Source organism: Nonomuraea sp. NPDC049421 (genome assembly GCF_040677005.1).
Taxonomy (GTDB): domain Bacteria; phylum Actinomycetota; class Actinomycetes; order Streptosporangiales; family Streptosporangiaceae; genus Nonomuraea; species Nonomuraea salmonea.
Genome location: NZ_JBFAQA010000041.1, coordinates 1 through 86,283 on the forward strand (window position 1 = coordinate 1; position 86,283 = coordinate 86,283).

An 86,283-nucleotide genomic window follows, 5' to 3' on the forward strand; every position below is an offset into this window, starting at 1 on the left:
CCGCCGGGCCGGCGGAGAGCTGAAACGCCTGTGGAGCGGGTGTAAGACCTCAACGAGAGTCCTCTCGGACGGGGCGACCGGCTGTGAAGCAGGAATTTTCACGGGCGACCGTGGGAATCCCCCTCGTTTGCTAGGGGGAGGATGTCAACGCTAGATCTCCTTGACGTGCTCGAACGGTTCGAGGCAGCCGGTGCAGCGGTAGAGGGCCTTGCAGGCGGTGGCGCCGAACTCGGAGGTGAGCCGGGTGTCCGCCGAGCCGCAGCGCGGGCAGCGCGGCGCCGCGCGCTTGGGGCCGAGAGTCAGCAGCACCGGCCCGGTACGCCGGGGTGCGGGACCGGGCGGCGACAGCCCAGCGTCGCGCAGGGCGGCACGGCCGCGTTCGGAGATCCAGTCGCTGGACCACGGCGGGTCCAGCACCACCCGCACCTCCACCCGCTCGAACCCGGCGTCGTTGAGCCGGTGCACGAGGTCGTCGCGCATGGTCGCCATGGCCGGGCAGCCGGTGTAGGTCGGCGTGATCGAGGCGACCACCACCTCGCCGCCGCCGGCGTCCCGCGTCACCTCGACACCGCGCAACACGCCGAGGTCGGCGAGGGTCAGCATCGGCATCTCAGGATCCCGCACCTGCCTCGCCACCTCGGCCGCCGCGTCCGCCCGCGCGGCCGCGCCGTCACGCCCTCGCCCAGCGGGCCGTCCGTCGCCCGGTGCGGAGTCCGCGCGGGGCCGGGCGGGGGTCACCAGCGCCCCGTCGGGTGTGCGCGGGCGACCACCTGCATCTCGGTGAGCAGTCTGCTCAGGGCTTCGGTGTGCAGGCCGTGTCTGCCGGTGCGTCCGCCGACGCCGGCCAGCGGCGCACGTTCGGGACGTTCGACGCCGCTCACTGCGAGCACCTGGTCCAGGACGGCGTCCACCTCGCCCGCCAGGGACGACGGGTCCACACCCACCCCGGCGTCGGCCAGAACCAGTTCGAGCGGATGGGCGGTGACCACCTCGGCCCGCAGCGGCCACAGCGCGTCGAGCGCGGCCAGCAGCCTGCGGTGCGACTCCTCGGTGCCGCGCGCCAGCGTGAGGAACCAGCGCCCGGCCCAGTCGCGGTGATAGGCGACCTCCTTGACACCCTTCCCCGCGACGGCGGCGAGCACTTGGTCCCGGCTGCCGCGCAGCCGTTCGAACAGGGCGAGCCGGGCCGCGGAGAACAGCAGCAGCCGCACCACCACGTGCGCGAAGTCCCCGTTCGGCACCTCGCACATCCGCACGTTGCGGAAGTCGCGGTCGTCGCGGAAGAACGCCAGCGCGTCCTCGGCCGGCACCGGCGAGCCGTCGGGCAGGGCCGGCACCACGCCGGGGTCGGCCGCCGCCGCCCGCGCCAGCAGCAGCCGCGCCTGCCCGAGCAGGTCGAGCGCCATGTTGGCGAGCGCGATGTCCTCCTCCAGGTCGGGCGCGCGGCTGCACCACTCCGACAGCCGCTGCGACAGGATCAGGGCGTCGTCGCCGAGCATGAGGCAGTACGCGGCCAGCGCGGCCGGGTCCACCCCCTCGGGCACGGTCGTGTCGACCCCGGCCAGCGGGTCCTCGAAGTCGGTGCCGAAGGCCCACTGAGCGGATTCACCGCCCTCGATCAGGCCGTCGAAGATGCTGCCGTGTCCGCCGCCGTGTCCGCTGCCGTGTCCGCTGCCGTGTCCGCTGTCGTGTCCGCTGTCGTGTCCGCTGCGGTGTTCGTCGCTCATGAGCAGGTCCGATCAGATGTGCGGGACGTCGCCCGGGATCTCGTAGAACGTCGGATGCCGGTAGACCTTGTCGCCGCTGGGCGCGAAGAGCGGGTCCTTCTCGTCGGGGGACGAGGCGGTGATGGCGTCAGCCCGTACGACCCAGATGCTGACGCCCTCGTTGCGGCGGGTGTAGACGTCGCGGGCGTGCCGCAGCGCCATCTGGTCGTCAGGGGCGTGCAGCGAGCCGACGTGCACGTGGTTGAGCCCGCGCTTGCCGCGGACGAACACCTCGTACAGCGGCCATTCCCGGCGGTCGGTGCTCATCGGGCGACCTCCTGCTGTGAGCGCTCGGCGAAGGCGAGCGCGGCCTCGCGTACCCAGGCGCCCTCCTCGTGGGCGGCCCTGCGGTGCGCCATGCGCTGGGCGTTGCACGGCCCGTCGCCGCGCAGCACGGCGGCGAACTCCTCCCAGTCGGGCTCGCCGAAGTCGTAGTGGCCGCGCTCCTCGTTCCAGCGCAGGCCGGGGTCGGGCAGCGTGACGCCGAGCGCCTCGGCCTGCGGGACCGTCATGTCCACGAACTTCTGCCGCAGCTCGTCGTTGGAGTTGCGCTTGATGCCCCAGGCCATCGAGCGCGCGCTGTTGGGCGACTGGGCGTCGGGCGGCCCGAACATCATCAGCGACGGCCACCAGAACCGGTCGACCGACTCCTGCACCATGACCCGCTGCTCGTCGGTGCCGCGCATCATCGTCATCAGCAGCTCGTACCCCTGCCGCTGGTGGAACGACTCCTCCTTGCAGATGCGGATCATCGCGCGGCCGTAGGGGCCGTAGGAGGTGCGGCACAGCGGCACCTGGTTGCAGATGGCGGCGCCGTCCACCAGCCAGCCGATGGTGCCGACGTCGGCGTACGAGAGCGTCGGATAGTTGAAGATCGAGGAGTATTTCTGCTTCCCGCTGAGCAGCAACTCGGTCAGCTCGGCCCGGGAGACGCCCAAGGTTTCGCACGCGGAGTACAGATAGAGCCCGTGCCCCGCCTCGTCCTGCACCTTGGCCAGCAGGATCGCCTTACGGCGCAACGAGGGGGCGCGGCCGATCCAGTTGCCCTCGGGCTGCATGCCGATGATCTCGGAGTGGGCGTGCTGGGCGATCTGGCGGACGAGCGTCCTGCGGTAGGCGTCGGGCATCCAGTCGCGTGGCTCGATGCGGTCGTGGCGGGCGATGGTCGCGTCGAACCCGGCTTGCAGGCGGGCCTCGAGGTCCGGCTCCGCTGGGGTGGTCGTCATCTTTCCTCCGACGCCTCGGGCTCATTTACTTATCGCTCGGTCAGTAATAAGGTCGCACACAGAGGGGTGCCCGCGCAAGGTCGCGCCCGGGGAGAGGAGACGGTGTGAGCACGCTGCTGGAGAGCTATGCCGCGGGACGGTGGTTCCGCGCGGCCGACGAGGGAGAGCCGCTGCTCGACGCGGCCACGGGCGAGGAGGTCGCGCGCATCTCCAGCCGCGGCCTCGACGTCGGCGCGATGGTCGCGTACGCCAGGAGGACCGGCGGTCCCGCCGTGCATGCGCTCACCTTCCACGAGCGGGCCGCCCTGCTCAAGGCGCTCGCCAAGCACCTGCTGGAGCGCAAGGAGGAGCTGTACGCCCTGTCCGTACGCACCGGCGCCACCTCCCGCGACACCGCCATCGACGTGGACGGCGGCATCGGCACCCTGTTCAGCTACGCGAGCAAGGGCGTGCGCGAACTGCCCAACGACACGGTCTTCCTGGACGGCGGCCTCGAACGCCTCGGCAAGGGCGGCACGTTCGTCGGCCAGCACCTCTACACCTCGCGGCCAGGCGTGGCCGTGCAGATCAACGCCTTCAACTTCCCCGTCTGGGGCATGCTGGAGAAGCTCGCCCCCGCCTTCCTCGCCGGCCTGCCCTCGATCGTCAAGCCCGCGAGCCAGACCGCGTACCTCACCGAGTCGGCCGTCCGCATGATCATCGAGTCCGGCATCCTGCCGGAGGGCGCGCTGCAGCTTCTCGCGGGCAGCGCGGGCGGGCTGCTCGACGAGCTGACCGTGCAGGACTCCGTCGCCTTCACCGGCTCCGCCCACACCGCCGGCATCCTGCGCCGCCACCCCAACGTGCTGGACGGCGGCGTCGTGCTCGGCGTCGAGGCCGACTCGCTCAACTGCTCCATCCTCGGCCCCGACGTACGCGCGGACGACCCCGAGTTCGACCTGTTCGTCAAGGGCGTCGTCACCGAGATGACGGTCAAGGCCGGGCAGAAGTGCACCGCCATCCGCCGGGTGCTGGTGCCCTCGGCCATGGCCGGGCAGGTCGAGGAGGCGCTGGCCGCCCGCCTGGCCAAGGTGAGCGTCGGCGACCCGCGCAACCCCGACGTGCGCATGGGCGCGCTGGCCGGGCTCGCCCAGCGCGAGGAGGTGCGCAAGGCCGTCGAGGCCCTGCGCGCGAGCGCCGACGTCGTGTACGGCGAGCCGGCGGGCGGCGCCCTGCTCGACGGCGACGCCACGCGCGGCGCGTTCATGACCCCGCTCCTGCTGCGGGCCAGGCCGGGCGCCACCGAGCCGCACGACGTCGAGCCGTTCGGGCCGGTCAGCACCGTGCTCGCCTACGACGGCCTGGACGAGGCCGTCGCCCTGGCCGCCCGCGGGCGCGGCAGCCTGGTCGCCTCCGTCGCCACCCACGACCCGGAGGTCGCGAGGTCCGTGGTGCTCGGGCTCGCGCCCTGGCACGGCCGGGTGCTGGTGCTCGACCGCGACGACGCCAAGGAGTCCACCGGGCACGGCTCGCCGCTGCCCGTCCTCGTGCACGGCGGCCCCGGCCGGGCCGGCGGCGGTGAGGAGCTGGGCGGCATTCGCGGGGTGCTGCACCACATGCAGCGCACCGCCGTCCAGGCCTCACCCGACCTGCTCACCGCCGTCACAGGGCACTGGACGACCGGCGCCGCCCGCGGCGCGAGCGACGTGCACCCCTTCCGCAAGTCGCTGGCCGAGCTGCGCGTCGGCGACACCATCGCCTCCGCGCCGCGCACGGTCACGCTGGAGGACATCGAGCACTTCGCCGAGTTCACCGGCGACACCTTCTACGCCCACACCGACCCCGAGGCCGCCGCCCGCAACCCGCTGTTCGGCGGCATCGTCGCGCACGGCTACCTGGTCGTCTCGCTGGCCGCCGGACTCTTCGTCGACCCGGCGCCCGGCCCGGTGCTGGCCAACTTCGGCGTGGACGCGCTGCGCTTCCTCACCCCCGTCAAGGCCGGTGACAGCATCGCGGTGACGCTCACCGTCAAGCAGATCACGCCGCGCGGCAACGCCGACTACGGCGAGGTGCGCTGGGACGCCGTCGTCACCAACCAGGAGGGGCAGCCCGTGGCCACGTACGACGTGCTCACCCTGGTCGCCAAGACCTGGGACGGTGACGCCCGGTGAACGGCGCGGCCGTCCTCCTCGAACGCGACGGCGCCGTGGCGACCGTCACGCTGAACAGGCCCGAGCGACGCAACGCGCTCGACGCCAAGACCAAGCTGCAGCTGCGCCTCGCGCTGGAGGACGTCGCCGGTGACCCGTCCGTCCGCGCGGTGCTGCTGGCCGGGGCGGGACGGGCGTTCTGCGCCGGGCAGGACCTGGCCGAGCACGCGGCGGCGCTGCGCGAGAACGCGGCGCACGCGTTCGACACCGTCGAGGAGGACTACGCGCCCGTGGTGCGGCTGCTCGCCACGATGCCCAAGCCGGTCGTCGCGGCCGTCGGCGGCACCTGCGTGGGCGCCGGGCTGGCCCTGGCGCTCGCCTGCGACCTGCGGGTGTTCGCCGAGGACGCCGTGCTCGGCACGGCGTTCGGCGCGATCGGGCTGACCTGCGACTCCGGGCTGTCGGCCACGCTCACCCGGTCGGTCGGCGAGTCGCGGGCCAGGGAGCTCGTGCTGCTCGCCGAGCCGTTCACGGCGCGGCAGGCCGTGGAGTGGGGCGTCTCAGGGCGGCTGGTGCCGCAGGACGAGCTGGCTCCGGCCGCGCGCGAGCTGGCCGAACGGCTCGCGGCCGGGCCCACCCTCGCCTACGCCGAGTCCAAGCGGCTCATCGCCGAGTCGTGGGGGCGCGACCTCGGGGCGACGCTGGCCGCCGAGGCGCGCGCCCAGGCCCGCCTGGGCCTGACGGCCGACCACGCCGGCGCCGTGGCGGCGTTCCTGTCGAAACGCCGCCCCGCCTTCGACGCCCGCTGACCCCACCGTCTGGGCCACGGCCTGGGCCACCGCCCGAGCCACGGCCTGGGCGGCCGTCTGGGCCACGGCCTGGGTCGCCGTCCGGGCCGCGGTCTGGGCGGCTGTCTGGGGTGCGGCCTGCGTGACGGTCGCTCGCCGGGGCAGCGCTTCGGCAGGCGGCCACCTGGAGACCTTTGGCAAGGAGTGAGGGGCATGGAGAGCCAACCGTCCACGGCGACGAGCGTTCCGGCCGGTGAGGAGTGGCCTGAACGGGCCGCCGCGGCGCTCGACGACGTGGACCGCGCGATCATCGCCGAGCTGCGGCGCGACGGCCGCATGTCGGTGCGCACCCTCGCCGAGCACGTGCACATCTCCAGGGCCAGCGCGTACGCGCGGCTGACCCGGCTCATGGAGGACGGCGTGATCACCGGCTTCACCGCCGAGATCGCCCCGGCCAAGGCAGGGCTGGGCACCAGCGCGTACGTGTCGATCACCATCGAGCAGAACTCCTGGCGGCAGGTGTCGGCCCGGCTGCGCGAGATCGCCTACGTCGAGCACTTCGCCATGGTCGGCGGCGACTACGACGTGCTGGCCCTGGTCAGGACGCCGGACAACGCGGCGCTGCGGCACGTCGTGCTCGAACGCATCCAGGACATCCCAGGCGTCCGCGCCACCCGGACCTGGCTCGTCTTCGACGAGGCCCGCGGCCAGGGCGCCCACTGGAGCCGAGCCCGCGGGTGACCGAGGGCGGCCTGGCCCGTGACCGGGCGGTAAGCGGCCGAGGCGGGATGGGCGGCACACGGACGGCTGGGCGGCGCGGACGGCTGGGCGGCGCGCGGGCGGCTGGGCGGCGGCGGGTGAGGGCCGGTGGATCAGGGGTGGCGTGGGTGGCGGCAAAACGTCCGGCTGGTCCTGCTTCCTCCGCTGGTCAAATCGACAAATGGCCGTGAGAAGCATGGTTTGCGGCCATTTGTCGCCTATCGCCGCCGATGTCTTGAACGAATGGCTCGCCAAGCGGACGCTTCTCTTGTCCACCGTCCAGAGAAAGCGAGCGTCGCCATGTCTCATCCCCAGGTGGTCGACGGTCTCCTCCCCGCGCCCGTCCCCGTGCGTTTTGTCGCCGAGGACGGCACCGCCGTCGATCCCCCCGCCGCGTACCCGATGCCGGCCGGCGAGCAGCTCACGGAGGCCTACCGCCGGATGGTCATCGGCCGCCGCTTCGACCGCCAGGCGACCGCGCTGACCAAGCAGGGCCGCCTCGCCGTCTACCCCTCCAGCCTGGGACAGGAGGCCTGCCAGATCGGCGGGGTGCTCGCGCTGCGCGACGACGACTGGCTGTTCCCCACCTACCGCGACAGCGTGGCCCTCGTCTCCCGCGGCCTCGACCCCGTCGAGGTGCTCACCCTCCTGCGCGGCGACTGGCACTGCGGCTACGACCCCGCCGCCGTCCGCGTCGCCCCCCAGTGCACGCCGCTCGCCACCCAGACCATCCACGCGGTCGGCATGGCCGAGGCACTGCGCCGCAAGGGCGAGGACGCGGTCGTGCTGGCCTTCATCGGCGACGGCGGCACCAGCGAGGGCGACTTCCACGAGGCGCTCAACTACGCCGGCGTGCTGCGCTGCCCGGTCGTGTTCCTGGTGCAGAACAACAAGTACGCCATCTCGGTGCCGCTGGCCAGGCAGACCGCCGCGCCCGCGCTGGCGTACAAGGGCGTCGGGTACGGGGTGCCGTCCGAGCAGGTGGACGGCAACGACCTGGTCGCCGTGCTGTCGGTGCTGACCGAGGCCGTCGGGCGGGCCCGCGCGGGCGGCGGGCCGTTCCTGGTCGAGGCGCACACGTACCGGATGGACCCGCACACCAACGCCGACGACCCCACCCGCTACCGCGACGCCGAGGAGGTCGCGCGGTGGGAGTCGGCCGACCCGCTGGCCCGCCTGGAGACCTACCTGCGCGGCCGGGGCCTGCTGGACGACGCCGGCGTCGCAGCCGCCGCGCAGGCCGCCGACGCGTACGCCGCCCGCGTCCGCGACCGCATGAACGCCGACCCGGAGACCGACCCGTTCGAGCTGTTCGACCACGTCTTCGCCGAGCCCACGCCGCAGCTGCGCGAGCAGCGCGAGCTGCTGCGGGCCGAGCTGAGCGCCACGGAGGAGTGACGATGACCGCCATGCCCGTGTCCGCACCCGGACCCGTCGCCGCGTCCAAGCCGACCTCTATGGCACAGGCACTCAACGCCGCCCTGCGCGACGCGCTGTGCGAGGACGAGCGGGTGCTCGTCTTCGGCGAGGACGTCGGCCCGCTCGGCGGGGTGTTCCGCATCACCGACGGGCTGACCGGGGAGTTCGGCGAGGAACGCTGCTTCGACACCCCGCTCGCCGAGTCCGGCATCGTCGGTCTCGCGGTCGGGATGGCGATGGGCGGCTTCCGTCCCGTCGTCGAGATGCAGTTCGACGCGTTCGCCTACCCGGCCTTCGAGCAGATCGCCTCCCACGTCGCCAAGACCCGCAACCGCACCCGCGGCCGGGTGTCGCTGCCGATGGTGATCCGCATCCCGTTCGCCGGCGGCATCGGCGGGGTCGAGCACCACTGCGACTCCAGCGAGGCGTACTACGCTCACACCCCAGGGCTCAAGGTCGTCACGCCCGCCACCGTCGAGGACGCGTACTGGCTGCTCCGCGACGCCATCGACGACCCCGACCCGGTGATCTTCATGGAGCCCAAGAAGCTGTACTGGGCGAAGGACGACTTCTCGCCCGCCGAGCGGCGCGCCCCCGGCTTCGGGCGGGCCGTGGTGCGGCGCGAGGGGAGCGACGCCACGCTCGTCGCGTACGGGCCTGGCGTGCCCGTCGCGCTCCAGGCCGCCGAGACGGCCGCCGCGGAGGGCCGCTCGCTGGAGGTGGTGGACCTGCGGAGCATCGTCCCGTTCGACGACGAGACCGTGGCGTCGTCCGTACGCAGGACGGGGCGGTGCGTGGTGATCCAGGAGGCACAGGGGTTCGCCGGGGTGGGGGCCGAGATCGCGGCCCGCGTACAGGAGCGGTGCTTTCACTCCCTGGCCGCGCCCGTGCTGCGGGTCACCGGTTTCGACATCCCGTACCCGCCGCCCAAACTGGAGCACACCCACCTGCCCGACGTGGACCGGGTGCTCGACGCGGTGGACCGGCTCCAGTTCGACGACCGGCCCGACCTGCTGCACCTCAGCAGGGAGGCGTCATGACCGTCACCGGCGAGCGGCAGGTGTTCCGCCTGCCCGACCTCGGCGAGGGGCTGACCGAGGCCGAGGTGCTCGACTGGAAGGTCGCCGTCGGCGACACCGTCGAGGTGGACCAGATCGTGGTCGAGGTCGAGACGGCCAAGGCGGCGGTGGAGGTGCCGGTGCCGTACGCGGGGACCGTCCTCGCCCTGCACGCCGCACCCGGCGCCGTCCTGTCGGTGGGCGAGCCCCTCATCGAGATCGGCGGCGCGGCACCGGCCGAGGATCCGGCGGCGTCCCGGTACCGGGAGGAGGAACGGGCCGGCAGCGGCAACGTCCTCATCGGCTACGGCACCGGCCACCACGGAACCTCCCGCCGCCGTCGCCGCTCCGCCCAGCTCAAAGCGCCGGCCGCCGACGCCCGCCCGCTCAAGGCGCAGGCCGAGGACGCGCGGCCGATCAAGAGCGCCGCAGGAGAGGCGCGCCCGCCTCAGCCCTCCGCCGCCGACGCGCGCCCGCTCAGGACGGCCTCGGCGGGCCCGCGTCCGCTGAGGCAGGAGGCGGCGAGCTCCCGGACGCCGGGGCAGGCGCCGCGCGTCATCTCGCCGCTGGTGCGCAGGATCGCCCGCGAGCACGGCATCGACCTCGCCCAGGTCACCCCCACCGGCCCCCGCGAGGTGATCCTGCGCCGCGACGTCGAGCAGGCCATCGAGCGAGCGGGCGCGGCGAGCCCCGCCGCCGCCCCGCGAGCGCTGGAGCGCATCCCGCTGCGCGGCGTGCGGCGGGCCGTGGCGGAGAAGATGAGCCGCAGCCGCACCGAGATCCCCGACGCCACGACCTGGGTGGACGTGGACGCCACCGACCTGGTCGCGGCCAGGGACGCGCTCCGCCGCACCCGCCCCCAGCTCGGCATCGGCCTGCTGGCCCTGCTGGCCCGCATCTGCGTGGACGGCCTGCGCCGCTTCCCCGAGCTGAACTCGACGGTGGACACCGACCGCTCGGAGATCGTCAGGTACGGCCACGTCAACCTCGGCTTCGCCGCCCAGACCGACCGCGGCCTCGTCGTCCCGGTGGTCCGCGACGCCCACCTCATGACCACCGCCCAGCTCGCCGCCGAGCTGACCAGGCTCACCGGCCTGGCCAGGGACGGCAAGCTGCCGCCTGAGTCGCTGACGGGCGGCACGTTCACGCTCAACAACTACGGCGTCTTCGGCGTGGACGGCTCCACCCCGATCATCAACCATCCGGAGGCGGCGCTGCTGGGCGTCGGCCGGGTGATCGACCGCCCGTGGGTGCACGGGGGCGTCGTCACCGCCCGCAAGGTCACCCAGCTCTCCCTGACGTTCGACCACCGGGTCTGCGACGGGGGAGCGGCGGGCGGCTTCCTGCGGCATGTGGCCGACTGCGTCGAGAACCCGGCCATCCTGCTCGCCGACACCTGACCCCGCCGCCCCCCCGGGGTCAGCGCCGTACGTGCTCGCGGACCGCCAGGCCGGCCGCCAGCACGTACGGGCCGAGCAGCAGGGCGACGCAGAGCAGCGCGTACCAGAAGGCGGGGTCGAGCGGTCCGAGCGCGAACCGGCCGGCCCCCCACCCCAGCACGCTCACCACCACCGGCAGGACGAAGACCACGAACCAGGCCAGCACCACGGCGAACCCCGCCAGCCACACCCACCGGAACCACCGCCCCACCCTGAGGTCGGCGGGCGCGGCCCGGACCACCTCGGCCGCCTGCGCCCGGGTGAGCCGGCCGAACGCGTGCCGCAGCAGCAACGTCTTGATCCGCCACAGGTCGCGGCAGCCGAGGGCGTGGACGAGCACTCCGTACAGGTCGGTGCGCAGGAAGATCATGCACTGCCACAGCAGGCCCGCCAGCTTCACGAACACCCAGGCGGCGAGCGTGGCGTCCACCACCGGCTCCGGCGACCACACTCCTTTCAGGATCAGCAGGCGGGCGGTCAGCAGTGCGGCGAGCACCACCACGTCCACCGCCATCCCGCCGAGCAGCGGCCCGAAGCGGCGGCGGCGCGGCACCGACCACAACTGCGACAGGTCGGTCTCCAGGACGAGCAGCATCATCCGCCGGTCCACCCCGAACCGGGCCGTGAGCCCCGCCGCACGGGCGGCCAGCCAGTGCCCGCCTTCGTGCAGCGCCGTCGAGACCAGTACGAACGGCATCAGGAGCAGCGCGCTCAGCCCGACGTCGTCCAGCACGAACGCGTCCTCGGCCGGGTCCGGCAGCAGCGACGGCGAGGTGATGAAGACCGCCAGGCAGAAAAGCGCGAGCACGACGTAACAAGCCCACGCGACCTCCCCGAAGAAGGGGCGGGCCACGCGCGTGCTCACCCCCGCCAGCCAGCGCCGCATCTGGATCGGCGCGGTCCTGACGGCCTGGCGCTCGTCGTCCGGCCGGTCGTCCAGGAACCCCAGCTCGGCCAGGGTCGCCATGAACGCGGGCAGGTCGACGGGCTCGCCGGCGAACGCGGCGGCCTCGGCGGCGGCCTCCTCCTCGGTCGCGCCGCGCAGCAGCGCCGCGACCACCACGCCGCCCACGGCGGGCATCGCCACGAACATGCCGGTGGCCGGGTCGCCGACCAGCACCTCCTCGCCCTCCCCGACCACCGTGAGCGGGCGCAGCCGTACGGTGGTCACGGGACGCGCCTGCCGTCGTTCTGCGGGGCCAGCGCGCACGCCGGGCAGCCTGGGTCGCGGGGGAACGGCTGCCACGCCGGGACCAGCCCGTCCAGCAGGTCGAGCACCACCCGCGCCCCCGCCGCCCGCGGCGGCTCGACCTTCGTCAGATACCGCATGACCTCGTACGCGACCAGCGACCCGACCTGCATCGCCATCGGCCCGGTGAGCCCGTTCGCCAGCCGCAGCCCGCGGGTGAGCCGCTGGGCCACCGCCGCCGTCGTCCGCTCGCCGGGGTCAGGCAGGTCGGACTCGTCGCAGCGCAGGCAGGCGCTCCTGCCGGGATCGACCGAGAAGTAGATGAGCTGGGTCCGCGTCATGCCACCGGCCACCAGCGGGACGCCCGCGCGCAACGCGGCCTCGTTGACCCAGAGGTTCGCGTCGGGGGCACCGTCCAGGCCGCCGGCGATCACGTCGGCGTCGCCGGTCAGGTCCTTGAGGTCGTCGGGGCCGGAGATCCACCGGTCCACGGCGCGGACCTCGATGTCCGGGTCGTACTCGCGGACCCACTCCGCCGCCCGCTCCACCTTCGACCGGCCGACGTCGGCGCGCCGGTAGAGGAACTGGCGGGCGAAGTTGCGCGGCTCGATGTCGTCGCGGTCCACCAGCGTCAGCGCGCCGACACCGAGCCCGGCCAGGCACTGCACGAGGGCCGAGCCGCCGCCGCCCGCGCCGAGCACGAGCACGTGGGACGCGCGCAGCCGCCGGACGAACTCCGCCCGCGACGTCCCCAGCCGGGCGAACGCCCCGAAGAACGTCAGGTTGGAGAAATGCCGCTCGTCGGCCTCGGGATCGCCCAGCAGCCGCTCATCGGCGTCCTCCACCAGCCCCAGGGAGTCGAGCCCGGCCAGGCCGTCGCGCACGTCGTCCGCCGTGACGGGGACACCGCGCGCGGTCAGCGCCGCGCTCAGCTCGTCCGCCGTGGCCGGCCCCCTGACCAGCTCATCGAGCAGCGCCGCGACCCGCCCGCCCGGGTCGGCCAGCGTGTACGCCTCGCGCGGGTCGTGCACGACCACGAGCTCGTCGCCCAGGGACTCCCAGGCGCATTCCTTCACCATCACCCGCATCGTTTCCCACCGGATCGTTCGTCATCGGCCGGCAGCAGCTCGGCCGGCCGTCATCGGTCGTCGGGATGGAGCCGCCGGGAGGCGGCGGACCGCCTCCCGGCCGGCTGAGAGGCGTTGCCTCAGGTCATGAACTGCGTCGCCTTCACGGCCTCGACCTTGCGAACCTCGATCTTCATCTACGGCACCTCCTTCCTGGCTCCCCGGCGGGATGTCGTCGATCAACTTCCTCCTCTCGCCGCCAGAAAGCCCATAAAGTCGCCATAGAGAAGGACGAAACGGCTGATCGTGGCAGGGAGGACGGTGGACTTCACGATCCTCGGACCGGTCAGGGTCCTCGACGAGGGACGGCCGATCCGGCTGGCCGCCAGAGCGCGCGCCGTGCTCGGCGTCTTCCTGCTCCACCCGGGCACCGTCCTGTCCAGGGACCGGCTGATCGCCTCGGTGTGGGACGACCCGCCGCGCTCCGCCGTGCCGAACCTGCAGCAGTACGTGACCGCGCTGCGCCGCGCCGGGATCGGCGTCGAGTCGGCGCCGTACGGCTACCTGCTGCGGCTCGAGCCCGACCGGCTCGACCTGCTCACCTTCGACGAGGCCGCGCACCGGGCCCGGCTGGAGGCGGCCCGCGGCGACCTGGCGGCCGCGCACCGCCTGTTCGGCCGGGCGCTGGCGCTGTGGCGCGGCCGGCCCGCCGAGGACGTGCCGCTGGCGGCGACCGTCCAGGCCCGCATCGCCGAGCTGGAGGAACGCCGGGAGAACGCCAGGCTCGCCTGGATCGACGTCCGCCTGCGGCTCGGGCTGCACGACGAGCTCGTGGGCGAGCTGGCCCCGCTGGTGGAGGGCGCCCCGCTCAACGAACGCCTGTGGCACCGCCTGATGCTCGCGCTGCACCGCGCCGGCCGTCGCGCCGAGGCGCTGGAGGCGTACCGCCGCGCCCGCTCGACCCTCGTGAACGAACTGGGCATCGAGCCGGGCCACGACTTACGCACCCTCCACACCGCCCTCCTCAACGACACCGCCCCCATGCCTCCAAGCACCGAAGTCGGTGAGCTTGGGGGCGCTTCCTCCGGTGCCGGCCGCGTCCTTGGCGAGGATGGTGGTGTCGTCCGGTCCCGCGATGCAGGCGTTTCCTTGAGCCGGGAGCCCTCCTGGACAGGGGTTTGTTTGCTTCCTGCGGACATCGCTGACTTCGTCGGGCGTGAGCGGGAGAGTGCCGAGCTGGTCGCGGCGCTCAAGGGGGGTGGGGGCGCGCCGCCGATCGTCATCGTCTCGGGGCAGCCGGGCGTGGGCAAGAGCACGCTGGCGGTGCACGTCGCGCATCTGCTGCGCGAGCGGTATCCCGACGGGCAGTTGTTCGTGCGGCTGGCGGGGGCGTCGGCGGCCCCGCGTGACGCGTCCGACCTGCTGGCCGAGCTGCTGCGGGTGCTCGGCGTGGACTTCGCCGCCCTGCCCGCCGGCGTCGAGGAACGGGCGGCGGTTTACCGGGCCAGGCTCGCCGACCGCGCGGTGCTCGTGCTGCTCGACGACGCGGCCGCCGAGGACCAGGTGCAGCCGCTGATCCCCGGGACGCCCAGGTCCGCCGTGCTCGTCACCTCCAGAGGCCCGCTGCCCGCACTGCCCGGCGCGACGGCGTACGCGCTGGACGTGCCCCCACTTGCCGACGCCCGCGACCTGCTGGCCGGCGTGGCGGGGGCGGAGCGCATGGCCGGCGACCCCGAGGCGGCCGAGGCGATCGTGCGCTCCTGCGGGCGGCTGCCGCTGGCGCTGCGCATCGCCGGCGCCCGCCTGGCCACCCGCCCCGCCTGGCCGCCGGCCGAGCTGGCGCGCCGGCTCAGCACCGCCTCACCGCTCAACGAGCTGCGCTCCGGCCCCCTGGACGTGCGCGCCACGTTCGAGGCGAGCTACGCCGCGCTGTCCCAGCCCGCGCGCGGAGCGTTCCGCCTGCTGGGTTCGGTGCCGGCGGACGGGGTGGCGGCCTGGACGGTGGCCGCGCTGGCCGGCGTCTCCGCGCACGACGTGGACGCGTCCCTGGAGGAGCTGGCCGCCGCCGGCCTGATCACCGCCGGTGACGGCGACGCCGCGGCCGGTCCCCGCTACCGCATGCACGACCTGCTGCGCGGCTTCGCCGGCGAGCTGTTCGCGGCCGAGGAGAGCGCGCGGAGCAGGACGGCGGCGCTGCTCCGCGCCACCGCCGAGGCGTGCGCGCGCACCACGGAGGCGGCCCGCGAGCTGCCGCCGGCCTTCGCCCCGCCGCCGCCCGGCCTGCCCGCGAGGACGCCGCCCTGCCCCGAGGGCGGCGCCTGGCTCGCCGCGGAACGCGCCGTGCTCGTCGCGCTGGCCGTGGCCGCGGCCAGCGCCGGCCTCGTCCGCGAGGCGGCCCTGCTCGCCCAGGCGCTGGCGCCGTTCCTCATCGTGCGCGGCTTCCACGACGACGCCGTACGCCTGCTCGGCACGGTCGCGGAGGCGGCCGCCGAGGCCGGCGACACCGCGATCGAGATCAGGATGCGCCTGATCCGCGGCGACGCCGAGGTGGATCGCAGGCGAGCGGGCGCGGTCGCGGAGGAGTTCAGGCTGCTCCTCGCGCGCGGCTCGGAGACGGGCGACCGGCACGCCGCTGCGTACGCGCTGCTCGGAGTCGCCGCCACGCTGGAGTCCGACCTGGGCTCCGCGCTGGCCGCCGCCACGATGGCCGCCGAGCGGTTCGAGGCGCTCGGCGACGAGCACGGCCTGCTGGCCGCCTGGACCGAGATCGCCGGGATCCAGTTCTACCTGTCCCGCTACGACGCGGCGGCGGCGACCCTGCGGCGGGCCCTGGCCAGGGCCGAGGGCCACAGCGCCGTCCACCAGGCCGTCAAGAGCGCTGTTCACAGCGCCGTTCATCGGGCCCGGTTCCTGCGCTCGCTCGGCATCGCCTGCTACGAGACGGGCCGCGCCGACGAGGCGATCGGCCACTACCGGGCCGCCATCGACCTCAGCAGGGAGCTGCGCTGGAGCTACGGCGAACGGGTGACGCTGCGCCGGCTGGCCCAGGCCGAGGCCGCGCTCGGCCACTACGACACCGCCGTCGCCCGGCTGGCCAGGTGCGCCGAGATGTTCGAGTACGCAGGGGACACGCAGGGGCAGGCGATGGTGGCGTACACGCTGGGCGAGATCAGCCGCCGCCGCGGCGACGAGCGGGCCGCGCTGGAGCACTTCACCGCCTGCCTCGACCGGCTCGACCCGCTCAACGAGCCGGTCTGGACGGCCCGCGCCCGCGATCAGGTGGCCCGCTCCCGCGCCGCGCTCGGTTAGCCGGGCGGCTCGCTCAGGGCCAGGTCGAGGGCGGTCTCCACGTGGATCCGGGTGGAGTCGAACACCGGGACGGGGCTGTCGTCCTGGCCCACCAGCAGGGTGATCTCGGTGCAGCCGAGGATGACACCCTGCGCGCCGCGCCCGGCGAGGTTCGCGATGATCTCCCGGTACGCCTCCCGCGAGGCGGGCTCCACCCGGCCCAGGGTCAGCTCCTGGTAGATGACGTCGTGGACGAGGGTGCGGGCGGGCTCGTCCGGCACCAGGACGTCGATGCCGTGATCGCGCATCCGCGCCCGGTAGAAGTCCATCTCCATGGTGAAGCGGGTGCCGAGCAGGCCGACCCTGGTGAGACCCGCCGCTGCGACGCGGCGGGCGGTGGCGTCCACGAGGTGCAGGAACGGCACGCCGACGGCGCCTTCGACGGCGTCCGCCACCTGGTGCATGGTGTTGGTGCACAGCAGCACCAGGTCGGCGCCCGCCGACTCCAGGCTCTTGGCCGCGCCCGCCAGCAGTTCGCCCGCGCGGTCCCACGCGCCCTCGCGCTGCGTCGCCTCGATCTCGGCGAAGTCGACGGTCAGCATCACGCTCTTCGCGCAGTGGTGACCGCCGAGGCGGCGGCGGGTCTCCTCGTTCAGGATCTTGTAGTACTCGGCGGAGGACTCCCAGCTCATGCCGCCGATCAGGCCGATGGTTCGCATCACGCGTCCCACCTTGCCGCGTGCTCCTGCTCTTAGGAAGGCTTGAACTTCTTGGCGCTGACCCAAGTAATACTTAAGGCATGGATGCGAACCGGTTGCTCATCTTCCGGGAGATCGCCCGTACCGGGTCGATCGCGGGCGCCGCCAGGGCGCTCGGGTGGACGCAGCCTGCCGTCAGCCAGCACCTGCGCCACCTCGAACGACAGGCGGGGGCGCCGCTCGTGCTGCGCCGCCCGCGCGGGGTGCAGCTCACCGAGGCGGGCAGGGCGCTGCTGCGCCACGCCGACGCGATCGCCGCCCGGCTGCAGGCGGCCGAGGAGGACCTCGACGCGCTGGGCCAGCGGCGGGCCGGCACGGTGCGGCTGGCGGTGTTCCCTTCCGCGGGGGCGACGATCGTGCCCGACGCCATCAGCCTGCTCGGCCGCCGCCACGCCGGCATCGACGTACGGCTGCGCGAGGCCGAGCCACCCCAGGCGCTCGCGCTCCTGGAAGCCGGCGAGGTGGACGTCGCCGTCACCTTCACCCACACCGCCGACCCCATCGCCGGGGAGCAGAGTGCGGGGCCCGGGCTGGTGCGGGTGGTGGTCGGGGGTGATCCCGTGCGGCTCGTGCTGCCTGAAGATCATCCCCATGCGGGCCCGCCCGAGGCGCCGGTCGACCTGAAGGTGCTGGCAGGGGAGAAGTGGATCGCCGGGTGCGAGCGGTGCGCCGCGAACCTGCGCGAGGCGTGCGGCGCGGCCGGGTTCGCGCCGGACGTGCGGCACGGCACCGACGACTACGTGGCGGCCCAGGCGCTGATCGCCCGCGGCCTGGCCGTCGGGCTGCTGCCCCAGCTCGCCCTGGACGCCGCCCTCCACCCCGGCGTCGCCGTACGCCCGGCGCTGCAGCTCCGCCCGCGCACCCTGCACCTGACCTACCACCGCGAGGCCGGCCAGATCCCGGCGGTCGCCGGCGCCCTGCGTGCCCTGCTCGACACCACGGCCGACCGGCGATCCGCCTGACTTCAGCCGCCTGACCTCAGCCGCCTGACCTCAGCCGCCGGCCTCGCCCAGCGAGTCCTCGGGCAGCGCGGGATCGCCGCTGTCGTTCAGCGGATCGTCGCCCTGGTCGGTCGGCGTGTCGTCGGGCTGACCAGAACAGGCCGGGTCGTCCGCGCAGGCCGAGTCGGTGGGGGCGTCGTCGATGCCGTCGTCCACGTCGTCCTGGACGCCGTCGTCCACGGAGTCGTTCACGCCGTCGTCCACGCCGTCCTCAGGACCGTCGGTGGGCTCGTCCGACGGGTCCTTCGTCGGCTTGGGGTCTGGCGCGGTCACCAGGTCGTGCTCCTGCCCGGAGAACGACGGCGGCGGGAACTCCTCGACCGGCTTGCCGGCCATCGCCACCGCCATGAAGTCCCGCCAGACCTTGGTGGGCGTGCCGGCCCCCTCGATGCTGCCCAGCGAGACCTCGCGCTGCAGCACGTACCCGTTGGGATCACGCAGGACCTTCCCGGTCTTCGGGTTCGTCTGCGGCACCTCCTTGTACATCCCGACAGCCGTGGACAGCTGCGGGGTGTAGCCGACGAACCACGCCTCCTTGTTCTCGTTGTTGGTGCCGGTCTTGCCGGCGATCGGCCGACCGCCGGGCAGCGCGGTGCCCCTGGCCGTGCCCGACCTGACGACCTGCTGCATCGCGTACGTCGCGTCGGCCGCGCTCTCCGGGCTGATGACCGGCTTGGGCGGGTCGACCTCCTTCATCACGGTCTTCCCGTCGGCCGCCTTGACCGCGACGACCACGTGCGCGTCGTGGTGCACGCCGCCGTTGGCGAAGATGCCGTACCCCGTCGCCTGCTGCACGGGGGTGACCAGACCCGCGCCGATGGACATGCCGTACGCGTGGGTCTTGATCGCCTCTTCGAGGTTCTTCTCGCTGATCCCGGCGTCCTCGGCGATCTTCGCGACCTGCTCGAGCCCCACCTCCTGCGCCATGGTGGCGAACGCGGTGTTCACCGACTGGGCGGTGGCCTGGTCGATGCTCACGGCCGCGCCGAGGTCGTGGGAGTTGCGGATCGGCTTGGTGCCGGGCAGCGTGACGGGGCCCTTGCCGGAGACGCGGCTCCTGAGGCTGTAGCCCCGCTCCAGCCAGGCGGCCAGCACGTACGGCTTGAACGCCGACGCCGCCTGCTTGTAGGCGTCGAAGGCGTTGTTGGTGAAGCTCTTGAGATAGTCGTGGCCGCTGTAGAAGGCGATCACCCGGCCGTTGCGCGGATCGACGGCGGCCATGTTCGCGCGGATGTGCTTGTCGCCGAGCGCGCGCAGGTTGCTCTCCACCGCCTTCTTCGCGGCCAGCATGAGCTTCCTGTCGAACGTCGTCGTCACCCGGTAGCCGCTGATGCTCAGCGCCTTCTTGTCGATGCCCCGCGAGGCCAGCTCCCGCTGGACGATGTCGACCATGTAGCCCTTGATGCCCTTGAAGGTCTCCACCTTCTGCTGCCGGGCCAGCTTCGGGAACTTCGCCGTCTTGGGCAGGTCGCCGTACCGCGCCGGGTCGACCTTCGCCATGCCGTCGATGGTGTACGCGAACCGCTCCCGCGTGAGCGCCCAGTTCTTCTCCTGCTCGGCCTTGTCGAAGCGGTCCGGCTGCTGGGTGCGTCCGGCCAGGTAGGCGGCCTCGGCGGGGGTCAGCTCGTCGACGTCCTTGTCGAAGAACGCCTGGGCGGCGGCCTGGATGCCGTTCGCGCCCCGCCCGATGTAGATGGTGTTGAGGTAGTTGGCGAGGATTTCGTCCTTCGACATCTCCTGGTTGGCGCGGATCGAGACGAAGATCTCCTTGACCTTCCGCTGCACGGTCCGTTCCTGGCTGAGGCCGTCGTAGTAGCCGCGCGCCATCTCCTGCGTGATCGTCGAGCCGCCCTGCACCTGCTGGCCGGTGAGCGTGCTGTACGCCGCGCGCATGATGCCCGAGATCGAGAAGCCGGGGTCGGTGCGGAACGACCGGTTCTCGGCGGCGATGAAGGCGTCCTGCACGTGCCGGGGGATCTTCGAGATGGGGACGATCTCGCGCTTGGTGCCGAGCCTGGCCAGCTCGGTCTTGCCGTCCCGGTAGTAGAGGATGCTGCCCTGCTCGGTGGCGTGCTCCTGCGTGTCGGTCGGCAGCGGCGTGTTCGCGTACGCCACCATGATCATCCCGAACAGGCCGGTCACCAGGACCATGATGCCGAGCACCACGGCCTTCCACCCGGGCACGAACCGCCGCCACCCGGTACGCCGCCCTCCGCCACCGTCACCGTCACCCCGCCGCGGCTCCTCGCCGGCCGCGTCCGCCCGGCTCTGGGCAGACGCGCGAGAGGTGGACGCACCAGGGGCGGACGCAGGAGGGGCGGACGGGCGGCGACTGGACGGGCGCCGCCGCCTGCTCTGACGCGCCGCGGGCCGGGGCCGCTCCTGGGCGTCGTCCGGCCGTCCGGACGGCTCCGGTTCGTAGCTGTCGTAACTCACAGGTCCCTATTCACTCATCCGGCGACAAGATCCGCAGGAGAAATGCGACATTTTGCCTCTCCCTAACGGTTAGCCAAGAGATAGCGCTCACCTCTACGGGTGTCAAACTCGTGTGCGGGCTGTGATCGGTCGTTCGCCTCCAACGAGGCGTGGGGAAGGCCGGTACGCGCACCACGACCGCCCGCGGAACGGCACATCCCCTTCCAGGCCCCGGCAAAGCCGGATGAGAACTGCTCGGCGCCAAGCCAGCCGCAATAGAGGCGGCGCATCTGTAAGCAATGTGCAAGCCCCGATTCCTACGATGGCGGCCCCTGCCGACCCGACAATTTTAGGAGGCCGCGATGTCCGTTCCGGCGGTGCCGCCTCAGCGTGATCCGTCATCGAAACAGCGCGGCTGGCGGAAACTCGGCGATAATGTGAATACATTGGCAGGCGTACTCGCCGGCCTTTTGGCCCTCATCGGCGTGCTCGCCGGATTCTGGTCGTTCATCAAGCCTGACGCGACCGATGCGCCGCCCGCCAGTCCCACCGGCAGCCCTGCGACTCACGTCCCCACGGAGCCGGCCGCTGTCCCGCCTACGGCGTCGACTTCCGCCACGCAGCAGCCCCAGCAGCCGAGAACGCCGGAGGTGCGCAACCGCACCCCGCAGGGCTCGCCGGCCACGATCACGAGAGACTACGGCCTCGACCTCGACTCCACAGCGCCCAACTGGGGAGTCGGTGGCTACAACTTGGACATCGTGCATACGGCGTCAGGTCTTCTGCACTGGCCCGGAGACGCCGTCAAAATCGACCAGCCCGGCCCCGACCATGCCGTTTGCCAGAGCGCGACCCAATATTACGACCGCTGGGAAATCAACACCCTCGAAGTGGGCACCCAGTTCTGCGCCCGGACGGGCGAACGCAGATTCTCCTGGGTCGAGCTCGTGGAACGAGGTTCGACTTACATTCGCGTGAACATCGTCACCTGGGAGAAGCAATAGGGTGCTCGCCCGCCCCGGTGCATCCCGCCATCACCCGAACGGAGGATGCCGGGTGACGTGACGGGCGATGCCGCCGCGAGCGGGGCGGCGGGAGCCTTGAGGCATGGAAGCCATCGAGGTCAAGGACCTGCGCAAGGTGTACGGGAGCACCCCGGCCGTGGACGGCGTGACGTTCACGGTGCACGCCGGTGAGATCTTCGGGATCGCCGGCCACAACGGGGCGGGCAAGACGACCACCGTCGAATGCCTCATCGGCCTGCGGCGGCCCGACGGGGGCAGCGTGCGGGTGCTGGGGGAGGACCCGTCGCGCCGCCGCCGCGCCGTGGCGCAGCGGATCGGCGTGCAGCTCCAGGAGGGCGCGCTGCCGGAGCGGATGAAGGTGGCCGAGGCGCTGCGGGCGTACGCCGCCTTCTACCGCGCCCCCGCCGACTGGCGGCAGGTGATGGAGCGCTGGGGGCTGGGCCCGCTGGCGCGCCAGGCGTACGGCGACCTGTCGGGCGGTCAGAAGCAGCGGCTCATGCTGGCCCTGGCGCTGGTCGGCGACCCCGAGGTGGTGGTGCTCGACGAGCTGACCACCGGCCTCGACCCGGTGGCGAGGCGCGAGACCTGGCGGCTGGTGAACGACCTGCGGGCGTCCGGCACCACGGTGGTGCTGGTCAGCCACTACTTCGACGAGACCGAGGCGCTGTGCGACCGCCTCGCGATCCTCGCGCGCGGCCGCGTCCAGGCGGCCGGCTCCCCTGAGGAGATCATGGCGGCCACCGGCACGGGGTCGCTGGAAGAGGCGTACTTCGCGCTGGAAGGAGCGGACCGATGAGAGCGTTCGGCGCACTGGTCACGACGGAGCTGCGGCTGCTGCTGCGCGACCCCGCCTCGGTGTTCTTCATGATGGCCTTCCCGCTGATGCTGCTGGTGCTCAAGCGCGGCGACAGCGGCGCGGTGCCCGGCTACGTGGCGATGATCGCGGCCATCGGCGGCATGGGGGCGCTGCCGGGGGTGGTGGCCTCCTACCGGGAGCGCAAGGTGCTCAAGCGCTTGGCCACCACGCCGGTCTCGCCGCTGCTACTGCTCGGAGCGCAGCTCGTGGCCCAGGTGACGGCCGCGCTCGCCGGGTCGGCGTTGCTCATCGTCACCGCGATCACGGCGTTCGGGGCGGCGGCGCCGCGCAGCGTGCCGCTGCTGGCGCTGGCGTTCGTGCTCTGCTCGGTGACGGTGTGCGCGCTCGGCTTCGTCATCGCCGCCGTCGTCGGCAACGCCAGGGGCGCGAACCTGGTCGGCATGCTGGTCATGTTCCCGATGATCTTTCTGGCGGGTGCGGCGGTGCCGCGCAGGGCGCTGCCCGACTCGCTGCGGCAGATCGGCGACTTCCTGCCGCTGACCCCCGGCGTGGACGCGCTCACCAGCGCCTGGTCCGGCACCGCCGCGCTCTTCCCGATGATGATCCTGATCGGGATAATCGTCGCGGGCACGGCTGTGGCCGCGGCGCTGTTCCGATGGGAGTGACGAGGTGAACGTCTGGGAGGCGCGCTGGCTGCGCGCCTTCCACGTGCTGTTCTACGCCTGCCTGGCGCTCGGCCTGGTGCTGTCGTTCGGGGCCGGCTCCGCCCCTGGCCCGCTGCCGCTGGCGCTGCTCGCCGCGCTGACCGGCTGGCACTGGTTCTTCGTCGGGCGCAGGCCCGAGCGGCTCGGCCGGCTCAACCCCATGGCCCTGCACGTCGCGGTGCTCTGCGGGCTGTACGTCGCGCTGGTGACGGCCGACCGCTCGTTCGACGTGGTGATCTTCGGGCTGATGCCGCAGCCGTACCTGATGCTGCCCTCGCCCTGGTCGTACGCGGGGGCGGTGGCGACGATCCTGTGCACGTTCGCCGCCAGGGGCTACCTCGACGACCCCGGCGCCCTGTGGCAGCTCGCCGGCAGCTCGGGCCTGGTGGTGGCGATCGGGCTGTTCGTCGCGTACGTCTCCCGCCAGAGCGCCCAGAACCGCACGGTCGGCGTCCTGGAGGAGCGGGCCAGGCTGGCCAGGGAGATCCACGACACCATCGCCCAGGGCCTGAGCGGCATCATCACCCAGCTGGAGGCCGCCGAGCAGGCCATCGAGGACACGCCCGACCTGCCGGCCGTACGCCGCAGGATCGCCCTCGCCAAGGACCTCGCGCGGGACAACCTCCGCGAGGCCCGCCGCTCGGTCGACGCGCTGCGCCCAGGCCCGCTGCAGGACGCCTCGCTGGAGGCGGCGCTGGCGGAGGTCGCCGCGCGGTGGTCGCACGCCCATGGCACGACCGCCGGCGTGGCCGTCGAGGGCACGCCCAGGCCGCTGCCGCCCGAGGTGACCGCCACCGTGCTGCGCACCGCGCAGGAAGGTCTGGCAAACGCCGCCAAGCACGCCCGCGCCGGCCGGGTGGCGATCACACTGACCTACATGGACGACGAGGTGACGCTGGACGTGTACGACGACGGCACCGGCTTCGACCCCGGAGCGGGCACGCGGGGCTACGGCCTGGCCGCCATGCGCGAGCGGGCCGACGGCGTGGGCGGCACGCTGACGGTCGAGTCGGCCCCGGGAGAAGGGACGGCCCTGTGCCTGCGCATCCCCTCAAACTGATGATCGTGGACGACCATCCGGTGGTCCGCGACGGCCTGCGCGGCATGTTCGACGGCGTCGGCGACATCGACGTGGTGGCCGAGGCGGGTGACGGGTTCGAGGCGCTGGCCATGGCCAGGCGGGCCCGGCCGGACATCGTGCTGATGGACCTGCGCATGCCCGGCCTCGACGGCCTCGGCGCGATCCAGCGGCTGCGCGCCGACCATCCGGAGATCAAGGTGATCGTGCTGACCACGTACGACACCGACGCCGACGTGGCGCGGGCCATGGCCGCGGGCGTGGCCGGCTATCTGCTCAAGGACGCGCCCAGGGACGAGCTGCACCGCGCGGTGCGCGCCGCGGCGGCGGGCGGCGCCGTGCTCGCCCCGTCGGTCGCCTCCGCCCTCATCGGCCGCCCGCCCGCGCAGGACCCGAGCCCGCGCGAGCTGGAGGTGCTGCGCCTGGTCGCGCGGGGCGCGGCCAACAAGGAGATCGCGCGGACCCTGCTGATCAGCGAGACGACCGTGAAGACCCACCTCAAGCACGTCTTCGCCAAGCTCGGCGTGGACACCAGGGCCGCCGCCGTGGTCGTGGCCCTGGAACGCGGGCTGATCGGGCCCCCGCGCTAGCGTGGAGGTGTGCTCCTCGGGGGAGGCGACACGATGACGAACCGCGTCCGCACGCTCGGCCACTCCAACCGCACCTTCGACGAGGTGCTGGAGATGCTGCGCGCCCACGACGTCACCTGCCTGGTGGACGTCCGTTCATACCCGTCGTCGCGCAAGTTCCCGCAGTGGAACCAGCCGGCCGTCACCGCCGCGCTGCCCCCGGACATCGGCTACCGATGGATCCGCGAGCTGGGCGGGCGGCGGCACACGCCACAGGGCGTCCCGAGCCCCAACGGCGCGTGGGAGGTCAAGGCGTTCCGCGACTACGCCGACCACATGGCCACCCCCGAGTTCCGGCGCGGCCTCGACGAGCTGCTCCGGCTCGCCGAGCACGAACGACCGGCGATCATGTGCAGCGAGGCCGTGCCATGGCGGTGCCACCGCCGGCTGATCACCGACGCGCTGATCGTGGCCGGCGTCGAGGTCGTGCACCTCATGTCGGCCACGTCGGTGCGACCCGCGCAGCTCAACGAGCACGCGCGGGTCCGCGACGGGCTGCTGACCTACCCGCCGCCCGGAGATCAGGGCGCCAGCGCCGCCAGCGGCACGTGATGCTGGCCCGCGTGGATGTCGCGATCCAGCGGGCCGCCCTGCGGGGTCGGGCGGGGGAAGGAGACCTTCACCACGTGCAGCGCCGGGATGCGGAAGATCCGCACGTCGGCCGGGACGAGCGCGTAGAGGCGGGCGATGACCTGCCCGTTGATGAAACCCTCGTCGGCGACGATCGCGTAGCCCTCCGCGTCGCGCATGAACAGCTCCATCGTCACCCAGAACGGGCCCGCGTTCTTGGAGCGCACCTCCAGGGCGAGGTCGCCCAGCGTGGGCCTGCGGTCGCCGGTCATCGGGAGACCCCCTCGGGCGGCTCGATGCGGAACATCTCGGTCGGATCGTCCACGGCCACCACGTGGTTGAGCACGAACGCGTACGCGGGGCCGCGCTCGGTCTCGGCGGGCGACGTGGGGAAGGCCAGGCTCGGCAGGTAGTCCATGCCGGGCGTCGGCAGGTGCAGCATCAGCGGGTTCGCCACCTTGGCGATGGCCGTGGCCGTCGCCTGGTCGGGCGCGTTGACCAGCAGCATCACCCCGACCTCGCGGGGCGGCGCGGACGAGGGGTCGAGGTCGCCCAGCACGGCGTTGTAGCCGTAGGGGCGGATGTCCACGACGTAGGCGTCGGGGTCGAGGCCGAGCGTCTGGCGCACGCGGGCGGTCAGCACCTCGTCCAGCAGCGCCAGCCAGGCGTCGATGTCGCCGAGGATGAGCGGGTCGCGGATCGCGGTGAACGACATCGTCTCGTAGCCGGTGACGCGGGCCCCTTCGAGCTTGATCGTGTGCGGGGCGGGCTCGAAGCGCGACCCCTCCACGCGCACCCGGCGCTCGTCCAGAGCCGTGTACGTGGCCTCGTCCACCACCAGCGTGCCCGCGGGCTCCCGCATCCGGTACGGGTCCACGGTCTCGTACAGCATGTGCGCCGCCACCGACGTCGGCGTGCACGCCACGGCCGGGTCCAGCGGCTCGATCGTGAAGCCGCCATGGTCGATGGTCGCGAGCACCCCGCCGGAGCGCGGGTTCGTCGTGCACTGCCCGCCGCACTCCACGATCTTGGCCGCGTGCCAGGCCGGGCCCGCCGGGAGGCCCTTCATCAGCGGGTACGCCGCCGCGAGCGCGGTGTCGGTGGCCCGCCCGGCGAGCACGACGTCCGCCCCCGCCTCCAGGGCCGCCACGATGGGCTCGTGCCCCATCATGCCGACGATGTGGGTGCAGCCGTCGAGCGTGGCGGCGTCCAGGTCGCCCATGGGCGGCAGCGGGTGGACGCGCCCCTCGTTGAGCCGCTCCTTCAGCGCGTCGGCCCGCTGCTCGCTGTAGACGCGGGCCACCTTCAGGCTCAGGCCCTCCTCGCGCAGGATCGTCCCGGCGATGCCGGCCACCCAGTCCACGCCCGAGTCGGTGCCGCTGGTGCCGCACGAGCCGACGATCAGCGGGATGCCCGCGCCGGCCGCGGCGCGCAGCAGGATCCGCAGGTCGCGGGCGACGGCCGCGGCGGTCGTCTTCGGCGTGCCCGAGCCCAGGTAATAGGGGCCCGAGTCGGTGGAGCCTGCGTCGAGGGCGATCACGTCGGCCCCGAGCTCGATCCCGCGGTCGATGGACTCCGGCGGGAATCCCGCCCCCAGCATTCCGCTGGGTGCCAGGACCCTGATCGCCTCGGTACTCGTCATGATGTCCTTTCTGTAAGCACATGGGCGTTGAGCGAGGAACGGGGATGTCCGCGTAGCGCGGCCACGAGTTCGCGGGCGCCGTCGACGCCCGCGGCCCTGCGCGCCTCGGCGGTCTGCCCCGCCAGGTGGGAGTAGACGGTGATGCCGGGCACGCCGCGCAGCGGGCTGCCGGGCGGGAGCGGCTCGGTCTCGGCGACGTCGAGCGCCGCCCCGGCGAGCCGGCCCGCGCGCACGGCGGCGGCCAGGGCCGCCTCGTCCACGATGGGGCCGCGGGCGGTGTTGATGAGGTGCGCGGTGGGCTTCATCAGGACGAGCGCGGCGGCGTCGATCAGGTGCCTGGTGGCGGGGGTGAGCGCGGTGTGCACGGACAGGAAGTCCGACTCGGCCAGCAGCTCTGGCAGGGCCACGAAGCGTACGGAGGGGTCGAGATCGTCCTTGACGCCGGTCGTGCAGAGCACGCTCATCCCGAACGCCCGCGCGAGCGGCGCCACGGCCCTGGCCGCCGCGCCGTAGCCGAGCAGGCCGAGCGTCTTGCCGCGCAGCTCGTGACCGTCGTCGCGAGGCCAGCGGCCCTCCTGGACGCCGGTCGCCACGGGGACCAGCCGGCGTGCCTGGGCCAGCAGCAGGCCTATCGTGTACTCGGCGACCGCGTTCGCGTTGACGCCGGGCAGGTTGCTCACCGAGACGCCCGCGCGGGTGGCCGCCTCGACGTCCACCGAGTCGTACCCGACGCCGGTGCGGACGACCGCGCGCAGGGCGGGCGCTCGCGCGAACACCTCGGCCGTCATCGGCTCGTTGGCGATCAGCGCGCCCGCGCAGCCGGTCAGGATGGAGACCAGCTCGTCCTCGCTCCGGGGGCCGCGCAGCGGGTGGTGCCGGGTGGCGTGGCCGGCGGCGCGCAGGAACAGGTCCGCCTCGTCGCCGGGCGCCAGGTAGTCGGTGGTGATCAGGATCGTGCTCATCGTGTGCCTTCCTTGAGGCCCGCCGCGCGCCGCCGCCGGTCGATGTGCACGACCAGCACGGCGGCGACGGCGGACAGGATCGCGATGTGCAGGAGCAGCAGGTGCCAGCCGGTGAGGTCGACGGCCAGGCCGACGAGCCCGGGCCCGGCGATGCCGCCGCTCGCCCAGCCGACCGTGTAGAGGCCGCTGTACGTGCCGAGCACGCGGCTCGACGGCGCCAGGTTCCACAGCACGACGACCGCGTTGATGGTGAACGCCGCCGCGCCGGCCGCGGCCACGCACATCGCGACCACGGTCACCGTGGGGTCGCGGAACAGGGACGCGAAGGCCAGGGCCAGGGTGAAGACCGCGATCCCGGCGGCGATCACCCGCAGCCGCCCGAACCGCTCGGCGAGGAACGCGGCGGGGAAGGCGGCCGCGATGTACGCGATGCCGCTCGGCAGCGTCAGCCCGCCCGCCTCGCCGTCGGACAGCCCGAGCACCTGCACGCCGTACGGGGTGAGCAGCGAGCGCGAGGAGAACCAGGCCGAGGCGAAGACGAACACGGCGACGATCAGCAGCACCCGGCTCCGGTCAGGATCGACCAGGACGTCACGGATGATCGACCACATCCGCACCTTGACGGCCGCCTCACCGTTCGCCGCCTTGCCCGCTTCGGCGTCCTCGGCCAGCGCCGCCTGGTAGGCGGGGGAGCGGCTGTCGCGCACCCGCCAGACCAGCACGCCCGCCGCCACCAGCATGAGCGCGGCGGGGACGGCGAAGGCCAGCTTCGGATGGTCGTCCACCAGCAGCAGGCTGACCAGCGCGGCCACGATCGTGGTCAGCGCGGAGGCGGTCTTCACGGCGGCGTTGGCCCTGCTGCGGCGCTCGGGCGCGATGAAGTCCGGCATGAGCGACTCGCTGACCGGCCGGAAGCTGTTCATCACCAGCGCGTACAGGAAGATCACCAGGATCAGCCAGCTGAGCGAGGTGGCGTGCGGGATGAGCAGGAACAGCCCCGCGCCCACCGGCATCAGCACCGCCAGGTACGGGATGCGGCGCCCCCAGGAGGTGCGGGTGTTGTCGGACCTGTTGCCCATGTAGGGCTGGATGAAGACGCCGAGCAGGTTGTCCATGCCCATGAGCAGGCCGATCACGGCGGCGCTGGCGACGTGGTCGCGCAGCAGCTCGGGGACGCGGTTGTCGTAGAAGTTCCAGGTGGACTCCTGCGCGAAGACCGCTAGAGCCACATAAAAGGTGATTTTTCGGGTGCTTGTGGGACGGCCTTCGGCTCGCGTGACGCCGGTCATGACGTCCTCCTCGGGGGTGGGGGGCAGGAGTCACGATGGCTTGCTATAGCAAAAATGTCAACGATGGCATGTCGATTTGCCATAGCGATGTTAGGGTGATCGCATGAAGGTCAACGCCACCACCGGTGCCGAGACGCGGGCCGACCACGCCTACCAGGCCCTGCGCGAGGCGATCGGCAGCGGCGCGCTGCGCCCCGGCCAGAAGGTGACCGAGCGCGGCCTGGCCGAGCGGCTCGCGGTCAGCCCCACCCCCGTGCGCGAGGCGCTGCGCCGCCTGGAGCAGGACGGCCTCATCGAGCGCACCGGCCCCCGCACGGTCGTCGTCGCCGAGATCGCCGAGCGCGCCATCGACGACCTGGCCGAGGTCGAGATCGGCCTGCGCGGCCTGGTGGCCAGGTTCGCCGCGAGGAACGCCACGCCCGAGCAGCTCGACGCCCTCGACGCGATCCTCGACGCCGCCGACGACCTGCTCATCGTCATCGTCACCCGGCACGGCAAGGGCGAGGACGTCGAGCGCCACCTGAGCGCGCTGCTCGACCGCATGCAGGAGTTCAACGACACGGTCAACGCCTGCGCCCACAACCCGGTGCTGATCAGGCTGCTGGAGCAGACCCAGGTCTTCTCCCGCTCCGAGCGCCGCGCCCTGCGCCTGGAGCGCATCGCCGAGGACCACCGCTTCGGCCTCGACCGCTACGCCACCCACCGCGCGCTCGTCCGCGCCCTGCGCGAGCGCGACTCCGCGACCGCGGAGCGCCTGGTCATCGAGGACGCCCAGGGCGGGCTCGCGGCGCTGCGCACCCGGCCACGAAAGGAGCAGGCATGACCCACCGCATCGCGGTGATCCCCGGCGACGGCATCGGCACGGAGGTCGTCCCGGAAGGGCTGCGCGCGCTGGAGGCCACCGCCGCCGTCTTCGGGCTCGACCTGAGCTTCGATCACTTCGACTTCGCCAGCGCCGCCTACTGGCAGCGCCACGGCACGATGCTGCCCGACGACTGGCAGGACGTCCTCGGCTCCTACGACGCCCTCTTCTTCGGCGCCGTCGGCCGGCCCGACGTCGTGCCCGACCACGTGTCGCTCTGGGGCAGCCTGCTGCAGTTCAGGCGCACCTTCGACCAGTACGTCAACCTGCGCCCCTGCCGGCTCATGCCCGGCGTGCGCAGCCCCCTGGCCGGCCGCGAGCCAGGCGACGTCGACTTCCTCGTCGTCAGGGAGAACACCGAGGGCGAATACTCCTCGATCGGCGGCCGCATCTTCGAGGGCACCGAGCGCGAGACCGTGCTGCAGGAGACCGTGATGACCCGCGTCGGCGTCGACCGCGTCCTGCGCTACGCCTTCTCGCTCGCCGAACGGCGGCCCGCCCGCCACCTCACCTCGGCCACCAAGAGCAACGGCATCTCGATCTCCATGCCCTACTGGGACGAGCGCGTCGAGGCGATGGCCGCCGAGTTTCCCGAGGTCAGGCACGACAAGTGCCACATCGACGCACTGGCCGCGAACTTCGTGCTGCATCCCGACCGCTACGACGTCGTCGTGGCCAGCAACCTCTTCGGCGACATCCTGTCCGACCTCGGCCCGGCCTGCACCGGCACCATCGGCATCGCCCCGAGCGCCAACATCAACCCCGACGGCGCCCACCCGAGCCTGTTCGAGCCCGTCCACGGCTCCGCCCCCGACATCGCCGGACGCGGCATCGCCAACCCCGTCGGGCAGATCTGGTCCGCCTCGATGATGCTCGACCACCTCGGCCACCCCGACGCCGGCGCCCACCTGCTGCGCGCCATCGAGGACGTCCTCGCCGCCGGCCCCGCCGACGCGCCGCTCACCCCCGACCTCGGCGGCCACGGCACCACCGTCGAGCTCGGCCAGGCCGTCGCCGCCCGCGTCAGGGAACGCCGCCCCGATACGCCATGATTTCGTCGCCACAGCAGCAGCACGCCGCCTGGGTGCTGGAGAAAGGAGTTCCGCCATGGACGCGGACGTCATCGTCGTGGGCGCGGGCCTGTCCGGGCTGGTCGCGGCCCACGAGCTGACCAGCCGGGGACGCAAGGTGGCGCTGGTCGACCAGGAGAGCGCGGCCAACCTGGGCGGGCAGGCGTACTGGTCGTTCGGCGGGCTGTTCCTGGTCGACTCGCCGGAGCAGCGCCGCCTGCGCGTGAAGGACTCCTTCGAGCTGGCCTGGAACGACTGGCAGGGCAGCGCCCGCTTCGACCGGCTCGACGACGAGGACCTGTGGGCGGCGCGGTGGGCGCGCGCGTACGTCGAGTGGGCCGCGGGGGAGAAGCGCTCCTGGATCGACGGCCACGGCATCAAGCTGACGCCCATGGTCGGCTGGGCCGAGCGCGGCGGCCTGCGCGCCGACGGCCACGGCAACTCCGTGCCCCGCTTCCACGTGGCCTGGGGCACCGGCACCGGCGTGGTGGCGCCGTTCGTGCGCGCCGCGCAGCGGGCCGCCGACGCCGGGCTGCTCCGCTTCCACCACCGCCACCGGGTGGACGAGCTGATCGTCCAGGACGGCGTCGTCACCGGAGTGCGCGGCAGCGTCCTGGCCGACGACCCCTCGCCACGCGGGGTCGCCTCCAACCGCGACGTCACCGGCGCCTTCGAGCTGACCGCGCAGGCCGTCATCGTCGCCGGCGGCGGCATCGGGGCCGACCTCGACCTCGTCCGCCAGTCGTGGCCCCAGCGGCTCGGCGCGCCGCCGCAGAGCATGATCACGGGCGTGCCGGCGTACGTGGACGGGCGCATGCTCGCCATCACCGCCGACGCCGGCGCCCGCATGGTCAACCGCGACCGCATGTGGCACTACACCGAAGGCGTCCAGAACTGGGACCCCGTCTGGCCCGGCCACGGCATCCGCATCCTGCCGGGGCCGTCGTCGCTGTGGTTCGACGCGCTCGGCCGCCGCCTGCCCGACCCCTGCCTGCCCGGCTACGACACGCTCGCGACCCTGCGCTACCTGCGCACCACGCCCGACATCGCCGCGTACGACCACTCGTGGTTCATCCTCACCCAGCGGATGATCGAGAAGGAGTTCGCGCTGTCCGGCTCCGAGCAGAACCCCGACATCACCAACGGCGACCGCAAGGCCGTGCTGCGCAGCCGGGTCTTCGGCAAGGGCGCGCCCGCGCCGGTCGAGGCGTTCAAGCGGCACGGCGCCGACTTCGTGGTGGCCGCCACCCTCGAAGAGCTCGTCGCCAAGATGAACGACCTGACCGACAAGCCGCTGCTCGACGCCGCCGAGCTGCGCCGCCAGATCGAGGCCCGCGACCTGCAGATCGCCAACCCCTACAGCAAGGACGTGCAGGTGCAGGGCATCCACAACTCGCGGCGTTTCCTCGGCGACCGGCTCACCCGCACCGCCGTGCCGCACCGCGTGCTCGACCCGGCGGCCGGGCCGCTCATCGGCGTCAAGCTGCACATCCTGACCCGCAAGACGCTCGGCGGCATCCAGACCGACCTCGACTCCCGCGCGCTCGCCGCCGACGGCTCACCCGTCCCCGGCCTGTACGCGGTGGGCGAGGCGGCCGGGTTCGGCGGGGGCGGCGTCCACGGCTACAGCGCCCTGGAGGGCACCTTCCTCGGCGGCTGCCTCTTCTCCGGCCGCCAAGCCGGCCGCGCCGCCGCCACCGCGATCGCCTGACCCCCTGATCGGCCGGCTGGCCACCGCCCCGAGACCTCCGCGCCCAGGTCGGCGGGTCGGCCGGCCCGAGGGCCCTTCGCGTGTTCGGCGGGGCGGCTTCCCTGGGGGCCTTGCGCAGGTCGGCGGGTCGGTCGCCTGAGGCGCTGCCCTAGCCGGCGGGCTCGGGCTGGGACGGGGTCGTGTCCGGCTCTGGGGGGAGGATGCCGGACTCGCGGAGGCGGTGGCGGGCCGCGGCGATGGCTTCGGGGGTGGAGGCGAAGACCTGGCCTGCCTCGTCCAGGCGGGCGATGACGCCCAGCGCGTGCAGCGGCCGGTGGTGGTCGTCGCGGATGCCGGAGACCAGCACCGTGACGCCGCGCCGTTCGAGGCGGGTGATCGCGTCGCCGAGCACCAGCGCGCCGCTGGCGTCGATCGTGGTCACCCGCGACATGCGCAGGATGATCACCGAGACGTCGGCCACCTCCGACAGCTCCAGCAGGAAGCGGTGCGCGGCGGCGAAGAACAGCGGCCCGTCGAGCCGGTAGGCCACGATGTGCTCGGCGAGCAGCGCGTGCTCCTCCGCGTCGTGATCGCCGGGCAGGTCGGGGTGGAGCGGCACGGGGTCGAGCCGTACGTTCCCCGCGATGGCGCGCAGGGCGAGCGCTCCCGCCACGATCAGGCCGATGATGACCGCCGCGACCAGGTCGAGGGCGAGCGTGGCGACCGCCGTCAGCGCCAGCACGACGCCGTCGGAGCGGGTGGAGCGCAGCATCGCGCGTACGGAGCCGACCTCGACCATCCGCACCGCCGTGGCCAGCAGCACGCCCGCCAGCGCCGCCAGCGGGATCCGCGCCACGAGCCCCGAGGCGGTGAACACGATCACGCCCAGGATCACCGCGTGTGCGATCGCGGCCAGCCGGGACACGGCCCCCGCCCGCACGTTGACCGCCGTACGCGCGATCGCCCCCGTAGCAGGCACCCCGCCGAACAGCGGCGCCACCAGGTTGGCCAGGCCCTGCCCGAACAGCTCCCGATCGGGGTCGTGCTTGTGGCTGACGGTCATGCCGTCCGCGACGGCGGCCGACAGCAGCGACTCCAGCGCGGCCAGCGCGGCGACCGCGATCGCGGGCGCGATGAGCGAGGGCAGCGCCGAGACGTCGAGGAAGCCGAGTGAAGGGGCGGGCAGCCCGGCGGGCAGGGTGCCGATGCGGGCCACCGGCAGGCTCGCCAGCTCGGCGACGATCGTCGCGGCGGCCACCGCCAGCAGCGAGAACGGCACCGAGGGCCGCCACCGCCCCCCGGCCAGCATCACCGTGGCGACCGTGACGGACACGGCGAGAGCGGCCCAGCCAGGGCGGGCGGCGAAGGCGAGCACCGCCTCCCAGGCCACGGCGAGCACCTTGTCGCCCTCGGGCGTCGGCACGCCGAGCGCGGCGGGCACCTGCTGCAGCCCGATCACGCAGGCGATGCCCAGCGTGAAGCCCTCCACCACGGGGGCGGGCACCAGCGTCATGAACCGCCCCGCCCGCGCCAGCGCCAGGCCGAGCAGCAGCACCCCGGCCAGCACGCCGACCGTCAGCACCCCCGAGGCGCCGTGCGCGTGCATGATCGGCACCAGCACCACCGTCATCGCGCCTGTCGGGCCCGACACCTGCAGCGCGGAGCCGCCGAACGCCGCGGCCAGCGCGCCGGCCACCACGGCGGTGGCCAGGCCGGCCGCCGCGCCGAGCCCGCTGGAGATGCCGAAGCCCAGCGCGAGTGGCAGCGCCACGATCGCCACCGTCAGCCCGGCCAGCAGGTCGCGGCGCGGGTGGCGGCCCATGGCGGCCAGGTCGGAGCGGGCGGGCAGGATCGAGCGCAGGCGGGCCCGGCCCGCCGAGAGCATGGTGCTCACTTCTCCTCGGTCTCCGCCTCGAGCAGCTCGTTCAGCAGCTCGTGCCGGCCCGACAGCTTGGCCTGGAGCAGGTGGCGGGCCGCGCGCAGCAGCTCGGCCACGTCGCCGCCGGACATCGCGTAGACCACGGTGGAGCCGTCGCGGCGGGCGGTGACCAGCTCGGAGCGGCGCAGCACGGCCAGGTGCTGCGAGAGCCCGGTCGGCTCGACCTCGATCTCGGCCAGCAGGTCGCGCACCGGTTTGGGGCCGTCCTGCAGCAGCTCCAGGACGCGGATGCGTACGGGGTGCCCGAGCAGCCGGAAGAGCTCCGCTTTGGCTTCGTACAGGGGCACCGACATGGGCACGCGCGTCCTTTCGTCGGGGAGTCACCGGGGGACGGGATAAGTTTCCAATGAATTGCGATATTTCGCAATTTTGCGGGTTCTGGTCGGCTGGCGATAAGGGATGCTTGGCCGCCTTTCCTGGCGTGTCCCGGTTGGGAACCGGCGACCGATGGTTACCGTGTTGCTTCGGGTCATAACTCCGCGTGACGGGGTCAGCTCCTCCTGAAGATATTCGAACGGCGACAAGGAGCTGGGTGCATGGACACGGTGACGGCGCGGACCGGCCACGTGAAGGAGCTGGTCGACCGGCACTTGGAACGCCTGCTCGAACGGCAGCTCGGCCGGCTCGCCTTCCTGGGCGAGGAGGAGGCCGGCCTGATACGCGAGCACCTCGTCGCCTTCGTGCTCCGGGGCGGCAAGCGGCTGCGTCCCGAGTTCGTCTACTGGGGCTACCTGGCCGGGGGCGGGGAGCGTCCCGAGGACGTGCTGCCCGCGGCGTGCGCCGTGGAGCTCGTGCACGCGGCGGCGCTGCTGCTCGACGACCTGATGGACGAAGCAGGCACCCGGCGCGGCCGCCCGGCGGCCCACGTCGCCCTGGCCGGTCTGCACCGGGCGAGGGGGCGGCGGGGCGACCCTGACCGGTTCGGCGAGTCGGCGGCGACGCTGCTCGCCCTGCTCGCGCTGACCTGGGCCGACGCGGCGCTGCTCGAGTCAGGCCCGCACCTGCCGGCCGCCCTCGACCACCTCACCAGGCTCCGCGTCGAAGCGATCGGCGGCCAGTACCTCGACCTGACCCGCACCTCGGGCGCCCGTCTCACGGACACCGCCGCCTCCGGGCCTCGCGCCGACTGCGAGGAGCGGGGGGCGGACACCTCCGCCTCCGGGACCCGCGCCGGTCGTGAGGCGTGCGGGGAGGGCGCGTCCGATGGCGGCGAGGAGGAGCAGGCGCGGCTCATCTCGCTGTACAAGTCGGGCAAGTACACCGTCGAGCGGCCGCTGCTGCTCGGGCATGCGGTCGCGGGCGGGTGCGCGCCGACGCGCCGGCTGCTCATCGCGTACGCGCTGCCGCTCGGGGAGGCGTTCCAGCTCAGAGACGACGTCAACGGCGTGTTCGGCGACCCGGCCGAGACCGGCAAGCCCGCCGGGGCCGACCTGCTCCAGGGCAAGGCGACGTACCTGCTGGCCGAGGCGCGCCGGCGCACCGGCGGCGCGGACGCGCTCGACGACATCAAGGACGCGGACGGCGTGGCGGCGGCCCGCCGGCTGATCGTCGAGTGCGGCGCCCTGGACGCGGCGGAGCGGCGCATCGCCGGCCTCGCCGCCGAGGCGGTCGCGGCCCTCGCCCACCCGCCCGGCCTCCCACCGAAGGCCAGGAAGGCCCTGACCGACCTGGCGACCACCGCGACGGCGACCGAGCCGGCCACCGCGACGGCGACCGAGCCGGCCACCGCGACGGCGACCGAGCCGGCCACCGCGACGGCGACCGAGCCGGCGGCCACCGAGGCGGCGGCCACCGAGGCGGCGGGCACCGAGGCGGCGGGCACCGAGGCGGCGGGCACCGCGACGCGGCCGGAAGGGCGCGGGCGATGAGCGGGGTCGTGGTCGTCGGGGGTGGGCTCGGCGGGCTGGCGGCGGCGGTGCGGCTGGCGGCGGCCGGGCGGGAGGTCACCCTGGTCGAGGCCACCGGGGCGCCCGGCGGGTGCTGCGGCGTCGCCAGGGTCGGGCCGTACCGGTTCGACGCGGGGCCGTCCGTGCTGACCATGCCGGGCGTGCTCGCCGACGTCTTCGGCGCGGCCGGCGAGGAGCTGCGCGACTGGGTGCCGCTGCGCCGCCTCGACCCGGCGTACCGGATGGTGTTCGAGGACGGGTCGCGGCTGGACGTGCGGGCGGCGCCGGAGGCGATGACCGAGCAGGTCCGTACGCTGTGCGGCCCCGCCGAGGCGGCCCGCTACGCCCGCTACCGCCGGCTGCTCGGCGAGCTGTTCAGGGTGGAGTGGCCGGCGTTCATCGACGCCGACATGACCAGGCTGCGCGCCCTCGCCAGGCCGGCCGCGCTCCTGCGGCTGGCCGCGCTGGGCGGGTTCCGGCGGCTGGACCGCCTGGCGGCCCGCCACCTCACCGACCCGCGGCTGATCATGGCCCACACCTTCCAGTCCCTGTACGTCGGCCTGTCACCCCAGCGCGCCCTCGGCATCTACGCGGTCATCGCCCACATGGACACGGTCGGCGGCGTCTACTTCCCCGAGCGCGGCGGCATGCACGCCATCCCGCTCGCCCTGGCGTCCCTGCTGGAGAAGCTGGGCGCGACCACCCGGTACGGCGTCCGCGCCCAGGAGGTGCTGACCGACGACGACGGCGTCACCGGCGTCCTGCTGGAGGACGGCGAGCGGCTGCCCGCCCGCCACGTGGTGGTGGCCTGCGACCGGCTGGCGGCCCGCCGGATGCTGCCCGCCCTGTCGGGCGACTGGCGGCTGCGCCGGCCCCGCCACTCGCCGAGCTGCCTGGTGCTGCACGCCGGCCTCGGCCGCGTCCTGCCCGACCAGGAGCACCACACGCTGCACTTCGGGCGGGCCTGGCGGCAGACGTTCACGGCGCTGGAGGAGGGCCGGCCGCAGCCGGACCCAAGCCTGCTGGTCACCTGCCCGCGCCCCGACGGCGAGGCGGCGCCGCCCGGCCACGCCACGCTCAGCGTCCTCGAACCCGCGCCCAACCTGCGCCGCACCGACTGGCGGAGGCTGCGCCCCCGGCTGGAGGGGCGGCTGCTCGAACGCCTGGCCCAGCTCGGTTACGGCGACCTCAGGGACGCGCCCAGGCTGGTGCTCGACCCGCCCGCCTGGGCGGCCCGGGGCCACAGCGCCGGCACCCCGTTCGCGCTGGACCACCGCGTCACCCAGACCGCCTGGCTGCGCCCGTCCGCCGTGGCCCGGCGGGTGCCCGGGCTGCACTTCGCCGGCATGTACACCGCGCCGGGGGTCGGCGTGCCGCCGGTGCTGATCTCGGGGCGGCTCGCCGCCGCACGCATCCTGGAGGAGCACCGGTGACGCTCACCGCCGGTTACGAGCGCTGCCGCCGGCTGCACGCCCGCTACGGCCGCTCCTACTACCTGGCCACCCGGCTGCTGCCGCAGTGGAAGCGGCGGCACGTGCACGCACTGTACGGCTTCGCCCGGTACGCCGACGAGATCGTGGACTCGTTCACGATGACCGACGACCGCGCCCGCGCGCTCGACCGGCTGACCGCCCGGGTCGAGGCGGGGCTGGCCGGCGACGGACCCGCCGACGACCCGGTGCTGCCGGCGTTCCTGCACACCGTGCGCTCGTTCGGCATCGGCCACGACGACGTCGCCGTCTTCCTCGCCTCGATGCGCGCCGACCTGTCCGTCGCCCGCTACGCCACCTACGACGACCTGCTCGGCTACATGGCGGGCTCGGCCGCCGCGATCGGCACGATGATGCTGCCCGTGCTGGAGCCTGAGCCGGGCCGCGCCGAGGCGGCCCGCGAGCCCGCCCGCCAGCTCGGCCTGGCCTTCCAGCTCACGAACTTCCTGCGCGACGTCCGCGAGGACCACGCCCGTGGCCGCGTCTACCTGCCGATGGCCGACCTGGACAAGTTCGGCGTCCATCCGGACGCGCTGGGCGCCCGCCGCGCCGGGCCCGCCGTCCGCGAGCTGCTCGCCTACGAGGCGGAGCGCGCCCGAGACCACTACCGCGCCGCCGCCCAGGGGATCGGCCTGCTCACGGCGTCGTCACGACCGTGCGTGCGGGCCGCCTTCGAGCTCTACGGCGGCATCCTGGACGAGATCGAGCGACGATCGTACGAGGTGCTGGCGGCCCGCGTCCGCGTCCCCGGCCACCGCAAGGCCGCGATCTTCGCCCGCCACCTCCTGGCCTCCGCCGGGGCCGCCCGCGCCGAACGCCGCGTCCAGGTGATGCTCCCATGAGCCCGCTGGTGGTGCTCGACGCGATGGGCGGCGATCACGGGCCCGTCGCGACGGTCGAAGGGGCCCTGCTGGCGTGGCGCGAGCACGGGGTGCCGGTCGTGCTGGTCGGGGCGAGCGACGTCGTCGACGCGGAGCTGCGCAGGCATGGGGCGCACGGCGAGCTGCCGGTCGCGCACGCCGACGAGGCGGTGCCGATGGCCGAGAGCGGGGCAGGGGCCGCCGCGCTGACCCGGTCGAGCCTCGCCGTGGGCTGCGCGCTGGTCGGACGGGGCGAGGGCGGCGCGTTCGTGACGGCGGGGTCCACCGGGGCGGCCGTCTCCTGCGCGGTACGCGGCATCGGCCGCGCCCCCGGCGTGCTGCGGCCCGCGCTCGCCGTGGTGCTGCCCGCGCTGCGCGGCGGCGGGAGCGTGCTGGTGGACGCGGGCGCGACCGCCGACCCGAGCCCGGCGATGGTGGCCCAGTTCGCCCTGCTGGGCGCGGGATACGCGCGGGCCGTGCTCGGACGTCCCGACCCGCTGGTGGGGCTGCTGTCGATCGGCGCCGAGCCGGGCAAGGGCAACCGGCTGACCCGCCGCGCCGAGGAGCTGCTGGCCGGCCTTCCGCTGCGCCTGCACGGCAACATCGAAGGCCATGACGTGCTGGCGGGCGTCGTGGACGTGATCGTCACCGACGGCTTCACCGGCAACGTGCTGCTGAAGAACGTCGAAGGGTGCGTACGCACGACGCTGGCCATGGTCGCCGAGGCGGGCATCGCGTCCCCCGACCGGCTGGCCGAGGTGGCCCGCCGCTACGACCCCGAGACCCACGGCGGCGCGGCCCTGCTGGGGCTGCGCGGTACGGTCGTCGTCGCCCACGGCTCCTCACCTCCTGCCACCATCGCCCGCGCCTGCGTCGTCGCCCGTGACCTGGCCCGGCACGACAGCACAGCGCGTGAGCCGGTCCCATGACCGCCTCACGGAGGACGCAGCGGGTCGGTGCCGTCCCAGACGCCTTCACTGGCGTAAGGGGTGAAGCGGGCGAACAGCTCTTCCGCGTACCAGTCGTGGGCGCGTACCTGGTCGATGACCCGGCGGTGGGCGGCGTCGCGGTAGGCGAAGGCGCGCATGGCGTCCGCGTCCCGCCACAGCGAGAACGTCGCCTGCCTGGCCACCGGCCACTCGCCCATGCCGATCGAGGCCAGGCAGCCGTCCTGCCACCGCAGCAGCTCCTCGACCGGCGGCACCGACCGGTAGAACGCGACCAGGCGCCGGGGCCTGATCGACGCCCGGGTGAGCACCGCCACCGCCCCGCCGCTCCTAGCGGCCTGATCGGTGGCGGGGAACGGGTCGTGGCCGGACCAGGTGCCCCGGGAGGACAGCGGGGCCAGCCGAACCTGCCAGCGCTCGCGCGCCTCCTGCCGCCAGCGGGCGGCGATCGGGGACGTCCGCAGGAACGCCTCCAGATCCGCCTCCCCGCGCCAGACCGCGAACAGCGCCCACCGCCGCAGGTCCGCGCCGAGCGACATGGCCCGCCCGCGTCCCGTCCCGAGCAGCCGCCAGAACCGCAGCCCCGGGGCGGCGCGCAGCAGCGGCCGGTCGAAGGCCATGTGGCTCATCGCGCCCGCGTCGGCGTAGCGGACGAGGTGGAACGACGCGATGGGTGAGGCGCTGGTGGCGGTCATCGCCGGTTACCTGCTCGGCTCTGTGCCGGTCGCGGTGCTGGTGGCGCGCGGGCACGGCGTCGATCCACGCCGCTCTGGCGACCGCAACCCCGGGTACTGGAACGTCAAGGAGCAGCTCGGGCGGCGGGCGGCGGTGCCGGTGTTCGCCGGGGACACCTTGAAGGGGACGCTGGCCGCGCTGGTCGCGCTCCTGGTCAGCGGGGCCCACGTCACCGGGGTCGGCACGGTCACGGGGGCCGGCGTGGTGCCGGTGTACCTCGCCACGGCGGCGGCGATGGCGGGGCACGCGTGGCCGGTGTTCGCCGGGTTCCGTGGCGGGCGGTCGATCCTGACCTTCGCGGGTGGGGTGGCGGTCATCTGTCCTGCGGCGTTCCTGCTGGGGCTCGTGGTGCTGGTGGTGGCGGGGTGGGCGGCGCGGTCGTTCGCGGTGGGGGCGCGGGTGGCGGTGTTCGGGGTGCCGGCGCTGCAGCTGCTGTTCGCGCCCGTCGAGATGGTGGCGGCGACCGGTGGGCTGATGTGCCTCATCGGGCTGCGCTTCGCTCAGGCCGCACTCGCCCGGCGTCGCCGGTGAGCTTGGGGTACGTGCGGCCGCGCCACGTACGGACCGGGCGGAGCGTCGCCTGCGTCAGCCGGGCCGCGGCGGCCGGGTCGAGCAGCGGCGACAGCAGCAGGCCCGCGCCCGGGCCCCGGTAGCTGCCGCGCAGCGCGTACGCCAGCAGTATGCGCATCGCCAGCAACCCGGCGTCCAGGCCGGTCGGGCGGCCCGCGATCACCCGCAGCGCGGGCAGCGCGCAGGTCAGCCAGAGGACGGCCAGGTCGGCCGCCTGCCACGCCGGGCCGGTCACGTCGCGCAGCGGCAGCGAGCGTCCCCACTCCCGCCACAGCTCGGCGACCGAGTCGTGCATGTCCACCTCCAGCAGCGCGCCCGCGTCCAGGAACCCCACCGACCAGCCGCGGCGGGCCAGGCAGCGGGCCAGGGCCACGTCGTCGGTCATGCGGTCGCGTACGAGGGCGAAGGCGTCCACGGCGGCCAGCTGGCCGCGACGGAAGGCCATGCACTGGCCGTTCGCGACGGCGCGATGCGGCGGTGGCGGGGTCGCCGGCCCGACGGGGCCGAACCGGTAGACCAGCGTCGCCAGCATCGACGCGTGCAGCGCCTGCTCCAGCACCCCGTCGCAGACGAACCGGGGACCTGCGCTCACCAGGTCGTACCGTTCGAGCGCGGCCGCCATCGCCCCGAACAGCCCAGGCGCCGGCCGCGCGTCGGCGTCCAGCGTGACCACGACCGCGCCGGTGGCGGCGGACACGCCCTGGCGCAGCGCCCACTGCTTGCCCACCCACCCGTCCGGCAGCGGCGCCCCAGCGATCACCTCGGCGCCCAGCGCGGCGGCCACCTTCGCGGTGCCGTCCCGTGAGCCGTCGTCCACCACGATCACCTCGGACACGGCCGGGTCGGCGAGCGCGGCCCGCAGACACGGCCCGATGCGCTCTTCCTCATCGCGCGCCGGCACCACCACGGAGATCGTCCCAGCGGCCTTGGTGACCGGGGCGAGCGCCGCCACCCGCCGCCGCCCCCGCGCGAGCCGCACCGCGACAACAGCCCCGGCGACCGCCTGCGCGACGCCGAGCGCCCTGCTCATCCGCCGTCGAGGCGGCTCGGCGGTGAGCGCCCTCATCGCCCGCCCTGAGCGGCCGGGCCGGCGCAGGCTCGCGTGCTTCCTGGGAAGTCGTGGGCGACCAGGCCGGCGACGATTCTCGCGCCCATCGTCACCATCGGCAGGCCGCCGCCGGGATGGGTGGAGCCGCCGACCAGATACAGGCCGCGCCGGGGGCCGCGGTTGGCGGGACGGCGAAAAGGGGCGAGGCGGCCGTGGTGGGCGCTGCCGTAGATGGCGCCGCCCCACGCGCCGTAACGGTCACGCAGGTCCGCCGGGGTGAACACGTCGGCGAACCGCAGCCGGCCGGACAGGTCGTGGCCGCGCTCGGCCAGCCGTTCGAAGACCAGGTCCCGGTACGCGTCCACCCGCATCGGCCAGCGCGCCGGGTTGCGGGCGGGGACGTTGACGAGCAGCGTCCAGTTCTCGCAGCCCGAGGGCGCCTGGGAGGCGTCGTCCACCGCCGAGCAGCCGACGTAGATGGTCGGATCCCGAGGCGGCACCCGGCGGTCGAAGATGTCGGCGAACTCCCGCTCGTAGTCGCCCGAGAACAGCACCGAGTGGTGGGGCAGCCCGGGCGTGCGGCCCTCCACCCCGGCCAGCACCAGCAGCGCCGACGACGACAGGCCGAGCCGGGCGATGCCGCGCAGCCGGCGGCGGTCCGGCAGCAGGTTTCCGTACAGGGCGGCGGCGTCGGTGTTGGCCACCACGACGTCCGCCCGCACCCGCCGCCCGCTCGCCAGCCGCACCCCCGTGACGCGGGAGCCCGACGTCTCGACGGCGGCGACCGGCTCCGACAGGAACACCTGCACCCCCGCGGCCTTGAGCAGCAGGACCAGGTCGTCGGCCAGCCGGGCGAGGCCGCCAGGCGCGTACCAGACGCCCTGCCCGTGCTCCAGCGCCGGTACGCAGCCCAGCGCGGCGGGCGCGCGGTACGGGCTCGACCCGGCGTAGGTGGCGTAGCGGCCGACGTACTGGCGCAGGCGGGGATCGCGGAAGAAGCGGCGGGCCAGCCCGTCCAGCGTCCGCCCCGGCGCCACCGCCATCAGGTCGGACAGCCTTGCCTCCCCGCCCGGCCGCCCGCCGCCGCGCGACCGGATCAGCGGTCCGGCGAAGACCGTGCGGCCGGCCGCGCGCAGGCAGCCCTGGGCCCAGTCGTGGAAGGCGTGCCACGCCCGTCCCTCGCCGGGCGCCAGCCGGTCCACGGCGGCGGCCATCAGCGCGGGGTCCCGGCGCGCGTCCAGCAGGCTCCCGTCGGCGAACCGGTAGCGGCACAGCGGCTCCGGCTCGACCAGCTCCCGCCGCAGCCCCAGCTCGCGGAAGAGACCGGGCATGGTGAGCAGCGAAGGGCCGAGCGAGAAGGTGAAGCCGTCCCTGCGGTGCTCGGCCAGCTTGCCGCCGAGCCGTGACGACTGCTCGTACAGGCGGACCTCGTGGCCCTGCCTGGCCAGCAGCAGCGCGCACACCATGCCGCCCACGCCGCCGCCGATCACCGTCACCTCTGCCATGACCGCCTCCAGGCGGGCGCGGCGAACGCGCCCATCGCGAGCCCGCCGGCCGCCGCCACCAGCGGGTCGGCGGGGACGAACACCGCCGCGAACGCGACCGTCTCCATCACCGCCATGACCGTGTAGAGCACGAGCAGCCCGCCGACCGGCGGCGGGTCGCCGGCCACGCGCCCGATGGCGAGCATGACCAGCGCCGACACCAGCAGCCAGCCGGCGAAGTTGGTGAGCGGGATGCCGCGGTAGAAGCCGTCCTCGGCCCACGTCCACAGCCCGAGCCTGACCATCTGCGGGTCGAGGAACAGGTCCCACGCCGTCAGCGCGCCCGCCCCCGCGCACACGCGGCCCCAGCCGGTCGCGAGCGCCGCGCCCACCGCGTACGCCGCCAGCCCCATGCCGCCCCAGGCCAGCGTCACCACCAGGGGAACGCCGCCGATCTGCGGCCACAGCACGTCCGTGTACCGGTAGGAGCCGAACGGGAACCCGGTCAGCACGCCGACCAGCTCGGCCGCGTACCCGGTCAGCACCGCCGCCCCGAAGGCGCGCACCGCCCTGCGTGCCCCCCAGGTCTCCGCCGCGAAGGCGACCGCGGACGCCGCGAGCAGCGCCACGATGACCGTGACGTACCGGTGGGGCCGCGCGTCCAGCCCCGACACCACCTGCACGGCCGTCATGGCGAGCAACGACAGCGCGCCGAGCGCGCGGGCCGGCCTGACTGCCCTACCTGTCGTCCCTTCCACGCCCTGTCTTCCCGTAGCGGTCTTCCCGTGGCGGTGAGTCCGGGGGTGGACGTGCCCCGCCGCCCGTCAAGGGATCATCCGGCGCGGGCCAAGGATCGTCCGTACCGGCCGTATCCGGGCATCATTACCGAACGCGGAGGTTCAGCGGGGCGCGCGCAGAGATTGCGCCGGGAAGCCCTCGGGTAGCCCGGGCAAGCCACGTTTGCTCACTCGAACCCAGCGCGAAGGAGCGCACGCACATGACCTTCAACCCACTGCAGGAGCGGGGCATCCCGCTGGACAAGCAGCTGCGCAACTGGCGGGAGCTGAACGTCACGCCGACCGATCCCGACCACGCCGACCCGTACACGCGGTGCCGCATCATCACGATGAACGGCATCGAGGTCGAGGCGATCATGTTCAGCCACCACCTGGCCCGGCACTGCCCCGACGTGGAGATCAAGCAGCAGCTGGCCCGGGTCCGCTACATCGAGGCGCAGCAGCAGAAGGTGGTCAACTGGCTGCTGCCCGGTCTCGCCTCGGTGCTGGAGACGACGATCGCGTACGAGCAGGTCGCGGTGGACCTCACCGCCTGGGTGGCACGCATGGAGCCCGACCCCTACCTCCAGCAGGCGTACCAGTTCGGCGTCCTGGAGGACTTCGACCACCTCTACCGCTACGCCAACCTGTACGAGATGATCGAGCACCGCAAGGCGGAGAAGATCGTCGACCAGCTCACCGAGGTCATGCCGGGCCGGCCGACGTTCATGCACCACCGCAACCCGATCGACAACGTGCGCGAGCCCTATGACCGCTCCACCGCCGCGCCGATGTCCAAGCTGCACGCCCTGACGATCATGGCGGCCGAGCAGCAGACCATGAACTTCTACATGAACGTCGGCCCCACCTACATGGAGCCGATCGCCCGCCAGCTCTACCAGGAGATCGGCCTCATCGAGGAGGAGCACGTCACCCACTACGAGTCGCTCGTCGACCCCGGCGAGAGCTGGTGGGAGATGCTCATGAACCACGAGTACAACGAGTGCTACCTGTACCACTCGTTCATGGAGACCGAGTCCGACCCCAAGGTGAAGAACATCTGGGAGCTCCACCTCAACATGGAGCTGGAGCACCTGCGGCTGGCCGTGGAGATGTTCAAGCGGTTCGACGGCCGCGACCCGGAGGAGGTGCTGGCGCCCGAGCTGCCGGCCCCGGTCACGTTCGAGCCGAACAAGGCCTACCTGCGCGAGCTGCTGGCCACCCAGATCGACTACACGACCCTGGGCACCGGCTACGTCCAGGAGGCCCACGAGCGCTTCGAGAAGATGCAGGAAGCGCTCATGGGCGGCGAGAAGGCCCCCTCGGAGCGGGTCATCGACGACAACCGCGCCAAGAACGGCCGCGAGTACCGGCTGCAGACCGAGGGCGAGCACCCGGTCCACAGTCTCGCCGCCAACCGCTGACCGGCGGCCCCGGGCTCCGCACCACGGCGGGCCCGGGCCCGTGCGCGCGACCCGCTCGCTCTGAGATGATCGCTGTCCATCACAGGACACGACGTGAGGGGTGCCGGCGGTGGAGGGTGTGCGGCGGGAGGACACGCGGAGGGCGGCGGACGGGAGCCTGCTCGCCGGCCGCTACCGGCTGACCGGCCTGCTGGGCCGCGGCGGGATGGGAGCCGTCTGGGCCGCCCGCGACGAGCAGCTCGGCCGTGAGGTGGCGGCCAAGGAGCTGTTCCTGCCCGAGCAGCTCGACGACGCCGAACGGGCGCACTGGATCGCCAGGCTCGACCGCGAGGCGCGCGCCGCCGCGCGGCTCAAGCATCCCGGCATCGTCACCGTGCACGATCACGTCACCGGCGCCGACGGCCGGCCGTGGATCATCATGGAGCTGGTGCGCGGGCGCTCCTTACAGGACCTGCTGGCGGCACAGGGGCCGCTGCCGCCCGCGCGGGCCGCGCGGATCGGGTTCCAGGTGCTGGACGCCCTGTGCGCGGCCCACCAGGCGGGCATCACGCACCGCGACATCAAGCCGGCCAATGTCCTGCTGGAGGGCGAGCGGGTCGTCCTGACCGACTTCGGCATCGCGGCCGTCGAGGGTGACGTCACGCTGACCGGCACGGGCGCGATCCTCGGAACGCCCGCGTACATGGCGCCCGAGCAGGTGCTGGGCCGGCCGGCCACGCCTGTCTCCGACCTGTGGTCGCTCGGCGCGACGCTCTACACCGCCGTGGAGGGGCGTCCCCCGTACGACGGCGCGAGCGCCGGGGCGGTCTTCGTCGCCGTCGCCACCCGCGACCCCGCACCGCCCGCCAAGGCCGGTCCCCTGGAGCCGGTGCTCATGGCGCTGCTGCGCCGCGACCCCGCGCACCGGCCGGCCGCCCACGATGTCCGCGCGCACCTCGCCGCCGTCGCCGAGGACCGCACGCCACCAGGCCCCGCCACCCTCCGCCTGCCCGCCGACCCACCGCCCCCCGACAAGCCTGGACGCCCGCCCAGGTCAGGCCGGCTCCGGCTGCTCCGCCGCCTGCTCGTGGGCGCCGGCGCCGCCGTGGCGCTCCTCGTCGCGGTGGCCGCGGCGGTCCAGATCCGCGAGGCCCTCCAGGAGAGCCAGGAACAGGAGCGCTACGCGGCCAACATGGACCTGCTGGCGGGCCTCGGCACGATCCCGGGCGAGTCGGTCCACTTCCAGGAGGGGGAGGAGAGCACCGTGGAGGTGTCGGCGACCCTGTGCGAGAAGGAGTACGTCACCGAGCAGGACAAGTGCGACGTGGGCGTCCTGGTCGACACCGTCGTCGAATGGCTGAGAACCCGCCCCACCGTCCGCTCCGTGAACTTCGCCCGACCCAAGGAGGACTGCGGCGACGACTACGAGGACGGCGGCGGCTGCCAGCTCACCGTCCTCACCCAGAGCCCTCTGAAGCTGAGCGAAGTCAAGATCGCCAACTTCTCCGACATCGGCGACAAGGACCTGATCGAGCTCAGATTCATCGTCGGCTGACTCGTGCTCAGTCGCCGTGGGGGTCGGTGGCGTTCAGGACGGACACCACCTGGTCGTAGTCGCCGCGGACCTCGCTGTAGCGGAGGAACTTGACCCGCTCGACCTGGATCTCCTTCGCGTCCGGCCGGCTCTCCAGCAGCGCCATGGTCTCGGTCACGTACTCGTCCAGCGGCATCGCGTGCTCGTTCTCCTCGTGCCCGGGCAGCAGCGCGGTGCGCACGGCGGGCGGGACGAGCTCCACCACCCGTACGCTCGTGCCCTCCAGCTGCAGCCGGATCGACTCGCTCAGCATGTGGATCGCCGCCTTGGAGGCGTTGTAGCTGGGCGTGACGGTGAGCGGGGTGAACGCCAGCCCCGAGGACACGGTGACGATGGCCGCGTCGGGCCGCGTCTGCAGGTGCTCGATGAACGCGGCGATGAGCCGGATCGGCCCGAGCACGTTCGTCGTCACGACGGACTCGGCGGAGGCGAGGAACGACTCGGGCTTGCGCCAGTCCTCGACCCGCATGATGCCGGCCATCGCGATCAGCACGTTCAGGCCGGGGTGCCGGGCGAGGACCTGCTCCGCGGCGGCCTGGATGCTCGCGGGGTCGGCGGTGTCGACGGTGACGGTGTCCACGCCGGGGTGCTCGGCGGCGATCCGCTCCAGCAGTTCGGTACGCCGCCCGCCCACGATCACGGTGTTGCCCTTGTCGCGCAGGGCGAGGGCGAGCGCGAGCCCGATGCCGCTCGTCGCCCCGGGGATGAAGATGGTGTTCCCTGAGATCTGCATGCTCCCAGCGTGGCCCGGCGGGCGGCGCGGGTGCAGAGACCGGTCATCGGGGGATCGCCGATCCCTGGTTCGCGCGCCGAGCGTGCACATAATGGGGTATATGGATCGTGCAGCCCTGGCGGACTTCCTGCGCCGCCGCCGCGAAGCCCTCCGCCCCGAGGACGTCGGGCTCCCGCCCGGAGCGCGACGCCGGGCGCCTGGGCTGCGGCGCGAGGAGGTGGCGGCGCTCGCGGTGATGTCCACCGACTACTACACCCGGCTGGAGCAGCAGCGCAGCCCGCAGCCGAGCGTGCAGATGCTGGCCTCGCTGGCGCGGGCGCTGCGGCTGACCGACGACGAGCGCGGCTACCTGTTCCAGATCTGCGGCCACAACGCCCCCGCGTCACTGTCGGCCGTGACGCACGTCGCGCCGCCGCTGCTGCGGGTGCTGGACCGCCTGTCCGACACGCCGGCGCTCATCGTGTCCGACCTGGGGGAGACGCTGGTGCAGAACCGGATGGCCGAGGCGTTGTTCGGCGACAAGTCGCACTACGCGGGCCTGGCCCGCTACGACGTCTACCGCTGGTTCACCGACCCCGCCGCGCGGCGCTGCTACCCGGAGAGCGACCACGGCCGGCAGAGCCGTTCCCTGGTCGCGAACCTGCGCGCCGCCCACGGCGTACGGGGGCCGCGCTCGCAGGCGGGCGAGCTGGTGCGGGCGCTGAGCAGGGAGAGCGCCGAGTTCGCTCAGTTGTGGGAGCGGCACGAGGTGGCCAAGCGGTTCGAGGACCACAAGGTGCTCGTCCATCCCGAGCTGGGCGAGATCGAGGTGGACTGCCAGGTGCTGTTCACCGAGGACCAGGCGCAGGCGCTGCTGGTGCTCACGGCGCCGCCGCGTACCGAGGGGCACGAGAAGCTGCGGCTGCTCGGCGTCGTCGGACGGCAGCAGTTCGCCGAACGGGCCTGAACCCGTCACGCGGGCATCCGCTCCAGCTCCAGCAGGCCGAAGCCGAGCTGGCTGTAGAGCTCCAGCTGGTCGTAGTACTCCCGGTGCGTACAGATCTTCCCGTCCTTGACGAAGCTGGTGCAGGTCGCCCTCACCGAGATGAATCGGCCCGTCGGCTCGATCTCCCGGCCGCCGGGCATCAGCAGGGTGCCGTTGTGGGTGCCGGTGTAGGTCCACTCGGTGACGGCCGGGTTGTCGCAGTCGCCCAGCTCGAACCAGGCCGCCGCGTGCCAGTCGGGAAAGCCCTGGAACGTCTGCTGGTACATCCACTCGATCTGGTCGTGTCCCTCGGCGACGCCGCCAGGGGTGACGTAGACGGCGTCCTCGCTGTAGCAGCTGAGGATGAGCGGCATGTCGTGGGCGTTGACCGCCGCGTTCAGCCGGTGCTTGAGATCCCAGAACATCGACACGGTTACCCCCAAGCCTGGTCGCCACGGCCGCCACCGGCCTTGGTGCACCTCCTCCAGTGTCGGCGGGACCCGCGGCACGGCGCTGCCAAGCCCCGCCAAAATCGCCATCCGCGCCGGGCTGCGACTCCAGCGGCCGGTAAACGCCAGGTTCGCGGGTGCCGGGCCGCTGTCCGGGCTCTTTCTGGGTAGGCGTACCGCCTCTGACCCACAGGAGAGGAGCGGTGCCGTGCACGCCTACCAGGAGCCGGTGATCGATCAGGTGCAGTCCGGGATGAAGGTCGTCGACAGCGACGGCAAGGAGCTGGGGACGGTGGAGTTCGTCAAGCTGGGCGACCCGGCGGCCGCGACCACCGAGGGCCAGGAGTCCGACCCGCGGCCCGGTGTCGTGCCGATCCTGGCCGACGTCTTCACCGACCCCGAGCCTGACCTGCCGCCCGCGCTCGCGGCCCGGCTGGTGCGTACGGGTTTCGTCAAGGTGGATGCCAAGGGGCTGTTCTCCCGCGACCTGTACGTCACCCCCGACCAGGTGGCCAGGATCGACGGGAACGTCGTGCACCTCAGCGCGGGTCGCGGCGCGCTGGCCAAGGAGAGCTGACCTGGGGGGCGCGCCCGCCTCCCGGCGGGCGTTTCCCCTGCCTTCTCTCGGGCAACCGGCTTGCATGATGCGAGCTCTCATGAAGGGCGCCGTGAGCGGCGTCCTCGCCACCGCCGCGATGAGCGGGGTCATGCTGGCCGGCAGCCGGATGGGCCTCATGCCCGACCAGCCGCCCAAGCGGATCGCCCGCGCGATGCTCCCGGGCCACAAGCACCGGCCGAAGTCCGGCGAGGGCGCCGCGGGCGCGCTCGCCCACTTCGGCTTCGGGGCCGCCGCCGGCTCCCTGTACGGCCTGCTCGCCCGCGGCCAGGCCCCGTCGATCGCCGGCATCGGCTACGGCCTGGCCATCTGGGCCGCCAGCTACCAGGGCTGGGTGCCCGGCATGAACATCCTCCCCGCCGCCACGGAGGACCGCCCCGGCCGCCCGGCCGTCATGATCGCCGGCCACGTGGTGTACGGCATGATGCTCACCAAACTGATGAACCGCCTCAACGCCAGCAAGGCGGCTGAAAAGCCGCAAGAGCCCACGTACATCCACGACACCGGCCACCTCGAACCCGCCCTCACCTGACAGCCCCCTCCGGCCCCGCCGCCGGCCGGACAGGCCGGCAGCGGCGGCGGTCAGGGCCCAGGGGTCGTATGGGTGGGAGCCGGGCACCGCCGTGGCCGTTCAGGGGGCGGTCAGGGGGTTGGGGGTTCGATGAGGAGGTCTTGGTCGAGGACGGTGTCGAGTTGCAGTTCTCGGTAGCCGGCCGTGTCGAACAGGACCGTCAGGCGGTCCTCGCCGCGCTGGATGACCTCGCCGGGCCCCCACGTACGGTGCTCGACCCTGGCGTGGGCGGCGAACGGCCCGCTCTCCTCCTCCACCTGCCGGTCGGCGGTGCCGGCCAGGCAAGTGTCGCAGTTGCCGCACGCGTCGGCGACCTGCTCGCCGAAGTAGCCGAGCAGGAACCGCCGACGGCAGTCATCGGTCTCGGCGTAGCGGCGCATCATCTCCAGCCGGGTACGCTCCACGTCCCGCCGCCGCTCGGCCAGCTCCACCGCCAGCTCGGCGGCCTCTTCAGGCGCGGGCGCGCCGGGCGCGGGCTCGACGCGGCGGGTGCCGACGCGGACGGCGCCGGCCCGTTCCAGCAGGTCGAGCAGCGTCGTCAGGCGGCGCGCCGACACGTCGGCCCGCTCACGCAGTGCACGCCGGTCGCACGCGCCGCCCTCCGCCACGGCCCGCGCCACCCTGGCCAGCACCTCGGCGTCCGGTACGGACCCGGTGAAGTAACGCTGCAAGCCCAGGTTCTCGGGACGATAGAACAGCGTCGCCGAGGCCCGCTCACCGTCCCGCCCGGCCCTGCCGATCTCCTGGTAGTAGGCGTCAGGCGACCCGGGCACCTCGGCATGGACGACGAACCGCACGTCCGGCTTGTCGATGCCCATGCCGAACGCGCTGGTCGCCACCACCACGTCCACGTCCCCTGACATGAACCTGCCGTGCACCTCGTCGCGCTCGGAGCGCCGCAGCCCGGCGTGGTAGGCCGCCGCCCGCACCCCGGCCTCACCGAGCAGCTCGCTCAGGCGGGTGGTCTGCTTGCGTACGGCCGTGTAGACGATGCCGGGCCCGGTCTCGGCCGCGACGGCGGAGACGATGTCGGCGGCGGGGTCGTCCATCATCCTGCGGACGGTGAGCGAGATGTTGGGCCGGTCGAACCCCTGCACGATCTCCACCGGATCCCGCAGCCCCAGCCGCTCGGCGATCTCCGCCCGCACGGGCGGTGCGGCGGTGGCGGTCAGCGCGGCGATCGCCGGCCGGCCGAGAGCCTCGGCGACCTGCCCCAGCCGCAGGTAGTCGGGCCGGAAGTCGTGACCCCACGAGGAGATCAGGTGCGCCTCGTCCACGACCAGCAGCGACGGCTTCGCGGCGGCCAGGTCGCGGACGACGTCCGGCTTGGCGAGCTGCTCCGGAGCACAGAACAGGAACTCCGTCTCCCCGGCGCGCAGCGACTCGAACGCGGTGCGCCGCCGTCCCGCCGAGGTGCCGGCGTCGAGGCTCACCGCCTCCTCGTCCCGCTCACGCAGCGCCTCGACCTGGTCGCGCTGGAGGGCGATGAGTGGGGAGACCACGACGGTGGGGCCGGGCAGCAGCAGCGCGGGCACCTGGTAGATCGCGGACTTGCCGGCCCCGGTCGGCATCACGACCAGCACGTCCCTGCCGCGCGCCAGCGCACTCATCGCGCCGAGCTGACCGGGCCGCAGGTCGGTCAGGCCGAGGGCCTGCCGCGCCACCCGCTCGCACGCCGCGCCCACGTCCTCCATCGAGGCCTCCCGTCTCGTTCTGCCCTGTGTCCTTCAGCAGGGACGGGTCGGCTGCCCGGCGCGTGGCCGGGCAAACGACAGGTCAGCGGGTGACGGCGGTCCGGCGGCTGAGCAGCACGCCCAGGCCGGTCATGCCGATGCCGAGGATGAGGTGCAGCCAGTTGTCGGCGGTGTTCAGCGGCACGAAGTTGGCCGGGCTGTCGTGCGTGATGAGCAGGCCGTACAGCCAGAGCACCAGGTAGATGACGCCGCCGCCGATGAGGAAGGCGCGCGCGCCGCTCCACGTCCTGGCCAGCAGCACGCCCGCGATGCCGAACAGCAGGTGGACGATGTTGTGCAGGATCGAGACCTGGAAGACGCCGAGCAGCATCGCGTCGGAGTGGTGACCCGCGAACTGCAGGTCGTCGTAGTTGGTGGTCACGCCCGGGACGAACCCGAGCACGCCGACCAGCAGGAACACCACGCCGGTGACCAGCGCGGCGAGCTGCAGCGGAGTGCGGTTTGCTGTGGTGCGCGAAGTGTTCATCTTGGGGGGCCTTCCTAGGTGTTTGGATCACCCCTCTACCCGAAGAGACGAACGCATTCGTCCCGGCGCGGCTCAGCCGATGATGACGCGCTCTTCAGGCAGCTCGTACCGGCGCGTACGCTGCTTCAACGCGAGCGCCGAGCCCAGCGTGAGCGGCCCGATGCGGCCCACGAACATCAGCAGGCTCAGCAGCACGTGACCGGCCACGGAGATGTCGGTGGTGATGCCGGTCGACAGGCCGTTGGTGGCGAAGGCCGAGATCACCTCGAACAGCACCCGGTCGAGGTCGTGTCCGCTGATGATGAGCAGCAGCCAGGTGGACAACGCCACCAGGATGACGCCGAGCAGCGTGATGGACAGCGCCTGCCGCTGGGTGGACGCGGGCAGCCGCCGGTGCCCGATGTTGACGTGCGTCTCGCCGCGCAGCTCCGACCAGATCATGAACACCAGGAAGCCGAACGTGGTGACCTTGATGCCGCCCGCCGTGCCCGCGCTGCCGCCGCCGATGAACATCAGGATGTCGGTGACGAGCCAGGAGGACGGGTACATCTGGCTGACGTCGAGCGTGTTGAAGCCGCCCGAGCGCGGCATGACGGCGGCGAAGAACGCGGCGAGCAGCTTGCCCGAGTCGTCGAGCGGGCCCATCGTGGCCGGGTTGCGCCACTCGGTCATCAGGAACGCGAGCGTGCCCCCGCCGATGAGCAGCACGCTCAGGCCGACCGTGACGCGGGTCAGCACCGACCAGCGGCGCGGGTGCCGCCACGTGCGCAGCAGCTCGAAGACGACCGGATAGCCGAGACCGCCGACGATGACCGCGGCGGCGATGGTCAGGCAGATCCACGGATCGGTGACGAACCGCATCAGGTTGTCCGGCCACAGGGCGAAGCCGGCGTTGTTGAACGCCGACACGCCGTGGAAGACGCCCAGCCACAGCGCCCTGCCGAGCGGCTCGCCGTAGCCGGTGACGAAGCGTGCGGTGAGGACCGCGGCGACCGCCGCCTCGCACACCAGCGTGAACATCACCACCTTGGCCAGCACCTGACGCAGGTCGGCGGCCACCACCGACTTGGTCTCCAGCTGCGCCGACAGCCGTGCCCGCAGCCCGATGCGGCCGGAGAGGATCACCATGACGAGCGTGGCGAGCGTCATGATGCCGAGCCCGCCCACCTGGAAGAGCACGGTGATCACCACCTGGCCGAACACCGACCAGTGCGAGGCGGTGTCGACCACCACCAGCCCGGTCAGGCAGACGGCCGAGGTGGCGGTGAAGAACGCGGTGATCCAGTCGCCCTCGTCCGAGGCCGTCGCCATCGGCGTGGCGAGCAGCGCGGTGCCGATCAGCACCGCCGAGCCGAACCCGGCCGCGATCACCACGGCGGGATGCCGGCCACGGCCCGCCAGCGCAGGCCGGCGCGTCACGGGGCCACCCCGCCTTCGAGGCCGCCGTAGTCGTCGTGCATGGGGGTGCCTCCGTCGGGCTCACGCGGCCGGAGACCTCGCGGACCAGGCGTTCCGGCGCTTCGAGGCCCTACGCTAGCGCAGCGGGGCCGCGGTGCCCGCCCTCCTCGATCATTTGTCACAGCCGCCGCGTACCGTGCTCACCATGACGAACGTGCACACACCACTCGACGGCGAGCGCTGGCAGCCCGGTGACCTCGTGGTCGACGCCGATGGCCGCCTGTTCAGCCGGGCGGGTGCGGACGACCAGGCCAGGGGGTTGCCCTGGGCGCGTCCGCGTGACGTGGCGCGCCGCGACGACGGCGGCGTGCTCGTGCCGGACGGCGAAGTGGGTGAGCAGGCGCCGGCCAGGCCGCTGACGTTGTTGCTGCGCGACGGCCGGCCAGTGCTGCCCGCCGTGCCCGCCGACCCCGCCGCCGTGCTCGGCACGCAGGCTCGCCAGACCGCCTCCGCGGCGGGCGTGGGCGGCCTCTATCTCGCGGCCACCGCCTTCGACCCCGACGGCGCGGGCGACACCAGGGCCGCCAAGCTCCGTGCCGACCTGCTCGATCACGTGGTGGTGGCGGTCAGCGCCGAGGAGTTGAGCGCGATGTTCGGCGGCGCCGCCGACGGGTTGCTGGTCGCGCTGGCGGAGTGGCACGAGCGCAGCGTGGGGGAGAGCGCCTGACCCGTCGAAGGGCGGGTCAGTTCGCTGGGGCGATCCGGTTGTTGCGGATGTGCTCGTAGACGATCGAGGTGCGCACGTCGGCCACCTCGGGCCGCTCGGTGAGCTTGTCGATGACGAACGCGTACAGGCTGTTGTTGTCGGGCACCGCCACGTGCAGGATGAAGTCCTCCGTCCCGGCCGTCACATAGACGCCGAGCGTGTCGGGCAGGCGGCTGACCCAGTTGCGGAAGCCCTCGATGTTGCGCCGGGACGGCGGGCGTACGCGGATGGCGATGAGGGCCTGCACCGGGCGGCCGATCGCGGCGAGGTCGACGTCGAGGAGCGCGCCTCGGATGACCTGCCGCTGGCGCAGCGCCCGCGTACGGTCGAGCGCCGTGGTCGGTGAGACGCCCACGGCCGCCGCGAGGTCGCGGTTGGTCATCCGTGCATCTGACTGCAGTTCGCGGACAATCGCCTTATCAAGTTCGTCCATGGCCGCCGAAAACCCGCCTTCTCCGATACATGTACGGATTGCTTGCTGCTCTAACGCATCGATGAATACCGTAACCCATTGGTTCCGTATGAACGAACAAGGGATTTCGCCATGTCAGACGGCAGCACCGTCGGCTTCGCGCCGGACGAGATCGACCCCACCGCCCCGACGAGGGCGGCCCGCCTGAAGTGGGTGATCGTCGTCAACGACGCCCTGCCCGCCGGCCGGGCCGTCAACGCGGCCGTGTGCGTCGCGGCGGCCACCTCATCGGCGGTCACCGGCCTGCTGGGCGACGACGCGATCGACGCGAGCGGCGCCGCCCACCCCGGCCTGCCCTGGGCGGGCTGCTCGGTGCTGGCCGCCGACGCGGCCACGCTGCGCACGATCAGGGCCAAGGCCGCCGCCGCCGACACCTGCCACGTGGCCGACATGCCGGCCGCGGCCCAGCACACCCGCGTCTACGCCGACTACCTCGCCACCGTGAAGGAGACCGCTCCCGAGGACATCGAGTATTACGCGGTCAGCGTCGTCGGCCCGCGCAACAAGGTCGACAAGATCGTCGGCCGCCTCCCGCTGCTCCCCTGAGCGGTCAGCGGGCGCCGGACCGGTCCGCCTCCAGCGCGCTGAGGAGTTTGGCGGAGACGGCGGCGAACGCGTCGAGCTCCTCCGGCGTCAGCCGCTCCACGAACAGGCACCTGACCTCGTCCGCGTGCCCCGGCACCGCCTTGCGCAGCGCGGCGAACCCCTCGTCGGTCAGCACGGCGTCGATGCCGCGCGAGCCGCACGGTTCGCGGGTGATCAGGCCCCGGCGCTCCATGCGGGTGAACTGGTGGTGCATGCGGCTCTTCTCCCACCCGGCGACCCGCCCCAGCTCGTACGCGCGCAGCCGCCCCCGGGCGCCGCCGTCATCGACGCGCGTACCACCTGTTCAAGGAGACCGGCCCGCGGCAGGACCTGTTCGCCTACAGCCAGGTCTCAGGAACGGGCCGTGTGGCCAGGCGCGGCCCAGCTGCTCAGCAGGCGCAGCGCGTCGGCGGTGGGGGAGCCGGGCTCGACGTTGTAGACGCAGAGCATCTGGTCGGCGTCGCCCGGCGGCATGAAGCTCTCGTACGAGAAGTGCAGCTCGCCCACCTCCGGGTGGTGGTAGACCTTGCTGCCGTGGGTGCGGCGCAGCACCCGGTGGTCGTTCCACCAGGTCGTGAACTCGGGCGAGCGCAGCGTCAGCTCACCCACCAGGTCGGCCAGCCGCCGGTCGCCGGGGTAGCGGCCGGCCTCGAGCCGGAGCATCGCCACCGTCTCCGACGCGATCCGCGCCCAGTCGCCCACCCGCTCGCGGGCGGCGGGGTCGAGCAGGTAGTAACGGGCGAGGTTGCGCTGCGGCGCGGGCAGCGCCTCGAAGTCGGTCAGCACCTGCCGGGCCAGGAAGTTGGCGGCCAGCATGTCGGTGCGCCGCCCGATGACGAACGCCGGCACGTGCTCCAGCGTCTGCAGCGTGAGGTGCAGGCCCGGCCTGACCCGCTGCGGCGCCACCGGGGCGTGCCGCGCCGGCGTGGGCCTGGCCAGCAGGTCGAGCAGGTGCTCGCGCTCGGCGGGGTCGAGCTGCAGGGCGCGGGCGAGCGACTCGACCACCTCAGGGGACGGCGTGCCGACCCGGCCCTGCTCGAGCCGGGTGTAGTACTCGGTGCTCATGCCGGCCAGCCGGGCCACCTCGTCGCGGCGCAACCCCGGCACCCTGCGGGCCCGGCCGTCCGCCGGCAGCCCCGCCTCGTCAGGGCTGAGGCGGGCGCGCCGGGAACGGAGAAAGCCGGCGAGTTCGCTCCTACGGTCCATGGTCCAAGTGTGATCCGCGTGCGGGCGGCGCGGCCACCCGAAGGTGGCCCTGTCAGTACCTGCCTTGCCGTTACCTGCCCGCGAAGGGCCTGCTCAGGCCCCCGGTGGCCGGTCCCGGAGTGGTGTGCTTGACGTGGGCCGGCGAGCCGGCCCCACCACGTTCGTTCTCCGCTCAAGGGGTACCTGATGTCCATGACCACTCTCTACCGCGCCGCCCAGGTCAACGAGGCCGGCGGACCGTTCGACCTGGTCGAGCGCGAGCTGACCGAGCCGGGCCCCGGCCAGGTCCGCGTCGCCGTCGAAGCGTGCGGCGTGTGCCGCTCCGACGCCGGGTTCGTCAACGCTGGCTTCCCGAACGTGTCGTTCCCGCTCGTCACCGGCCACGAGATCGCCGGCCGCGTGGACGCCGCCGGCGACGGCGTCGAGGACTGGAACGTCGGCGACCGCGTGGCCGTCGGCTGGTTCGGCGGCAACTGCGGCACCTGCCGGTCCTGCCGCGAGGGCGACTTCATCCACTGCGCCCGCATGCAGGTGCCCGGCTGGGCCTACCCCGGCGGGTACGCCGAGTACACCACCGTGCCCGCCTCCGCGCTCGCCCGCGTCCCCGACGAGATCAGCGCCGTCGAGGCCGCGCCCATGGGCTGCGCGGGCGTCACCACGTTCAACTCGCTGCGGCGCAGCGCCGCACGGCCCGGCGACCTCGTCGCGATCCTCGGCCTCGGCGGGCTCGGCCACCTCGGCGTGCAGTTCGCCAACAAGCTGGGCTTCGAGACCGTCGCCGTCGCGCGCGGCGCCGACAAGGCCGACACCGCCAAGCACCTCGGCGCCCACCACTACGTCGACTCCACCGCGGGCGACGTGGCCGGGCAGCTCCAGGCGCTCGGCGGCGCGAGGGTCGTGCTGGCCACCGCCGCGAGCTCCGAGGCGATGAGCGCCGCCATCGACGGCCTCGGCGACAACGGCGAGCTGGTCGTGCTCGGCGCCACGCCCGAGCCCATCCAGGTCAGCCCGTTCCAGCTCATCACCAACAGCAGGACCGTGCACGGCCACCCGTCGGGCACCGCCCGCGAGGTCGAGGAGACGCTGCGCTTCGCCGCGCTGACCGGCGTGCGGGCGCTCACCGAGACTCGGCCGCTGGAGGAGGTCGCGGCCGCCTACGACCGCATGATGTCCGGCGAGGCCCGTTACCGCATGGTCCTCACCACCGGCCACTGACGGCGGGGCGAGAGCGGCGCGCGGGCGCGGACGGCACTAATCTGATCACCCGTACGATCGTCCGACCTGACGGGGGACCGCCGTGACCGTCCATCGCGCACCCGATCACCTGTGGGCCGGGGGCCACAGGGTCCTCGACCGGCTGGGCGAGGGCGGCCAGGGCACGGTCTACCTGGCGGAGTCGCCGGCCGGCGCCCGGGTGGCGATCAAGGTGCTGCACGCCTCGCTCTGTCTTCACCGGCTGGATCAAGGACGCCGACGACTACGTCACCGCCTGGTACAACAACACCCGCGGCACCACCGGCTTCGACGTGCGGGTCGGCGGCGAGTTCCGCACCGACGTGCCCGTCCAGATCCCGCACCGCTTCAGCCCGGGCGACCGGCTGGCCCTGGTGCTGTCGGGCGCCACGATCACCTCCTACGCCGAGCACCAGGGCACGTGGCAGCGCCTGCACACCGCTCCCATCGCGGGCCTGCTCACCACCGACCAGGACAGGCGCGCCTACCGCTACGGCTTCGGCCTGCGCGGCACCACCGGCACGATCGCGATCACCCGCCTGGAGGGCCGGAGCGTCACGGGCTGAGCGGCTCGCGGATGAGGCGGACGACGGTGTCGGCGGTGTGGTCCAGGTAGGTGCGGCCGCCGGGCAGCAACGCGTCCGGGCTGATGTAGCTGCGCCGCCCCATGTGGGTGGCCGGGTCGAGGCGATGCGTGGCGACCTTGCCCGCGCGGACGGCCCGGTTCCAGCCGCTGCCCCTGGCCGCCGGCCAGCGCTGCGGGAACAGGATCAGACACAGGCGCTCGATCCAGTCGGCGTCGCTGGTGAGGCGGTGCAGGCGGCGGGCGTGGGTGAGGTCGTTGGCGCCGTTGTGGAAGCCGCCGAGCGTGATGAGCACGAGCGGGGCGGCCAGCCTGGCGTGCAGCTCCTTGACCGCGCCGGTGGCGACCTGCGCGCCGCCGCTGTAGCTGAGCAGCACCACGGGGATGCCGCTGCCGGGCCGGTAGCCGGCCAGCCGCAGCTGCCGGGCGATCTGGGTGCCGACCGCCCGGTTGTAGAGCGGGCGGTAGCGGCGGTCGGCGGCGACGAAGATCTGCATGACGTTGTGCAGGAAGAGCAGGATCTGCGCGCGGCGCCGCAGCCACGCCCACACGGGCCGGTCGGCGAGCGGGTCGGCCAGCGGCGAGTACGGCTGCACCTGCCCCAGCACCCGCACCTCAGGCGCCTTGTCGAGCAGCGCCTTGACCAACCGGCCGCCGTCACGGGTGTCGGTGAAGCGGCGCTTGCCGATGCCGTCCAGATAGACCAGGTACGCCGCAGGGGGACGGTCCGGGTCGGCGCCCCTGGCGTAGGGGAGGCCGTGGGGCAGTTCGCCGGTGGCGGTCCGCCAGCCGGCGGTGTAGACGAGCACCTCGTAGCGGGCCAGCAGCGCCTCGGCGAGCAGGACCATGCCGAGGGCCAGGAAGAGCAGCGGGAACTCGGTCATGCCGGCACCGCCTGGAGCGCGCTGATCCGCACGACCAGCCACCTGACGCCGCCCACGGCCACGCCCAGTCCCACCCCGGCGACCGCGACGCAGCCGGCGGCGCTCCACCAGCCCAGCCCGGTCGCCGTGGCCAGCGAGCCCGTGAGGTTCGCGCCGACCGCGACGATGAGCAGCGTGTGCAGCAGCGGCCCGAGCAGCGGGAACGCCACGACGGCGGCGAGCAGCAGCGGCGCCGCGAGACCGGGCGTCCACCCGGGAGCGGCCCCCGTGCGCGGGCTGTGCAGCTCGGCCAGCACGCCCGCCGCCCACGGCCACAGCGCGAACACCACGAACTCCACCACCGCCCCGGTCAGCAGCAGCCGCACCGCGTGCGCCCGCGACACGCCGGGCCGGCGCGCGATCAGCGGCAGGATCCGGCCCGCCGACTCCGACAGCCCGGCCAGCAGCAGGACGACCACGACGGCGGACATCGCTCACCGCCCCCGCGCGTTCGCGGGCACCGGCCTGCTGCCCTGGCCGAGGTGGCGTTCCAGCTCGTCGGCCGCGCGCCGGTAGCCGCCCGCCGCCCGCTGGGCGTCGCGCAGGTCGTACGCCGCGACGCGGAAGCGCGGCTCGCCGAGCAGCAGCCCGGCCCTCACCCGTACGGCCTCCGCGTCCGCCTCGTGCGGCGCCAGCGCGAGGCCCGCGCCCAGCTCCGCCACCCGCCGCGCCACCAGCGGCTGGTCCGCGCCCTGCGGGATCACCAGCATGGGGACGCCCGCGTGCAGGGCCTCGTTCACGCCGTTCATGCCGCCGTGGGTGACGAACAGCGCGGCGCGGTCGAGCAGCTCCAGTTGCGGGACGAAGCGGCGGGCCAGCACGTTCTGGGGCAGCGGGCCCAGCGCCGCCGGGTCGGTGCGGCCGGTCGAGATGACCACGGTGCCGCCCAGCGGGGCCAGCGCGGCGGCGAACGTCCGCAGCAGCTCCGGGCCCGCGTCGAGCACCGTGCCGGGGGAGGCGTACAGCACGGGGTCCCGCAGCTCGTCCATGGGGAACGACGGGTCCCGCGGGCGCTCGCCCAGGCTCGGGCCGACGAACCGGTACGAGCCGTCGAAGCTCTCCGCGTCCGGCTGGAACGCACGGGCGGTGAAGACCAGGTTGAGCGGCTGCCGGACGTTCGCGAGGTCGAGCAGCGGCAGCCGGCCCGTGTCGTAGGCCCGGTGCAGCTCCCACCGCGACCGCAGGTAGCCGGTCGCGGCGCCGGGCCTGGCCGCCGCCGAGGCGATCATCGGCCACGAGGCGCGGGTGGGGCTGGGGACGCGGCGGCCGAACGCGAACGTGGTGAACGCCGACACCGCCGGCACCCGCAGCTCCCCGGCCGCGACCGCGCCCCACGGGCAGGCCGAGCCGTGCACGACCAGGTCGGGGCCGATGCGGCGCAGATCGTCCAGCAGCGCGGGCAGCAGCGCGACGGTCGTGCGCGCGAGCCCGTCCAGCATCGTCAGAGGCGTCGGCCGCTCGGGCAGCGTCAGGTCGCCCCCGGGATGCGTGCGCACGGTCGCGCCGGTGGCGGCGACCACCTCGGCGAGCGCGGGCGCGACGTGGTAGGTGACCGTGTGCCCCCTGCGGACCAGCTCGGCCACGACCGGCAGCGTCGGGTTGACGTGCCCCTGCAGGGCGATGTTCACGAACGCGAAGCTGCTCACAGCCGGACCCCCGCTCCCTCATGGACGGCCGCCCGGCCGGCGCCCGCTCTGCGCAGGCCCGTCGTGTCCGCGCCGTGCAATGGAGGCTGCGTTCCGGCCGCCTGGTAGAGGCCGGGGCCGTCTATGCGCAGAGTGTCGAGGAAGTGGCCCGCCGCGGCGGCGGCCGTGTGGATCAGGCGGCGGGACTGGCGGAAGTCCCAAGGGGCCGGCCAGCTCTCGACGCCGGTCGGCAGCACGACGGTCGGGACGCGCTCGGACACCTCACGCAGGTCGCGGGCGATCTGGTGCTGCAACAGCAGCAGCCCCGCCCTCGCCGCGACCGCGCCCGCCCACCGGGGCGGGGCCGACGGGCGCGGCGGCATGCTCGTCTGTCCTGTCGCCAGCACGACCACGCTGGCCGCACCCGCCTCCAGAGCCGCCCGTACGGGGACGAACGCGATCACGCCGCCGTCCACGAGCGTCCTTCCGCCGCGTACGACCGGCGGCAGGATCCCCGGGATGGCGGCGCTGGCCAGCAGCGCCGACTCCAGGTCACCGTGGTCGAGCAGCGCGGGCGCGCCGGTGGCGAGATCCATGGCCACGGCGGCGAACGGCACGTCGAGCTGCTCGATCCGCGACGGCAGCCCCGCCTGGGCGATCAGCCGGCGCAGGCCGCGGTCGGCGAAGACCCCGGCCCGCGAGGGCAGGCGGCACAGCGGGAACACCTCCCGCCTGCGCACCCGCGTCCACACCCGGTCCAGCCACGGCGCCGCCGCACCCGGGTGGGCGGCCGCGATGGCGCCGTTGAGCGCGCCCACCGAGGTGCCGACGATCAGGTCGGGGACGAAGCCGCGCTGCTCCAGCGCGTACCCGATGCCGACCTGCGCGGCCCCCAGCACCCCGCCGCCGCCGACCGCGACGGCCACCGGCCGGGGCAGCGCCGCCAGCCCAGCAGGGCGCCCGTCCGGCAGCCGGCCGGTCTCCTCGGAGGCCAGGAAGCGGTGATGGGTCGTCATGGTCATGGCCGTCCTTTCTGCATGTACGCCCGGGACCGGCCGCGGGCGTCAGGCGAGATCGGCGAGGTCGTCGCCGGTGAGCGTGATCGAGCGGGCGGCCACGTTCTCCTCGAGATGGGCCAAGGACCCGGTGCCGGGGATGACCACGGTCACCGGTGAGACGGCCAGCAGCCAGGCCAGCGCGACCTGGCGCGGGGTGGCGGCGTGCCGGTCGGCGACCTTGAGCAGGCCGGGGTCGTCGAGCCCGCCGCCGGCGGGGAAGAAGGGCACGAAGGCGATGCCGGCCCGCGTGCAGACGTCGAGCACGGCGGTGCCGGCGCGGAGGCCGAGGTGGAAGGCGTTCTGGACGGCCGCGACCGGCGCGATGCCGACGGCCTCGGCGAGCTGGGCGGCGTCCACGTTGCTGACGCCCAGGTGGCGGATCAGGCCCTCGTCGCGCATCCGGGCGAGCACCTCGAAGCGCTCGGCCAGTGACTCGCCCGGCGCGGGTCCCGTGCCGCCGACGCGCAGGTAGACCAGGTCGAGCCGGTCGAGGCCGAGGCTCTCGAGATCGGACTCGACCTGAGCCCGCACCTCGGCGGGGGTGCCGGGCCGCGGACCTCCCGGCCCGAAGACCGGACCCGCCTTGGTGGCGATGACCAGGCCGCCGGGGTAGGGCGACAGGGCCTCGCGGATCAGCGTGTTGGCGCTGACCGTGCCGTCCTGGCTGCGGTAGAAGCCGGCCGTGTCGATGTGGTCGACGCCTAGCTCGACGGCCCTGCGCAGGACGGCGCGGCCCTGCTCGGCGTCGCGGGCGGGCCCGCCCGGCCCGGCCTGGGACAGGCGCATCGCGCCGAACCCGAGCCGGTTGATCGTCAGGTCACCGCCGAGGCGGAACTGGCTGGTCATATCTCTCCTGATGGGTGGGGGCGCCGGACCCGGCGGGCCGGTCGTCGTCCGGTGTCGGCCGCGGCAGGCGGGCGCGGACCGTGTGACCCCTGCGGCGGGCCGGGCGGCGCCGGCTCCGGCAGGCGGGGGAGGGGCCGCCGACGAAGGTGACGGTCTCCTCCAGGGGCGCCCGGCCCGTACGCGGCTGGCTGACCGAGACGTCCTCGAACCCGATCGACATGCCGCAGAACAGCACGAGCCCTTCGGCGGGCCGCACGATCTCGGCGACCGTCCTGCGGTAGACCGACCAGGCCATCTGCGGGCAGCTGTGCAGACCCTCCGCGCGCAGCAGGAGCATGACCGTCTGCAGGTAGATGCCGAGGTCGGCCCACTGCGCGGGGCCCATGTCGCGGTCGATGTAGACGAACAGCGCGGCCGGCGCGCCGAAGCACTGCCAGTTGTCCGCCGCGGCCCGCTGGCGGGCCTCCCAGTCCTCGCGTGCGATGCCGAGCGCGCCGTAGCGCTCCCGGCCGAACGCGGAGCGCCGCTCGCGGTACGGGGACTTCAGCTCGGCCGGGTACATCTCGTACTCGCGCTCGTCCCACGCGTCGCCGGTGGCCACGCGCTCTCCCGCGCGCCTCTTGAGCTCGGTGAGTCGCTCGCCGGTCACCACGTAGACGTGCCAGGGCTGGAGGTTCGAGCCGGACGGCGCCCACGCGGCGGCGGCCAGCACCCGCTCCAGCACCTCCTTCGGGACTGGGCGGCCGGTGAAGGCGCGCACTGACCTGCGGCTGGTGACGGCTTCGTAGACCTCCATGATTCCTCCCCCGATGGTCGTTACACTTATTACGGTATCACTAGAAATAGTATCAATCAATACGATTTCGGACGTGACTGGTGTGAGTTGTTTCACCTGAAACCGTCGCGAATGAGAGTGTTCGGGTAGTATGTCGGTATGACCGCACCTGAGCCCGCCACGCCCCGCGCGACCGACCGCCCAGGCGACCCCTCGCCCTTCGCCCTGGGCCTGCTCCTGCGCAAGGCCCACTGGCGGGCGGCGAACGTGCTGACCGAGGCGCTGCGGCCGCTCGGCATCGAGCTGCGCCACTTCGCCGTGCTCATCGTGCTGGTCAACCGCGGGCCCACCGTGCAGCGCGACCTGGCGGCCGCCACGGGCACCGACAAGGCGGGCGTGATGCGGGTCGTGGACGACCTGGAGCGGCGCGGCCTGGCCGTCCGCAGGACCGTTCCAGGGGACCGGCGCGTGCGCGTCGTGGAGATCACGCCCCAGGGCCTGGAGCTGTTCGACGCCGCCCACGTGGGCGCGGGGCCGCTGGCCGAGCGGCTCATCTCGGGCCTGGAGCCCGGCGAGGCCGAGCAGCTCAAGACCCTGCTGACCCGCTTGGCCTACCAGGACGACGCCTCCTGACAGGAGCGTTACAGCGGCCCGCGTACGGGAAGCCAGACGGGACGTATCCGCACACGTTCCGTGCCACGGGGGACCCATGAACGACAAGAAGGACCAGCCGATCGAGCGCGGGGACAGCGAGGAGGCCGCCGGCGCGCCGCTGACCCCCACCGAGGAGGAGACGCTCAGGCGCGCCGCGGGCGTCACGCCCGGGGTCACCCCCGGCACCGAGGACGTCGACGAGGAGGACGAGGAGGGCGACCGCCGCAGGCGCCTCGGCCCCCACGAGCTCGGCTGAACCAGCGTGTAACCGGCGAGCCCGTGCGGTCGCCGCGCCCACCGTGATCAGGGTCGTTTCGGGATCACGCTGATGACGCCGGAACGCTCCAGGGTGGCGTAGTCGATCTCGTCCAGGCTGCGGATGCCGTGCGTCGAGCAGGCATCTTGGAGCACCTGGCCGACGTCCAGGTGGTGGCGGCGCATCCGGTCGTCCAGCAGCCTGCCGCGCTCGATGAGGACGACCGGCGTGCTGCGCCGGCGTGCGCTTGCCGCTGACGCGGAAGATGACCAGCAGCGCCACGTAGATCGCCGCCGCGCGCACGACCGCGTCCATGCCGGGACCGCCTCCCAGGGATGGATGAACTGCCAGAAGCGGGCCGCGGGGCGCCCAGGGACGCCGATCGCGCCCCGCAGCGTCCCGATGTGGCGGGGTTGAGCTGGATCGACACCCCTCCCCCTGGGAGCCTGGTTACCCGTCGTGACCTGCGGATATGCGCGTAGCGGTCAGCGGGCGGACGCCTCCTCGCGCGACACCGGCGTGCCGCCGCCCCTTCCCGGTCACATCTGAGGATGGCCGGAGTGGTGGTGACATTGGGATAGGTTGTGCGATGGATCATGATCGATCTGCGTCGCCGAATGAGGAAGATGAGAGTGACCAATCGTCTGGCGCGTGTCATGGCCGGGTTCCTGATGTCGCCGGTCCTCGTCTCCTGCTCAGCCCCCGTCACCGACCCGCTGCTGAGGGACCCGGCCCAGTGGCCGCTCACCACGCTGCGCGGGCTGGTCGACCACGGCGAGCTGCCCGAGGAGGCCGAGCGTCCGCTCGCGCAGATCAAGGTCGGCACCTACGACATGATCGCCTGGGTCAACTCCGAGGGCCACTGCGGGCTGTCCGGCGCCGACTGGACCCTCGACCTCGACCTCACCCGCAGCCAGGGCCACCCGGCCAGGCAGCAGGGCTTCTCCGGGCCGATGGAGGCGGCGGTGAGCGGTTCGCGGGAGAGCGAGGCCAGCCTGTTCTGCACCCGCAGCCGCATGCTGATCAGGGTCGAGGGGCAGACCAGCGAGCCCTTCGTCTCCGGCGACGCGGTCGCGCAGATCGTGGACGGCGGGCTCAACGCCGTCGTGGGCCCGCAGGAGGCGCAGCGCGAGTCGCTGCCGCGCGCCGCGATCACCGTCGCGGGCCCAGGAATCGGCTCAGACCTCTAGCTCAAGACTTTGAGTTCGGGGCGCCGTTCGCGGCGGTCGGGCTCCAGGCGCTCGTGGAAGCCGCCGTCGGGGGTCCGCACGATGACGCCGCTCTCCACGCCGTGCTCGGCGGCCTCCCGCTCGGACTGCCGCAGCGCCAGGCAGATCCACCGGGTGACGACGAAGGCGACGACGGGGCCGATGAACACGGCGTACCTGAAGAAGATCGTCACCGACTCGACGGTCAGGTGGAAGCTGTGGGCGAGCTGGTCGTTGGCCGCCGCCGTCCACAGCAGGCCGTAGAACGTGACGCCGGCGACCGCGAGCGCCGTCTTCACCGGCTTCTCGCGCGGCCGGTCGAGCAGGCCGGACGCGGGCACGGGCCGGCCCCGCCGCATGGCGACGACGCGCTCGGCCACCGGGTACGCGGCCAGCGCGGTGAAGAAGACCCCGGGCACCACCACGGCCGGCACCAGGACGGCCAGGCTCAGCGTGTAGCCGCCGAGCGTCAGCTCCCAGCCCGGCATGATCCGCAGGGCGCCGTCGAGGAAGCCCATGTACCAGTCGGGCACCGAACCGGCGGAGACCTGCGTCGGCCGGGCGGGGCCGTACAGCCAGACGGGCGCGATCTGGAAGCCGAACCCGAAAATGATCAGCATGCCGGCGGTGGCGCCCGCCATCAGCGGGCGCGCGCCGCGCCGCACCGGCAGCGAGGCGACGAAGCGGGAGTGGCCGTTCCGCCGCACCAGCAGCTCGCGGGCGAGCAGCAGCGCGGCGACGACGAGCGAGAGCAGCAGGTGCCCGCCGTACAGGACCGGGATGACCTGCTCGCCGGGGAAGGCGGAGCCGAACAGCAGGGACGCCGCCCACGTGCCCACCACCGGCACGGACTGCACGACCGAGACCATCAGCCACAGGCTGCCGCCCGACAGCAGGTCGTCGGGCAGGGCGTTGCCGGTCTCGCCGGCCAGCATGCCGAGCCCCAGCAGGGCCACCCAGATCAGCCACTGCCCGGTGCGCGGCCTGCGGAAGGCGCCGGTGAGGAACATGCGCAGCAGCTGGAGCACGACCGCCGCCACGAACACCAGCGCCGACCAGTGGTGGATCTGCCGGATGAGCAGGCCGCCGCGCACCTCCAGGCTGAGCTGCATGGTCGAGTCGAACGCCTGGCTGACCAGCGCCCCGCGCAGCGGCGCGTACGGGCCGTCGTAGGTCACCTGGGTCATGCCGGGGTCGTAGAACACCATGAGCACGGCTCCGGTCACCGCCAGCACGACGAACGACCAGAGGGCGATCTCGGCGAACATGAACGACCAGTGAGAGAGCTGGAATGAGCGCCTGGCCTGTGCCGTACGCATGTGGGCCTCCCCCTGAAGGTGGTTTCACCCTGGAGACGGAATCGGGCCGGGATATGTGACGGAAAGCGAGGCTTTGGTAGCGGTGATGCGCGTCACTTACGCACCTAGCTGGGAGAACGCCCGATAGGCCGGGAAAAAATCATTCGCTTGTCCGGGTCGCGGACGGCACCATGTCGTGGGCCGCGTCGGCGATCGGGGAGGGCGGATGAGCGTGCCGGAAGTAGCTTCGGACCAAGAGACGGAGACCGGGCGGAGCTCCGCACCGCGAGCCCGGCAGGCGGCCGACGCGGGCGAGCCGTCCGTGCGCAGGTCCGCGGTCGGGCTGGCGCTGCGCCACTACCTCGGCGAGCTGCGCAGGCTGTGGCCGGTCGCGGCGCCCGCGCTGCTGATGCCCGCGCTGGGCAACATCTGCCTGTTCTACGTCGCGCCGCTCGGCGTGGCCGGGCTCGTCGGCCACCTGGCGGGCGGCGGCGACGGCACGCTGCCCGCGCTGCTGCCCTACGTGCTCGGCTTCGGCGCCGTGCTGCTGGCCGGCGAGACGCTGTGGCGGATCGGCCTGCACTTCATCAACCGCACGGACGCGCGCGGCGTCGAAAGCCTGGCCATCATGGGCATGGACGAGCTGCTGGCCAAGGACGCCGCGTTCTTCCACGACAACTTCGCCGGCGCGCTGACCAAACGGGTGCTCGGCTTCGCCGCCAGGTTCGAGGAGTTCGTCGACACGCTGACGTTCTCCGTCATGGCCAAGGTCGTGCCGCTGGTCTTCGCCTGCGTGGTCCTGTGGCAATATCACCCGCTGCTGGTGGTCGTGCTCGTCGGCCTGCTGGTCGTCACCGGCCTCCTCGTCGCGCCGCTCATCCGCCGCCGCCAGAAGCTGGTGGACGCCCGCGAGGCCGCCCGGGTGCACGTCTCGGGCCACGTCGCCGACGTGCTGTCCAACATGGACACTGTACGCGCCTTCGCCGCCGAGCGCCGCGAGGCCGCCGAGCACCGGGTGAAGCTGGCCGAGCAGCAGCGGCTCGCGCTGCGCTCATGGGACTACGGCAACCTGCGGGTCGACACCGTCGTCGCCCCGCTGTCGGTGCTCGGCAGCTCGCTCGGCCTGCTGCTCGCCGTCGCGCTGCGGGGCGGGCTCGGCGTCGAGGCGATCGTGGTGACGTTCACCTACTACACCAACGCCATCGGCATCATGTTCGAGTTCAACCAGATCTACCGGCGCATCGAGAGCGTGATCACCGAGGCCGCGCAGTTCACCGAGCTGCTGCTGACGCCGCCGAAGGTGGTCGACCCGCCCGACCCGCTGCCGCTGCGGCCGGCCGACGCGTCGGTGCGCTTCGACCGGGTGACGTTCTCGTACAAGAGCGGGCTGCCGCTGTTCCAGGACCTCGACCTCGACATCCCGGCGGGCGCGAAGATCGGGCTGGTCGGCCAGTCGGGCGGCGGCAAGACCACGCTGACCCGGCTGCTGCTGCGGTTCATGGACATCGACGCGGGCCGCATCCTCATCGGCGGCCAGGACATCTCCCGGCTGCGCCAGGCCGACCTGCGCGGCCTCATCGCGTACGTGCCGCAGGAGCCCGCCATGTTCCACCGCAGCGTGCGCGACAACATCGCCTTCGCCCGGCCCGGCGCCACCGAGGCCGAGATCCTGGCCGCGGCCGAGGCCGCGCACGTCATGGAGTTCGCCGACGCGCTGCCCGACGGCCTCGGCACGCTGGTCGGCGAGCGCGGCGTCAAGCTCTCCGGCGGCCAGCGGCAGCGCATCGCGCTGGCCCGCGCGATCCTGCGCGACGCGCCGCTCCTGCTGCTCGACGAGGCCACCAGCGCGCTCGACTCCGAGAGCGAGCTCCTCGTGCAGGAGGCGCTGTGGCGGCTCATGCAGGACCGCACCGCGGTCGTGGTCGCCCACCGGCTCAGCACGGTCGTCCGCATGGACCGCCTGGTGGTGCTCAACAAGGGCGCCATCGTCGAGCAGGGCACCCACGGCGAGCTGATCGAGGCCGACGGCGCCTACGCCCGCCTCTGGCGCCATCAGTCGGGCGGCTTCCTGGTGGACGACGACGAGGCCGGCATGGTGTCGCGCTGATCGCCGGCCAGCTCGCGCCGGTAGGCGTCGAGGACGAGACCGTGGAAGTGGTGCACCGCGTGCTCCGACAGCCCCCGGCCGCCCGGGTCGTACACGATCTTGCCCTGGGTGAAGGCCGGGGTGCGCATGCCCCGCTGCACGCTCTCCACCAGCGCGATGTCCTCGCGCTGGAGCACCTCGTCGATGTAGCGCACGCTGTCCAGCTCGGCCTCCGTCGGCTCCGCGGTCTCCAGGTAGAAGTCCCACGTCTCGCGGGTCCGCCCGGGGCCGTCGGGGACGATCTGCAGCACCATGAAGTTGCCCCGCCCCGGATAGCGCAGCAGGCAGGTGTTGGGCCAGAGCCACCACACCGCGTGCTCGGTGACGGTGGCGCCCGACACGTCGTACGCCGAGTTGCCCGCCTGGCCGGCCCGCGCCATGTGGCTGGAGTAGATGCCGTACGTGGTGACCTCGTAGGTGCTCATGTCCACCAGCGACACGAAGTCCTTGTGGGCCACGTGGCAGTGGTAGCACTCCAGGAAGTTGTCCACCACCGTCTTCCAGTCGGCGGCGATGTCGTAGGTGAGCCTGCGGGCCAGGGTCAGCTTCGCAACGTCCGGCGCCCGCTCGATGATCTCCGCCTCCAGGCCGCCCGCCTGCTCCCGCAGCGGGGCCGCCGCCGGGTCGAGGTTGACGTACACCATGCCGCCGAACTCCGTGACCCGCACCTGGTCGAGGCAGACCTTCGAGGGGTCGAAGCCGGGCATGGCGCCGGTGTGGCGGGCCCGCCGCAGCCGGCCCGTCAGGTCGAACGTCCACGCGTGGTACGGGCACACGATGCTGCGCCGCACCCCCTCGCCGGTCAGCAGCTCGTGGGCGCGGTGCTTGCACACGTTGTAGAAGGCGCGCAGGGTGCCCGCCTCGTCCCTGACCGCGACGATCGGCAGGCCCGCCACCGTGCCCGTCACGTACGCGCCGGGCACGCGCAGCCGCTCCACGTGGCACAGCCACTGCCACGACCGGGCGAAGATCGCCCGCTGGTCGATCGCATGCCAGCGGGGATCGGTGTACGCGTCGGCGTGCAGCGACATCGACAGCGCCGGATCGGGGTCGTAACCGGCGGAGATGTGGTCGAAGGCGGCTGTCGAGTCCGGCGTCACCGTGCCTCCTCGCGGGGGAGCGCGATCACCCGCGACCCTAATCAGCCGCGCGGCCCGCGACAAGCCCCGGCGATCACGGCGCGGGCGCGGGCGGCCATGGCCTCGTCCACCATCTCGCCCTGGAACGTGATCGCGCCCGCACCCCGCGCCATCTCACGGTGAGGAATGCTCCCGCCGGCCCTCCGGCGCGAGGGTGGCGAGGTCGGTGGGGGTGAGGCGGAGGCCCCCGGCGGCCGTGTTCTCGGCGAGGTGGGCGAGCGAGCCCGTGCCGGGGATGGGGAGCGTCACCGGCGAGACGGCGAGCAGCCAGGCCAGCGCGACCTGCGCCGGCGTGGCTTCGTGCCGCGCGGCGACCTCGGCCAGGCGGGACAGGTCGATCGACGGGTGCCCGCCGCCCAGCGGGAAGTACGGCACGTACGCGATGCCGGCCTCCTCGCATGCCGCAAGGACGGCCCGGTCGCCCTGGTCGTGCACGTGGAAGGCGTTCTGCACGGCCGCCACGGGCGCGACCGACCGAGCCTCGGCGAGCTGGGCCGCGCTGACGTGGCTCACCCCGAGATGCCGGATCAGCCCTTCTTCGCGCAGCTCCGCCAGGGCCGCGAACCGGTCGCCGATGGGCTCGTCACCCGGCGGCCCCAGCCCGCCGACCCGCAGGTGGACCAGGTCGAGCCGGTCCACGCCGAGCCGGCGCAGATCGTCCTCGACCAGGCCGCGCAACTGCCCGGCACGCGCCTCCCCGGCCGGTGCGAGCCCCGCGCCGAACAGCGGGCCGACCTTGGTGGCGATCACCAGCTCCTCGGGGTACGGCGCCAGCGCCCGCCTGATCAGCTCGTGCGCGCCCGCATCGCCGGCGCCGTAGAAGCCGGCCGTGTCGATGTGGTTCACACCCAGCTCCACGGCGCGGCGCAGCACCGCGACGCCCGCCTCGGGACCGCGCGCCGACCGTCCGAGCGCGAGCCGCATCGCCCCGAACCCGATCCGCCGCACCGGCGCCTCGCCGCCGAGCAGGAAGGAGGGGCCCGGCAGGTCGCCCCTCACTTGGCCGGGGCCTTCTCGTAGCAGGCCGCCACCGTGGCGAACGCGGCCTTCGGGTCCCAGGGCAGGCCGGGGTACGTCTCGCCGTCGCGGTCCTCGTACACCTTGACGACGCCGAGGCTGGCCAGGTCGAGGTCGTCGCGGGGGTCGCCGCCGGGGCGGTGCGGCAGGTCGGGGAGGGCGAAGATGTGGACGAAGGCGGCGTCCACCCCCTCGGCCTCGAAGATCTCCAGCAGCTCCCGCAGGTACGCGGCCTGCCCGGCCTCGTCGCGCGCGTACTCACCGTCGAGGCGCACGGGGGAGCCGGTGGCCTGGTCGTACTCGATGATCTCCATGCTGCGGGGCGCCACGTCGGGGGCGCCGCGCCAGGTCGCCGTGCCGAACCCGGTGATCGCCACCGGCCTGCCCTGGGCGACGAGGGCGCGCACGCCGTGCTGGAACCGGTCGGCGACCTCGGCCGAGCGGATCAGCTCGATCGTCATGACGTCGAAGAGCGACCAGTCCACGGGCTCGAACGGGATGGCCGCGTACGTGACCTTGCCGCCGAACCGCGCTCGCACCACGGCCGCGGCCTCGCCCAGGAACGCGGCCACCCGCCCGCCCGCCTCGGCGACCAGCTCGCGCCGGTTCATCAGGGCGCCGACCCGCTCCTGGAGCGTGTCACCGGGCAGGAAGCCGCGGTCCATCAGGGTCAGCTCGCACCCCGCCACGAACACGACCTCCGCGCCGCCCCGCCTGACCCGCTCCGCCCGCTCGGCGCAGTCGGCGAACAGCGCCAGCATCTCCTCGGGGTCCAGCTCCAGCGGGTACGGCGTGAACCACACCTCAAGACCCAGCTCGGCGGCCAGCCCCGCGGCGAGCTCCAGCCGCTCGGGGTCGCCGCCGACGAGCTGGACGGCGGTGCAGTGCAGGTCGTCCCGGATGATCGTCAGCTCGCGCCGGACCATGGCGGGGTCGAAGGGCCCGGATGCGCGGGTCCCGCCGGTGACGAAGCCGGTGTCGTAACTGATGCCCTTGGCTCGCATGGGCTCGTCCTTTCGCTTGGGTGGCCCTCAGCCTAGGAACAAAAGTTGCGCGCACGCAAATTTGCGTGAGCGCAACTTCTCTGCCAGAATGAGGGGCATGGCGGGGTTGCGGGAGCAGAAGAAGCAGGCCACCCGGCAGGCGCTGCGCGAGGCGGCGCTGCGCCTGGCGCTCGAACGCGGGCCCGACAACGTCCGCGTGGACGACATCGCCGAAGCCGCCGGCGTCTCGCCGAGGACGTACAACAACTACTTCGCCAGCCGCGAGCAGGCCATCGTCGCCGCCGTCACCGCCGAGCGGGAGACCCGCGTGGCGCAGGCGGTCGCGGCCAGGCCGCCGTCCGTCCGCCTGGCCGAGGCCGTCATCGACGCGATCGCCGAGCAGTACACCGACCCGGGCGAGCACCACGCCGCCGCGCTGCTGATGATCACCACCCGGCCCGCACTCAGGGAGGCGTTCGTGGCGGCTCCTGCCTCGATGGAGCTCCCCCTGGCCGAGGCGATCGCCCCCCGTGTGGCCGGCGAGGACACCGCCAGGGTCCTGGCGGCCGCCGTGGCCGCCGCCGTCCGGGTCGCTCTCGACCGCTGGGTGGGCGTCACGTCGGCGGGCGGCCTCGTCGTGCCGTCCGGCTCGCTCCCCGATCGGCTCCGCGCCGCCCTCGAGCCCCTCGTCCCGGCCCTGGACGAGGCCGAACTCCGGCGGCTTGATAGGTGATTCCGATCGCAGCGAGCCGCATCACCGTGTCCTATAAGACGTAGTTAGGACCTCTTGACACGGGATGTCATTGGGAAAGAGACTCTCCGCTAACCGTTTGGCGCGTCGGGTTGACGTGCAGAGAGGGTAGACGCGGCCCAGCGCCGATCAGCCGGTGACGGCGTAGGAGAGACCATGGCCACCCCCACCAGGCCGGCGACGACCGGCACCGCCAAGCGACCGCGCGACGACACGCGACTGGCGCTCCTGTTCATCCTCCCCGCGCTCATCGGCTTCCTGGTCTTCCTGCTCTGGCCCACGCTGCGCGGCATCTACCTGAGCTTCACCAAGTTCAACCTGCTCACGCCCTCCCGGTGGACCGGGCTGGACAACTACGTGCGCATGGTCGAGGACCCGGTGTTCTGGAACGCGCTGGGCGTGACCGTCTACTACGTGGTCGTCAACATCGGCATCCAGACGGTGCTCGCGCTGATCATCGCGGTGCTGATGCAGCGGCTGACCCGCAGGACGTGGCTGCGCGGGCTGGTGCTGACGCCCTATCTCGTCTCGAACGTGGTCGCGGCGCTGGTCTTCCTGTGGATCCTCGACTACCAGCTCGGCATCGGCAACAAGGTGCTGGAGCTGCTCGGGCTCGACAGGATCGCGTTCCTCGCCGACTCGGCCTGGGTGATCCCGACCGTCGCGCTCATCAACGTCTGGCGGCACGTCGGCTACACCGCCCTGCTGATCTTCGCCGGCCTGCAGACCATCCCCCCGACCCTGTACGAGGCCGGCCGCATGGACGGCGCCTCCGAGCTGCGCATGTTCAGGAGCATCACGCTGCCGCTGCTGCGCCCCGTCACCGCCGTCGTGCTGATCATCAGCGTGGTCGGCTCGTTCCAGGTGTTCGACACCATCGCGATCGCGACCAGGGGCGGCCCGGTCAACTCCTCGAAGGTGCTGCAGTACTACATCTACGAGGCCGCGTTCAACCGCTTCCAGTTCGGCTACGCCTCGGCGATGTCCGTCGCGCTGCTGATCGTCCTCATGATCATCACGTTCCTGCAATACCGGCTCACCCGGGCCGGCAGCTCCGACCTGGCCTAGGGAGAGTGTGACATGGCGACCGTCATGGCCCCCGCCCCGAGCGACGCCCCCGCCGCCGGCCAGGAGCCGCCGCGCAGACCCCGGCCGGGCATCGGCCGGATCATCGCCTGGACGTTCATGGTCCTGGTGATCATCGGCAGCCTGTTCCCGTTCTACTGGGTGCTGCGCACCGCGCTGTCCGACAACAACGCGCTCTACGCGGGCGGCGACAGCCTGCTGCCGGTGCGGTTCTCGTGGGGCGGCTTCGAGCGCGTCTTCGGCCTGCAGACCGGGCAGGAGGCCATCGACGCGGGGGGATCGGGACAGCCCATCGCGTTCTGGCGCTACCTGCTCAACTCGGTGCTGGTCGCGACCCTGGTCACGGCCGGGCAGGTGTTCTTCTCCTCGATGGCCGCCTACGCCTTCGCCCGGCTGCGCTGGCGTTACCGCGAGCAGGTGTTCGCGGTCTTCCTGGCCGGCCTGATGGTTCCGGCGATCTTCACGCTGCTGCCGAACTTCGTGCTCATCAAGGAGCTCGGCCTCATCGACACCGTGCTCGGCATCGCGCTGCCGACGATGCTCATGACCCCGTTCGCGGTGTTCTTCCTGCGGCAGTTCTTCCTCGGGATCTCCCGCGAGGTGGAGGAGGCCGCGCTGGTGGAGGGCGCGTCGAGGACGCGCATCTTCTTCCGGCTCATCCTGCCGATCTCGGCCGCGCCCATCTCGACGCTGTCGATCCTCACCTACATCACCTCCTGGAACGAGTACTTCTGGCCGCTCATGGTCAGCTACACCGACAAGTCGCGCGTGCTCACCGTGGCGCTCGGCGTGTTCAAGTCGCAGAAGCCACAGGCCGGCCCCGACTGGGCGGGACTGATGGCGGCCACGCTGGTGGCGGCGCTGCCGATGTTGCTGCTCTTCTTCGTCTTCGCCCGCCGCATCGTCAACTCCATCGGCTTCAGCGGGATCAAGTGATGCTCAGAAGAATCCTCCTGTCCGCGCTTCTGCTGACCACCACCGCCGCCTGCGGCGCGGGCGGCACCGGCGGCGCCAACGGCACCATCGAGTACTGGCTGTGGGACTCCGCGCAGCAGCCCGGATACCAGAAGTGCGCCGACGCCTTCGAGCAGCAGAACCCCGGCCTGCGCATCAACATCTCCCAGTACGGCTGGGAGGACTACTGGTCGAAGCTGACCGCCAGCTTCATCGCCGACACCGCGCCCGACGTCTTCACCGACCACCTGACCAAGTTCCCCCAGTTCGTGGACCTGCAGGTGCTGCGCCCGCTGGACGACCTCGGCCCGACCAGCGACATCAAGGACTCCGACTACCAGGCCGGCCTGGCCGAGCTGTGGAAGGGCAAGGACGGCAAGCGGTACGGCGCCCCGAAGGACTGGGACACCATCGCGATGTTCTACAACGCCACCGCGCTCAAGGACGCCGGCATCTCCCCGGAGACGCTCGGCGAGCTGACCTGGAACCCGCGCGACGGCGGCACGTTCGAGAAGACGATCGCGCACCTGACCATCGACCAGAACGGCGTGCGCGGAGACGAGCCAGGCTTCGACAAGACCAAGGTCAAGACGTACGGGCTCGCGGCCAACGGCGCCGGCGGCGACAACTGGGGCCAGACGCAGTGGTCGGCCTTCACCGGCAGCGTCGGCTGGCAGCCCACCGACAGGAACCCCTGGGGCACCCGCTTCAAGCTCGACGACCCGGTGCTGCAGGAGACCCTCGACTGGTACTTCGGGCTGGTGAAGAAGGGGTACATGGCGAGCTACGCGGCGATCGGCGGCAGCAACGCGATCACCGCCGACAAGCAGATCCAGTCGGGCATCGCCGCGATGGGCTTCGACGGCTCGTGGACGATCTCGTCGTTCACCAAGCTCACCGACGCCGAGGGCAGGAAGCTGGACATCGGCGTCGCGCCCAACCCGATCGGGCCGTCGGGGAAGCGGGCCTCCATGTTCAACGGGCTCGCCGACTCCGTCACCACGTTCTCCAAGCAGCCGGAGAACGCCGCGAAGTGGGTCAAGTTCCTGTCCGGCGAGGAGTGCCAGAACCTCATCGGCCGCTCCGGCGTGGTCTTCCCCGCCCGGCCGTCGGGGACCGAGCTGGCCATCGAGTACAACAAGAAGGAACGCGGGCTCGACGTGTCGGCCTTCACCGACCACATCGAGAACCACACCACGTTCCCGCTGCCGGTGACCTCCAACGCGGCCGACATCGCGGCGCTCTCGCAACCCGCCTTCGACGCCGTCTACCTGGGCCAGGCCCCCGCCAGCTCGCTCACCCACCTCAACGACCAGCTGAACGAGCTGTTCAAGGTGGCCGGCTGACCCGCGTCCGCGAGCGGCGCTAGGCCGCCGGGCGGCTCAGTTCGGGCGCGTGTCGGCCCGCCCGGTGCGGCTGCACGAGCACCGGCGCGTCCGACACCACCACGACGGTGTACGCCGGCCCCGCCGCCATGGTTCCCGCTTGGTCCATCAGGTCCTTCACCACGGACGACCGTGTGCGCCGGGGCGGGATCGTCAGCCGGATCGGCCCGCGCGGCCGGTCGCCCTCCGTGCACAGCGTCACCTCGACGTGGGCGGGGCCGGGGCTGAGGTTGAGCAGGCTCAGCCGGTCTCCCGGCCGGCATCCGTCGGTGATCGTCATCTTCCAGCTTCCCGCCATGGTGCTCATGCGTGCTCCCGTCCTCCTGCTGCGGCAGGAGAGCCGCTACCCAGGCACGGCACGAACTATCACCCCCGTCGCATGGCCCGGGCGGCACGCGGGCAGGGAACCTCATGTGACCCGCCTGACCAGGGCAGACGTCTCCCGACGGAAGGACCGCACGCCGCATGAGAGCCGCCGTACTGCACGATCACAGCGCGCCGCCGCGTTACGGCGAGTTCGACGACCCGCGCCCGTCGGGGGACGCCGTGGTCGTCGACGTCGAGGCGGCCGGCCTCAACCACCTCGACCTGGCCAAGGCGTCGGGCACCTTCTACACCGGGCCGCCGCCCCTGCCGTCGGTCGTCGGGAGCGACGGGGTGGGCCGCCTGCCGGACGGGCGCCGGGTGTTCTTCGACACGGTCGTCCCGCCGTACGGGGCGCTGGCCGAACGCGTCCTGGTGCCGTCCGGGGCGCTGTTCGACGTCGCCGACGGCGTCGACGGCACGCTCGCCGCGGCGCTCGGCAACAGCGGCCTGGCCGCGTGGCTGGCCCTTGAGTGGCGCGCCGGCCTGCGGCCGGGGGAGACCGTCCTCGTGCTGGGCGCGACCGGCACGGTGGGCACCGCCGCGGTCCAGATCGCCCGTGCCCTCGGCGCCGGCCGCGTGATCGCCGCCGCCCGCTCCAGCGCCCGCCTCCACCACCTGAACGCGGACGCCCACGTCGAACTCACCGGCGACACGGGGGACGTGGCCGCCGCCATGCGTGCGGCCGCGGGCGGCGGGGTGGACGGCGGGGTGGACGGCGGGGTGGACGGTGGGGCGGACGGTGGGGCGGACGGTGGGGTGGACGTCATCATCGACCCGCTGTGGGGGCCGCCCGCGCTGGCGGCGATGGGCGCGGCCCGGCACGGCGCCCGGTTCGTCCAGCTCGGGCAGCAGGCCGCCACCGCGATCGAGCTGCCCGCCCCGCTCGTCCGCTCGGCCGCGCTCGACATCAGGGGCTTCGCGGTCTTCCACGCGCCCACCGACGTCCGGCGCGACGCCTACCTGCGGATGACCGAGCTGGCCGCGTCCGGCGGCCTCACCCTGGACGTGCAGGTCGTCCCGCTCGAGGACATCGCCGCCGCCTGGGAACGCCAGCGCACCGGCGCCGGCGTCAAGCTCGTCATCGCCTGCCACTGAGCCGGCGACCACCGTCAGCGAAACCAGGGAGCGTCAATCGTTGCCGGAGCCGGGCTCCGACAGGTGGCGGTGGGCCTTGGCCTTGGCCGTCTCCGGCATGAGCTTGGCGGCGCCGGCCATCACCTTGTTCTTGGCAGACCCGGCGACCACGTGGTCCTTGCCGCTCATCAGCGCCTCGTACGCCTGCTCGGCCACCTGCGCGGGGTCGTCCTTCTTCGAGCTGCCGAGCCGGGTGTCCTCGAGACCGGCGCGTTCGAAGAACTCGGTCTCGGTGGGGCCGGGCATCAGCGCGGTCACCGTGACGCCGTGGTCCTTCAGCTCCTCGCGCAGCGCCTCGGAGAACGACAGCAGGAACGCCTTCGACGCCGCGTACGTGGCCTCGAAGGGCCCCGGCTGGGTGGCGGCGATCGACGAGGTGAACAGCACCCGGCCCTGCCGCCGCGCCGCCATGTCGCGTACGCACAGCTTGGCCAGATGGACCGCGGACCGCACGTTCAGGTCGACCAGCCGCAGGTCGGCGTCAAGCTCCGTCTCGGTGAACGGCCCGCCGACCCCGACCCCCGCGTTGATCGCGAGCACCTGGAGCGGACGGCCGTCGTCCACGACGGCCGCGTAGAGCCGTTCGACGCCGTTGTGCGTGGTGAGATCGGCCTGTACACCCTGCACGGACGCCCCCGGCCGGCGCAGCTCCGAGGCCGTGCCGGCGATGCCGGGATCCTCGGCGTTGATGATCAGGTCGAAGCCGTGGCCGGCGAACTGCCTGGCCAGCTCGTACCCGATGCCGCTGGACGCCCCGGTGACCAGTGCGAGCGGCCGGCCCGCGTCAACGCTCATGATGACGGATCCTCTCGTGCGTGCTCTGACACCGCCTGCCCAGCACGGGGACGCTCACGCCTCTCGACAGCCGGGCCCGCACCAGCCGCGCGGCGACGACGGCGCCGCAGGCCCCGGCGAGCAGCGCGGCCACGACAGCCGGAGCCGGTGCGCGGCGCCCGGTCATGCTTCCCGTGATGACGGCGGCGGTCTCGGCGGCGGCCTGCCGATCGAGCCCCCGCGCGCGCTCGTCCTCGCCCTGATGACGTGTCATCCCATGACCTCCTTCGTTACGCGTTCGACAGCCCGCCATACCCCGGACCGGGCCGGGTTAGCGGGCCCCGCAAGCTGGGTAGCTGCGGTGGCTCGCGAACGGGAGGCGACATGACTTCACAGGTGGCGGAGATGCTCTCCGCGTATCCGCAGGACCTCGGCCGCGTCGACCAGGACAGGCTCATCAGGTGCATCGAGCAGTGCATGAGCTGCGCCCAGGCGTGTACGGCGTGCGCCGACGCCTGCCTGAGCGAGCCCGAGGTCGCGGAGCTGGCCAAGTGCGTCCGCAGCGACCTCGACTGCGCCGACCTGTGCGAGGCGACGGCCCGGGTGCTGTCGCGGCACACCGGCTACGACGCCAACCTGACCAGGACCGTCCTGGAGGCGTGCGCCCAGGCGTGCAAGGCGTGCGGCGACGAGTGCGCCCGCCACGACCACCATCCGCACTGCGTGACGTGCGCCCAGGCGTGCCGCGACTGCGAGCAGGCGTGCCGCGAGCTGATGGCCACCCTGGGGTGAGCACGGCTCAGAAGCGGCTTAGAAGCGGCTCAGAAGCGGCTCAGAAGCGCCGGGGCAGGGCGTCGTCGGGGCCGAAGCGCATGAACAGCTCCAGCCGCGACCGCCCGCCGGGATGGTCGAGCACCACGCGGTCGCAGACCCGCTGGATGACGAACAGGCCCAGGCCGCGACGGGGCGGCCAGGGCGGGGTGCGTCGGAGGTGTTCGTGGGTTAACGAGCCGCGCTCGTCCACGACGTGCACGGTGATGCCGTCGAGGTCGCGGCGGGCGCTCACCGTGCCCGCCGCCTGGGCGTGTTCGAGCACGTTGCTGGCCGCCTCGCTGACCGCGAGGACGAGCGCCTCCGTACGGTGCCTGCTCAGGCCGGCCTTCAGGGCGAACGTGCCCATCAGCTCGCGGAGCAGGGCGAGGTTGTCGTCGATCGGTACGTGCAGGCCGTAGGACTCGCCCATGGTCACCGCCTGATCCATCCCATCGGCCGCTCTTGTGGTAAGTGCACTGCACAAAATCCTAAGCGCGGTCGTGCGGCGATCGTTCGCCTGTTCACGGAAAGGTCTCCGGTGAGCGCGTCTGACCTGAGCCGCCGGACAGGGTGCGCCGCTATCCGGCCTTCCGCACGCGGGTGGTGCCGGTGTCCAGAATGCTGCCGTCGGCGCCGACCGGCGTCAGCTCGGGCACGGGGTCGCCGTGCTGATCCACCAGCGTGGAGTGGGCCTCGCCCGGCTCGAAGGCGTGGCGTTCGCCCCACTGCCGCAGGGTGACGATGACGGGGAAGAGGTCGCGGCCCGCGTCGGTGAGCACGTATTCCTGGCGGCGGCCCGACGGTGCCGCGCGCCGGGCGAGCAGGCCGTGAGCGGTCAGCCTGCGCAGGCGGTCGGTGAGGATGTTGCGGGCGATGCCGGTGCGGCGCTGGAACTCGGTGAACGATCGCGCCCCGTCCATCGCGTCCCTGATGACGAGCAGGCTCCACCGGTCGCCGACCAGGTCGAGCGTGCGGGCGACGGGGCAGCTCGGGTCGGTCCAGCCGGGGTCCGTGGCGCTCATGTCACCTTCCTATCGGTTGCCTTTTGAAACCATTATGCCCTACGGTCGAGATTGGTTTCGATGTGCAACTGATCGGGGGATGGCGATGGACGGGTGGCGGCGGGCGCTGCTCGCGGTGGTGTGCGGCGTCGCGGTGGCGGGCGTCTACGCCGCCCAGCCGGTGCTGGAGCAGATGGGACGCGACCTCGGCGTGCCGGCGGAGCGCGCCGGGTGGATCGTCGCCATCGGCCAGATCGGCTATCTCGCCGGGCTGGTGCTGCTGGTGCCGCTCGGCGACGTGCTCGACAGGCGCCGGCTCATCGCCGCGCACCTGGTGCTCACCGGCGCCGGCACGGCCCTGACCGCGCTGGCGCAGGCCGGGTGGGTGGCGTTCGCCGGGCTAGCGACGGCCGGTCTGTTCGCGGTCGTGGTGCAGACCACGGTGGCGTACGTGGCCGCGGTCGCACCGCCCGCCGAACGCGGACGCAGCATCGGCGTCGTCACCTCGGGCGTGGTGGCCGGCATCCTCGGCGCGCGGGTGGTGACCGGCGTGCTCGCCGAGATGTGGGGCTGGCGCAGCGTCTACGCCGCACTCGCGGTCCTGTCACTCGCCCTCGCCGCCCTCGTCCGCACCGCCCTCCCACCCGACGACCGCCCAGGCCGGATGGCGGCCGCGCGCCGCATGCCGGTCGGGGAGCGCCCGGGCCGGGCCGTGGTCACGGGGCGCGTGACGGCCGGGAGGCTGTTTCTGACGCGAGTGCCGTTCGGGGAGCGGCTCTTTCTGACGCGGGGGCTCATCACGTTCTTTCTGTTCGCCTCGTTCGGCACGTTGTGGAGTGGGCTGGCCCTGCCGCTGGCGGGCGACCCCTGGCGGCTGGAGGAGAGCCAGATCGGGTTGTTCGGCGTCGCCGGGCTCGCCGGCGCCCTGGGCGCGGCCCGGGCGGGACGCTGGGCCGACGCCGGACGCGCCGCGCCCGTCACCGGCATCGCACTGGCCCTGCTCATCGGCTCGTGGGCGGCGATCGGCCAGCTGCGCTGGTCCCTGTGGCTGCTCATCGCCGGGATCGTGGTGCTGGACTTCGCCGTCCAGGTCGTCCACGTGAGCAACCAGCACCGGCTCACCGCCGCGTACCCCGGCAGGACCAGCGGCGTCGTCGGCGGCTACATGATCTTCTACTCGCTCGGCTCCGCGCTCGGCGCGGCCACGACCACCGCCGTCTTCTCCGCCCACGGCTGGACGGGCGCCAGCCTCCTCGGCGCCGGCTTCGCGGCCTGCGCCCTGGCCGTCTGGGCGGCCGATCGCCGCCTCGTACGGGAAAGGGCACGTACCCAGAAGACACCATCGACGGTGCGAGGCCGCGGCCTAGGATGAGGGAACCTGGGTGGGGAGGCAGCACGATGTCGGTGCAGGCGACAGCGCGCGCGGGAGACCATGTCGCTGCCCGTTTCGACCCCGTACGCCTGCACACCACCTGCCACGACGCCACCCAGGCCGCGCTGGTCGCCGGTCACCCGGGACTGTGGGTGGCGGTGGGCATGAGCTGGGCCCGTCCGAGCGTCGTGGACCCCGAGTCGCTCGTGGCGTTCGAGGCCGCCTCGATCACCCTGTTCACCCAGGCCACGCTCACGGCGCTGTGCGCGTTCGACACCCGTGTCTCGACCTCCGTCTGACCCCGCTCGGCCGTCCACCGGTCAGGCGTTCTCCGGGACGGCGGGTTCCGCTGCCGGCACCGCCAGCACGGCCACGGTGGCCAGGGCGCCCCGGCGCTCCGGCGGCCCCGCGGCGGCCCCACGGTGGCCAGCAGGCTCGAGACGGTCGGGGTGAGCAGGCCGTGCCCGGCGGCCAGCAGGCACACGGCCGCGAGCCCCTGCCACCACACCCCGGAGACGGCCACCCCGGCCATGCACAGCGAAATGACGACCGCGCCCGCCGCCGCGACCCGCCCGTCCCCGAGCCGGCGCGCCAGCCACGGCACCAGCGGGACGGCGTCGACGGCCCGGGCCGCTCCGGCCTCTGAGCCGGCGAGGCGGGTGGCGGGGCGGCGGGTGGGTTCGGGGAGCCAGAAGAGGGCGGCGAACAGGTTGACGGCGGCCAGTGCGGCCGCCGCGTACGCGCAGGCACCGAACCCGAGCGGCGCCGGCAGGCCGCCCAGCGCGGGCCCCAGGACGAAGGCCATCCCGATGGAGGCCCCCATCTGCGCCATCGCCCCGGTACGCCGCTCCTCCGGCACCACGTCCGCCAGATACGCCTGCGCCACCGAGTAGGAGCTCATCAGCGCCCCGAACCACACCCCCCGGTGGCGCCGAGTTCGGTGGCATAGAACGGCAGCGCGGGCAGGATCAGCGTGAAGCCCAGCAGGTCGACGAAGACCGTGGCCGAGATGATCAGCTGCGCCGGGCGACGCATCGTGTCCCCCTTCGTGGTCGCGCCATCCACGGCGTGCATGCTACAGCGCGTCATAAGCGCCCTCTCGTGCGCGGCGAGCCCGGTATGGTGCTGCGGTGAATGGGGACGCTCCGCTCGATTCCACCCGCCGCCCCGGCATGCGCCAGGTCGCGAAGGAGGCCGGCGTCTCGCCCACGACCGTGAGCAACGTGCTCAACAGCCCCGAGCTCGTCGCGGAGGAGACCCGCCGCCGGGTGCACGCGGCGATGGAACGCATCGGCTACCTCCCCGACAACGCCGCCCGCCGGTTACGCGGCCTGCCGAGCCCGCTGGTGGGCGCGGTCACGCTCGACATCGCGGGCCCGTTCTTCACCGAGGTGTGCCGCGGCGTCGAGGACCGCCTGCTGCAGGACGGCTGCATGCTCATGACCTGCAGCACCGACCTGCAGCCCGGCCGCGAGCGCCACTACCTGCAGGAGCTGGAGAAGCAGCGGGTGCGCGGCGTGCTCATCACCCCCGTCGAGGACGACCTCGGCCCGCTGGTCGCCCTGGCTGGCCGCGGGGTCCCGGTGGTGCTGCTCGACCACCGCTCCGACGGCCGGCTGTGCTCGGTGTCGATCGACAACCGGTGGGGCGGCGAGCAGGTGGCGGCGCACCTCATCGCGCTGGGGCACCGGCGCATCGCGCTGCTCGGCGCGGCCATCGAGGTGCAGCAGACGGCCGAGCGGCACGCGGGGGTGCGCAGGGCGTTCGTCAAGGCGGGACTCGACCCCGACCAGGGTGTGCTGGAGGTACGGGTGCCGTCGCCCGACATCACGGTGACCGCCGCGGCGGCCCTGGAGGACGTGCTGGGCGCGGCGGACCCGCCGACCGCGATCGTCTGCCTCAACGACACGGCGGCGCTCGGCGTGATCGGCGGCCTGCGCGAGCGCGGCATCGCGGTTCCGGGGGAGATGTCGGTCGTGGGGTACGACGACGTGGCGTTCGCCGCCCAGCTCGCCCCGCCGCTGACCACGGTGTGGCAGCCGAAGCGCGAGCTGGGCAGGGTCGCCGCGGAGCTGCTGCTGGACGAGTCGCGGCCCGGCCACCGGCACCAGAAGCTGGTCTACCGGCCGCGCCTGGTGGTCCGCGACTCGACGGCCCCGCCGCGCCGCTGAGGCTCCGAAAGTTTCAGCGCCGCCGGCCGGGCTTCCGGCCGCTGACCTGAAAGGTAACAACCGCCGCACGGCGGCGGCAGGTCCGATCGTTGACACCCTGAACAGGCCCTTCTTACGGTGTGGGCGCCTCAGCATCCGTACGGCGATTGGACGCTCAATGAAACGTTTACCCCGTTCCGCGCTGCTGTCCGCAGGGCTCGCCGGCGCCGTGTTCGTGGCGGCGGGCGCCGCCGGTCTGCAGACGTCCGCGGCCGCCGCAGTGGCCTGCGAGGTGGACTACGCCGTGGCCACGCAGTGGTCCGACGGGTTCACCGGCAGCGTGACCATCCGCAACGTGGGCGACGCGATCGACGGCTGGCGGCTGGACTGGTCGTTCACCGCCGGGCAGCGGATCACGCAGGCGTGGAACGCCACCGCCACGCAGAGCGGCGCCGACGTACGGGCCGAGGACGCGGGATACAACGCCGTGATCCCGAGCGGCGGCAGCACCACGTTCGGCTTCAACGCGTCGTGGAGCGGCTCGAACCCGGCGCCCGCCGCGTTCACGCTGAACGGCGTCGCCTGCACCGGCGAGTCGGGCGAGCCCACGCCCACCATCACGCCGACGCCGGACCCGGAGGACCCGGAGGGCGGCAAGCAGGCCGAGGACCTGGACAGGGGGCTGATCAGCGTACGGTCGGGCAGCGGCAACCTGGTCTCCTGGCGGCTGCTGGGCGCCGAACCGCGCGAGACGGCCTTCGCCGTCTACCGGGGCGGCACCCGCGTCGCCACCGTCACCGACTCCACCAACTACCTGGACGCGGGCGCTCCGTCCGACGCCTCCTACACGGTCAGGCCGGTCACCGGCGGCGCCGAGGGCCCGGCGTCGGAGCCCTCGCTGCGCTTCGCCAGCGGCTACCTCGACGTGCCGATCTCCCCGCCGAGCGGCGGCCACCACGCCAACGACGCCAGTGTCGGGGACCTCGACGGAGACGGCCGGCTCGACCTCGTGCTGAAGTGGGAGGCGAACAACTCCAAGGACAACTCCCAGTCCGGCACCACCGACCCGGTCTACATCGACGGCATCAAGCTCGACGGCACCCGCCTGTGGCGGATCAACCTGGGCCGCAACATCCGCGCGGGCGCGCACTACACGCAGTTCCAGGTCTACGACTACGACGGCGACGGCCGGGCCGAGGTGGCCATGAAGACGGCCGACGGCACCGTGGACGGGCGCGGCACGGTGATCGGCAACGCGAGCGCGGATCACCGCAACTCCAGCGGCTACATCCTGTCGGGCCCTGAGTACCTGACGATGTTCAACGGCCAGACCGGCGCCGCGATGTCCACGGTGAACTACGACCCGCCGCGCGGCACCGTCTCCTCCTGGGGCGACAACTA

The 86,283-nt window shown here is 73.1% G+C and carries 88 protein-coding genes and 1 pseudogene; 45 read left to right on the forward strand and 44 right to left on the reverse strand.

The features are described from left to right. Nucleotides 1–150: 150 nt before the first annotated feature. The 4 genes from paaD to paaA form a co-directional block, all read right to left on the reverse strand. Nucleotides 151–624 (reverse strand): 1,2-phenylacetyl-CoA epoxidase subunit PaaD, encoded by a 474-nt coding sequence (gene paaD, locus AB0K18_RS44685; protein WP_364927468.1) that lies wholly within the window; start codon nucleotides 622–624, stop codon nucleotides 151–153. A gap of 110 nt (nucleotides 625–734) precedes the next feature. Then, complete coding sequence (paaC, locus tag AB0K18_RS44690) at nucleotides 735–1,727, reverse strand: 1,2-phenylacetyl-CoA epoxidase subunit PaaC (RefSeq protein WP_364927471.1); 993 nt, start codon at nucleotides 1,725–1,727, stop codon at nucleotides 735–737. 12 nt (nucleotides 1,728–1,739) lie between these two features. Beyond that, the gene (paaB, locus tag AB0K18_RS44695; protein WP_355423729.1) at nucleotides 1,740–2,033 is read right to left on the reverse strand and encodes a 1,2-phenylacetyl-CoA epoxidase subunit PaaB; all 294 of its coding nucleotides are present in this window, start codon (nucleotides 2,031–2,033) and stop codon (nucleotides 1,740–1,742) included. After that, nucleotides 2,030–2,992, reverse strand: a complete 963-nt coding sequence (paaA, locus tag AB0K18_RS44700; RefSeq protein WP_364927474.1) for a 1,2-phenylacetyl-CoA epoxidase subunit PaaA — start codon at nucleotides 2,990–2,992, stop codon at nucleotides 2,030–2,032. Before paaA ends, paaB begins: the two co-directional genes overlap by 4 nt. A gap of 104 nt (nucleotides 2,993–3,096) precedes the next feature. Between paaA and paaZ the strand changes: the two genes are divergently transcribed. The 6 genes from paaZ (at nucleotide 3,097) to AB0K18_RS44730 (ending at nucleotide 10,545) form a co-directional block, all read left to right on the forward strand. Next, entirely contained in the window at nucleotides 3,097–5,142 is a 2,046-nt protein-coding gene (gene paaZ / locus AB0K18_RS44705; RefSeq protein WP_364927476.1) for a phenylacetic acid degradation bifunctional protein PaaZ, read from the forward strand. After that, nucleotides 5,139–5,930: an enoyl-CoA hydratase-related protein gene (locus tag AB0K18_RS44710; RefSeq protein WP_364927479.1), complete on the forward strand. Its 792-nt coding sequence runs from the start codon at nucleotides 5,139–5,141 to the stop codon at nucleotides 5,928–5,930. The genes paaZ and AB0K18_RS44710 overlap by 4 nt, the downstream gene beginning before the upstream one ends. A gap of 192 nt (nucleotides 5,931–6,122) precedes the next feature. Next, nucleotides 6,123–6,650 (forward strand): Lrp/AsnC family transcriptional regulator, encoded by a 528-nt coding sequence (locus AB0K18_RS44715; protein ID WP_364927482.1) that lies wholly within the window; start codon nucleotides 6,123–6,125, stop codon nucleotides 6,648–6,650. A 318-nt stretch (nucleotides 6,651–6,968) separates the two neighbouring features. Further along, nucleotides 6,969–8,066, forward strand: coding sequence for a pyruvate dehydrogenase (acetyl-transferring) E1 component subunit alpha (gene pdhA, locus AB0K18_RS44720; protein ID WP_364927485.1), 1,098 nt, complete (start codon nucleotides 6,969–6,971; stop codon nucleotides 8,064–8,066). 11 nt (nucleotides 8,067–8,077) lie between these two features. Next, on the forward strand, nucleotides 8,078–9,127 hold the full coding sequence (locus AB0K18_RS44725; RefSeq protein WP_364927680.1) for an alpha-ketoacid dehydrogenase subunit beta: 1,050 nt from the start codon (nucleotides 8,078–8,080) through the stop codon (nucleotides 9,125–9,127). Then, nucleotides 9,124–10,545 (forward strand): dihydrolipoamide acetyltransferase family protein, encoded by a 1,422-nt coding sequence (locus AB0K18_RS44730; protein WP_364927488.1) that lies wholly within the window; start codon nucleotides 9,124–9,126, stop codon nucleotides 10,543–10,545. Before AB0K18_RS44725 ends, AB0K18_RS44730 begins: the two co-directional genes overlap by 4 nt. 19 nt (nucleotides 10,546–10,564) lie before the next feature. Here the strand turns inward: AB0K18_RS44730 and AB0K18_RS44735 are convergent, their stop codons facing one another. Both AB0K18_RS44735 and AB0K18_RS44740 read right to left on the reverse strand, forming a co-directional pair. Continuing rightward, nucleotides 10,565–11,794 carry a hypothetical protein gene (locus AB0K18_RS44735; RefSeq protein ID WP_364927491.1) on the reverse strand — a complete coding sequence of 410 codons (1,230 nt, stop codon included), beginning with the start codon at nucleotides 11,792–11,794 and terminating at the stop codon, nucleotides 10,565–10,567. Beyond that, nucleotides 11,752–12,852 (reverse strand): ThiF family adenylyltransferase, encoded by a 1,101-nt coding sequence (locus tag AB0K18_RS44740; protein ID WP_364927494.1) that lies wholly within the window; start codon nucleotides 12,850–12,852, stop codon nucleotides 11,752–11,754. The genes AB0K18_RS44735 and AB0K18_RS44740 overlap by 43 nt, the downstream gene beginning before the upstream one ends. A gap of 309 nt (nucleotides 12,853–13,161) precedes the next feature. Between AB0K18_RS44740 and AB0K18_RS44745 the strand changes: the two genes are divergently transcribed. Continuing rightward, nucleotides 13,162–16,149: a BTAD domain-containing putative transcriptional regulator gene (locus tag AB0K18_RS44745; protein WP_364927498.1), complete on the forward strand. Its 2,988-nt coding sequence runs from the start codon at nucleotides 13,162–13,164 to the stop codon at nucleotides 16,147–16,149. On the opposite strand, the gene AB0K18_RS44750 is transcribed toward AB0K18_RS44745, so the two are convergent. Next, nucleotides 16,146–16,847 carry an aspartate/glutamate racemase family protein gene (locus tag AB0K18_RS44750; RefSeq protein ID WP_364927683.1) on the reverse strand — a complete coding sequence of 234 codons (702 nt, stop codon included), beginning with the start codon at nucleotides 16,845–16,847 and terminating at the stop codon, nucleotides 16,146–16,148. The genes AB0K18_RS44745 and AB0K18_RS44750 overlap by 4 nt on opposite strands. 80 nt (nucleotides 16,848–16,927) lie before the next feature. On the opposite strand from AB0K18_RS44750, the gene AB0K18_RS44755 reads away from it, so the two are divergent. Next, nucleotides 16,928–17,848 (forward strand): LysR substrate-binding domain-containing protein, encoded by a 921-nt coding sequence (locus tag AB0K18_RS44755; RefSeq protein ID WP_364927500.1) that lies wholly within the window; start codon nucleotides 16,928–16,930, stop codon nucleotides 17,846–17,848. Between the two features lie 30 nt (nucleotides 17,849–17,878). Here the strand turns inward: AB0K18_RS44755 and AB0K18_RS44760 are convergent, their stop codons facing one another. Further along, entirely contained in the window at nucleotides 17,879–20,071 is a 2,193-nt protein-coding gene (locus AB0K18_RS44760) for a transglycosylase domain-containing protein (protein ID WP_364927502.1), read from the reverse strand. Nucleotides 20,072–20,664: 593 nt separating this feature from the next. Between AB0K18_RS44760 and AB0K18_RS44765 the strand changes: the two genes are divergently transcribed. From AB0K18_RS44765 to AB0K18_RS44790, 6 genes are all read left to right on the forward strand, one after another. Further along, a complete protein-coding gene (locus AB0K18_RS44765; RefSeq protein ID WP_364927505.1) occupies nucleotides 20,665–21,306 on the forward strand; it encodes a hypothetical protein in 642 nt (213 codons plus the stop codon). Nucleotides 21,307–21,409: 103 nt separating this feature from the next. Beyond that, nucleotides 21,410–22,123, forward strand: coding sequence for an ABC transporter ATP-binding protein (locus AB0K18_RS44770; RefSeq protein WP_364927507.1), 714 nt, complete (start codon nucleotides 21,410–21,412; stop codon nucleotides 22,121–22,123). Then, nucleotides 22,120–22,809, forward strand: a complete 690-nt coding sequence (locus AB0K18_RS44775) for an ABC transporter permease (protein WP_364927510.1) — start codon at nucleotides 22,120–22,122, stop codon at nucleotides 22,807–22,809. The genes AB0K18_RS44770 and AB0K18_RS44775 overlap by 4 nt, the downstream gene beginning before the upstream one ends. A gap of 4 nt (nucleotides 22,810–22,813) precedes the next feature. After that, nucleotides 22,814–23,908 carry a sensor histidine kinase gene (locus AB0K18_RS44780; protein ID WP_364927513.1) on the forward strand — a complete coding sequence of 365 codons (1,095 nt, stop codon included), beginning with the start codon at nucleotides 22,814–22,816 and terminating at the stop codon, nucleotides 23,906–23,908. Then, nucleotides 23,908–24,516, forward strand: a complete 609-nt coding sequence (locus tag AB0K18_RS44785) for a response regulator transcription factor (protein WP_364927515.1) — start codon at nucleotides 23,908–23,910, stop codon at nucleotides 24,514–24,516. Before AB0K18_RS44780 ends, AB0K18_RS44785 begins: the two co-directional genes overlap by 1 nt. Nucleotides 24,517–24,549: 33 nt before the next feature. Beyond that, complete coding sequence (locus AB0K18_RS44790; protein WP_364927518.1) at nucleotides 24,550–25,107, forward strand: DUF488 domain-containing protein; 558 nt, start codon at nucleotides 24,550–24,552, stop codon at nucleotides 25,105–25,107. On the opposite strand, the gene AB0K18_RS44795 is transcribed toward AB0K18_RS44790, so the two are convergent. The 4 genes from AB0K18_RS44795 to AB0K18_RS44810 are packed head-to-tail and all read right to left on the reverse strand — an operon-like array spanning nucleotide 25,077 to nucleotide 29,018. Further along, the gene (locus tag AB0K18_RS44795) at nucleotides 25,077–25,397 is read right to left on the reverse strand and encodes a DUF4387 domain-containing protein (RefSeq protein ID WP_364927520.1); all 321 of its coding nucleotides are present in this window, start codon (nucleotides 25,395–25,397) and stop codon (nucleotides 25,077–25,079) included. The genes AB0K18_RS44790 and AB0K18_RS44795 overlap by 31 nt on opposite strands. After that, on the reverse strand, nucleotides 25,394–26,767 hold the full coding sequence (locus AB0K18_RS44800) for an acyclic terpene utilization AtuA family protein (protein WP_364927523.1): 1,374 nt from the start codon (nucleotides 26,765–26,767) through the stop codon (nucleotides 25,394–25,396). Before AB0K18_RS44800 ends, AB0K18_RS44795 begins: the two co-directional genes overlap by 4 nt. Continuing rightward, nucleotides 26,764–27,729, reverse strand: a complete 966-nt coding sequence (locus AB0K18_RS44805; protein WP_364927525.1) for an NAD(P)-dependent oxidoreductase — start codon at nucleotides 27,727–27,729, stop codon at nucleotides 26,764–26,766. Before AB0K18_RS44805 ends, AB0K18_RS44800 begins: the two co-directional genes overlap by 4 nt. After that, nucleotides 27,726–29,018: an MFS transporter gene (locus AB0K18_RS44810; RefSeq protein ID WP_364927527.1), complete on the reverse strand. Its 1,293-nt coding sequence runs from the start codon at nucleotides 29,016–29,018 to the stop codon at nucleotides 27,726–27,728. Before AB0K18_RS44810 ends, AB0K18_RS44805 begins: the two co-directional genes overlap by 4 nt. A gap of 103 nt (nucleotides 29,019–29,121) precedes the next feature. On the opposite strand from AB0K18_RS44810, the gene AB0K18_RS44815 reads away from it, so the two are divergent. The 3 genes from AB0K18_RS44815 to AB0K18_RS44825 are packed head-to-tail and all read left to right on the forward strand — an operon-like array spanning nucleotide 29,122 to nucleotide 32,661. Continuing rightward, nucleotides 29,122–29,841 carry a GntR family transcriptional regulator gene (locus AB0K18_RS44815; protein WP_355423781.1) on the forward strand — a complete coding sequence of 240 codons (720 nt, stop codon included), beginning with the start codon at nucleotides 29,122–29,124 and terminating at the stop codon, nucleotides 29,839–29,841. After that, nucleotides 29,838–30,932 carry a tartrate dehydrogenase gene (locus AB0K18_RS44820; RefSeq protein ID WP_364927530.1) on the forward strand — a complete coding sequence of 365 codons (1,095 nt, stop codon included), beginning with the start codon at nucleotides 29,838–29,840 and terminating at the stop codon, nucleotides 30,930–30,932. Before AB0K18_RS44815 ends, AB0K18_RS44820 begins: the two co-directional genes overlap by 4 nt. 55 nt (nucleotides 30,933–30,987) lie before the next feature. Next, nucleotides 30,988–32,661, forward strand: coding sequence for an FAD-binding dehydrogenase (locus AB0K18_RS44825; RefSeq protein ID WP_364927534.1), 1,674 nt, complete (start codon nucleotides 30,988–30,990; stop codon nucleotides 32,659–32,661). A gap of 148 nt (nucleotides 32,662–32,809) precedes the next feature. Here AB0K18_RS44825 and AB0K18_RS44830 read toward each other — a convergent pair whose 3' ends face one another. Both AB0K18_RS44830 and AB0K18_RS44835 read right to left on the reverse strand, forming a co-directional pair. Further along, nucleotides 32,810–34,525 carry a SulP family inorganic anion transporter gene (locus AB0K18_RS44830; protein WP_364927686.1) on the reverse strand — a complete coding sequence of 572 codons (1,716 nt, stop codon included), beginning with the start codon at nucleotides 34,523–34,525 and terminating at the stop codon, nucleotides 32,810–32,812. A 5-nt stretch (nucleotides 34,526–34,530) separates the two neighbouring features. Further along, entirely contained in the window at nucleotides 34,531–34,872 is a 342-nt protein-coding gene (locus AB0K18_RS44835) for a metalloregulator ArsR/SmtB family transcription factor (protein ID WP_364927537.1), read from the reverse strand. A gap of 243 nt (nucleotides 34,873–35,115) precedes the next feature. Between AB0K18_RS44835 and AB0K18_RS44840 the strand changes: the two genes are divergently transcribed. Genes AB0K18_RS44840 through AB0K18_RS44855 form a run of 4 tightly spaced genes read left to right on the forward strand, consistent with a single transcriptional unit; the run spans nucleotide 35,116 to nucleotide 39,744 of the window. Then, a complete protein-coding gene (locus tag AB0K18_RS44840; RefSeq protein ID WP_364927539.1) occupies nucleotides 35,116–36,447 on the forward strand; it encodes a polyprenyl synthetase family protein in 1,332 nt (443 codons plus the stop codon). After that, the gene (gene crtI / locus AB0K18_RS44845; protein ID WP_364927542.1) at nucleotides 36,444–37,898 is read left to right on the forward strand and encodes a phytoene desaturase family protein; all 1,455 of its coding nucleotides are present in this window, start codon (nucleotides 36,444–36,446) and stop codon (nucleotides 37,896–37,898) included. Before AB0K18_RS44840 ends, crtI (AB0K18_RS44845) begins: the two co-directional genes overlap by 4 nt. Beyond that, nucleotides 37,895–38,797 (forward strand): phytoene/squalene synthase family protein, encoded by a 903-nt coding sequence (locus tag AB0K18_RS44850; protein ID WP_364927545.1) that lies wholly within the window; start codon nucleotides 37,895–37,897, stop codon nucleotides 38,795–38,797. Before crtI (AB0K18_RS44845) ends, AB0K18_RS44850 begins: the two co-directional genes overlap by 4 nt. Further along, on the forward strand, nucleotides 38,794–39,744 hold the full coding sequence (locus AB0K18_RS44855) for a phosphate acyltransferase PlsX (protein WP_364927548.1): 951 nt from the start codon (nucleotides 38,794–38,796) through the stop codon (nucleotides 39,742–39,744). The genes AB0K18_RS44850 and AB0K18_RS44855 overlap by 4 nt, the downstream gene beginning before the upstream one ends. A 5-nt stretch (nucleotides 39,745–39,749) precedes the next feature. Here the strand turns inward: AB0K18_RS44855 and AB0K18_RS44860 are convergent, their stop codons facing one another. Next, complete coding sequence (locus tag AB0K18_RS44860) at nucleotides 39,750–40,457, reverse strand: spheroidene monooxygenase (protein WP_364927551.1); 708 nt, start codon at nucleotides 40,455–40,457, stop codon at nucleotides 39,750–39,752. Here AB0K18_RS44860 and AB0K18_RS44865 point away from each other — a divergent pair. Then, nucleotides 40,432–41,028: a glycerol-3-phosphate acyltransferase gene (locus tag AB0K18_RS44865; protein WP_364927554.1), complete on the forward strand. Its 597-nt coding sequence runs from the start codon at nucleotides 40,432–40,434 to the stop codon at nucleotides 41,026–41,028. The genes AB0K18_RS44860 and AB0K18_RS44865 overlap by 26 nt on opposite strands. Here AB0K18_RS44865 and AB0K18_RS44870 read toward each other — a convergent pair. The 3 genes from AB0K18_RS44870 to AB0K18_RS44880 are packed head-to-tail and all read right to left on the reverse strand — an operon-like array spanning nucleotide 40,979 to nucleotide 44,357. Further along, nucleotides 40,979–42,133 (reverse strand): glycosyltransferase family 2 protein, encoded by a 1,155-nt coding sequence (locus AB0K18_RS44870; RefSeq protein ID WP_364927556.1) that lies wholly within the window; start codon nucleotides 42,131–42,133, stop codon nucleotides 40,979–40,981. The two genes, AB0K18_RS44865 and AB0K18_RS44870, sit on opposite strands and share 50 nt — an antisense overlap. Then, nucleotides 42,130–43,620, reverse strand: coding sequence for a phytoene desaturase family protein (gene crtI / locus AB0K18_RS44875; protein WP_364927559.1), 1,491 nt, complete (start codon nucleotides 43,618–43,620; stop codon nucleotides 42,130–42,132). The genes AB0K18_RS44870 and crtI (AB0K18_RS44875) overlap by 4 nt, the downstream gene beginning before the upstream one ends. Then, entirely contained in the window at nucleotides 43,608–44,357 is a 750-nt protein-coding gene (locus tag AB0K18_RS44880) for a carotenoid biosynthesis protein (RefSeq protein WP_364927561.1), read from the reverse strand. The genes crtI (AB0K18_RS44875) and AB0K18_RS44880 overlap by 13 nt, the downstream gene beginning before the upstream one ends. A gap of 239 nt (nucleotides 44,358–44,596) precedes the next feature. On the opposite strand from AB0K18_RS44880, the gene AB0K18_RS44885 reads away from it, so the two are divergent. Together AB0K18_RS44885 and AB0K18_RS44890 are read left to right on the forward strand one after the other, a co-directional pair. Further along, on the forward strand, nucleotides 44,597–45,799 hold the full coding sequence (locus AB0K18_RS44885; protein ID WP_364927564.1) for a hypothetical protein: 1,203 nt from the start codon (nucleotides 44,597–44,599) through the stop codon (nucleotides 45,797–45,799). 109 nt (nucleotides 45,800–45,908) lie between these two features. Beyond that, nucleotides 45,909–47,333: a serine/threonine-protein kinase gene (locus AB0K18_RS44890; RefSeq protein WP_364927567.1), complete on the forward strand. Its 1,425-nt coding sequence runs from the start codon at nucleotides 45,909–45,911 to the stop codon at nucleotides 47,331–47,333. 7 nt (nucleotides 47,334–47,340) lie between these two features. On the opposite strand, the gene AB0K18_RS44895 is transcribed toward AB0K18_RS44890, so the two are convergent. After that, nucleotides 47,341–48,105 carry an SDR family NAD(P)-dependent oxidoreductase gene (locus AB0K18_RS44895; protein ID WP_364927570.1) on the reverse strand — a complete coding sequence of 255 codons (765 nt, stop codon included), beginning with the start codon at nucleotides 48,103–48,105 and terminating at the stop codon, nucleotides 47,341–47,343. Nucleotides 48,106–48,205: 100 nt separating this feature from the next. Between AB0K18_RS44895 and AB0K18_RS44900 the strand changes: the two genes are divergently transcribed. Continuing rightward, nucleotides 48,206–49,051 carry a helix-turn-helix transcriptional regulator gene (locus AB0K18_RS44900; protein ID WP_364927573.1) on the forward strand — a complete coding sequence of 282 codons (846 nt, stop codon included), beginning with the start codon at nucleotides 48,206–48,208 and terminating at the stop codon, nucleotides 49,049–49,051. Nucleotides 49,052–49,056: 5 nt separating this feature from the next. On the opposite strand, the gene AB0K18_RS44905 is transcribed toward AB0K18_RS44900, so the two are convergent. After that, nucleotides 49,057–49,494, reverse strand: a complete 438-nt coding sequence (locus AB0K18_RS44905; protein WP_364927689.1) for an ester cyclase — start codon at nucleotides 49,492–49,494, stop codon at nucleotides 49,057–49,059. A gap of 232 nt (nucleotides 49,495–49,726) precedes the next feature. On the opposite strand from AB0K18_RS44905, the gene AB0K18_RS44910 reads away from it, so the two are divergent. Beyond that, the gene (locus AB0K18_RS44910; RefSeq protein ID WP_355432596.1) at nucleotides 49,727–50,095 is read left to right on the forward strand and encodes a hypothetical protein; all 369 of its coding nucleotides are present in this window, start codon (nucleotides 49,727–49,729) and stop codon (nucleotides 50,093–50,095) included. A 79-nt stretch (nucleotides 50,096–50,174) separates the two neighbouring features. Then, nucleotides 50,175–50,666, forward strand: a complete 492-nt coding sequence (locus AB0K18_RS44915; RefSeq protein ID WP_364927578.1) for a DUF6789 family protein — start codon at nucleotides 50,175–50,177, stop codon at nucleotides 50,664–50,666. A 110-nt stretch (nucleotides 50,667–50,776) separates the two neighbouring features. On the opposite strand, the gene AB0K18_RS44920 is transcribed toward AB0K18_RS44915, so the two are convergent. The 3 genes from AB0K18_RS44920 to AB0K18_RS44930 all read right to left on the reverse strand — a co-directional run bounded on the left by AB0K18_RS44920 (nucleotide 50,777) and on the right by AB0K18_RS44930 (nucleotide 54,344). Then, complete coding sequence (locus AB0K18_RS44920; protein ID WP_364927581.1) at nucleotides 50,777–52,399, reverse strand: RecQ family ATP-dependent DNA helicase; 1,623 nt, start codon at nucleotides 52,397–52,399, stop codon at nucleotides 50,777–50,779. 82 nt (nucleotides 52,400–52,481) lie between these two features. Then, nucleotides 52,482–52,925, reverse strand: a complete 444-nt coding sequence (locus tag AB0K18_RS44925; protein ID WP_364573360.1) for a DUF4383 domain-containing protein — start codon at nucleotides 52,923–52,925, stop codon at nucleotides 52,482–52,484. Nucleotides 52,926–52,997: 72 nt separating this feature from the next. Further along, nucleotides 52,998–54,344 (reverse strand): potassium transporter TrkG, encoded by a 1,347-nt coding sequence (locus AB0K18_RS44930; protein WP_364927583.1) that lies wholly within the window; start codon nucleotides 54,342–54,344, stop codon nucleotides 52,998–53,000. Nucleotides 54,345–54,528: 184 nt separating this feature from the next. Here AB0K18_RS44930 and AB0K18_RS44935 point away from each other — a divergent pair, with 184 nt between their 5' ends. Further along, nucleotides 54,529–55,050: a hypothetical protein gene (locus AB0K18_RS44935; RefSeq protein WP_364927586.1), complete on the forward strand. Its 522-nt coding sequence runs from the start codon at nucleotides 54,529–54,531 to the stop codon at nucleotides 55,048–55,050. Nucleotides 55,051–55,066: 16 nt separating this feature from the next. Here the strand turns inward: AB0K18_RS44935 and AB0K18_RS44940 are convergent, their stop codons facing one another. Next, nucleotides 55,067–55,522, reverse strand: a complete 456-nt coding sequence (locus AB0K18_RS44940; protein ID WP_364573366.1) for an Lrp/AsnC family transcriptional regulator — start codon at nucleotides 55,520–55,522, stop codon at nucleotides 55,067–55,069. A gap of 111 nt (nucleotides 55,523–55,633) precedes the next feature. Between AB0K18_RS44940 and AB0K18_RS44945 the strand changes: the two genes are divergently transcribed. After that, a complete protein-coding gene (locus AB0K18_RS44945) occupies nucleotides 55,634–56,107 on the forward strand; it encodes a DUF2000 domain-containing protein (RefSeq protein WP_364927589.1) in 474 nt (157 codons plus the stop codon). Nucleotides 56,108–56,111: 4 nt separating this feature from the next. Here the strand turns inward: AB0K18_RS44945 and AB0K18_RS44950 are convergent, their stop codons facing one another. Next, on the reverse strand, nucleotides 56,112–56,360 hold the full coding sequence (locus AB0K18_RS44950; protein ID WP_364927592.1) for a hypothetical protein: 249 nt from the start codon (nucleotides 56,358–56,360) through the stop codon (nucleotides 56,112–56,114). Between the two features lie 137 nt (nucleotides 56,361–56,497). Beyond that, nucleotides 56,498–57,352 carry a helix-turn-helix transcriptional regulator gene (locus tag AB0K18_RS44955; protein ID WP_364927595.1) on the reverse strand — a complete coding sequence of 285 codons (855 nt, stop codon included), beginning with the start codon at nucleotides 57,350–57,352 and terminating at the stop codon, nucleotides 56,498–56,500. Between the two features lie 186 nt (nucleotides 57,353–57,538). Here AB0K18_RS44955 and AB0K18_RS44960 point away from each other — a divergent pair, with 186 nt between their 5' ends. Further along, nucleotides 57,539–58,567, forward strand: a complete 1,029-nt coding sequence (locus AB0K18_RS44960; protein ID WP_364927598.1) for an alcohol dehydrogenase — start codon at nucleotides 57,539–57,541, stop codon at nucleotides 58,565–58,567. 311 nt (nucleotides 58,568–58,878) lie between these two features. Continuing rightward, on the forward strand, nucleotides 58,879–59,151 hold the full coding sequence (locus tag AB0K18_RS44965; RefSeq protein WP_364927600.1) for a hypothetical protein: 273 nt from the start codon (nucleotides 58,879–58,881) through the stop codon (nucleotides 59,149–59,151). Here AB0K18_RS44965 and AB0K18_RS44970 read toward each other — a convergent pair. Genes AB0K18_RS44970 through AB0K18_RS44995 form a run of 6 tightly spaced genes read right to left on the reverse strand, consistent with a single transcriptional unit; the run spans nucleotide 59,141 to nucleotide 64,416 of the window. Next, nucleotides 59,141–60,052 carry a hypothetical protein gene (locus tag AB0K18_RS44970; RefSeq protein WP_364927602.1) on the reverse strand — a complete coding sequence of 304 codons (912 nt, stop codon included), beginning with the start codon at nucleotides 60,050–60,052 and terminating at the stop codon, nucleotides 59,141–59,143. The genes AB0K18_RS44965 and AB0K18_RS44970 overlap by 11 nt on opposite strands. Beyond that, on the reverse strand, nucleotides 60,049–60,522 hold the full coding sequence (locus tag AB0K18_RS44975; RefSeq protein WP_364927605.1) for a hypothetical protein: 474 nt from the start codon (nucleotides 60,520–60,522) through the stop codon (nucleotides 60,049–60,051). The genes AB0K18_RS44970 and AB0K18_RS44975 overlap by 4 nt, the downstream gene beginning before the upstream one ends. Nucleotides 60,523–60,525: 3 nt before the next feature. After that, complete coding sequence (locus AB0K18_RS44980) at nucleotides 60,526–61,737, reverse strand: macrolide family glycosyltransferase (RefSeq protein ID WP_364927608.1); 1,212 nt, start codon at nucleotides 61,735–61,737, stop codon at nucleotides 60,526–60,528. Beyond that, entirely contained in the window at nucleotides 61,734–62,738 is a 1,005-nt protein-coding gene (locus AB0K18_RS44985) for a patatin-like phospholipase family protein (RefSeq protein ID WP_364927610.1), read from the reverse strand. The genes AB0K18_RS44980 and AB0K18_RS44985 overlap by 4 nt, the downstream gene beginning before the upstream one ends. A gap of 42 nt (nucleotides 62,739–62,780) precedes the next feature. Beyond that, entirely contained in the window at nucleotides 62,781–63,620 is an 840-nt protein-coding gene (locus AB0K18_RS44990; RefSeq protein ID WP_364927613.1) for an aldo/keto reductase, read from the reverse strand. Beyond that, nucleotides 63,592–64,416, reverse strand: coding sequence for a nitroreductase (locus tag AB0K18_RS44995; RefSeq protein WP_364927616.1), 825 nt, complete (start codon nucleotides 64,414–64,416; stop codon nucleotides 63,592–63,594). The genes AB0K18_RS44990 and AB0K18_RS44995 overlap by 29 nt, the downstream gene beginning before the upstream one ends. Before the next feature lie 138 nt (nucleotides 64,417–64,554). On the opposite strand from AB0K18_RS44995, the gene AB0K18_RS45000 reads away from it, so the two are divergent. Together AB0K18_RS45000 and AB0K18_RS45005 are read left to right on the forward strand one after the other, a co-directional pair. Further along, a complete protein-coding gene (locus AB0K18_RS45000; protein ID WP_364927618.1) occupies nucleotides 64,555–65,028 on the forward strand; it encodes a MarR family winged helix-turn-helix transcriptional regulator in 474 nt (157 codons plus the stop codon). A gap of 76 nt (nucleotides 65,029–65,104) precedes the next feature. Then, nucleotides 65,105–65,305: a hypothetical protein gene (locus tag AB0K18_RS45005; RefSeq protein WP_364927620.1), complete on the forward strand. Its 201-nt coding sequence runs from the start codon at nucleotides 65,105–65,107 to the stop codon at nucleotides 65,303–65,305. 47 nt (nucleotides 65,306–65,352) lie between these two features. Here AB0K18_RS45005 and AB0K18_RS45010 read toward each other — a convergent pair whose 3' ends face one another. After that, complete coding sequence (locus AB0K18_RS45010; RefSeq protein ID WP_364927622.1) at nucleotides 65,353–65,490, reverse strand: YetF domain-containing protein; 138 nt, start codon at nucleotides 65,488–65,490, stop codon at nucleotides 65,353–65,355. 447 nt (nucleotides 65,491–65,937) lie between these two features. Here AB0K18_RS45010 and AB0K18_RS45015 point away from each other — a divergent pair, with 447 nt between their 5' ends. Then, nucleotides 65,938–66,495 (forward strand): hypothetical protein, encoded by a 558-nt coding sequence (locus tag AB0K18_RS45015; protein ID WP_364927624.1) that lies wholly within the window; start codon nucleotides 65,938–65,940, stop codon nucleotides 66,493–66,495. On the opposite strand, the gene AB0K18_RS45020 is transcribed toward AB0K18_RS45015, so the two are convergent. Next, entirely contained in the window at nucleotides 66,492–67,832 is a 1,341-nt protein-coding gene (locus AB0K18_RS45020) for a cytochrome b N-terminal domain-containing protein (RefSeq protein WP_364927627.1), read from the reverse strand. The two genes, AB0K18_RS45015 and AB0K18_RS45020, sit on opposite strands and share 4 nt — an antisense overlap. A gap of 205 nt (nucleotides 67,833–68,037) precedes the next feature. Here AB0K18_RS45020 and AB0K18_RS45025 point away from each other — a divergent pair, with 205 nt between their 5' ends. Continuing rightward, on the forward strand, nucleotides 68,038–69,918 hold the full coding sequence (locus AB0K18_RS45025; RefSeq protein ID WP_364927629.1) for an ABC transporter ATP-binding protein: 1,881 nt from the start codon (nucleotides 68,038–68,040) through the stop codon (nucleotides 69,916–69,918). Here AB0K18_RS45025 and AB0K18_RS45030 read toward each other — a convergent pair. The 3 genes from AB0K18_RS45030 to AB0K18_RS45040 all read right to left on the reverse strand — a co-directional run bounded on the left by AB0K18_RS45030 (nucleotide 69,864) and on the right by AB0K18_RS45040 (nucleotide 73,117). After that, entirely contained in the window at nucleotides 69,864–71,057 is a 1,194-nt protein-coding gene (locus AB0K18_RS45030; RefSeq protein ID WP_364927632.1) for a ring-hydroxylating oxygenase subunit alpha, read from the reverse strand. The genes AB0K18_RS45025 and AB0K18_RS45030 overlap by 55 nt on opposite strands. 153 nt (nucleotides 71,058–71,210) lie before the next feature. Beyond that, nucleotides 71,211–72,095, reverse strand: coding sequence for an aldo/keto reductase (locus tag AB0K18_RS45035; protein ID WP_364927634.1), 885 nt, complete (start codon nucleotides 72,093–72,095; stop codon nucleotides 71,211–71,213). Further along, nucleotides 72,092–73,117, reverse strand: coding sequence for a hypothetical protein (locus tag AB0K18_RS45040; RefSeq protein WP_364927636.1), 1,026 nt, complete (start codon nucleotides 73,115–73,117; stop codon nucleotides 72,092–72,094). Before AB0K18_RS45040 ends, AB0K18_RS45035 begins: the two co-directional genes overlap by 4 nt. A 97-nt stretch (nucleotides 73,118–73,214) precedes the next feature. Between AB0K18_RS45040 and AB0K18_RS45045 the strand changes: the two genes are divergently transcribed. The 4 genes from AB0K18_RS45045 (at nucleotide 73,215) to AB0K18_RS45060 (ending at nucleotide 77,233) form a co-directional block, all read left to right on the forward strand. Next, entirely contained in the window at nucleotides 73,215–73,829 is a 615-nt protein-coding gene (locus tag AB0K18_RS45045) for a helix-turn-helix domain-containing protein (RefSeq protein ID WP_364927639.1), read from the forward strand. Between the two features lie 174 nt (nucleotides 73,830–74,003). Further along, nucleotides 74,004–74,915 (forward strand): sugar ABC transporter permease, encoded by a 912-nt coding sequence (locus AB0K18_RS45050; RefSeq protein WP_364927641.1) that lies wholly within the window; start codon nucleotides 74,004–74,006, stop codon nucleotides 74,913–74,915. Nucleotides 74,916–74,927: 12 nt separating this feature from the next. After that, nucleotides 74,928–75,869, forward strand: coding sequence for a carbohydrate ABC transporter permease (locus AB0K18_RS45055; RefSeq protein WP_364927643.1), 942 nt, complete (start codon nucleotides 74,928–74,930; stop codon nucleotides 75,867–75,869). Further along, nucleotides 75,869–77,233 (forward strand): sugar ABC transporter substrate-binding protein, encoded by a 1,365-nt coding sequence (locus tag AB0K18_RS45060; RefSeq protein ID WP_364927646.1) that lies wholly within the window; start codon nucleotides 75,869–75,871, stop codon nucleotides 77,231–77,233. The genes AB0K18_RS45055 and AB0K18_RS45060 overlap by 1 nt, the downstream gene beginning before the upstream one ends. A 19-nt stretch (nucleotides 77,234–77,252) precedes the next feature. On the opposite strand, the gene AB0K18_RS45065 is transcribed toward AB0K18_RS45060, so the two are convergent. Continuing rightward, entirely contained in the window at nucleotides 77,253–77,579 is a 327-nt protein-coding gene (locus AB0K18_RS45065; protein WP_364927649.1) for a sensory rhodopsin transducer, read from the reverse strand. 158 nt (nucleotides 77,580–77,737) lie between these two features. On the opposite strand from AB0K18_RS45065, the gene AB0K18_RS45070 reads away from it, so the two are divergent. Continuing rightward, the gene (locus AB0K18_RS45070) at nucleotides 77,738–78,733 is read left to right on the forward strand and encodes a zinc-binding dehydrogenase (protein ID WP_364927652.1); all 996 of its coding nucleotides are present in this window, start codon (nucleotides 77,738–77,740) and stop codon (nucleotides 78,731–78,733) included. Nucleotides 78,734–78,766: 33 nt separating this feature from the next. Here the strand turns inward: AB0K18_RS45070 and AB0K18_RS45075 are convergent, their stop codons facing one another. Both AB0K18_RS45075 and AB0K18_RS45080 read right to left on the reverse strand, forming a co-directional pair. After that, nucleotides 78,767–79,567 carry an SDR family NAD(P)-dependent oxidoreductase gene (locus AB0K18_RS45075; protein ID WP_364927654.1) on the reverse strand — a complete coding sequence of 267 codons (801 nt, stop codon included), beginning with the start codon at nucleotides 79,565–79,567 and terminating at the stop codon, nucleotides 78,767–78,769. Beyond that, complete coding sequence (locus tag AB0K18_RS45080; protein ID WP_364927657.1) at nucleotides 79,557–79,820, reverse strand: hypothetical protein; 264 nt, start codon at nucleotides 79,818–79,820, stop codon at nucleotides 79,557–79,559. The genes AB0K18_RS45075 and AB0K18_RS45080 overlap by 11 nt, the downstream gene beginning before the upstream one ends. 110 nt (nucleotides 79,821–79,930) lie before the next feature. Here AB0K18_RS45080 and AB0K18_RS45085 point away from each other — a divergent pair, with 110 nt between their 5' ends. Continuing rightward, on the forward strand, nucleotides 79,931–80,338 hold the full coding sequence (locus AB0K18_RS45085; RefSeq protein WP_364927660.1) for a four-helix bundle copper-binding protein: 408 nt from the start codon (nucleotides 79,931–79,933) through the stop codon (nucleotides 80,336–80,338). 40 nt (nucleotides 80,339–80,378) lie between these two features. On the opposite strand, the gene AB0K18_RS45090 is transcribed toward AB0K18_RS45085, so the two are convergent. Both AB0K18_RS45090 and AB0K18_RS45095 read right to left on the reverse strand, forming a co-directional pair. Continuing rightward, complete coding sequence (locus AB0K18_RS45090; protein ID WP_364927692.1) at nucleotides 80,379–80,789, reverse strand: ATP-binding protein; 411 nt, start codon at nucleotides 80,787–80,789, stop codon at nucleotides 80,379–80,381. Nucleotides 80,790–80,937: 148 nt separating this feature from the next. Next, on the reverse strand, nucleotides 80,938–81,381 hold the full coding sequence (locus tag AB0K18_RS45095) for a helix-turn-helix domain-containing protein (protein WP_364927663.1): 444 nt from the start codon (nucleotides 81,379–81,381) through the stop codon (nucleotides 80,938–80,940). A 79-nt stretch (nucleotides 81,382–81,460) separates the two neighbouring features. On the opposite strand from AB0K18_RS45095, the gene AB0K18_RS45100 reads away from it, so the two are divergent. Continuing rightward, complete coding sequence (locus AB0K18_RS45100; RefSeq protein ID WP_364927666.1) at nucleotides 81,461–82,732, forward strand: MFS transporter; 1,272 nt, start codon at nucleotides 81,461–81,463, stop codon at nucleotides 82,730–82,732. Between the two features lie 26 nt (nucleotides 82,733–82,758). Further along, the gene (locus tag AB0K18_RS45105; RefSeq protein ID WP_364927669.1) at nucleotides 82,759–83,031 is read left to right on the forward strand and encodes an MEDS domain-containing protein; all 273 of its coding nucleotides are present in this window, start codon (nucleotides 82,759–82,761) and stop codon (nucleotides 83,029–83,031) included. A gap of 368 nt (nucleotides 83,032–83,399) precedes the next feature. Here the strand turns inward: AB0K18_RS45105 and AB0K18_RS45110 are convergent. Together AB0K18_RS45110 and AB0K18_RS45115 are read right to left on the reverse strand one after the other, a co-directional pair. Further along, a pseudogene (locus tag AB0K18_RS45110) lies at nucleotides 83,400–83,633 on the reverse strand (MFS transporter); the annotation flags it as partial. Further along, entirely contained in the window at nucleotides 83,633–83,797 is a 165-nt protein-coding gene (locus AB0K18_RS45115; protein ID WP_364927671.1) for a hypothetical protein, read from the reverse strand. The gene AB0K18_RS45115 and the pseudogene AB0K18_RS45110, both read right to left, overlap by 1 nt. A gap of 65 nt (nucleotides 83,798–83,862) precedes the next feature. On the opposite strand from AB0K18_RS45115, the gene AB0K18_RS45120 reads away from it, so the two are divergent. Together AB0K18_RS45120 and AB0K18_RS45125 are read left to right on the forward strand one after the other, a co-directional pair. Next, nucleotides 83,863–84,903: a LacI family DNA-binding transcriptional regulator gene (locus tag AB0K18_RS45120; protein ID WP_364927674.1), complete on the forward strand. Its 1,041-nt coding sequence runs from the start codon at nucleotides 83,863–83,865 to the stop codon at nucleotides 84,901–84,903. A gap of 157 nt (nucleotides 84,904–85,060) precedes the next feature. Then, nucleotides 85,061–86,283 (forward strand): cellulose binding domain-containing protein (locus AB0K18_RS45125; RefSeq protein ID WP_364927677.1); only part of this gene is annotated, 1,223 nt, incomplete at its 3' end.

Coding starts and splice junctions, on each gene's coding strand:
- paaC (WP_364927471.1), bottom strand. CDS start 1,727: ATGAGCGACGAACACCGCAGCGGACACGACAGCGGACACGACAGCGGA.
- paaB (WP_355423729.1), bottom strand. CDS start 2,033: ATGAGCACCGACCGCCGGGAATGGCCGCTGTACGAGGTGTTCGTCCGC.
- paaA (WP_364927474.1), bottom strand. CDS start 2,992: ATGACGACCACCCCAGCGGAGCCGGACCTCGAGGCCCGCCTGCAAGCC.
- AB0K18_RS44715 (WP_364927482.1), top strand. CDS start 6,123: ATGGAGAGCCAACCGTCCACGGCGACGAGCGTTCCGGCCGGTGAGGAG.
- pdhA (WP_364927485.1), top strand. CDS start 6,969: ATGTCTCATCCCCAGGTGGTCGACGGTCTCCTCCCCGCGCCCGTCCCC.
- AB0K18_RS44725 (WP_364927680.1), top strand. CDS start 8,078: ATGCCCGTGTCCGCACCCGGACCCGTCGCCGCGTCCAAGCCGACCTCT.
- AB0K18_RS44730 (WP_364927488.1), top strand. CDS start 9,124: ATGACCGTCACCGGCGAGCGGCAGGTGTTCCGCCTGCCCGACCTCGGC.
- AB0K18_RS44740 (WP_364927494.1), bottom strand. CDS start 12,852: ATGGTGAAGGAATGCGCCTGGGAGTCCCTGGGCGACGAGCTCGTGGTC.
- AB0K18_RS44750 (WP_364927683.1), bottom strand. CDS start 16,847: ATGCGAACCATCGGCCTGATCGGCGGCATGAGCTGGGAGTCCTCCGCC.
- AB0K18_RS44755 (WP_364927500.1), top strand. CDS start 16,928: ATGGATGCGAACCGGTTGCTCATCTTCCGGGAGATCGCCCGTACCGGG.
- AB0K18_RS44765 (WP_364927505.1), top strand. CDS start 20,665: ATGTCCGTTCCGGCGGTGCCGCCTCAGCGTGATCCGTCATCGAAACAG.
- AB0K18_RS44770 (WP_364927507.1), top strand. CDS start 21,410: ATGGAAGCCATCGAGGTCAAGGACCTGCGCAAGGTGTACGGGAGCACC.
- AB0K18_RS44775 (WP_364927510.1), top strand. CDS start 22,120: ATGAGAGCGTTCGGCGCACTGGTCACGACGGAGCTGCGGCTGCTGCTG.
- AB0K18_RS44785 (WP_364927515.1), top strand. CDS start 23,908: ATGATCGTGGACGACCATCCGGTGGTCCGCGACGGCCTGCGCGGCATG.
- AB0K18_RS44790 (WP_364927518.1), top strand. CDS start 24,550: ATGACGAACCGCGTCCGCACGCTCGGCCACTCCAACCGCACCTTCGAC.
- AB0K18_RS44795 (WP_364927520.1), bottom strand. CDS start 25,397: ATGACCGGCGACCGCAGGCCCACGCTGGGCGACCTCGCCCTGGAGGTG.
- AB0K18_RS44800 (WP_364927523.1), bottom strand. CDS start 26,767: ATGACGAGTACCGAGGCGATCAGGGTCCTGGCACCCAGCGGAATGCTG.
- AB0K18_RS44805 (WP_364927525.1), bottom strand. CDS start 27,729: ATGAGCACGATCCTGATCACCACCGACTACCTGGCGCCCGGCGACGAG.
- AB0K18_RS44810 (WP_364927527.1), bottom strand. CDS start 29,018: ATGACCGGCGTCACGCGAGCCGAAGGCCGTCCCACAAGCACCCGAAAA.
- AB0K18_RS44815 (WP_355423781.1), top strand. CDS start 29,122: ATGAAGGTCAACGCCACCACCGGTGCCGAGACGCGGGCCGACCACGCC.
- AB0K18_RS44820 (WP_364927530.1), top strand. CDS start 29,838: ATGACCCACCGCATCGCGGTGATCCCCGGCGACGGCATCGGCACGGAG.
- AB0K18_RS44825 (WP_364927534.1), top strand. CDS start 30,988: ATGGACGCGGACGTCATCGTCGTGGGCGCGGGCCTGTCCGGGCTGGTC.
- AB0K18_RS44830 (WP_364927686.1), bottom strand. CDS start 34,525: ATGCTCTCGGCGGGCCGGGCCCGCCTGCGCTCGATCCTGCCCGCCCGC.
- AB0K18_RS44835 (WP_364927537.1), bottom strand. CDS start 34,872: ATGTCGGTGCCCCTGTACGAAGCCAAAGCGGAGCTCTTCCGGCTGCTC.
- AB0K18_RS44840 (WP_364927539.1), top strand. CDS start 35,116: ATGGACACGGTGACGGCGCGGACCGGCCACGTGAAGGAGCTGGTCGAC.
- crtI (WP_364927542.1), top strand. CDS start 36,444: ATGAGCGGGGTCGTGGTCGTCGGGGGTGGGCTCGGCGGGCTGGCGGCG.
- AB0K18_RS44855 (WP_364927548.1), top strand. CDS start 38,794: ATGAGCCCGCTGGTGGTGCTCGACGCGATGGGCGGCGATCACGGGCCC.
- AB0K18_RS44865 (WP_364927554.1), top strand. CDS start 40,432: ATGGGTGAGGCGCTGGTGGCGGTCATCGCCGGTTACCTGCTCGGCTCT.
- AB0K18_RS44860 (WP_364927551.1), bottom strand. CDS start 40,457: ATGACCGCCACCAGCGCCTCACCCATCGCGTCGTTCCACCTCGTCCGC.
- AB0K18_RS44870 (WP_364927556.1), bottom strand. CDS start 42,133: ATGAGGGCGCTCACCGCCGAGCCGCCTCGACGGCGGATGAGCAGGGCG.
- crtI (WP_364927559.1), bottom strand. CDS start 43,620: ATGGCAGAGGTGACGGTGATCGGCGGCGGCGTGGGCGGCATGGTGTGC.
- AB0K18_RS44885 (WP_364927564.1), top strand. CDS start 44,597: ATGACCTTCAACCCACTGCAGGAGCGGGGCATCCCGCTGGACAAGCAG.
- AB0K18_RS44895 (WP_364927570.1), bottom strand. CDS start 48,105: ATGCAGATCTCAGGGAACACCATCTTCATCCCCGGGGCGACGAGCGGC.
- AB0K18_RS44900 (WP_364927573.1), top strand. CDS start 48,206: ATGGATCGTGCAGCCCTGGCGGACTTCCTGCGCCGCCGCCGCGAAGCC.
- AB0K18_RS44905 (WP_364927689.1), bottom strand. CDS start 49,494: ATGTTCTGGGATCTCAAGCACCGGCTGAACGCGGCGGTCAACGCCCAC.
- AB0K18_RS44915 (WP_364927578.1), top strand. CDS start 50,175: ATGAAGGGCGCCGTGAGCGGCGTCCTCGCCACCGCCGCGATGAGCGGG.
- AB0K18_RS44920 (WP_364927581.1), bottom strand. CDS start 52,399: ATGGAGGACGTGGGCGCGGCGTGCGAGCGGGTGGCGCGGCAGGCCCTC.
- AB0K18_RS44925 (WP_364573360.1), bottom strand. CDS start 52,925: ATGAACACTTCGCGCACCACAGCAAACCGCACTCCGCTGCAGCTCGCC.
- AB0K18_RS44935 (WP_364927586.1), top strand. CDS start 54,529: ATGACGAACGTGCACACACCACTCGACGGCGAGCGCTGGCAGCCCGGT.
- AB0K18_RS44940 (WP_364573366.1), bottom strand. CDS start 55,522: ATGGACGAACTTGATAAGGCGATTGTCCGCGAACTGCAGTCAGATGCA.
- AB0K18_RS44945 (WP_364927589.1), top strand. CDS start 55,634: ATGTCAGACGGCAGCACCGTCGGCTTCGCGCCGGACGAGATCGACCCC.
- AB0K18_RS44950 (WP_364927592.1), bottom strand. CDS start 56,360: ATGCACCACCAGTTCACCCGCATGGAGCGCCGGGGCCTGATCACCCGC.
- AB0K18_RS44955 (WP_364927595.1), bottom strand. CDS start 57,352: ATGGACCGTAGGAGCGAACTCGCCGGCTTTCTCCGTTCCCGGCGCGCC.
- AB0K18_RS44960 (WP_364927598.1), top strand. CDS start 57,539: ATGTCCATGACCACTCTCTACCGCGCCGCCCAGGTCAACGAGGCCGGC.
- AB0K18_RS44970 (WP_364927602.1), bottom strand. CDS start 60,052: ATGACCGAGTTCCCGCTGCTCTTCCTGGCCCTCGGCATGGTCCTGCTC.
- AB0K18_RS44975 (WP_364927605.1), bottom strand. CDS start 60,522: ATGTCCGCCGTCGTGGTCGTCCTGCTGCTGGCCGGGCTGTCGGAGTCG.
- AB0K18_RS44985 (WP_364927610.1), bottom strand. CDS start 62,738: ATGACCATGACGACCCATCACCGCTTCCTGGCCTCCGAGGAGACCGGC.
- AB0K18_RS44990 (WP_364927613.1), bottom strand. CDS start 63,620: ATGACCAGCCAGTTCCGCCTCGGCGGTGACCTGACGATCAACCGGCTC.
- AB0K18_RS44995 (WP_364927616.1), bottom strand. CDS start 64,416: ATGGAGGTCTACGAAGCCGTCACCAGCCGCAGGTCAGTGCGCGCCTTC.
- AB0K18_RS45000 (WP_364927618.1), top strand. CDS start 64,555: ATGACCGCACCTGAGCCCGCCACGCCCCGCGCGACCGACCGCCCAGGC.
- AB0K18_RS45005 (WP_364927620.1), top strand. CDS start 65,105: ATGAACGACAAGAAGGACCAGCCGATCGAGCGCGGGGACAGCGAGGAG.
- AB0K18_RS45010 (WP_364927622.1), bottom strand. CDS start 65,490: ATGCGCCGCCACCACCTGGACGTCGGCCAGGTGCTCCAAGATGCCTGC.
- AB0K18_RS45020 (WP_364927627.1), bottom strand. CDS start 67,832: ATGCGTACGGCACAGGCCAGGCGCTCATTCCAGCTCTCTCACTGGTCG.
- AB0K18_RS45025 (WP_364927629.1), top strand. CDS start 68,038: ATGAGCGTGCCGGAAGTAGCTTCGGACCAAGAGACGGAGACCGGGCGG.
- AB0K18_RS45040 (WP_364927636.1), bottom strand. CDS start 73,117: ATGCGAGCCAAGGGCATCAGTTACGACACCGGCTTCGTCACCGGCGGG.
- AB0K18_RS45045 (WP_364927639.1), top strand. CDS start 73,215: ATGGCGGGGTTGCGGGAGCAGAAGAAGCAGGCCACCCGGCAGGCGCTG.
- AB0K18_RS45050 (WP_364927641.1), top strand. CDS start 74,004: ATGGCCACCCCCACCAGGCCGGCGACGACCGGCACCGCCAAGCGACCG.
- AB0K18_RS45055 (WP_364927643.1), top strand. CDS start 74,928: ATGGCGACCGTCATGGCCCCCGCCCCGAGCGACGCCCCCGCCGCCGGC.
- AB0K18_RS45060 (WP_364927646.1), top strand. CDS start 75,869: ATGCTCAGAAGAATCCTCCTGTCCGCGCTTCTGCTGACCACCACCGCC.
- AB0K18_RS45065 (WP_364927649.1), bottom strand. CDS start 77,579: ATGAGCACCATGGCGGGAAGCTGGAAGATGACGATCACCGACGGATGC.
- AB0K18_RS45070 (WP_364927652.1), top strand. CDS start 77,738: ATGAGAGCCGCCGTACTGCACGATCACAGCGCGCCGCCGCGTTACGGC.
- AB0K18_RS45075 (WP_364927654.1), bottom strand. CDS start 79,567: ATGAGCGTTGACGCGGGCCGGCCGCTCGCACTGGTCACCGGGGCGTCC.
- AB0K18_RS45080 (WP_364927657.1), bottom strand. CDS start 79,820: ATGACACGTCATCAGGGCGAGGACGAGCGCGCGCGGGGGCTCGATCGG.
- AB0K18_RS45085 (WP_364927660.1), top strand. CDS start 79,931: ATGACTTCACAGGTGGCGGAGATGCTCTCCGCGTATCCGCAGGACCTC.
- AB0K18_RS45090 (WP_364927692.1), bottom strand. CDS start 80,789: ATGGGCGAGTCCTACGGCCTGCACGTACCGATCGACGACAACCTCGCC.
- AB0K18_RS45095 (WP_364927663.1), bottom strand. CDS start 81,381: ATGAGCGCCACGGACCCCGGCTGGACCGACCCGAGCTGCCCCGTCGCC.
- AB0K18_RS45100 (WP_364927666.1), top strand. CDS start 81,461: ATGGCGATGGACGGGTGGCGGCGGGCGCTGCTCGCGGTGGTGTGCGGC.
- AB0K18_RS45105 (WP_364927669.1), top strand. CDS start 82,759: ATGTCGGTGCAGGCGACAGCGCGCGCGGGAGACCATGTCGCTGCCCGT.